At 72.4% G+C, this 109,397-nt stretch carries 99 protein-coding genes and 1 tRNA gene; 50 read left to right on the forward strand and 50 right to left on the reverse strand.

The genetic code is table 11. The features are described 5' to 3' along the window. Positions 1-355 precede the first annotated feature (355 nt). Positions 356-1,240, reverse strand: coding sequence for an alpha/beta fold hydrolase (locus MKK55_RS20920; RefSeq protein ID WP_243937466.1), 885 nt, complete (start codon positions 1,238-1,240; stop codon positions 356-358). 170 nt (positions 1,241-1,410) lie between these two features. On the opposite strand from MKK55_RS20920, the gene MKK55_RS20925 reads away from it, so the two are divergent. From MKK55_RS20925 to MKK55_RS20935, 3 genes are all read left to right on the forward strand, one after another. After that, entirely contained in the window at positions 1,411-3,309 is a 1,899-nt protein-coding gene (locus tag MKK55_RS20925) for an extracellular solute-binding protein (protein WP_243937467.1), read from the forward strand. Then, positions 3,306-5,162 carry an extracellular solute-binding protein gene (locus MKK55_RS20930; RefSeq protein WP_243937468.1) on the forward strand — a complete coding sequence of 619 codons (1,857 nt, stop codon included), beginning with the start codon at positions 3,306-3,308 and terminating at the stop codon, positions 5,160-5,162. The genes MKK55_RS20925 and MKK55_RS20930 overlap by 4 nt, the downstream gene beginning before the upstream one ends. A gap of 63 nt (positions 5,163-5,225) precedes the next feature. Next, a complete protein-coding gene (locus tag MKK55_RS20935; RefSeq protein ID WP_147843590.1) occupies positions 5,226-6,329 on the forward strand; it encodes a microcin C ABC transporter permease YejB in 1,104 nt (367 codons plus the stop codon). 10 nt (positions 6,330-6,339) lie between these two features. On the opposite strand, the gene MKK55_RS20940 is transcribed toward MKK55_RS20935, so the two are convergent. Together MKK55_RS20940 and MKK55_RS20945 are read right to left on the reverse strand one after the other, a co-directional pair. Then, entirely contained in the window at positions 6,340-6,954 is a 615-nt protein-coding gene (locus MKK55_RS20940; protein ID WP_243937469.1) for an NIPSNAP family protein, read from the reverse strand. A 20-nt stretch (positions 6,955-6,974) separates the two neighbouring features. Continuing rightward, on the reverse strand, positions 6,975-7,748 hold the full coding sequence (locus MKK55_RS20945; protein ID WP_147860107.1) for a helix-turn-helix domain-containing protein: 774 nt from the start codon (positions 7,746-7,748) through the stop codon (positions 6,975-6,977). Positions 7,749-7,886: 138 nt separating this feature from the next. Here MKK55_RS20945 and MKK55_RS20950 point away from each other — a divergent pair, with 138 nt between their 5' ends. Continuing rightward, positions 7,887-9,083: an MFS transporter gene (locus MKK55_RS20950; protein WP_243937470.1), complete on the forward strand. Its 1,197-nt coding sequence runs from the start codon at positions 7,887-7,889 to the stop codon at positions 9,081-9,083. 39 nt (positions 9,084-9,122) lie between these two features. Then, on the forward strand, positions 9,123-9,629 hold the full coding sequence (locus MKK55_RS20955) for a GNAT family N-acetyltransferase (protein WP_243937471.1): 507 nt from the start codon (positions 9,123-9,125) through the stop codon (positions 9,627-9,629). An 8-nt stretch (positions 9,630-9,637) separates the two neighbouring features. On the opposite strand, the gene MKK55_RS20960 is transcribed toward MKK55_RS20955, so the two are convergent. After that, positions 9,638-10,207, reverse strand: a complete 570-nt coding sequence (locus MKK55_RS20960; RefSeq protein WP_243937472.1) for a c-type cytochrome — start codon at positions 10,205-10,207, stop codon at positions 9,638-9,640. After that, a complete protein-coding gene (locus MKK55_RS20965) occupies positions 10,204-11,466 on the reverse strand; it encodes a PQQ-dependent sugar dehydrogenase (protein WP_409566099.1) in 1,263 nt (420 codons plus the stop codon). Before MKK55_RS20965 ends, MKK55_RS20960 begins: the two co-directional genes overlap by 4 nt. 335 nt (positions 11,467-11,801) lie before the next feature. On the opposite strand from MKK55_RS20965, the gene MKK55_RS20970 reads away from it, so the two are divergent. The 11 genes from MKK55_RS20970 (at position 11,802) to MKK55_RS21020 (ending at position 26,628) form a co-directional block, all read left to right on the forward strand. Further along, complete coding sequence (locus MKK55_RS20970; RefSeq protein WP_243937473.1) at positions 11,802-12,458, forward strand: protein-L-isoaspartate O-methyltransferase family protein; 657 nt, start codon at positions 11,802-11,804, stop codon at positions 12,456-12,458. Positions 12,459-12,652: 194 nt separating this feature from the next. Further along, positions 12,653-14,074 (forward strand): TolC family outer membrane protein, encoded by a 1,422-nt coding sequence (locus MKK55_RS20975; RefSeq protein ID WP_147844490.1) that lies wholly within the window; start codon positions 12,653-12,655, stop codon positions 14,072-14,074. Positions 14,075-14,271: 197 nt separating this feature from the next. Beyond that, positions 14,272-14,847, forward strand: a complete 576-nt coding sequence (locus MKK55_RS20980) for a PopZ family protein (RefSeq protein ID WP_187276683.1) — start codon at positions 14,272-14,274, stop codon at positions 14,845-14,847. A 93-nt stretch (positions 14,848-14,940) separates the two neighbouring features. Then, a complete protein-coding gene (locus MKK55_RS20985) occupies positions 14,941-17,682 on the forward strand; it encodes a valine--tRNA ligase (RefSeq protein WP_243937475.1) in 2,742 nt (913 codons plus the stop codon). A 3-nt stretch (positions 17,683-17,685) separates the two neighbouring features. Beyond that, on the forward strand, positions 17,686-18,381 hold the full coding sequence (locus MKK55_RS20990) for a DUF2459 domain-containing protein (RefSeq protein ID WP_243937477.1): 696 nt from the start codon (positions 17,686-17,688) through the stop codon (positions 18,379-18,381). Positions 18,382-18,543: 162 nt separating this feature from the next. Next, positions 18,544-20,094 (forward strand): Do family serine endopeptidase, encoded by a 1,551-nt coding sequence (locus MKK55_RS20995; protein WP_243937478.1) that lies wholly within the window; start codon positions 18,544-18,546, stop codon positions 20,092-20,094. A gap of 217 nt (positions 20,095-20,311) precedes the next feature. Then, entirely contained in the window at positions 20,312-21,073 is a 762-nt protein-coding gene (locus tag MKK55_RS21000) for a 5-oxoprolinase subunit PxpA (protein ID WP_243937479.1), read from the forward strand. Between the two features lie 4 nt (positions 21,074-21,077). Then, positions 21,078-21,833, forward strand: a complete 756-nt coding sequence (locus MKK55_RS21005) for a 5-oxoprolinase subunit B family protein (RefSeq protein ID WP_243937480.1) — start codon at positions 21,078-21,080, stop codon at positions 21,831-21,833. Beyond that, on the forward strand, positions 21,830-22,849 hold the full coding sequence (locus tag MKK55_RS21010) for a biotin-dependent carboxyltransferase family protein (RefSeq protein WP_243937481.1): 1,020 nt from the start codon (positions 21,830-21,832) through the stop codon (positions 22,847-22,849). The genes MKK55_RS21005 and MKK55_RS21010 overlap by 4 nt, the downstream gene beginning before the upstream one ends. 42 nt (positions 22,850-22,891) lie before the next feature. Further along, positions 22,892-23,713: an FAD binding domain-containing protein gene (locus MKK55_RS21015; RefSeq protein WP_147728322.1), complete on the forward strand. Its 822-nt coding sequence runs from the start codon at positions 22,892-22,894 to the stop codon at positions 23,711-23,713. Then, on the forward strand, positions 23,710-26,628 hold the full coding sequence (locus tag MKK55_RS21020; RefSeq protein WP_243937482.1) for a molybdopterin-dependent oxidoreductase: 2,919 nt from the start codon (positions 23,710-23,712) through the stop codon (positions 26,626-26,628). The genes MKK55_RS21015 and MKK55_RS21020 overlap by 4 nt, the downstream gene beginning before the upstream one ends. A gap of 3 nt (positions 26,629-26,631) precedes the next feature. Here the strand turns inward: MKK55_RS21020 and hydA are convergent, their stop codons facing one another. After that, entirely contained in the window at positions 26,632-28,041 is a 1,410-nt protein-coding gene (gene hydA / locus MKK55_RS21025; protein ID WP_243937484.1) for a dihydropyrimidinase, read from the reverse strand. A gap of 108 nt (positions 28,042-28,149) precedes the next feature. Between hydA and MKK55_RS21030 the strand changes: the two genes are divergently transcribed. After that, positions 28,150-30,003, forward strand: coding sequence for an adenine deaminase C-terminal domain-containing protein (locus tag MKK55_RS21030; RefSeq protein WP_243937486.1), 1,854 nt, complete (start codon positions 28,150-28,152; stop codon positions 30,001-30,003). On the opposite strand, the gene rutD is transcribed toward MKK55_RS21030, so the two are convergent. From rutD to rutA, 4 genes are read right to left on the reverse strand one after another with little or no spacing between them, the layout of a single operon-like run. Beyond that, the gene (rutD, locus tag MKK55_RS21035; protein WP_243937487.1) at positions 29,972-30,739 is read right to left on the reverse strand and encodes a pyrimidine utilization protein D; all 768 of its coding nucleotides are present in this window, start codon (positions 30,737-30,739) and stop codon (positions 29,972-29,974) included. The two genes, MKK55_RS21030 and rutD, sit on opposite strands and share 32 nt — an antisense overlap. Beyond that, a complete protein-coding gene (gene rutC / locus MKK55_RS21040) occupies positions 30,739-31,158 on the reverse strand; it encodes a pyrimidine utilization protein C (protein ID WP_147727583.1) in 420 nt (139 codons plus the stop codon). Before rutC ends, rutD begins: the two co-directional genes overlap by 1 nt. A gap of 25 nt (positions 31,159-31,183) precedes the next feature. Next, positions 31,184-31,927 carry a pyrimidine utilization protein B gene (gene rutB, locus MKK55_RS21045; protein ID WP_243937548.1) on the reverse strand — a complete coding sequence of 248 codons (744 nt, stop codon included), beginning with the start codon at positions 31,925-31,927 and terminating at the stop codon, positions 31,184-31,186. Next, positions 31,927-33,027: a pyrimidine utilization protein A gene (rutA, locus tag MKK55_RS21050; protein WP_243937551.1), complete on the reverse strand. Its 1,101-nt coding sequence runs from the start codon at positions 33,025-33,027 to the stop codon at positions 31,927-31,929. Before rutA ends, rutB begins: the two co-directional genes overlap by 1 nt. 272 nt (positions 33,028-33,299) lie before the next feature. On the opposite strand from rutA, the gene MKK55_RS21055 reads away from it, so the two are divergent. From MKK55_RS21055 to tatC, 7 genes are all read left to right on the forward strand, one after another. After that, positions 33,300-33,785 carry an acyl-CoA thioesterase gene (locus tag MKK55_RS21055; RefSeq protein WP_243937488.1) on the forward strand — a complete coding sequence of 162 codons (486 nt, stop codon included), beginning with the start codon at positions 33,300-33,302 and terminating at the stop codon, positions 33,783-33,785. Between the two features lie 83 nt (positions 33,786-33,868). Further along, positions 33,869-35,629, forward strand: a complete 1,761-nt coding sequence (gene argS / locus MKK55_RS21060) for an arginine--tRNA ligase (protein WP_243937489.1) — start codon at positions 33,869-33,871, stop codon at positions 35,627-35,629. A gap of 38 nt (positions 35,630-35,667) precedes the next feature. Continuing rightward, positions 35,668-37,083 carry an SPOR domain-containing protein gene (locus MKK55_RS21065; protein WP_243937490.1) on the forward strand — a complete coding sequence of 472 codons (1,416 nt, stop codon included), beginning with the start codon at positions 35,668-35,670 and terminating at the stop codon, positions 37,081-37,083. Between the two features lie 231 nt (positions 37,084-37,314). Further along, the gene (gene nagZ, locus MKK55_RS21070) at positions 37,315-38,322 is read left to right on the forward strand and encodes a beta-N-acetylhexosaminidase (RefSeq protein WP_243937491.1); all 1,008 of its coding nucleotides are present in this window, start codon (positions 37,315-37,317) and stop codon (positions 38,320-38,322) included. A 159-nt stretch (positions 38,323-38,481) separates the two neighbouring features. Beyond that, positions 38,482-38,757, forward strand: a complete 276-nt coding sequence (locus MKK55_RS21075; protein ID WP_147727044.1) for a twin-arginine translocase TatA/TatE family subunit — start codon at positions 38,482-38,484, stop codon at positions 38,755-38,757. Positions 38,758-38,856: 99 nt separating this feature from the next. After that, positions 38,857-39,408, forward strand: a complete 552-nt coding sequence (tatB, locus tag MKK55_RS21080) for a Sec-independent protein translocase protein TatB (RefSeq protein ID WP_243937493.1) — start codon at positions 38,857-38,859, stop codon at positions 39,406-39,408. A 3-nt stretch (positions 39,409-39,411) separates the two neighbouring features. Further along, the gene (gene tatC / locus MKK55_RS21085; RefSeq protein ID WP_147727046.1) at positions 39,412-40,212 is read left to right on the forward strand and encodes a twin-arginine translocase subunit TatC; all 801 of its coding nucleotides are present in this window, start codon (positions 39,412-39,414) and stop codon (positions 40,210-40,212) included. Between the two features lie 127 nt (positions 40,213-40,339). On the opposite strand, the gene MKK55_RS21090 is transcribed toward tatC, so the two are convergent. The 9 genes from MKK55_RS21090 to MKK55_RS21130 form a co-directional block, all read right to left on the reverse strand. Then, positions 40,340-41,107 carry a DUF1223 domain-containing protein gene (locus tag MKK55_RS21090; protein ID WP_243937494.1) on the reverse strand — a complete coding sequence of 256 codons (768 nt, stop codon included), beginning with the start codon at positions 41,105-41,107 and terminating at the stop codon, positions 40,340-40,342. 4 nt (positions 41,108-41,111) lie between these two features. Next, a complete protein-coding gene (locus tag MKK55_RS21095) occupies positions 41,112-42,113 on the reverse strand; it encodes a lipid A biosynthesis lauroyl acyltransferase (RefSeq protein ID WP_243937495.1) in 1,002 nt (333 codons plus the stop codon). A gap of 113 nt (positions 42,114-42,226) precedes the next feature. Beyond that, the gene (locus tag MKK55_RS21100; protein WP_147727049.1) at positions 42,227-43,249 is read right to left on the reverse strand and encodes a zinc-binding dehydrogenase; all 1,023 of its coding nucleotides are present in this window, start codon (positions 43,247-43,249) and stop codon (positions 42,227-42,229) included. A 395-nt stretch (positions 43,250-43,644) separates the two neighbouring features. After that, the gene (locus tag MKK55_RS21105; protein ID WP_243937496.1) at positions 43,645-43,935 is read right to left on the reverse strand and encodes an SH3 domain-containing protein; all 291 of its coding nucleotides are present in this window, start codon (positions 43,933-43,935) and stop codon (positions 43,645-43,647) included. Positions 43,936-43,937: 2 nt separating this feature from the next. Then, complete coding sequence (locus MKK55_RS21110) at positions 43,938-44,705, reverse strand: SDR family NAD(P)-dependent oxidoreductase (RefSeq protein ID WP_243937497.1); 768 nt, start codon at positions 44,703-44,705, stop codon at positions 43,938-43,940. Beyond that, positions 44,702-45,985: a beta-ketoacyl-ACP synthase gene (locus tag MKK55_RS21115; RefSeq protein WP_243937498.1), complete on the reverse strand. Its 1,284-nt coding sequence runs from the start codon at positions 45,983-45,985 to the stop codon at positions 44,702-44,704. Before MKK55_RS21115 ends, MKK55_RS21110 begins: the two co-directional genes overlap by 4 nt. Positions 45,986-46,049: 64 nt before the next feature. Continuing rightward, positions 46,050-47,312 carry an aminopeptidase gene (locus MKK55_RS21120; RefSeq protein ID WP_243937499.1) on the reverse strand — a complete coding sequence of 421 codons (1,263 nt, stop codon included), beginning with the start codon at positions 47,310-47,312 and terminating at the stop codon, positions 46,050-46,052. A 58-nt stretch (positions 47,313-47,370) separates the two neighbouring features. Continuing rightward, positions 47,371-47,664 (reverse strand): DUF2218 domain-containing protein, encoded by a 294-nt coding sequence (locus MKK55_RS21125; protein ID WP_147727054.1) that lies wholly within the window; start codon positions 47,662-47,664, stop codon positions 47,371-47,373. A 321-nt stretch (positions 47,665-47,985) separates the two neighbouring features. Beyond that, on the reverse strand, positions 47,986-49,449 hold the full coding sequence (locus tag MKK55_RS21130; protein ID WP_243937502.1) for an FAD-binding oxidoreductase: 1,464 nt from the start codon (positions 49,447-49,449) through the stop codon (positions 47,986-47,988). A gap of 156 nt (positions 49,450-49,605) precedes the next feature. Here MKK55_RS21130 and MKK55_RS21135 point away from each other — a divergent pair, with 156 nt between their 5' ends. From MKK55_RS21135 to MKK55_RS21145, 3 genes are all read left to right on the forward strand, one after another. Continuing rightward, complete coding sequence (locus MKK55_RS21135; protein WP_243937503.1) at positions 49,606-50,301, forward strand: fumarylacetoacetate hydrolase family protein; 696 nt, start codon at positions 49,606-49,608, stop codon at positions 50,299-50,301. A gap of 20 nt (positions 50,302-50,321) precedes the next feature. Beyond that, positions 50,322-50,798: an NUDIX domain-containing protein gene (locus tag MKK55_RS21140; protein WP_147858682.1), complete on the forward strand. Its 477-nt coding sequence runs from the start codon at positions 50,322-50,324 to the stop codon at positions 50,796-50,798. Between the two features lie 118 nt (positions 50,799-50,916). Next, positions 50,917-50,991 (forward strand) — tRNA-Gly (locus tag MKK55_RS21145). A gap of 166 nt (positions 50,992-51,157) precedes the next feature. Here the strand turns inward: MKK55_RS21145 and MKK55_RS21150 are convergent. Beyond that, positions 51,158-51,742 carry a TadE/TadG family type IV pilus assembly protein gene (locus MKK55_RS21150; RefSeq protein ID WP_243937505.1) on the reverse strand — a complete coding sequence of 195 codons (585 nt, stop codon included), beginning with the start codon at positions 51,740-51,742 and terminating at the stop codon, positions 51,158-51,160. Next, positions 51,739-52,296: a TadE/TadG family type IV pilus assembly protein gene (locus tag MKK55_RS21155; RefSeq protein WP_187274682.1), complete on the reverse strand. Its 558-nt coding sequence runs from the start codon at positions 52,294-52,296 to the stop codon at positions 51,739-51,741. The genes MKK55_RS21150 and MKK55_RS21155 overlap by 4 nt, the downstream gene beginning before the upstream one ends. A 580-nt stretch (positions 52,297-52,876) precedes the next feature. On the opposite strand from MKK55_RS21155, the gene MKK55_RS21160 reads away from it, so the two are divergent. The 3 genes from MKK55_RS21160 to MKK55_RS21170 are packed head-to-tail and all read left to right on the forward strand — an operon-like array spanning position 52,877 to position 58,120. Then, entirely contained in the window at positions 52,877-54,289 is a 1,413-nt protein-coding gene (locus MKK55_RS21160; protein WP_279596308.1) for a pilus assembly protein TadG-related protein, read from the forward strand. 37 nt (positions 54,290-54,326) lie between these two features. Next, entirely contained in the window at positions 54,327-55,364 is a 1,038-nt protein-coding gene (locus tag MKK55_RS21165) for an HD-GYP domain-containing protein (protein WP_243937509.1), read from the forward strand. A gap of 44 nt (positions 55,365-55,408) precedes the next feature. Beyond that, positions 55,409-58,120 carry a hybrid sensor histidine kinase/response regulator gene (locus tag MKK55_RS21170; RefSeq protein WP_243937510.1) on the forward strand — a complete coding sequence of 904 codons (2,712 nt, stop codon included), beginning with the start codon at positions 55,409-55,411 and terminating at the stop codon, positions 58,118-58,120. 10 nt (positions 58,121-58,130) lie between these two features. Here the strand turns inward: MKK55_RS21170 and MKK55_RS21175 are convergent, their stop codons facing one another. Further along, complete coding sequence (locus MKK55_RS21175; RefSeq protein ID WP_147726303.1) at positions 58,131-58,898, reverse strand: NAD kinase; 768 nt, start codon at positions 58,896-58,898, stop codon at positions 58,131-58,133. A 104-nt stretch (positions 58,899-59,002) separates the two neighbouring features. On the opposite strand from MKK55_RS21175, the gene cutA reads away from it, so the two are divergent. Next, positions 59,003-59,335 carry a divalent-cation tolerance protein CutA gene (gene cutA / locus MKK55_RS21180; protein ID WP_243937511.1) on the forward strand — a complete coding sequence of 111 codons (333 nt, stop codon included), beginning with the start codon at positions 59,003-59,005 and terminating at the stop codon, positions 59,333-59,335. Here cutA and MKK55_RS21185 read toward each other — a convergent pair. The 9 genes from MKK55_RS21185 to croR all read right to left on the reverse strand — a co-directional run bounded on the left by MKK55_RS21185 (position 59,314) and on the right by croR (position 68,668). After that, positions 59,314-60,459 (reverse strand): glycosyltransferase family 2 protein, encoded by a 1,146-nt coding sequence (locus tag MKK55_RS21185; RefSeq protein WP_243937512.1) that lies wholly within the window; start codon positions 60,457-60,459, stop codon positions 59,314-59,316. The genes cutA and MKK55_RS21185 overlap by 22 nt on opposite strands. Beyond that, positions 60,459-61,229 (reverse strand): lysophospholipid acyltransferase family protein, encoded by a 771-nt coding sequence (locus MKK55_RS21190; protein WP_147858456.1) that lies wholly within the window; start codon positions 61,227-61,229, stop codon positions 60,459-60,461. The genes MKK55_RS21185 and MKK55_RS21190 overlap by 1 nt, the downstream gene beginning before the upstream one ends. 126 nt (positions 61,230-61,355) lie before the next feature. After that, positions 61,356-62,882 carry a phytoene desaturase family protein gene (locus tag MKK55_RS21195; RefSeq protein WP_147729536.1) on the reverse strand — a complete coding sequence of 509 codons (1,527 nt, stop codon included), beginning with the start codon at positions 62,880-62,882 and terminating at the stop codon, positions 61,356-61,358. A 109-nt stretch (positions 62,883-62,991) separates the two neighbouring features. Continuing rightward, on the reverse strand, positions 62,992-64,191 hold the full coding sequence (locus MKK55_RS21200) for an ABC transporter permease (protein WP_243937513.1): 1,200 nt from the start codon (positions 64,189-64,191) through the stop codon (positions 62,992-62,994). Continuing rightward, positions 64,188-65,153 carry an ABC transporter ATP-binding protein gene (locus MKK55_RS21205; protein ID WP_147858438.1) on the reverse strand — a complete coding sequence of 322 codons (966 nt, stop codon included), beginning with the start codon at positions 65,151-65,153 and terminating at the stop codon, positions 64,188-64,190. Before MKK55_RS21205 ends, MKK55_RS21200 begins: the two co-directional genes overlap by 4 nt. Positions 65,154-65,161: 8 nt before the next feature. Beyond that, the gene (locus tag MKK55_RS21210; RefSeq protein WP_243937554.1) at positions 65,162-65,539 is read right to left on the reverse strand and encodes a DUF2141 domain-containing protein; all 378 of its coding nucleotides are present in this window, start codon (positions 65,537-65,539) and stop codon (positions 65,162-65,164) included. A 101-nt stretch (positions 65,540-65,640) separates the two neighbouring features. Next, complete coding sequence (locus MKK55_RS21215) at positions 65,641-67,218, reverse strand: NAD(P)/FAD-dependent oxidoreductase (RefSeq protein ID WP_147842318.1); 1,578 nt, start codon at positions 67,216-67,218, stop codon at positions 65,641-65,643. A gap of 85 nt (positions 67,219-67,303) precedes the next feature. Then, positions 67,304-68,083 carry a TrmH family RNA methyltransferase gene (locus MKK55_RS21220; protein WP_243937556.1) on the reverse strand — a complete coding sequence of 260 codons (780 nt, stop codon included), beginning with the start codon at positions 68,081-68,083 and terminating at the stop codon, positions 67,304-67,306. Positions 68,084-68,191: 108 nt separating this feature from the next. Continuing rightward, a complete protein-coding gene (croR, locus tag MKK55_RS21225; RefSeq protein ID WP_147727936.1) occupies positions 68,192-68,668 on the reverse strand; it encodes a 3-hydroxybutyryl-CoA dehydratase in 477 nt (158 codons plus the stop codon). Between the two features lie 163 nt (positions 68,669-68,831). Between croR and MKK55_RS21230 the strand changes: the two genes are divergently transcribed. From MKK55_RS21230 to MKK55_RS21240, 3 genes are all read left to right on the forward strand, one after another. Next, positions 68,832-69,440, forward strand: coding sequence for a cation transporter (locus tag MKK55_RS21230; RefSeq protein WP_243937514.1), 609 nt, complete (start codon positions 68,832-68,834; stop codon positions 69,438-69,440). Then, positions 69,437-70,282, forward strand: a complete 846-nt coding sequence (locus MKK55_RS21235) for a metallophosphoesterase (RefSeq protein WP_147842315.1) — start codon at positions 69,437-69,439, stop codon at positions 70,280-70,282. The genes MKK55_RS21230 and MKK55_RS21235 overlap by 4 nt, the downstream gene beginning before the upstream one ends. A 109-nt stretch (positions 70,283-70,391) precedes the next feature. Further along, positions 70,392-70,613: a hypothetical protein gene (locus MKK55_RS21240; protein ID WP_243932129.1), complete on the forward strand. Its 222-nt coding sequence runs from the start codon at positions 70,392-70,394 to the stop codon at positions 70,611-70,613. Between the two features lie 12 nt (positions 70,614-70,625). On the opposite strand, the gene MKK55_RS21245 is transcribed toward MKK55_RS21240, so the two are convergent. Beyond that, positions 70,626-70,877, reverse strand: coding sequence for an RAG2 PHD domain containing protein (locus MKK55_RS21245; RefSeq protein WP_147727940.1), 252 nt, complete (start codon positions 70,875-70,877; stop codon positions 70,626-70,628). Between the two features lie 119 nt (positions 70,878-70,996). After that, positions 70,997-71,374 (reverse strand): 4a-hydroxytetrahydrobiopterin dehydratase, encoded by a 378-nt coding sequence (locus tag MKK55_RS21250; protein WP_147842313.1) that lies wholly within the window; start codon positions 71,372-71,374, stop codon positions 70,997-70,999. Between the two features lie 196 nt (positions 71,375-71,570). On the opposite strand from MKK55_RS21250, the gene MKK55_RS21255 reads away from it, so the two are divergent. From MKK55_RS21255 to MKK55_RS21265, 3 genes are read left to right on the forward strand one after another with little or no spacing between them, the layout of a single operon-like run. After that, complete coding sequence (locus MKK55_RS21255; protein ID WP_147727942.1) at positions 71,571-72,551, forward strand: ABC transporter substrate-binding protein; 981 nt, start codon at positions 71,571-71,573, stop codon at positions 72,549-72,551. Positions 72,552-72,601: 50 nt separating this feature from the next. Further along, entirely contained in the window at positions 72,602-73,312 is a 711-nt protein-coding gene (locus MKK55_RS21260) for an ABC transporter permease (protein ID WP_147727945.1), read from the forward strand. A 1-nt stretch (position 73,313) separates the two neighbouring features. Beyond that, the gene (locus MKK55_RS21265; protein WP_243932126.1) at positions 73,314-74,078 is read left to right on the forward strand and encodes an ABC transporter ATP-binding protein; all 765 of its coding nucleotides are present in this window, start codon (positions 73,314-73,316) and stop codon (positions 74,076-74,078) included. Between the two features lie 26 nt (positions 74,079-74,104). Here MKK55_RS21265 and MKK55_RS21270 read toward each other — a convergent pair whose 3' ends face one another. Together MKK55_RS21270 and MKK55_RS21275 are read right to left on the reverse strand one after the other, a co-directional pair. Further along, entirely contained in the window at positions 74,105-75,994 is a 1,890-nt protein-coding gene (locus MKK55_RS21270; RefSeq protein ID WP_243937515.1) for a hypothetical protein, read from the reverse strand. A 201-nt stretch (positions 75,995-76,195) separates the two neighbouring features. Beyond that, a complete protein-coding gene (locus MKK55_RS21275; RefSeq protein WP_147728759.1) occupies positions 76,196-76,522 on the reverse strand; it encodes a HesB/IscA family protein in 327 nt (108 codons plus the stop codon). A gap of 163 nt (positions 76,523-76,685) precedes the next feature. Here MKK55_RS21275 and MKK55_RS21280 point away from each other — a divergent pair, with 163 nt between their 5' ends. Further along, on the forward strand, positions 76,686-77,933 hold the full coding sequence (locus MKK55_RS21280; protein ID WP_243937517.1) for a deoxyguanosinetriphosphate triphosphohydrolase: 1,248 nt from the start codon (positions 76,686-76,688) through the stop codon (positions 77,931-77,933). Positions 77,934-78,009: 76 nt separating this feature from the next. On the opposite strand, the gene MKK55_RS21285 is transcribed toward MKK55_RS21280, so the two are convergent. Beyond that, positions 78,010-78,465, reverse strand: a complete 456-nt coding sequence (locus tag MKK55_RS21285) for a hypothetical protein (RefSeq protein ID WP_243937519.1) — start codon at positions 78,463-78,465, stop codon at positions 78,010-78,012. A 293-nt stretch (positions 78,466-78,758) separates the two neighbouring features. Here MKK55_RS21285 and MKK55_RS21290 point away from each other — a divergent pair, with 293 nt between their 5' ends. Beyond that, positions 78,759-79,934: an MFS transporter gene (locus MKK55_RS21290; protein ID WP_243937520.1), complete on the forward strand. Its 1,176-nt coding sequence runs from the start codon at positions 78,759-78,761 to the stop codon at positions 79,932-79,934. A 389-nt stretch (positions 79,935-80,323) separates the two neighbouring features. Here MKK55_RS21290 and MKK55_RS21295 read toward each other — a convergent pair whose 3' ends face one another. Then, entirely contained in the window at positions 80,324-85,174 is a 4,851-nt protein-coding gene (locus tag MKK55_RS21295; protein WP_243937521.1) for an NAD-glutamate dehydrogenase, read from the reverse strand. A 337-nt stretch (positions 85,175-85,511) separates the two neighbouring features. Here MKK55_RS21295 and MKK55_RS21300 point away from each other — a divergent pair, with 337 nt between their 5' ends. Further along, on the forward strand, positions 85,512-85,718 hold the full coding sequence (locus MKK55_RS21300; RefSeq protein WP_147729034.1) for a hypothetical protein: 207 nt from the start codon (positions 85,512-85,514) through the stop codon (positions 85,716-85,718). Positions 85,719-85,805: 87 nt separating this feature from the next. Continuing rightward, entirely contained in the window at positions 85,806-86,336 is a 531-nt protein-coding gene (locus MKK55_RS21305) for a GNAT family N-acetyltransferase (protein WP_243937522.1), read from the forward strand. 25 nt (positions 86,337-86,361) lie between these two features. Here the strand turns inward: MKK55_RS21305 and MKK55_RS21310 are convergent, their stop codons facing one another. After that, positions 86,362-87,282 carry a bestrophin family protein gene (locus MKK55_RS21310; RefSeq protein WP_243932120.1) on the reverse strand — a complete coding sequence of 307 codons (921 nt, stop codon included), beginning with the start codon at positions 87,280-87,282 and terminating at the stop codon, positions 86,362-86,364. A 169-nt stretch (positions 87,283-87,451) separates the two neighbouring features. Here MKK55_RS21310 and MKK55_RS21315 point away from each other — a divergent pair, with 169 nt between their 5' ends. Beyond that, positions 87,452-88,111, forward strand: a complete 660-nt coding sequence (locus tag MKK55_RS21315; protein ID WP_147858430.1) for a DUF2147 domain-containing protein — start codon at positions 87,452-87,454, stop codon at positions 88,109-88,111. 153 nt (positions 88,112-88,264) lie between these two features. Here MKK55_RS21315 and MKK55_RS21320 read toward each other — a convergent pair whose 3' ends face one another. Both MKK55_RS21320 and MKK55_RS21325 read right to left on the reverse strand, forming a co-directional pair. Further along, on the reverse strand, positions 88,265-89,488 hold the full coding sequence (locus MKK55_RS21320) for a serine hydrolase domain-containing protein (RefSeq protein ID WP_243937523.1): 1,224 nt from the start codon (positions 89,486-89,488) through the stop codon (positions 88,265-88,267). Positions 89,489-89,552: 64 nt separating this feature from the next. Further along, a complete protein-coding gene (locus MKK55_RS21325) occupies positions 89,553-90,062 on the reverse strand; it encodes a DUF427 domain-containing protein (protein WP_147728397.1) in 510 nt (169 codons plus the stop codon). Between the two features lie 107 nt (positions 90,063-90,169). Here MKK55_RS21325 and otsB point away from each other — a divergent pair, with 107 nt between their 5' ends. Beyond that, positions 90,170-90,919: a trehalose-phosphatase gene (gene otsB, locus MKK55_RS21330; RefSeq protein WP_243937524.1), complete on the forward strand. Its 750-nt coding sequence runs from the start codon at positions 90,170-90,172 to the stop codon at positions 90,917-90,919. Between the two features lie 134 nt (positions 90,920-91,053). Beyond that, positions 91,054-92,007: a glucokinase gene (locus MKK55_RS21335; RefSeq protein ID WP_409566101.1), complete on the forward strand. Its 954-nt coding sequence runs from the start codon at positions 91,054-91,056 to the stop codon at positions 92,005-92,007. Between the two features lie 43 nt (positions 92,008-92,050). Here MKK55_RS21335 and MKK55_RS21340 read toward each other — a convergent pair whose 3' ends face one another. After that, positions 92,051-93,529: an MFS transporter gene (locus MKK55_RS21340; RefSeq protein ID WP_147843944.1), complete on the reverse strand. Its 1,479-nt coding sequence runs from the start codon at positions 93,527-93,529 to the stop codon at positions 92,051-92,053. Between the two features lie 115 nt (positions 93,530-93,644). Here MKK55_RS21340 and MKK55_RS21345 point away from each other — a divergent pair, with 115 nt between their 5' ends. Beyond that, positions 93,645-93,992: a hypothetical protein gene (locus tag MKK55_RS21345; RefSeq protein WP_243937528.1), complete on the forward strand. Its 348-nt coding sequence runs from the start codon at positions 93,645-93,647 to the stop codon at positions 93,990-93,992. 18 nt (positions 93,993-94,010) lie between these two features. Here MKK55_RS21345 and MKK55_RS21350 read toward each other — a convergent pair whose 3' ends face one another. From MKK55_RS21350 to MKK55_RS21370, 5 genes are all read right to left on the reverse strand, one after another. Continuing rightward, positions 94,011-95,114, reverse strand: a complete 1,104-nt coding sequence (locus tag MKK55_RS21350) for an ABC transporter permease (protein WP_243937530.1) — start codon at positions 95,112-95,114, stop codon at positions 94,011-94,013. Beyond that, entirely contained in the window at positions 95,111-96,034 is a 924-nt protein-coding gene (locus MKK55_RS21355) for an ABC transporter permease (protein ID WP_243937531.1), read from the reverse strand. The genes MKK55_RS21350 and MKK55_RS21355 overlap by 4 nt, the downstream gene beginning before the upstream one ends. A 43-nt stretch (positions 96,035-96,077) precedes the next feature. Next, positions 96,078-96,272 (reverse strand): hypothetical protein, encoded by a 195-nt coding sequence (locus tag MKK55_RS21360; RefSeq protein WP_147729510.1) that lies wholly within the window; start codon positions 96,270-96,272, stop codon positions 96,078-96,080. Positions 96,273-96,347: 75 nt separating this feature from the next. Further along, a complete protein-coding gene (locus tag MKK55_RS21365) occupies positions 96,348-97,943 on the reverse strand; it encodes a peptide ABC transporter substrate-binding protein (protein ID WP_243937532.1) in 1,596 nt (531 codons plus the stop codon). A 4-nt stretch (positions 97,944-97,947) separates the two neighbouring features. After that, entirely contained in the window at positions 97,948-98,385 is a 438-nt protein-coding gene (locus MKK55_RS21370) for a GlcG/HbpS family heme-binding protein (protein WP_147729912.1), read from the reverse strand. Positions 98,386-98,496: 111 nt separating this feature from the next. Between MKK55_RS21370 and MKK55_RS21375 the strand changes: the two genes are divergently transcribed. Next, positions 98,497-99,594: a hypothetical protein gene (locus tag MKK55_RS21375; protein ID WP_243937533.1), complete on the forward strand. Its 1,098-nt coding sequence runs from the start codon at positions 98,497-98,499 to the stop codon at positions 99,592-99,594. A gap of 67 nt (positions 99,595-99,661) precedes the next feature. After that, positions 99,662-100,354, forward strand: coding sequence for a dihydrofolate reductase family protein (locus tag MKK55_RS21380; protein WP_243937534.1), 693 nt, complete (start codon positions 99,662-99,664; stop codon positions 100,352-100,354). A 22-nt stretch (positions 100,355-100,376) separates the two neighbouring features. Here the strand turns inward: MKK55_RS21380 and MKK55_RS21385 are convergent, their stop codons facing one another. Then, positions 100,377-101,279, reverse strand: coding sequence for an alpha/beta fold hydrolase (locus tag MKK55_RS21385; protein ID WP_243937535.1), 903 nt, complete (start codon positions 101,277-101,279; stop codon positions 100,377-100,379). A gap of 222 nt (positions 101,280-101,501) precedes the next feature. Here MKK55_RS21385 and MKK55_RS21390 point away from each other — a divergent pair, with 222 nt between their 5' ends. Next, a complete protein-coding gene (locus tag MKK55_RS21390) occupies positions 101,502-102,821 on the forward strand; it encodes an MFS transporter (protein WP_243937536.1) in 1,320 nt (439 codons plus the stop codon). A 35-nt stretch (positions 102,822-102,856) separates the two neighbouring features. Here MKK55_RS21390 and MKK55_RS21395 read toward each other — a convergent pair whose 3' ends face one another. From MKK55_RS21395 to MKK55_RS21405, 3 genes are all read right to left on the reverse strand, one after another. Next, positions 102,857-104,017 carry a glycosyltransferase gene (locus tag MKK55_RS21395; RefSeq protein WP_409566102.1) on the reverse strand — a complete coding sequence of 387 codons (1,161 nt, stop codon included), beginning with the start codon at positions 104,015-104,017 and terminating at the stop codon, positions 102,857-102,859. 130 nt (positions 104,018-104,147) lie between these two features. Continuing rightward, positions 104,148-106,016 carry an ABC-F family ATP-binding cassette domain-containing protein gene (locus MKK55_RS21400; protein ID WP_243937540.1) on the reverse strand — a complete coding sequence of 623 codons (1,869 nt, stop codon included), beginning with the start codon at positions 106,014-106,016 and terminating at the stop codon, positions 104,148-104,150. 69 nt (positions 106,017-106,085) lie between these two features. Next, positions 106,086-106,952: a UDP-3-O-acyl-N-acetylglucosamine deacetylase gene (locus MKK55_RS21405; RefSeq protein ID WP_243937542.1), complete on the reverse strand. Its 867-nt coding sequence runs from the start codon at positions 106,950-106,952 to the stop codon at positions 106,086-106,088. Positions 106,953-107,332: 380 nt separating this feature from the next. Here MKK55_RS21405 and MKK55_RS21410 point away from each other — a divergent pair, with 380 nt between their 5' ends. Together MKK55_RS21410 and MKK55_RS21415 are read left to right on the forward strand one after the other, a co-directional pair. Continuing rightward, positions 107,333-108,019 (forward strand): Crp/Fnr family transcriptional regulator, encoded by a 687-nt coding sequence (locus MKK55_RS21410; RefSeq protein WP_147727456.1) that lies wholly within the window; start codon positions 107,333-107,335, stop codon positions 108,017-108,019. A gap of 4 nt (positions 108,020-108,023) precedes the next feature. Beyond that, positions 108,024-109,082, forward strand: coding sequence for an ABC transporter ATP-binding protein (locus MKK55_RS21415; RefSeq protein WP_243937544.1), 1,059 nt, complete (start codon positions 108,024-108,026; stop codon positions 109,080-109,082). The last annotated feature ends 315 nt before the right edge of the window (positions 109,083-109,397 follow it).

Consider the following 109,397-nt stretch of genomic DNA (forward strand, 5'->3'; position numbering starts at 1 on the left):
GAGCGGCAGCGCGGTGATCCGAGGCGCCGAGGGGGCTCCCCTGGCGGTCGGGCTGGCAGCCCGGGCGCTGCTGGCCGCGGCCGTGCGGGCGATGTGGCGGGTGGAAGGCCGGCGCGGGCGGGGGGCGGAGGGCGCGGGTTCTCGCGTCGATATCGCAGCATCAGCGCGTTTCCCGGCCCCCCCGGCGGGGGAGGGTGGGGCTCGCGTCGGGGAGGGTCGGGAGAGGGGCGCGGCCTCTCCGGACAACGCGCTCCCCTCTCCCGACACGCTACGCGGGCCACCCTCCCCCGCAGAGGGGGAGGGAAGAGGCGGTGGCTTCACTCCTGCTCGCGCCGAGGATCACCTCAGCAGCCGCTCAGCCGCGCAGATCCGAAAAGAACCGCGCGATCTCGGCCGCTGCCGCGTCGGGCTTCTCCCGATGCGGGAAGTGCGCCGCGCCGGGGAACGGCGCGAGGTCGAGGTTAGAAAAATAGTCCGGCAGGCGGTCGGTCCAGGCGTAGGGGAAGAGCGGCGAGGAATCGCCCCAGCGGATGCAGGTCGGGACCGCGATGGGCTTCGGCGCGGGCGCCTCGCCGCGGATCATCGCGAGCCGCCCTTCGTTCTGGCTGAGATACCAGTCGAACCCGCCCTGCAGGTTGCCGGGCGTGAGGAAGTTGTCGACGAAGGCGTCGAGCACGTCGTCGAAGGCGTGCGGGTTCGGGCCGGACCAGTGCCGCAGGATGCCGCCGATATAGGTCCGGCAGGCCTCCCGCGAAGAGCCGACGAGATCGGCCGCGTAGGGCATCAGGTGGAAGGACTGGTACCAGATCTCGCGCAGCTTCTCGGGCGCGCCGAGGCGCGGGCCGATGCCGCCGTAGGGGCAGTCGAAGAAGAACAGCTTCCGCAGCCGCTCCGGCGCCATGTGCCCGAGCCCCTGCGCGACGTAGGCGCCGACGTCGTGCGAAACCACGCCGACGCGGGCGACGCCGAGCGCGTCGAGGAGGGCGAGGATGTCCTGCGCGTGGACCTTGACGCCGACCCCGTCGTTCGGCGCCGCATCGGGCTTCCCGGTCGCGCCGAAGCCGCGCAGGTCCGGCGCGATGCAGGTGAAGCGGTCCGACAGCCGCGCCATCACCGGCTCCCAGGTCAGCCAGAATTCCGGCCAGCCGTGAAGCAGCAGCAGCGGCGGGCCGCTGCCGAGCCTGGCAACGTGCATGTCGAGGCCATTCAGCGGGATGGTGTCGTGGCGGATGCTCGGCATCGGTGTTCCTGTCCTGATCGCCTCCAACGCGCCGGAGGCCGTCGGGTTGTCACCGGGCCGGCAGGGCGTGCGCGGACGCGCCGGGTTGGCGTGGCGGTGCGGTCCGTCCTAAGCAGGCGGGAACGGCCCGCCGAACGGCCGATCACCGACGAACCGGAGACTGCCCCCTCGTGACAGCGCATCCCGTGATCGGACGATTGTTCGCAGGCACCTTGGCCGCCCTGGCGTTCGCCTGCCTCGCAGGACCCGCGGGCGCGCAATCCGAGCCTGCGCCGCCGGCGGCGGGTGCCGGCTGGGTGCACGCGGTGACGCTGATGGGCCAGCCGAAATACGGCCCGGACTTCAAGCATTTCGACTACGCCGACCCAGCAGCCCCCAAGGGTGGCCTCGTGCGCCTCGGGGCGCAGGGCGGGTTCGACAACTTCAACCTCGTGGTCTCGGGCCTGAAGGGCGACCTGGAGGGCGGGATCGCGCTGCTCTACGACACGCTCACCACCGAGTCGCTGGACGAGCCCTTCACCTCCTACGGGCTGCTCGCCGAGGCGCTGCGCGTCGCGCCCGACCTCGGCTCGGTGACCTACCGCCTGCGCGAGACCGCGAAGTGGCACGACGGCGTCGCGATCACCCCCGAGGACGTGGTCTGGTCGTTCGAGACCTTCAAGGCGAGCAGCCCGTTCTACGCCGCCTACTACCAGACCGTGGCCAAGGCCGAGGCCACGGGCCCGCGCGAGGTGACCTTCACCTTCTCCGAGACCGGCAACCGCGAGCTGCCGCAGGTGATCGGGCAGCTGCGCGTGCTGCCCAAGCACTGGTGGACGGGCAAGGATGCGCAGGGGCGCCCGCGCAACGTCACGGAGACGACGCTGGAGCCGCCGCTCGGCTCCGGCCCGTACAAGCTGGAAAAATTCGATCCCGGCCGCTCGGCGACCTACGTCCGCGTCGCCGACTACTGGGGCAAGGACCTGCCCGTGAATGCGGGGCGCAACAACTTCGGTACCCAGCGCTACGAGTACTTTCGCGACGGGACGGTGCTCGTGGAGGCGCTGAAGGGCGACCTCTACGATTTCCGCGTCGAGAACATCGCACGCAACTGGGCCACCGCCTACGACGACGTCCCCGCGGTGAAGGACGGGCGCCTGATCAAGGAGGCCTTCCCCGATCGCGGCAACGGCAACATGCAGGCGTTCATCTTCAACACGCGCAGGGACAAGTTCAAGGACCCGCGGGTGCGGCGCGCCTTCAACCTCGCGATGAACTTCGAGGAGATGAACCGGGCCCTGTTCTACGGCCTCTACAAGCGCATCGACTCGTACTTCTACGGCTCCGAGCTCGCCGCCTCCGGCCTTCCCGAGGGCGAGGAGAAGGCGCTGCTGGAGACGGTGAAGGACAAGGTGCCGCCCTCCGTCTTCACCGCGCCCTACAAGAACCCCGTGAGCGACACGCCCGAAGCCGTGCGCACGAACCTGCGCGAGGCGGTGCGCCTGCTGCGCGAGGCCGGCTACGAGCAGCGCGACGGCCGGATGGTGAACAAGGCCACGGGCGAGCCGCTCACCGTCGAGTTCCTCGAGTTCCAGAACACCTTCGAGCGGGTGATCCTGCCGTTCTCGGCGCAGCTGAAGCTCATCGGCATCGGCACCACCCTGCGGGTGATCGACCAGGCGCAGTACCAGAACCGGATGCGCAACTTCGAGTTCGACGTCACCACCGGCTCCTGGCCGGAATCGCTTTCCCCCGGCAACGAGCAGCGCGAGTTCTGGGGCTCGGCCTCCGCCGACAAGCCGGGCTCGCGCAACCTCATCGGCATCAAGGATCCCGCGATCGACGCGCTGATCGAGACGGTGATCTTCGCCAAGGACCGACCGGGCGTCCTGACGGCGACCCACGCCCTCGACCGGGTGCTGCTCGCCCACGAGTTCGTCGTGCCGCAATGGGCCTCGAACGTCTCGCGGACGGTGCGCTGGAACCGCTTCGCGCACCCCGCCGTGCTGCCGCTCTACGGCTCGTCCGGCTTCCCGACGACCTGGTGGTACGACGCGGCGGCGGCCGCCAAGACCGGGGCGCCGCGTTGAGCGGCGTCTCCCGCCGCACCCTGGTCCTCGGCGCGGGCGCGCTGACGGCCGGCGTGGCCCTTCCCCGCGCGGCGGCCGCGGAAAGCCAAGCTTCGCACGGCCTGTCGAGCTTCGGCGAGCTGAAATACCCCAAGGACTTCCAGCGCTTCGACTACGTGAACCCGATGGCGCCCAAGGGCGGCCGCTTCTCGTCGCAGCTGAGCCAGACCTTCGGAAACCAGGCGCCCGACACCTTCAACACCCTGAACGCCTACGTGCTGCAGGGGGAGGGGGCCGCCGGCATGAACCTCACCTTCGACAGCCTGATGGTGCGGGCGCTGGACGAGCCGGACGCGCTCTACGGCCTCGTGGCGCGCGCGGTGACGGTGTCCGAGGACGGGCTGGCCTACACCTTCGCCCTGCGCCCGCAGGCGCGGTTCCACGACGGCTCCAAGCTGACCGCGAAGGACGTCGCCTTCAGCCTCACACTGCTGCGCGAGAAGGGCCACCCGGAAATCTCGGAGGTGATCCGGGACATGACGGATGCGCGGGCGCTCGACGACGAGACCGTCGTCGTCAGCTTCGCCCCCGGCCGCGCCCGCGACCTGCCGCTCGCCGTGGCGCAGCTGCCGATCTTCTCGGCGGCCTACTACGCCAAGCGCGACTTCGCGGCCTCCAGCCTCGAGCCTCCGCTCGGCTCGGGGCCGTACCAGGTCGGCCGCGTCGATGTCGGCCGCGCGATCGAGTTCGAGCGGGTGCGCGACTACTGGGCCGCGGACCTTCCGGTGATGGTCGGGCAGAACAACTTCGATGCGATCCGGTACGAGTATTTCCGCGATCGCAACGTCGCCTTCGAGGCGTTCAAGGGCGGCGCCTTCACCTTCCGCGAGGAGTTCACCGCGCGGGTCTGGGCCACCGGCTACGACTTCCCGGCGGCGACAGAGGGCCGCGTGGTGCGCACCACCGTGCCGGATGCCCGTCCCTCCGGCACGCAGGGCTGGTGGATCAACACCCGCCGGCCCCAGTTCCGCGATCCGCGGGTGCGCGAGGCGATCGGCCTGTGTTTCGACTTCGAGTGGACGAACAAGAACATCATGTTCGGCGCCTACACGCGCACGGCCTCGTTCTTCGAGAACTCCGTCCTGAAGGCGACCGGCACGCCGTCCCCGGACGAGCTGGCGCTGCTCGAGCCCCTGCGCAAGGACCTGCCGGCGGAGGTGTTCGGCGAGCCGTGGACGCCGCCGGTCTCGGACGGGTCGGGGCAGGACCGCACGCTGCTGCGGCGGGCCGACGCGCTGCTGCGCGAGGCCGGCTGCACCCGCGACGGCGGCCTGCTCACGCTGCCCGGCGGCAAGCCGTTCGAGATCGAGTTCCTCGATTCGAGCCCGGCGCTGGAGCCGCATACCCATCCCTTCATCCGCAACCTCGGCCTGCTCGGGATCAAGGCGACGATCCGCACGGTCGACGCCTCGCAATACCAGTCGCGTCTCAAGGACTTCGACTTCGACATGACCTCGCGGCGCTACGCCAGCGGCGTCACGCCCGGGGCAGAGCTGCGCGAGACCTACGGCTCGCGCTCGGCCGCCACGGCGGGCTCCAACAACCTGTCGGGCATCGCGAACCCGGCGATCGACGCGCTGCTCACCGCCATCGCCGACGCGAAATCCCGCGACGCCTTGAACGCCGCGTGCCGGGCGCTCGACCGGGTGCTGCGCGCCGGGCGCTACTGGGTGCCGATGTGGTATGCCAGCACGCACAAGCTCGCGCTCTGGGACGTCTACGGCCATCCGGCGGAGGGCCCGAAATACGATCTCGGCGCCCCGGCCGTGTGGTGGTTCGACGCCGACAAGGCCAAGCGGATCGGCCGGAACTGACGCGCGGCGCCGGACCGCCGAGCCCCGGCCCTCGGGGCGTCGGCGACACAGGAGACACCTTCGTTGCTCGGCTACATCCTGCGCCGCATCGGCCTGATGATCCCGACCCTGTTCGGGATCATGCTGATCACCTTCACCATCGTGCAGTTCGCCCCGGGCGGGCCGGTGGAGCGGGTGCTCGCGCAGATGCAGGGGCAGGGCGACGGCACGCTCTCGCGCGTCACCGGCGGCACCGGCGACCTCGGCGGCGCGAGCCGGCCGGCCTCGGGCGGCGAGGCGAGCTCGCGCTACCGCGGGGCGCAGGGGCTGAGCCCCGACTTCATCGCAAAGCTCGAGAAGCAGTTCGGCTTCGACAAGCCGGCGCCCGAGCGCTTTGCCAAGATGCTGTGGGACTACGTCCGCTTCGATTTCGGCCGCAGCTACTTTCGCGACGTCACCGTCATCGAGCTGATCAAGGAGCGGCTGCCGGTCTCGATCTCGCTCGGCCTGTGGATGACGCTCCTGTCCTACGCGATCTCGATCCCGCTGGGCATCCGCAAGGCGGTCTCCGACGGGGCCCGCTTCGACCGCTGGACCTCGTTCGTCGTCATCGTCGGCTACTCCGTGCCGGGCTTCATGTTCGGGCTGATGCTGATCATCCTGTTTTCCGGCGGCTCGTTCTTCCAGTGGTTCCCCCTGCGCGGGCTGACCAGCGAGGGCTGGGAGACGTTCTCGACCTGGCAGAAGATCGGCGACTACGCCTGGCACATGGTGCTGCCGCTGACCGCCCTGGTGATCGGCGCCTTCGCGACCTCGACGCTGCTGACCAAGAACTCGTTCCTCGACGAGATCCGCAAGCAGTACGTGCTCACCGCGCGGATGAAGGGCCTGTCGGAGCGACGGGTGCTCTACGGCCACGTCTTCCGCAACGCGATGCTGATCGTCATCGCGGGCTTTCCCGGCGCGTTCATCTCGGCCTTCTTCACCGGCTCGCTGCTGATCGAGACGATCTTCTCGCTCGACGGCCTCGGCGAGCTATCGTTCCGGGCGATCGTCGGGCGCGATTATCCGGTGGTGTTCGCCACCCTGTACATCTTCTCGCTGCTCGGGCTGGCGGTGAACCTGCTCTCCGACCTGATCTACGTCTGGATCGACCCGCGCATCGACTTTTCCGCCCGCGCCACCTGAGCGGCAACGATCAGGTCAGCGGCGACCAGGCCTCGGGGAGGCCGATGCTGGAGACGGCCTCGGCGATGTGGTCGGGGCCGCCCTTCGGCGGCCAGTGCCCCGAGCCCTGCGCCGCGCGGCGCAGGGACGCCCGCTCCCCAAGGCTCGGGAAGCCCCAGATGTGGGTGATCCGCGGCGCGCCGTCGAGCGCGTACAGGTTAATCACGAGGTGGTCGGTGTAGGGCTTGGCCGGCGGCACGGCCGCCTCCCAGGCGTCGAGCGTCGGCGGCAGGCCGCCCGGCTTCAGGCGGTAGGTGCGGAACTCGTAGACGCCGCCGCGGGCGCCGGTGCGCACCGGCGGCAGGAACGGGAAGGCTGCGTAGCTGTCCATCTCCAGGGCGGTCGCGACGCCGCCGGCGTTGAACGGGCTCGCGCTCATGAGGGCGCGACGGCGCTCGGCGCTCATGGCCTCCGGCGCCTCGAAGCCGCGCAGGACCAGGAGCCGGCCGAGCATCCCGATCTCCGTGCGCCAGCTCCCGAGCACGCTGCCGCCGGCCTCGGGCGCGCCGACCCAGGCCGCCGCCCCCTCGGAGGCGCGATCGAGCGCGTTCAGGGGGCATGAGAGCGCGGCGAGTTCGTAGAGCATGCCCATCGGCCTCCGGCTGATCAGCCGGGGATATGGGGCCGCGCGCCGTGCGGGCCCAGCACCCGCCCGACCGTCGCGCGCAGCGCGTGGCGGCTGCGATACCCCACCGCCGCCGCGACGTGCCCGGCCGGGCGGCCGTCGGCGGCGAGGGCCAGCGCGCGGATCACCCGCGCCCGAGCGCGCCAATCGCCGAAGCTGAGACCGGTCTCCTGGCGGAACCCGCGGGTCAGCGTGCGCCGGCTCGCGCCCGCGCGCGTCGCCCAGGCATCGAGGTCGTCGGCCGAGCCCGGATCCTCGATCAGCCCGAGGCAGACCCGGCGCAGGCGCGCGTCGCGCGGCAGCGGAAGCGCCAGCGGCGTCTCCGGGGCCCGGCCGATCTCGTCGAGGACCAGGGCGGCGAGATGCCCGCCGCGGCCGGCCTCGTCGTAGAGCACCGGCTCCTCGGCGAGCGCCGCCAGCGCCGCGACGAGGAGCGGCGACACCGCGATCACCCGGCAGCGATCCGGGACGGCGAAGGCGCGCGGATCGAGATAGGCCGAGCACATCGCCACCGCCCCGTGCATCGCGACCGCATGCGGCAGCCGCGGCGGGATCAGCAGCGCGTGCCCCTCGGGCACGACCCAGGTGCCGTCGTCGGCCGAGGCCATCATCAACCCGGCGGTGGCGTAGAGCAGCTGCGCGCGCGGGTGGAAGTGCCGATCGGTCCGGCTCGCGGCGGCGAAGGCCTTGGGCATCACCGCGACCGACCGGGGCACGTCCTGGTAGTCGGCGGCATCGGTCGAGCGCGGCGGCATGGCGCATCCTCGCAACGGGTCGCTCCCCGCCCGCGCCTGCACGGGCGCGTCGAAGAATGGCCCGGCAGCGTATATTTGCGGCCCGACACCGTCCATCGGGTCAGGGTATGAGGCGGCGGTCCCGAAGGATACGCCGCGATGAGCCCGGACGATCTCTCCAGCCGCACCCTGCGCTTCGTCAACGTGGCGCACGCCCTCGACCACTTCGTGCTGCTGATCTACCCGACCGCGGTGATCGCCATCGCGAGCCAGACCGGCCTCGGCTACGGCGAGCTGATCGGGCTCGCGACCGGCGCCTTCGTCGCCTTCGGGCTGTGCTCGCTGCCGATGGGCTCGCTCGCCGACCGTTTCGGGCGGCGCAACATGCTCGCTGTGTTCTTCTTCGGCTACGGGCTGTCCTGCCTCGGGGTCGCCAGCGCCGCGACGCCGACCGCGTTCGCGGTCTGGCTGTGCGTGCTCGGCCTCGCCTCGGCGATCTACCACCCGGTCGGCTCGACCATGCTGGTCACCCACGCGCGGCGCCTCGGGCACGACCTCGGCATCAACGGGGTCTGGGGCAATTTCGGCGCCGCCAGCGCCTCGGGCGCGACGGCACTGCTCGCCACGACGCTCGGCTGGCAGGCCGCCTTCGTGGTGCCCGGCCTCGTGTGCCTCGCCTGCGGCACCGCCTTCGTCGCGATGGTGCCGGGGGACGGGGACGGCGAGGCGCGCAAGGCCGGCGGGGCGGCAATCATCCCGGTGACGCGGCCGATGGCGCTTCTGGCGATGTTCGGCGTGGCGATCTTCGCCGGCGGCATCACCTTCAACGTCACCACGATCTCGCTGCCGAAGGTGATCGACGAGGGCGTCGGGCAGGCCCTGTCGCTGACCCTGATCGGCTCGATCGCCACCGCGGTCTTCGTCTTCGGCGCGCTGACCCAGCTGCTGATGGGCCGCCTCGTCGACCGCTTCGGCCTGCCGAGCCTGTTCCTCGGCCTGTCGGTGCTGCAGCCGCTCGGCCTCGGCCTCGCGGCGGCGTCCTCCGGCCCCCTGTTGCTGCTCGGGCTGGTGCTGGCGATCGCCGCGATCTACGGGCAGGTCGTCATCAACGACGCGATGATCGCGCGCTACGTCCCGGCGCACCAGCGCGCGAAGGCCTACAGCCTGCGCTACTTCGTGGGCTTCACCGCGAGCGGCTTCGTGGTGCCCCTGATCGCCCTGCTGCACGACCGTGGCGGCTTCGGCCTCGTGCTCGGGACGGCTGCGGCCTTCGGCGGCCTGATCTGGGTCGCCGCGTTCGGGTTCTACCGGCTGGTGCGGAGCGACGCGCAGCCCGTTCTCGCCGCCGCCGCGTAGCGGCTGCGGGCGCCGTCGAAACCTGTTACGCCGAACCTCGTGCCAGCCCTCTCCCTCGTCATCCGCCCCGAGAACCCCGACGATGGCGACGCCATCGAGCGTCTGCACGCCCGCGCCTTCGGGCCCGGGCGCTACGCGCGCACCGCGTTCCGGCTGCGCGAGGGCTCGGCGCACCGGGCCGACCTCAGCGTCACGGCCTCGGTCGGCAGCTTCCTCGTCGGCTCGGTGCGGATGGCGCCGGTGACGGCCGGCGGCGCCGGCTTCCTCGCGCTGGGGCCGCTCGCCGTCGATCCGAGCTTCTCCGGGCGCGGCGTCGGCACGGCGCTGATGCGGGCGAGCCTCGCCGCGGCGACGGCGGCCGGTGAGGGCCTGGTGATCCTGGTCGGCGACGCGCCGTTCTATGCCCGGTTCGGGTTCTCGCCGGTGCCGGCCGAGCATCTGGTCCTGCCCGGCCCGGTCGACCCGGCCCGCTTCCTCGCCCTCGAGCTGAAGCCGGGCTTCCTCGCCACGGCCCGCGGGGCGGTCGCGGCGATCCGCACCGGCTGAAGCCTCGCTCAGAGCCGCGCGATGTAGGCGGCGAGGTCGGCGATCTCGTCGTCCTTCAGCGTCTGCGCGACCTCGTTCATCGCCGGGTCGTAGCCGGGCCGGGCGTTCGAGCGATACGCCGTGAGCGCCGCCTTGAGGTAGTCCTCGCGCTGGCCGCGGATGCGCGGGAGCGCGTCGCGCCCGGTCAGCTCGGCCCCGTGGCAGGACTTGCACTGGTGCTTGGACACCAGCGCCTGCGCCCGCGCGAGGAGTGCCGGATCGGGCGGGCCGCCGGCAGGGACCGGTGCGGGCAGGGCGCCCACCGCGTCGGCGAAGCCGCGCAGGTCGTCGTCGGACAAAGCCGACGCCATGTCGTTCATCGGCGGCGCCTCGCGCTGCCGCTCCCGGAACTGGAACAGCTGCGTGACGACGTAGTCGGGCATCTGCCCGCCGAGCGAGGGCACGCCCTCGGTCCCGGAGGTGCCGCGCTCGCCGTGGCAGGCGAGGCAGGGCGCCAGCCGCTCCCCCAGCGGGGCGGACGTCGCCGTCCCGAGGAGGAGCGTCGCGAGGAGGAGGGCCGGGGCGATCGCGCGGCTCATTGCGCGGCGCTGATCCGGTAGATCGCGCCGTTGTAGTCGTCCGAGACCAGGAGCGCCCCGTCGTCGGCCACCAGCACGTCGACGGGGCGGCCGACATACTTGTTGTCCTGCAGGAAGCCGGAGAGGAACGGCTCCACCGAGGCGACCTTGCCGTCGGAACCGAGGCGGGCCACCACCACGTCGCCGCCGAGCTTGCGCGTGCGGTTCCACGAGCCGTGCCGGGCGATGAACATCGCGTTCCTGTAGTCCGCCGGGAACTTGGCGCCGGTGTAGAAGCGCAGGCCGAGCGAGGCGGTGTGGGGGCCCAGCAGCGCCGCCGGCGCCGTGAACTCGGCGCAGGAATGGCCCCAGCCGTATTCCGGATCGGTGAAGGTACCCTGGTGGCAGTACGGGAAGCCGAAATGCTGCTTGCCCGGCTCGGTCAGCACGTTGAGCTCGTCGTTCGGGATGTCCTCCGACACCCAGTCGCGGCCGTTGTCGGTGAACCACAGCTGCTTCGTGATCGGGTTCCAGTCGAAGCCAACGGTGTTGCGCACCCCGCGGGCGATCACCTCGACGTTCTTGCCGTCGAGGTCCATCCGCCGGATCTGGGCGTGGGTGTCGGGGGGCATCGTGATGTTGCCGGGCGATCCGACCGGGACGTAGAGCTTGTCGTCGGGGCCGATGGCGATGAACTTCCAGCCGTGGGCCTCGTCCTTGGGCAGGTCGTCGTAGACCAGCACCGGCTTCGGCACCTCGTCGAGATGCGCCTCGATGCCGTCGTAGCGCCAGATCTTCGAGAGCTCGGCCACGAACAGAGATCCGTCGTGGAACGCGAGCCCGTTCGGCCGGTGCAGGCCGGTGGCGATGGTCTTGACCTCGCGCTTGCCGTCAGGCCCGACCTTCGCCGGGATCGCGTAGACCTTGCCGACCGCGCGGGTGCCGACGAACAGAGTCCCGTCCGGGCTCTGGCGCATCGAGCGGGCGTTGGCGAGCCCGCTGGCATAGACCTCGATCTTGAAGCCGTCGGGCACCGTCAGCTTGTCGAGCGGGAGCTTCGCCAGCGGCGTCGCGAGCGGCGGCCCGGAGATCGGTGCGAGCTTGGCGGCGTCCCCGCCCTCGGGGCGCCCGTAGAGGGCGGAGCCCTTGTCGACGGCAGGGGCCGCGGGGGCGGCGGCAGCCGGGGCGGGGCTCGCCGGCTGCTGCGCCAGGGCGCCTTGCGCGGCCAGGCAGGTCGTCAACGCCAGCGCGGCGAGGCTTCGGCTCAGGACGGGTGTCACGCGGCGTCTCCCGGGCTCGGCGGGATCTCGGCGCGTTGCGCCGGCCCCCGCTCGTCATCGGATCCGTTATTCACGCTCCAACCGGCGAAGGCGAGCGCCCCGGGAAACAGGTTCCCCGCACCGTCACCACCGATTGCATCCCGGCGCCGCTGCGGCGTGTCGAGCGGGCGCGGATGTCTCGCCGAACCGGTTCGCGGGCCGGCGGCCCGCCCGGCGCAACCTTGCCTTTTGGCACCCGATCCCCGAGAAACCGGCTGATCCGGAAGCGTGAGCGCGGCCTCGGCGGGCGTCTCGCGGAACCGGCTCGTTCGAACCGCGTCGAGGAACCCGTCTCCATGCTCGATTACGCGCAGGCCCGACGCCTGATGGTCGACTGCCAGCTCCGGACCTTCGACGTGAACGACATCGCGGTGCTGGACGCGTTCGACGCGGTGCCGCGCGAGAACTTCGTGCCGCCGGGGGCGGAGCCCTTCGCCTACATCGACCAGAACCTGAAGCTCGGGGGCAGCGACGGCGACCTGCGCTACATGCCGGCCTCGATGCTGCTCGCGCGGATGATCCAGGCGCTGCGCATCGGCGGCGGCGTCCGGGCGCTCGATGTCGGCACCGGATACGGCTACGCCGCCGCCGTGATGGCGCGCCTCGGCGGCCGGGTCACCGCCCTCGAATCGGACCCCGCCCTGGCGGAGGCGGCGCGCGAGCGCCTCGACGGGACGCAGGTCGAGGTGGTGGGGGGGCCCCTCGCCGCCGGCCTGCCGAAGGCCGGCCCGTACGACGCGATCCTGATCAACGGCCGCGTCGAGGTGCGCCCGCAGGCGCTGCTCGACCAGCTGAAGGACGAGGGCCGCCTCGTCTGCGTCCTCGGTCGCGACAAGTCCGCCAAGGCGGCCCTATTCGTCCGCGCCGGCGACGCCTTCGGCGCACGCCCGCTGTTCGACGCGGCGCTTCCGGGCCTGGCGGCGTTCCGCGAAGAGGCCGGCTTCGCGTTTTGAGCGCTTGGCGCGCTCTCGGAACCGCGCTCCGATCGCGCGGGGGAGGTGTCGCTTTTATGCGCCACGTCCCGACGATTCGAGGGATGGGCCGTCCTCGCCCTGGGCCACGTCTTCGTGAATGGGTTAAGGTCTGCCCCGGGGCGGGCGTGACCGGGCCGGCGCTCATGCGCCGTGGCCGTCGCAAGACGGGCAAGATGGTCTTCGAGAAACCGCAAGGGCTGATCGACGTGACACAACGCAAACCTGCGACGCGCCCCGCGCTTCGGCTGGCCGGCCTCGCCGTCGCCGCCGGGCTGACGGCCGGTCCGGCAGCGTCCGAGACGCTGGAATCGGCGCTCGCCAAGGCCTACGGCGGCAACCCGCAGCTCAACTCCAGCCGCGCCGGCGTCCGCGCGACCGACGAGGGCGTCGCGATCGCGAAGTCCGGCTATCGCCCGACCGCCAGCATCAGCGCCGACATCGGCTCCCAGTACCTCGAAGGCCGCGTCTCCGGAGCGCAGCTCGCGCAGACGACGACGCCGGGCGGTGCGGGCCTCACCGTAAACCAGACATTGTTCAACGGGTTCCAGACCGACAACAACACCCGCCGCGCCGAGTCGAACGTCTACAGCCAGCGCGAGAGCCTGCGCTCCACCGAGATGTCGGTGCTGTACGGCGGCGTGCAGTCCTACATGAACGTGCTCAGCAACACCGCGACGCTGGAGCTGAACCGCAACAACGTCGAGGTGCTGGAGGAGCAGCTCCGCCAGACCCGCGACCGCTTCAACGTCGGCGAGGTCACCCGCACCGACGTCGCCCAGGCCGAGGCGCGCCTCGCCGGCGCCCGCTCGCAGGTCAGCGTCGCGGAATCGGCCCTGCGCACCAGCATCGGCACCTATCGCCAGAACATCGGCGTCGAGCCGCGCCAGCTCGCCCCGGGCCGCCCGCTCGACCGCTACGTGCCGGCCAACCTCGATTCGGCGATCGCGATCGGCCTGCAGGAGCATCCGCAGATCCTCTCGGCGCTGCACGCGGTCGACGCGGCCGAGGCGCAGGTCAAGGTGCTCGAGGCCGCGCTGTATCCGACCGTCGGCCTGCAGGGCAGCGTGCAGCAGCGCTACGACCAGACCTTCCCCGGCGACAACTTCTTGTCGGCGTCGATCGTCGGGCGGGTGACGATCCCGCTGTACCAGGGCGGCCAGGAATACGCGCAGATCCGCCAGCAGAAGGAAGTCGTCGGCCAGACCCGCATCCAGGCCGACCTCGTCCGCGATCAGGTCCGCGCGCAGGTGGTCGACTTCTGGGGCCGGCTCGAGGCCGCCAAGGCGCAGGTGATCGCCGCCCAGGCCCAGGTCCAGGCCAACGAGGTCGCGCTGAACGGCGTCCGCGAGGAAGCCCGCGTCGGGCAGCGCACGACCCTCGACGTGCTCAACGCGCAGCAGGAACTGCTCAATGCCCGCGTGAACCTGATCACCGCCCAGCGCGACCGGGTGATCTTCTCCTACGGCGTGGTCCAGGCGATCGGCCGGCTGACGGTGCGCTACACCGCGGTGCCGGTGGCGGTCTACAGCGCCAAGGTCCACTACGACCAGGTCAAGGACCTCTGGTACGGCGTCCGCTCGCCGGACGGCCGCTGAGGCGGCGTGATTCGCGCCCGCGACCCGAGGGTTCGGGCGGGCGCGGGCAAGCGGAATACGGGCAGGCGAAATAACGGCGCCCGGCGGGTGATTTCCCGAGGACTGTGCTCCGGCTGCGCTTGTCGCGTGCGCGCGGCGTGGAATACTCCATTCGACAGCCGTCTTTCGTCCCTCCCACCTTCTCGAGCGCCGTCCGGATGAGTGCAGCGAGCCCCAAGATCCAGGACAAGGCGGCGGAGAAGGCGCACGAGCCCTCCATGGAGGAGATCCTGGCGTCGATCCGCCGGATCATCGCCGACGATCAGGCGGTGAAGCCGCCCGAGCCGGCCGCGGTTCGCCCCCCCTCGCACGAGAACGACGACGTGCTCGACCTTGCCGAGATGGAAGAACCCGCGCCGCCGCCGCGCCCGGCCGCCAAGCCGGTGCCGCTGGAGCTCGAAACGCTCGATTTCGACGCGATCGATTTCGACGCGATGGAGCCGGAGCCCGAGCCCGAGCCGGCCCCCGCGCCGCGGGCCGCCGCGCCGGAGCCGGCGCGCAGGCCCGACCCCGCGCCGGAGCCCGGGCTGATCTCGTCCGCGGCCGGCGCCAGCGTCAACCAGGCCTTCAACCTGCTCGCCAACACGGTGTCGAGCCAGAACGCGCGCAGCCTGGAAGACCTCGTCCAGGACATGCTGAAGCCGATGCTCAAGGCCTGGCTCGACGACAACCTGCCGGTGATGGTCGAGCGGCTGGTGCGCGTCGAGATCGAGCGGGTCGCCCGCGGCCGCTGAGGTCGCGCGTGTCGCCGCCCGTGTTGACGGGAGGCCCGTGACGGGTTGAAAGCGGGCTCGAAATTCTCGAGACGGACCCGCGATCGCCCGCCCATGATGGACAAGACCTTCGACCCGGCCGGCGCCGAGGCGCGCGCCAGCGCCGCGTGGACGAGCGCCGACGCGTTCCGCGCCGGGCGGCCCGACCGGGCCGGTGCCGAGCCGTACTGCATCGTCATCCCGCCGCCCAACGTGACGGGCTCGCTGCATATCGGCCACGCCCTCAACAACACGCTGCAGGACATCCTCGCCCGCTTCGAGCGGATGCGCGGCCGCGACGTGCTGTGGCAGCCGGGCATGGACCATGCCGGCATCGCCACGCAGATGGTGGTCGAGCGCCGCATGATGGAGGCGCAGGAGCCGGGCCGCCGCGAGATCGGCCGCGCGGCCTTCCTCGACAAGGTGTGGGCCTGGAAGGCGGAATCGGGCGGCGCGATCGTCTCGCAGCTGAAGCGGCTCGGCGCCTCCTGCGACTGGTCGCGCGAGCGCTTCACCATGGGCGAGCGCGGCGCGCCCGACGAGCAGATGGTCCGCGCGGTCACGAAGGTGTTCGTCGACCTGCACGCGCAGGGGCTGATCTACCGCGACAAGCGCCTCGTGAACTGGGACCCGAAGTTCCAGACCGCGATCTCGGACCTCGAGGTCCAGCAGGTCGAGGTGAAGGGCCACCTCTGGCACTTCGACTATCCGGTGGTGGACGCGGCCGGCATCGAGACGGGCGACATCATCACGGTCGCCACGACGCGCCCCGAGACCATGCTCGGCGACACGGCCGTCGCCGTCCACCCCGAGGACGAGCGCTACGCCGCGCTCGTCGGCAAGCACGTGCGCCTGCCGCTGGTCGGGCGCCTGATCCCGATCGTCGCCGACGACTATTCCGATCCCGAGAAGGGCACCGGCGCGGTCAAGATCACGCCGGCGCACGACTTCAACGACTTCGAGGTCGGCCGTCGCCACGGCTGCCGCCCGATCAACATCCTGGACAGCGAGGCGCGGATCGCCCTCGACGGCAACGCCGACTTCCTGGCCGACGCGAACCCGGATGCGGAGGCGCTGGCCCTCCACGGCCTCGACCGGTTCGCGGCCCGCAAGGCCGTCGTCGCGCTGATGGAGGCGGCGGGCCGCCTGCGCGAGATCGAGGCCAACACCCACGCCGTCCCGCACGGAGACCGCTCGGGCGTGGTGATCGAGCCCTACCTGACCGACCAGTGGTACGTGAACGTGAAGCCGCTGGCCGAGCGCGCGCTCCAGGCGGTGCGCGACGGGCGCACGCGCTTCGTGCCGGAGAATTCCGAGAAGACCTTCTTCCAGTGGCTCGAGAACATCGAGCCGTGGTGCATCTCGCGCCAGCTCTGGTGGGGTCACCAGATCCCGGTCTGGTACGACGCGGAGGGTGGCATCTACGTCGCCGGCAGCGAGGCGGAAGCCGAGGCGCAGGCCGCGGCCAAGCAGGGCTCGCCGGTCGCGTTGCGCCGCGACGAGGACGTCCTCGACACTTGGTTCTCCTCCGCCCTGTGGCCGTTCTCGACGCTGGGCTGGCCGGAGAAGACCGCCGAGCTCGCGCGCTACTACCCGACCAACACGCTGGTGACCGGCAAGGACATCCTGTTCTTCTGGGTCGCCCGCATGATGATGCTCGGCCTGCACGTCACCGACGAGGTCCCGTTCGACACGGTCTACCTGCATACGCTGGTGCGCGACGCCTCCGGCGCCAAGATGTCGAAGTCGAAGGGCAACGTCGTCGACCCGCTCGGGCTGATCGACCAGTACGGCGCCGACGCGCTGCGCTTCACCCTGACGGCGCTCGCCGCGCAGGGGCGCGACATCAAGCTCAGCCCGGCCCGCGTGGAAGGGTACCGCAACTTCGCGACGAAGCTCTGGAACGCCGCGCGCTTCGCCGAGATGAACGGCTGCGCCCTCGATCCCGCCTTCGATCCGAAGGCGGTACGGGAGCCGCTGAACCGCTGGGCGCTCGGGGAGGCCGCGCGTGCCGTCGCCGAGGTCACCGCCGCTCTGGAGGCCTACCGCTTCAACGACGCGGCGGCCGCCGCCTACCGCTTCGTCTGGAACATCTTCTGCGACTGGACGATCGAGCTGGCCAAGCCCGTGCTCCAGGGCGAGGGCGTCGACCCGGCGCTGAAGGGCGAGACGCAAGCGACCATCGCCTTCCTGATCGACCAGATCGCGAAGCTGCTGCATCCGTTCATGCCGTTCCTCACCGAGGAGCTGTGGGCGATTAAGGGCGCGGCGCTGCCCGATCGCGGCCTGCTCACGCTCCAGCCCTGGCCCGACCTGTCGGGGCTGGCGAATGCCGAGGCCGAGGCCGAGATCGGCTTCGTGGTCGACCTCGTCTCCGAGGTGCGCTCGGCCCGCTCCGAGACCGGGGTGCCGGCCGGCGCGCAGGTTCCGCTGGTGATCGTCGGGGCCGATGCGGCGGTGCGGGCGCGGATCGGCGCCTGGCACGACACGCTGGTGCGCCTCGCCCGCCTCTCCGAGATCGGGTTCGCCGACGCCGCGCCGAAGAACGCGGTGCAACTGCTGGTCCGCGGCAGCGTCGCGGCCCTGCCGCTGGAGGGCATCGTCGACCTCGGCGCCGAGGTGGCGCGCCTGAAGAAGGAGGCCGCCAAGGCCGAGGGCGAGATCAGGAAGCTCGACGGCAAGCTCGGGAACGCCGACTTCGTGGCGCGCGCCCCCGAGGAGGTGATCGAGGAGAGCCGCGAGCGGCGCGAGGCCGAGGCCGAGCGGCTGGCCAAGCTTCAGGAGGCGCTGGCGCGGTTGAGCGACCCGGCGTCCTGAGCCTTGCGCCGGCTGGCGAAGGCGCTGGCCGGCATCGTCGGAGCGCTCGTCCTTGCCGTGATCCTCACGGCGCGGCCGGGCGACCCGGCCCTCTATCCGCCCGCGGAGGCGGCGCCGCAGGTGATCCACGTGGTCAGCCACGGCTGGCACAGCGGGATCGCGCTTCCAGTCGCGACGCTGACGGGGCCGGGGGCGGGGCCGGCGCTCCGCGACATCGCCGTGCGGTTCCGCGCCTACCCGACGCTCGAGTTCGGCTGGGGCGAGGCCCGGTTCTACGCGGCGACGCCGACGCTGGCGGAGTTCGACTGGCGGCTGGCGCTCGGCGCCCTGTTCACGCCCGGCGGCAGCGACGGCGTGATCCAGGTGGTCGGCCTCGACGCGAACCCACGCGCGAGCTTTCCGCACGCCGACATCCTGGCGATCCCGGTCTCGGCCGCCGGGCTGGAAAAGCTCCTCGCGCGGCTGGAAGCCGGCTTCGCGCTCGCCGACGGCCATCCGGTCGACGTCGGCCCCGGCCTCTATGGGCCGAGCCTGTTCTACCGGGGCGCAGGCCGGTTCTCCTGGACCAACGTGTGCAACCACTGGACCGCCGGCCTCGTCAACGCGGCCGGCCTGCCCGTCGCGCCGGTGCTCGCGACGCTGCCGCGCGGGCTCATCCTCGATCTCGAATGGCGCTCCGGCGCGACGGCGGTCCCGTGACGCTCGCGCCACGCTGCGCGCGCCGTCGTCGGCCCGGCGGCGTCCGGCCAACCTGTCGAAACGGTAATGCGCCCGTCACGGGCGGGTGAGGCGCCGGGCCTTAGGACAGGGTCATCGCCCGCCGAGCCGGCGGCGCCGAAGATGTCCCCGGAGACTTGTCGCATGTCCGTTCCGCAGACCCGCACCACCGCCCGCACCAGCCGCCGGGCCCTGGCCTCGGTCGCCGCCGCCGCCCTCATCGCGGGCGGCGCCCTCGGCAGCGGCTATCTGCCGGCCGCTACGCCGGCCCTCGCCCAGGCGCTGCCGCAATCCCCGATCGCCGCGCCGGAGCACCCGCCGGGCTCGTTCGCCAACATCGTCGACAAGGTGAAGCCGGGCGTCGTCTCGGTGAAGGTGAAGCTCGACGACTCCGCGTCCAGCGACGACGAGGACGGCCCGAGCAGCCAGCAGGGCCAGAACCTGCAGAACGTTCCGCCGCAGCTGCGCGAGTTCTTCAAGCGCTTCGGCCAGAACGGCCCGAACGGTGGACCGCCCGGCATGCAGCCGCAGCACCAGGGCCCGCGCGGCGCCGTCGGCTCCGGCTTCATCATCTCCGCCGACGGCTACGTCGTGACCAACAACCACGTCGTCGACCACGCCAAGACCGTGCAGGTGACGCTCGATGACGGCCGGACGCTGGACGCCAAGGTGATCGGCAAGGATTCCAAGACCGACATCGCGCTCCTGAAGATCAAGGATTCCGGCAGCTACCCCTACGTCCAGTTCGGCAAGGCGGCCCCACGGGTCGGCGACTGGGTGGTGGCGATCGGCAACCCGTTCGGCCTCGGCGGCACGGTGACCGCCGGCATCGTCTCGGCCCGCGGCCGCGACATCGGCGCCGGCCCGTACGACGACTTCCTGCAGATCGACGCGCCGATCAACAAGGGCAATTCCGGCGGCCCGACCTTCAACGTCAACGGCGAGGTCGTGGGCGTGAACACCGCCATCGCCTCGCCGTCGGGCGGCAGCGTCGGCCTCGCCTTCGCCATCCCCGCCGAGACCGTGCAGGCGGTGGTCGATCAGCTCAAGACCGACGGCAAGGTCGCCCGCGGCTATCTCGGCGTGCAGGTCCAGCCGGTGACGCAGGACATCGCCGAGGGGCTCGGCATGGCCAAGCCGAAGGGCGCCCTGATCGATCACGCCGAGGACGGCACGCCGGCGGCCAAGGCCGGCCTCAAGTCCGGCGACGTGATCGAGTCGGTCAACGGCAACCCGATCAACGACGCCAAGGAGCTGTCCCGCAAGATCGCGGGGCTGAAGCCCGGCGCCAAGGTTGAGATCGCCTATCTCCGCGGCGGCAAGTCCGACAACGCGACGATCACGCTGGGCGCGCTCCCGACCGACGGGTCGAAGGTGGCCTCCTCGGACACCGGCATGGCCGGCGGCCAGCCGCGGCTCGGGCTGAGCCTGGCGCCGGCGGCGGAGGTCGGCCTGTCCGACAGCGGCGTCGCGGTGGTCCAGGTCGATCCGGACGGCCCGGCCGCCGCCAAGGGCATCGAGCAGGGCGACGTCATCCTCGACGTGGCCGGCAAGAGCGTGACCCGCCCCTCCGAGGTCGCCGAGCAGATCCGCACGGCCGAATCCAGCGGGCGCAAGGCGGTGCTGATGCGGGTGAAGAGCAGCAAGGGCGTGACCCGCTTCGTCGCGATCTCGCTGACCAAGAACGACGGCTGATCCGACACGCGCGCCGGGGCCTCGCCCCCGGCGATCCCGATCGACCCACGCACGGCATCGGCAGGACGCGGACGCGTTCGGCCGGTGCCGTCTCGTCGCGACCGCTCGCTCGCGCCGATGGAACGGATCTTGAACCGGATCGGCCGGGGCCTGCTTCGGAATCCGTTTCCGGGCGCGCTATAGTCGGCTCCGCGAACTCCACGGGATCCGCGACCGGATGGCGAGCGTCGACCTGAACTCCGATCTCGGCGAGGGCTTCGGCGCCTATGCCTGCGGCGACGACGCGGCGATGCTCGCCATCGTCACCTCGGCCAACGTCGCCTGCGGGATGCATGCGGGCGACCCGGAGATCATGGCCGAGACCTTCGAGCGGGCGAAGGCGAACGGCGTCGCCGTGGGTGCCCATCCGGGCTTTCCCGACCTCTGGGGGTTCGGGCGGCGGCGGATGCCGTTCACCGCGCCCGAGATCGAGCGCCTCGTCGCCTATCAGATCGGCGCCGCCGAGGCGCTCGCGGCCTATGCCGGCCATCGCATCGCCTACGTGAAGGCGCACGGGGCGCTCGCCAACCTCGCAGCCGCCGAGCGCGACGTCGCCGACGCGATCGCCCGGGCCGTGCGCGCGGTCGACCGCGACTTGGCGCTGCTCGCCATCGCGCTGACGGCGCAGGTGCCGGCCGGCGAGGCGGCGGGCCTCGAGGTCCACCAGGAGATCTTCGCCGACCGGGGCTACGCCGAGGACGGCCAGCTGATCGCCCGCGGCCGGCCCGGGGCGATGATCGACGGCGCGGAGGAGGCCGCCGGCCGCGTCCTCGCCATGGTGGAGGCCGGCGCGATCGTCACCGCGCAGGGCACCCACCTGCCGACGCCGATCCGCTCGGTCTGCGTCCACGGCGATTCCGCGCACGCGGTCGCCACCGCCCGGGCGGTGCGCGACCGGCTCGAGGGCGCCGGCATCCGCCTCGCCCCGTTCCGGGCCTGAAGAGGTGGGACCGCCTCCGCGCCTGCTCGATGCCGGGGAGGCAGCGCTCGTCGCCGAGTTCGGCAGCGCGGTCGATCCGGCGATCAACGACCGGGTGCTGGCGCTCGACGACGCCCTGCGCGCCGACCCGCCCGCCGGCCTCCGCGAGACCGTGCCGACCTACCGCTCGCTGATGATGCACTACGATCCGCTCGTGCTAGATCGCGCGGCGCTCGCTGCGCGGGTCGTCGCGCTCGCGGACGCTGCCGGTGCGGGCCGAGCCGCGCCGACGCTCTGGACGCTGCCCTGCTGCTATGCCGAGACCAGCGCGGGCGAGCCCTGCGGCGAGGACGTCGCCGCCATCGCCGAGCGCACCGGCCTTTCCGCGGCGCGGGTGGCAGGCCTGCATGCGGGGGCGACCTACCGGGTCTACATGTACGGGTTCGCGCCGGGCTTCGCCTATCTCGGCGGCCTGCCGAGGGAACTGGCGGTGCCGCGCCGGGCAAAGCCCCGTTCGCCGCATCCGGCCAACGCGCTCCTCGTCGGCGGAGGGCTCGCCGCAATCGGCACCGTGCCGATGCCGACCGGTTGGTACGTGATCGCGCGGACCCCGGCCCGGCTCTACGCGCCCGAGCGCGACGAGACCTTCCCGGTCGCCGCCGGCGACCGCATCCGTTTCGCGCCGGTGGACGCCGCGACCTTTTCGGCCCTGGAGCGGCGCGCCGCAGCCGGCGAGGTCGTGGCCCGGCGCGAGGCCTATGCCGGGGACCCGGCGCCGTGAGCCCGCGCCTCGCGATCCTCGCCGCCGGGCCGAGCGTGACGCTGCAGGATGCCGGGCGCCACGGATACCTGCGCTACGGCATCACCTCTGCCGGGCCGATGGACGCGCTCGCCTTCGACACCGCCAACCGCGCCGCCGGCAACCCGCCCGGCGCGACGGCGATCGAGGTCTCGGCCGGCGGCATCGCCGTCGCGGCGGAGGGCGGCCCGCTCGGCCTCGTCCTGGCGAGCACGGGCTTCCGCATCGCCCTCGACGGCCAGGCGCTGCCGGCCGCCGTCGCGCTGACGCTGGAGCCCGGCCGGACGCTCGCGGTGCGGGCGGGCTCGGCCGGGGCATGGTGCTACCTCGCGGTGTGCGGACGCATCGCCGTCGCGCCGGTGCTCGGCTCGACCGCGACCCACACCCGGTCCGGCCTCGGCGGCCTCGATGGCCGCGCGCTGGCGGCCGGCGACAGCCTCGCGATCGACGCGGCGCGCGCCGGCGCCGGCGATCCGCAGGCCCTGGTCGCGCCCTGGCTCGACCGGCCGGCCGACACGATCCGCGTCGTCCTCGGGCCGCAGGACGACGCCTTCGCGGCGGACCAGATCGCGGCGTTCCTCGACGGCCCGTGGACGGTCGCCGGGCGCGGCGACCGCATGGCCTGCTTCCTCGACGGTCCGCGCCTGACCCATGCACGCGGCCACGACATCGTCTCCGACGGCATCGCCATGGGCGCGATCCAGGTGCCGGGCGAGGGGCTGCCGATCGTGCTGATGGCCGACCGGCAATCGACCGGCGGCTACCCGAAGATCGCCACGGTGATCGGCCCCGACCTCGGGCGGCTCGCCCAGGCCCAGGCCGGCACGCGGCTGCGCTTCGCCGCGGTCTCGATCGCGGACGCCGTCGCGGCCCGCAGGGCGGAGGCCGCGTGCCTCGCGCCCGAGATCCGGGTGGAGCCGGTGGTCCGCACCGCATTCCCGTCGGAGCTGCTGCTTGGGCTCAACCTCGTGGACGGCGTCGTCGACGCACGTGGGTGATCGCTTAGGCGGTTGGACGAAGACTTGCTTGGGCGCAGCCGCATGGATCTCGATACGATCAGCTCGGTCCTCACCCCGCGGGAGCCCGGCTCGCTGCCGGGCTGGCGCGCGGGCGACGCGTGGCTCGCCGGCGGCACCTGGCTGTTCTCGGAGCCGCAGCCGCATCTCGCGCGGCTGATCGACCTCACCGCCCTGGCGCTTCCGCCGAGCGCGGCGACCGAAGCGGGCTTGAGCCTGTCGGCCACCTGCACGATCGCCGAGCTGGACCGGATCGAGCTGCCGCCCGCCTGGATCGCCGCGCCGCTCGTCGGGCAGAGCTGCCGGGCGCTGCTCGGCTCGTTCAAGATCTGGAACCGGGCGACCGTGGGCGGCAACCTCTGCCTTGCGCTGCCCGCCGGGCCGATGATCGCGCTCGCCGTGGCGCTCGACGGCGTCTGCACCATCCGCACCGGCGCGGGCGGCGAGCGCCGGATGGCGGTGGCCGAGTTCGTGCTCGGGCCGCAGGCGACCGCGCTCGCCCCGGACGAGGTCCTGCTGCGCCTCGACATGCCGGCCTCGGCCCTCAAGCGGCGCGCGGCCTTCCGCCGGATCTCGCTGAGCCCGAACGGCCGCTCCGGCGCCCTGCTGATCGGCACGCGGGACGCCGACGGCACGCGCGTCGTCACCGTCACGGCCTCGACCCGCCGCCCGGTGCGCCTCGTCTTCCCGGCGCCGCCGAGCGCCCGCGACCTCGCCGACGCGATCGCAACGCGGATCGACGACGCGCTCTGGTACGACGACGTGCACGGCGCGCCGGATTGGCGCCACCACGTCACCGGCCTGCTCGCCGAGGAGATCCGGGCCGAGCTCAGCGAGGGCGCATGAGGATCGTCGTCAACGGCCATGCCGAGGAGGTGGCGCCGCGTCCCGGCCAGTGCCTGCGCACGCTGCTGCGCGAGCAGGGCTGGTTCGGCGTCAAGAAGGGGTGCGACGCCGGCGATTGCGGCGCCTGCACGGTCCACCTCGACGGCGAGCCGATCCACAGCTGCCTGCTGCCGGCGTTCCGGGCCGAGGGGCGCAGCGTCACCACCATCGAGGGGCTGTCCGGCCCGTGCCGGCCGGGGCAGGGGGTGCCGGATCAGGCGCCGGACCCGCTGCACCCGATGCAGGCGGCCTTCGTCGCGGCCCAGGGCTTCCAGTGCGGCTTCTGCACGCCCGGGATGATCATGACGGCGGCGTCCCTCGACCAGGGCCAGAAGCGCGACCTCGGCGCGGCGCTGAAGGGCAATCTCTGCCGCTGCACCGGCTACCGCGCCATCCGCGACGCCATCGCCGGCATCGCCTCGGCCGAGGCGGCGACCGCGAGCGACCCGATCGGGCGCAGCGTGCCGGCGCCCGCGGCGCCGGACATCGTGTCGGGCCGCGCCGGCTACACCTTCGACCTCGCCATGCCGGGCCTGCTGCACATGCGGGTGCTGCGCTCAGACCACGCGCACGCGCGGATCGTCGCGATCGATCGCGCGGCGGCCCTGGCGCTCCCGGGCGTCGTCGCGGTGCTCACTTATGCGGACGTGCCGAACCTGCGCTTCTCCACCGGCCGGCACGAGAACCCGACCGACGACGCGCCCGACACCCGCGTGCTCGACGACACCGTCCGCTTCGTCGGCCAGCGCGTCGCCGCGGTGGTCGCCGAGACGGAAGCCGCGGCCGAGGCCGGCGTGCGAGCGCTCGGGATCACCTACGCGGCGTTGCCGGCTGTGTTCGATCCGGTGGCCGCGATGCAGCCCGGCGCCCCCCTCGTCCACGCGTCGATCGAGCCGGGCGCGGACGCGCCGCCCCACCCGTCGCGTCCGAACCTCGCGGCCGAGGCCCACGGCCTGGTCGGCGACGTCGAGGCGGGTTTTGCCGAGGCGCACCGCATCCACGAGGGCACCTACCTCTCGCAACGGGTGCAGCACGCCCATCTCGAGACCCACGGCGCGATCGGCTGGCGGGACGCGGACGGCCGCCTCATGATCCGCTCCTCGACGCAGGTGCCGTTCCTGACCCGCGACGCGCTCTGCACGCTGTTCGGCCTCGACCGATCGCAGGTGCGGGTGATGGCGGCCCGCGTCGGCGGCGGCTTCGGCGGCAAGCAGGAGATGCTGACCGAGGACCTCGTCGCGCTGGCGGTGCTCCGCACCGGGCGCCCGGTGAAGTGGGAGCTCACCCGCCAGGAGCAGTTCACCGCCACCACCACCCGCCATCCGATGCGGGTCCGGGTGAAGCTCGGCGCGCGGGCCGACGGCACGCTCACCGCGATCCAGCTCGACGTCGTCTCGAACACCGGGGCCTACGGCAACCATGCCGGCGGCGTGCTCCACCACGGCACCAACGAGGTGATCGGCGCCTATCGCTGCCCGAACAAGCGCGTCGACGGCTACGCCGTCTACACCCACACCCTGCCGGCCGGCGCCTTCCGCGGCTACGGCCTCAGCCAGACGATCTTCGCCGTCGAATCGGCGATGGACGAGCTCGCCCGCGACCTCGGCCTCGACCCTTACGCGATGCGCCGCCGCAACGCGGTGCGGCCCGGCGACCCGATGGTCTCGACCAGCCTGGAGCCGCACGACGTCGAATACGGCAGCTACGGCCTCGACCAGTGCCTCGACCTCGCCGAGCGCGCGATGGCGGCCCCCGGCGGCGACCCGGCTCCGGAGGGCTGGCGTGTCGGCGAGGGCATGGCGATGGCGATGATCGACACGATCCCCCCGCGCGGGCATTTTTCGGACGCGCGGATCGCGCTGCGCGCGGACGACGGACGCGATCGGGCCCACCTTTTCCCTCCCCCCGCTGCGGGGGAGGGTACCCTGCGCAGCAGGGGGGGAGAGGGGAGCGCCGCTTCCGGCACTGTCGCTCCCCTCTCCCGACCCTCGCTGACGCGAGGCCCACCCTCCCCCGCAGAGGGGGGAGGGACCCGCGCTTCGCCCGTCGCGCCCGCGCTCTACGAATTGTCCGTCGGCACCGCCGAGTTCGGAAACGGCACCACCACCGTGCATGCGCAGATCGCGGCCGCCGCCCTCGGCACCGCGCCGGACCGCATCCGCATCCGCGCCTCCGACACCGACGCGGTCGGCCACGACACCGGCGCCTACGGCAGCACCGGCATCGTCGTGGCGGGGCGCGCGACGCTGAACGCGGCGGAGGCGCTCGCGCGCGCGATCCTGACCCGGGCGGCGGCGCAGGCGGGCGCCGCGACCGCCGACTGCCGCCTCGAGGGCGACCACGTGATCGTTCCGGGGGGCCGCATCGCGTTGGCCGACCTCATCGCCGAGGGTCCGCTCGAAGCGGAAGGCCGGGCCGACGGCTCGCCGCGCTCGGTCGCCTTCAACGTCCAGGCGTTCCGGGTCGCCGTGCATCCGGGGACCGGCGAGGTCCGGATCCTGCGCAGCGTCCACGCGGCCGATGCCGGCCGCGTGATCAACCCGATGCAGTGCCGCGGGCAGGTCGAGGGCGGCGTCGCGCAGGCCCTCGGCGCGGCGCTGTACGAGGACGTGCGTCTCGACGAGGCCGGCCGCGTGATCACCCAGACGTTCCGGAACTACCACATCCCGGCCTGCGCCGACGTGCCGGCGACCGAGGTGCTGTTCGCCGACACCCACGACAGCATCGGCCCGCTCGGCGCGAAATCGATGAGCGAGAGCCCGTTCAACCCGGTCGCCCCGGCGCTCGCCAACGCGATCCGCGACGCGACCGGCGCGCGGCTCACCGCGACGCCGTTCGCACCGGACCGGATCTTTCGGGATACCGAGGCGGCCTGACCTTCAGCCCGGCACGATGCTCCGGTCGAGCACGCGGCCCTGGCCCGGCACGGACAGCACCCGGCCGTCCTCGGCGACGACCTGCCCGCGCGCGATCGTCATCACCGGCCAGCCGGTCACCGAAAACCCCTCCCAGGGGGTGTAGTCGGCGCCGTGATGGAGCGCCGCCTGCGTGATCTTCTCGCGGCGGTTCGGGTCCCACAGGGTCAGGTCGGCGTCGAAGCCGGGGCCGATCGAGCCTTTCTTCGGATACAGGCCGTAGAGCTTGGCGTGGTTCGTCGCGGTGAGCGCGGCGAACTGGTTCAGCGAGATCCGGCCCTTCGACACGCCCTCGGAGAAGAGCACCGGCAGCCGGGTCTCGATGCCGGGGATGCCGTTCGGGATCCAGCGGAAGGAGGTTCTTGCGCGCGGGTTGAGCTTGCCCTGGGGGTCGTCGTAGCGGAACGGGCAATGGTCGGAGGAGACCACGTCGAAGATCCCGCGCTGCAGGCCGGACCAGATCGCCGCCTGGCTCGCGGCATCCCGCGGCGGCGGCGAGCAGACGTACTTCGCGCCCGACATCGGGTCGTCGCCGATCCCCTTCATGTCCTCGGCCGTCAGCGTCAGGTATTGCGGGCAGGTCTCGGCATGGATCTTCAGGCCGCGCCCCTGCGCCCACGCGATCTGCTCCATCGCCTGCTCGCCCGAGACGTGGACGATGACGATCGGCAGATCGACCAGCTCGGCATGGCTGATCGCCCGATGCGCCGCCTCGCGCTCGACCGGTTGCGGCCGCGACAGCGCATGGCCGAAGGGCCGGGTCTCCCCGGCCTTCTCCAAGCGCTCGCCGAGGTAGCGGATCGCGTCGTAGCCCTCGGCATGGACCATCACGCGGGCGCCCTCGCGCCGGGCGACGTCGAACACGTCGAGGATCTGCCGGTCGTTCAGGACCAAGTCGTCGTACGTCATGAAGACCTTGAACGAGGTGTAGCCGGCGGCGATCAGCGCCGGCAGCTCCTGGCCGAGCACCGCCTCGGTCGGGTCCGAGACGATCAGGTGGATCGCCGCGTCGACGTGGCATTGCCCCTCGGCCAGACCGCGATAGGCCTCGGCCGCCGCGCGCAGGGAGCCGCCGCGCGGCTGCAACGCGAACGGCATCACGCAGGTGTTGCCGCCGGCGGCGGCCGCCCGCGTCGCCGAGGCGAAGTCGTCGGCCATGACGATGCCGGGCCCCGAGGGTTGCGCGATGTGGACGTGGCTGTCGATGCCGCCCGGCAGCACCAGCAGCCCGGACGCGTCGATGGTCCGGGCCGCGTCCGCCACCCGCTCGGCCACCGCGACGATGCGGCCGTCGCGGATGCCGATCTCGGCACGCAGCGTGTCGGCGGCGGTGACGACGGTGCCGCCGCGGATCGCGAGATCGAAGTCGGGCATGGTTTCGCCGCCTCTCGGGTGGAACCTCGGTCCTGTCGACCGGTCCGGCCGCCCTGGCACGATGCGTGCCCGGATCGCCTCCATCCGCCCGCGAGAGTGTCCGACCCGATGTCCCCAGCGCCGCTGAACCGCTTCTCCGTCGTGCCGCTCGCGCAGATGACGCGCCGCCTCGCCGACGTGGCGTCGGGCCGGGCCGAGCCGGACCTCGTGATCGCCGGCGCGCGGGTGCTCTCGACCTATTCCGACCGCATCCTGCCCGAGCGCGAGGTCTGGATCGCGGGCGGCCGGATCGCCGCGGTGAAGCCCGCCGGCAGCCATCGCGGCGGCGCGGCGCGGTTCGATGCGGGCGGCGGGCTGATCGCGCCGGGCCTCGTCGACCCGCATCTGCACATCGAAAGCAGCATGATCACCGCCTGCGCCTACGCCGAGGCGGCACTTCTGAACGGCACGACGACGATCGTCTGCGACAGCCACGAGATCGGCAACGTGCTCGATGCCGACGGCGTCGCCTGGATGCTGGAGGATGCCCGCGCGGCGGCGCTCAACATCTACCTCACCGTGCCGAGCACGGTGCCGGCGACGACGCCGGAGCTGGAGACCGCCGGTGGCGACCTCACCGCCGAGAAGATCGCCGCCCTGTTCGACGCCTGGCCCGAGGCCTTGGGCCTGGGCGAGAAGATGGATTTCGTCGCGGTCGCCGAGGGCGATCCCCGCGCCCACGCGATCATCGCGGCTTCGCTGTCGCGCGGGCGCCCGGTCTCGGGCCACATCTACGGCCGCGACTTCGTCGCCGCCTACGCCGCGTCCGGCGTCACCGACACCCACGAGGCGATCGACCGCGACATCGCCGACGACCTGCTCGACGCCGGCATCTGGATCTTCCTGCGCGGCGGGCCGCCGACGACGCCGTGGCACTCGCTGCCGAAGGCGATCGGCACGGTGGTCGATTACGGCGCCGCCTGGAAGCGAGTCTGCTGCTGCACCGACGACCGCGACGCCGAGGACCTCCTCGCCTACGGGCTCGACTGGGTGGTGCGCGAAGCGGTGCGGATGGGCATCCCGAAGCCGGCGGCCTGGTCGATGGGCTCGCTGCACCCCGCGACGCGCTACGGCCTCGACGGCGAGATCGGCGGCCTCGGCGGCGGCCGGCGGGCCGACCTCGTGCTGCTCGACGACGACCTCGTGCCGCAATCGACCTGGTACGGCGGCGAGCTGGTGGTCGAGAACCGCTCGATCACGCCGCGCCTCGACGCGGCCCTGTCGCGCCCCTACCGCTACCCGGCGCGCGCCTACGCCACCGTCCACCTGCCGGTGCCGGTGCCGTCGCTGATCCCGACGCTGCCGGAAGCCCCCTGCACCGTCAACGCGATCCGCACGACGCTGCCCGGCATCGAGCTCGTCCACGAGCGCATCACGCTCGATCCCGCCGTAGACTGGCCGACGACGCTCGCCGAGAACGATCTGTGCCACGTCGCCGTGGTGGAGCGGCATGGGCTCGGCGGCCACGCCGCGCACGGGCTGCTGCGCGCCTTCGGGCTGAAGCGCGGCGCGGTGGCGAGCAGCGTCGGCCACGATTCGCACAACCTCATCGTCGCCGGGCTGAACGAGGCCGACATGCGGGTCGCGGTCGACGCCATCGCGGCGCATCAGGGCGGGGTCTGCGTGGTCGAGGACGGCGCGGTCGTCGCGATGGTGCCGCTGCCGGTGGCGGGCCTGCTCTCGGACAAGCGCGTCGGCGCGGTCGCCGAGGAGGTCCGCGCTCTGAAGGTCGCCTGGGAGCGGGCCGGCTGCACCATCCCCTACATGGGCTTCAACCTGATCCCGCTCTCGGTGATCCCGCAGATCCGCATCACCGACAGGGGCCTGGTGCTGGTGCCGGAGATGCGCCAGGTGCCGCTGTTCGAGCCGGCCTCGGAGAGTTTCCGCCCAATCAGAGCAGGAAGTCGAACAGCGTCCGGTTGAAGGCTTCCGCCCGCGTGACGCTGTGGGCGTGGCCGCCCTCGGACACCAAGTCGAGGCGGGCCTTGGCGAGGCCGGCGGCGAGGCGTTCGGACGCGGTGTAGGGCACCAGCACGTCGTCGCGGGCGGCCATCACCAGGGTCTCGTGCGGGATCGCGCCGAGCCGCCCGGCCAGGGTGAAGCGCTCCAGCGCGCCGATCCGCGCGAGCACCGTCTCGGGCCCGGGGAAATGCGCCAGCGCATGCGCCTCGTCCGCCGCCACCCGCGCGGCATTCTCGGACAGCCACGGGGCGGGATAGAGGAAGATCGCCTGCGCGCGGACGAAGGCCTCGGGGCCGGCATGGTTCAGGAGCGACTTGCGGGCGGAAAAGCACCGCAGCGTCGCGGAATCGATCGCGTCCCAGCCGTTGATCACGACGATGCGCCCGACGCGCGTCGGGTGGTTGAGCGCCAATTGCAGCGCGATCAGCCCGCCGAGCGCGTGCCCGACGACGTCCGCCCTCGCGGTGCCGGTGGCGTCGAGGACCGACAGCGCGTCCTCCGCCATCGCCGCGATGTCGTGGCCGGGCTCGAGCGGGCCCTTCGAGCGGCCGGTGCCGCGATGGTCGTAGGTCAGGACGCGGAAGTGCGGATCCAGCGCGGGCATCTGCGGCGCGAAGTAGCCCGCCATCCCGCCGAGCCCGGGCGAGAGCAGGACGGTCCGCGCGCCGTCGCCGGCGACATCGTGATGGACCGGCATCAGACCGAGGTGTCGACGGCGAGCGCGCCGACCGGCCTGCCGACATGCGCCACAGAGGCGATCTCGACCAGCGCGTCCGGCTTCACCAGCCCGCACTGGATGCAGTAGCGCGCCGGCTTCTCGCCGGGGAAGTATTCGGCATAGACCGCGTTGATCGCCGCGTAGTCGGCCCAGTCCTTCAGGAAGACGTGGTTGAAGGTCACGTCGTCCATGGTCCCGCCGGCGGCCGCGACGACGCCCTTGATCGTCTCGAGCACGTGGCGGGTCTGGGCCGACGCGTCTCCCACATGGACGACGTTGGCGTCGGCGTCGAGCGGCAGCGTGCCCGAGACGTAGAGCACGCCGTCGGCCAGGGTTCCGGGCACGTAGGGCGCCAGGGGCTTGCCGGTGCCGGGCGGGATCACGACGGTCTTGGGCATTGTGTTCGGGACTTTCCGTTGGCGATCACTCGGCGGCTTCGGTGCGACGCGGCTCGGCACCGAGGGCCCTCTCGAAGGCCGCCACGTCCGAGACCCAGCCGAAGAACGTCTCGATGTTGAGGAGCGCGCCCTCCTGCAGGCTCGGCGGGCCGGCCTGGTGGGTGGCGTCGGCCAGCACGATGCCGAAATATTCGAGGAAGAACCCGTCGCGTAGGGTCGATTCCACGCAGACGTTGGTGGCGATTCCGGTGAAGACCAGGGTGCGGATGCCGCGCGCCCGCAGGGTGCTGTCGAGCGCCGTGTTGTAGAAGCCGCTGTAGCGCGGCTTGCCCATGACGATGTCGCCGGGCTGCGGCTTCAGCGCGTCGATGAGGTCGTAGTCCCAGGTGCCGCGGGTCAGCAGCCGGCTGTTCAGCCCCGGCTGCCGGCGCATGGTCTTCAGCGCGTTGGACTTGTGCCAGTTCGGCGAGCCCGGCCCCCCGGTCTCGACGTAGTCGGCGTCCCATCCGTTCTGGAACCACAGCACGACGATGCCGGCCGCCCGCGCGGCCGCAACGGCGGCTGCGATGCGGCCGATCACCGGCCCGGTCTGCGACACGTCGAAGCCGGCCAGATCGAGGTAGCCGCCCTTCGTCGCGTAGGCGTTCTGCATGTCGACGACGATGAGCGCGGTGGCCTCGGGCGCGAAGGCGATCGGCTCGGGCCGCGCGGGCAGCGTCACGCCGCCGAAGCGGCCGGCGGCGTCGCGGTATCCGGCGGGCGCCTCCATCACGCGACCTCGGAGAGAGTCGCCGCAGCCGCGGCGACGTGCCGGCGGGTCTGCATCAGCGGCTGGATCTTCTGCCCGAAATCGTCGAGCCCCTTCAGGAAATCGTCGAACACCAGCAGCACCCCGCCGGTGCCGGGCACGGTCATCACCGCGTCGAGCATCCGCGCCACGCTCTCGAACGAGCCGACGAGGGTGCCCATGTTGATGTTCACCGCCGAGGTCGGGTCGGCCATCTGGCGCACGTTGGTGTCGGCGCCGGATTTCGTGTCGGCCGCGCCCTGCACGCCGAGCCAGGCGATCGCCTCCTGGTCCGCGCCCGCCTTGTAGTGCTCCCACTTGGCGTGAGCGGCGGCGTCGGTCTCGTCGGAGATCACCATGAACAGCACGTAGGAGGAGACGTCGCGGCCGGTCTTCGCCTTGGCGGCCTCGAGGCGCGCGACCGTCGGCGCGAAGGCGGTAGGGGTGTTCACGCCCTTGCCGAAGCAGAAATTGTAGTCGGCGTAGGTGGCGGTGAAGGCCATGCCGGCCTCGCTCTGGCCGGCGCAGATCACCTTCATCGCACCTTGCGGCCGCGGGCTCAGGCGGCAATCGTCCATCTGGAAGTATTGGCCCTTGAGGTCGCTGCGCCCGGTCTCCCAAAGCTCGCGCAGGATCTGCGCGTATTCCGAGAGGTACCGGTACCGGTCGGCGAAGAAGGCGTCGCCGGGCCAGAGGCCCATCTGCGAATATTCCGGCTTCTGCCAGCCCGTGATCAGGTTGAGGCCGAAGCGTCCCTCGGAGATCGAGTCGATCGTCGCGGCCATCCGCGCCGTGATCGCGGGCGGGAAGCACAGGGTCGGCGCCGTGGCGTAGAGCTTGATCCGCGAGGTGACGGCGGCGAGCCCGGCCATCAGCGTGAACGATTCGAGGTTGTGGTCCCAGAACTCGGTCTTGCCGCCGAAGCCGCGCAGCTTGATCATCGACAGGGCGAAGTCGAGGCCGTAGCCCTCGGCCTTCAACGTCACCGCCTTGTTGAGGGCGAAGCTCGGCTTGTATTGCGGCGCGTTCTCGGAGAGCAACCAGCCGTTGTTGCCGATCGGGATGAAGACACCGACATTCATCGCTGCGGTGGGTTCGTCCATCGGCCACCTCTTCCGAACGCGACCCGACCCGCTCGCGGCGGGCCCGAGACGGGGAACGGTAACCGCTCGAACCAGCCCGTCAAATCGCGGACGCGGCTCTGCACAAAATCTCCGCGGGTTGCTCAGGCGATGCGCGCGATCCGCCCAGACGGGAAGCGATCCCGGGTGCGGATCGAGCCGCCCGGGTGCGCGAAACGCCGCCCGCGATCTGGTAGACCGGGCATCACGTGCCCTGCCCGATGGACGCCGCGATGCGCGAGACGCCTGCCCCGAACGCCGCCACCCCACTCCGCGCCGCCACGAATCGGGCGTCCTATCCGCGCCACGTCCCGATCGGCACGCGCTGGGCCGACAACGACGTCTACGGGCACGTCAACAACGTGGTCTACTACGCGTTCTTCGACACCGCGGTGAACGGCCTGCTGGTCGAAGCCGGTGTGCTCGACATCGCGCGATCCCCGGTGATCGGCCTCGTCGTCGAGACCGGCTGCCGCTACCACGCGCCGATCGCCTTCCCGGACGTGGTCACCGCCGGCGTGCGCGTCGCGCGGATCGGCCGGTCGAGCGTGCGCTACGAGATCGGGCTGTTCCGCGGCGACGCCGACGAGGCCGCGGCCGAGGGCTTCTTCGTGCACGTCTACGTCGACCGCGCCAGCCGCCGGCCCGTCGCGTTGCCGGAGCCGCTGCGCACGGTCCTGCAAGGGTGGACCAGCACCGCGGAGCCGTCCCTGCCGTGACACCTCCGCCCCCCCTTGCTATGGCGCGGGGATGAGACACCGTCGCATCGTCGGGCGCCGGTGCGAGCGGATTTGACACGATCATGAACATCTTCGCCCTGTTCGAGGCGCGCGTGCGCGAGGCCGTCGAGGCGCTGGTCCGCGGCGGGACGCTGCCCGAAGGCCTCGACCTCGCCCGGGTCGTGGTCGAGCCGCCGCGCGACGCGAGCCACGGCGACCTCGCCACCAACGCCGCCCTGGTGCTCGCCAAGGAGGCCAAGACCAACCCGAAGGCGTTGGGCGAGGCGCTGGCCGCCGAGCTGCGCACGGACCCGCGCGTGGTCGGAGCCGAGGTCGCCGGCCCCGGCTTCATCAACCTGCGCCTCGCGCCCGCCGTGTTCCACGACGTTCTGCGCGGCGTGCTGGCCGATCCCGCCGGCTATGGGCGCGGACGGATGGCGGGCGGCCCGGTCAACATCGAGTACGTCTCGGCCAACCCGACCGGCCCGATGCATGTCGGGCACGGCCGCGGGGCGGTGTTCGGCGACGCGCTGGCCAACCTCCTGGTCGCCGCCGGCCGGCAGGTGACGCGCGAGTACTACATCAACGACGCCGGCGCCCAGGTCGACGTGCTCGCCCGCTCCGCCTACCTGCGCTACCGCGAGGCGCTGGGCGAGGAGGTCGGGGCGATCCCCGAGGGTCTCTATCCCGGCGACTACCTCGTGCCGCTGGGGCAGGCGCTGGCCGAGACCCACGGCCGCGCGCTGCTCGGGCAACCGGAATCCGAATGGCTGCCGGTGGTGCGCGAGACCGCCATCGCCGCGATGATGGCGATGATCCGCGGGGACCTCGCCGCGATCGGCATCCACCACGACGTGTTCTTCTCCGAGCGCACCCTGCAGGGGGAGGGCGGCGGCGCGGTCGCCGCGCTGCTCGCGGAGCTGCGCGAGAAGGGCCTCGTCTACGAGGGACGCCTGCCGCCGCCCAAGGGGCAGGTGCCGGAGGATTGGGAGGACCGCGAGCAGACCCTGTTCCGCACCAAGGATTTCGGCGACGACACCGACCGGCCGCTGCTGAAGTCGGACGGCTCCTACACCTACTTCGCCTCCGACATCGCCTACCACCGGGCGAAGTACCTCGCCGGCGCCACCGAGCTGATCGACGTCCTCGGCGCCGACCACGGCGGCTACGTCAAGCGCATGCAGGCGGCGGTGAAGGCGGTCACCGACGGGCGGGCGAGCCTCGACGTGAAGCTGTGCCAGCTGGTGCGGCTGTTGCGCGCGGGCGAGCCCGTGAAGATGAGCAAGCGCTCGGGCGAGTTCGTGACGCTCCGCGAGGTCATCGACGAGGTCGGCCGCGACGCGATCCGCTTCATGATGCTCTACCGCAAGAACGACGCGACCCTCGATTTCGACCTCGCCAAGGTGGTCGAGCAGTCGAAGGACAACCCGGTCTTCTACGTCCAGTACGCCCATGCCCGCATCCGCTCGGTGCAGCGGCAGGCACGCGAGGCGTTCCCCGACTTCGATCCCGCCGATGCGGCGGCGCTGGGGGATGCGGACTTCGCGCTGCTGTCCGATGCGGGCGAGGCCGAGATGCTGCGGCTGATCGCGCAATACCCCCGCGTGCTGGAGGCGGCCGCCGCCGCCCACGAACCGCACCGGATCGCGTTCCACCTCTATGAAACGGCGAGCAGCCTGCATAGTTTCTGGAACAAGGGCAAAGACTTGCCGCAATTACGGTTTGTTAATCCAACCGACCGAAAGTCGACTCGGGCGAGGCTGGCGCTGATCGAAGCGCTGCGAGGCGTCCTGGCATCCGGTCTCGCCGTGCTTGGCGTGAGCGCTCCGGACGCGATGCGATGAGTGCGCCCCCTAAGTCGGCGTAGGATAAGGATGCTGCCATGACGAACGCTTCGCGTGCGCCTGTCGATTTCGACGCCTTCGCGCGCGATCTGCAGCAGCCTTCGCCGGCCCCGCGGGCCGTCGAACCTGCCGCGCAGAAGCCCGACCCGCTGGCGGAACTCGCCCGCATCGTCGGCCAGGACGATCCTTTCCGCGCCCTCCTCGCCGCCCGCGACGACCGGCGCGAGCCCGCCCCCCAGGCGTCCGCCCATCGCGGCCGCCAGGAGCCGAGCTTCGGCAACGAGGCCGCCCATCATCCGAACGATTACGCCGAGCCGCAGCGCAACACCCCGGCCGACGCGTTCGACCAGTATCTCGCCTCGGTCGACCACGGCTCCGACCAGCCGGTGGCCTACGGCGACGCGCAGACCTACCAGGACGGCGGTTCCGAGGCCTACGACCAGCGCAGCCTGAAGCGGGTGAAGCCGCGCCGGCGGCTGGTCACGGTCGGTGCGGGCGTCGCCGTCGTCGTCGTCGCGGTGACCGGCGCACTGACCTACAAGGGCCTGAGCCGCGGCGGCAGCGGCGGCGGCGTGCCGGTGATCCAGGCCGACACCTCGCCGGTGAAGGTCGCGCCGAAGGTCGCCGACGGCGTCGAGATCCCTGACCAGAACCGCCAGATCTACGAGCCCAAGGCCAAGGACAGCCAGATCCGCATCGTCAACCGCGAGGAGCAGCCCCTCGACGTGGCCCAGGCCGCCCGCGCGGCGCAAGGGCAGGATCGGCCGGCACAGGATCGCGGCGAGACGGCCAACCTCACGCCGGGCTCGGCCTCGTTCGACGTGTTCGGCCAGCCGCGCAAGGTCCGCACCGTCGTGGTCCGGCCGGACACCCCGCCCCCGGCGGTCCAGCGCGAGGCCCAGGCGGAATCGTCCCCGATCTCGCCGGTCCCGACCATGACGCTGCCGGGCGACGATGCATCCGCCGCACGCCCCAAGCCCGGCCGGATGGCGGCGGCTTCGACGCCGCAGATGCCGAGCCAGACCGCGACCGCGCAGCCGCCCTCGCAGCCCGCCGCAACGCAGGCGCCGCCGGCGCCCGAGCGCACGCCCGCTGCGGCGGTCCCGCCGCCGGCCAAGCCGAAGGCACCGCAGCGCGTCGCCGCCGTCGCGCCCGAGGCCGCCGTCCCGGTCGAGGCCCCGGCCACGACGGCGACCGTGAGCAACGCCGCCGTCGGCGGGTTCTCGGTCCAGCTCGGCGTCCGCACCAGCGCCAAGGAAGCCCAGACCGCCTTCCGCGAGATGCAGGGCAAGTACAGCCAGCTCGCCGGCAAGCCGGAGCTGATCCGCCAGGCCGAGGTCAACGGCAAGACGATCTTCCGGGTCCGCGTCGGGCCGCTGGCCAAGGCGGAAGCCACGAGCCTCTGCACCGAGCTTCAGGGCGCCGGCGGACAGTGCTTCGTCGCCAAGAACTGAGCCCGCCTCCACAAAACCCGCGTCGGCGGATCGCCTGAGATCGGCGATCCGCCGGGGCCGCGCCTGAGTCGGCGGCGCAACACCCGAGCGTGCGCGGACCGATGGTCCGGCAGACGTCGCGGTTTGGCCTTGCGGCGCGGGCATCTCCTGTCGGACGCTCGCCACGGATTCGTATTCTTCGTCCGGGCAGGCGATGCCCGCAACCCAACCCTCCCGGGAAGACCGTCCCCGATGACCTCCCGTGCCCTGATCCTCGGCTGCGCCGGCAAGACCCTGTCGCCGGACGAGACCGCGTTCTTCCGCGACGTGCGGCCCTGGGGCTTCATCCTGTTCAAGCGCAACATCGGCACGCCGGACGAGGTCCGGGCGCTGACCGCGTCGCTGCGCGCCACGATCGGCCGGGACGACGCGCCGATCCTGATCGACCAGGAGGGCGGCCGGGTTCAGCGCATGGGGCCGCCGCACTGGCCGGCCTACCCGGCCGGCGGGCGCTTCCGCCGGCTCGACGGGGCGGCCGCCGCGATGGCGCGGCTCGGCGCGCGCCTGATGGCGCACGACCTCGCCGACGTCGGCATCAACGTCGACTGCGCGCCCGTCCTCGACGTGCCCGAGCCCGGCGCCCACGACATCATCGGCGACCGCGCCTACGCCACGACGCCGCAGCAGGTGGCCGAGATCGGCCGGGCGGTGGCCGAGGGCCTGATGGCCGGCGGGGTGCTTCCGGTGATGAAGCACATCCCCGGGCACGGCCGCGCCGCCTGCGACAGCCACCACGGCCTGCCGGTGGTCGAGGCGAGCCTCGAATCCCTCGCGGCCCAGGATTTCCGGCCCTTCCGCGCCCTCGCCGACCTGCCGATGGCGATGAGCGCCCACGTGGTGTTCACGCAAATCGATCCCGACCGGCCGGCGACCCAGTCGGCGCCCGTGATCGCCGACGTGATCCGCGGCGCGATCGGCTTCGACGGCCTGCTGATGACCGACGACCTGTCGATGCATGCCCTGACCGGGCCGTTCCGCGCCCGGGCCGAGGCGGCCTTCGCCGCCGGCATCGACGTGGCGCTCCACTGCAACGGCGACGCGGACGAGATGCGCGCCGTGGCGGAGGGCACACCGTCGCTGGCCGGCGCCGCCCTGCGCCGCGCGGAGGCGGCGCTCGCCCGGCTCGGGGGCGCCCGCGACGGCCTCGACCTGCCGCTGGCCCGTGCGCAATTCGCCGCGGCCCTGGCGCAGGCCGCCTGACGGGGCGCGGTCCCCGCATGGGATTGCCGGGGCGATCCGGGTTTGACCGCTTGTGTTAACCCGGCGCGGTCCCTAGGTTCTGCCCGAAATTCAACCGCGGACACGTGCCGACGCGGACACGTCTCTCACGATGCGTGACCCGTGGCGCAGGAGGTTGCCATGGGCAGCATGAGTATCTGGCACTGGGTCGTCGTCGCCGTCATCGTGATGCTGCTGTTCGGCCGCGGCAAGGTCTCTGACCTGATGGGCGACGTCGCCAAGGGCATCAAGGCGTTCAAGAAGGGCATGGCCGAGGACGAGGCGCCGACGCAGGCCGCGACCCCGCCCGTCGCCCCGGCCGAGCCCGTCCGCACCATCCCGCATGCGGGCGAGACCAGCCCCGGCACCGCGATCCCGGCGAGCCACCTGCCGCAGGGCGAGCGCAAGCCCGTCTGAGGAGGCCCGGGCCCGCGCCCCCGCGTGGGGGCACGGCTCATTTCCCGAGGCCCGTCGGCGCCGTGGCGACGGGCCCGAGGCTGCAGGACCGTCGACGACATGCTGGACATGAGCTGGGGGGAGGTGATGCTGATCGGCGGCGTCGCCCTCATCGTCATCGGGCCGAAGGACCTGCCGAAGGCGCTGCGCACCGTCGGGCAGGTGACGCGGAAGGTCCGCCGCATGGCGGGCGAGTTCCAGATGCAGTTCAACGAGGCGATCCGCGAGGCGGAGCTCGACGACGTCCGCAAGGAGGTCGACGGCATCCGCGACACGGTGCGGGGCGCGAGCGGCGGCTTCAACCCGGTCCAGACCATCCGCGACGAGCTCAAGGGCGCCGTCGAGGCCCGCGCGCCGAAGCCGAGCTCGGCGACGCTGGCCGACGCCACCGCGCAGCTGAAGGCGGCCGAGAGCGCGGCTCCGACGACCGGCGGCGCCTACGACGTGCCGAAGGCCCTGGAACAGCCCGTCGCCCAGCCCGTCGCGGAAGTGCGGGCCGCCCCCGAGCCGCTTCCCGTCCCGGGCTCCGTCGACGACCCCTACGGGCCGGCCCCGGACCCGACGCCCGCGCCACACGGCCCGGCCCCCTCCGCACCGGCCGCAGGCCATTAAGCGATGATCGACCAGACGGACGAGGCCGAGATCGAGGCGTCGCGGGCGCCGCTCCTCGACCACCTGATCGAATTGCGCGCACGGCTGATCAAGTCGCTGATCGCGTTCGTGATTATGTTCTTCGGGTGCTTCTTCTTCTCGCGCGAGATCTACAACATCCTCGTCCACCCCTACGTCTCGATCGTCGGGGTCGAGAACGCCAAGCTGATCGCGACGCACTTCCTCGAGCAGGTCTTCACCAACATCAAGCTCAGCGTCTTCGGCGCGGCGTTCCTCGCCTTCCCGGTGATCGCGACGCAGATCTACGCCTTCGTCGCCCCGGGCCTGTACCGCAACGAGCGCAAGGCGTTCATGCCCTACCTCGTCGCCACGCCGGTGTTCTTCGTGCTCGGCGCGCTGGTCGTGTTCTTCCTGGCGATGCCGCTGCTCATCAAGTTCTCGGTGTCGCTGCAGCAGGTCGGCGTCGCCGGCGAGCCGACGATCGCGCTGCTGCCCAAGGTCGACGAGTACCTCTCCCTGATCATGACGCTGATCTTCGCCTTCGGCATCGCCTTCCAGCTGCCGGTGATCCTCACGCTGCTCGGGCAGATCGGCATCATCGACGCCAAGTTCCTGCGCGAGAAGCGGCGCTACGCGATCGTCCTCGTCTTCGTCGCCGCCGCCGTGCTGACGCCGCCCGACGTGATCTCGCAGCTCTCCCTCGCGCTGCCGATGCTGCTGCTCTACGAGGCCTCGGTGTTCTCGGTGTCGCGCATGGAGACGCTGCGCGCCCGCCGCCGCATCGCCGAAGGGCTCGACCCGTAGGACCGAGCCGCGACGCCGGGCGTCGATGACGACGGGGCATGACCCGGCTGCGGGTGAGGCTCGATTTTGAGGATCCCGGGCGGGGCTTGCTCCGGTTCGAGGCTCCGTGCCGCAGCGACCGGGTCCCTCAGAGACCGGGTCCTTTGGCGGCGCCGAATATCCTGGCCGGCCGACCGCCGACCGTCCCCTGAACCACCACGACCCAGGCATCCGCCTCCGCGACGCGGGCCGCCGTTCGGGGCACCTCGAACCGTACCGCCTGGCCGGTCCAGGGCCCGAGGCGCTGCAGGCCGCGCACGACGTTGACGTAGGTGGCGGTTCGGCCGCGGTTCTCGCCGCCGCCGATCGCGACCGGGCGGCTGCGCAGGACCGGAACCAGCCAGACGTCGCCCTTCAGATCCGCCTTCGGTACCGGCTCGGCCCCGATCTCGATCACGATCCGCTCGTCGCGCTCCTCGCCGCGGACCGGCACGGGGAGACCGCCGCGGGCGTTCGCCTCGCGCAGCAGCTTCTCCAGGGCGGCCCTGTCCGAGGCGACGGTCGAGGCGGAGCCGTTGATCACGGCCTGGGGGGTGAACATCTGGCGCGCGCCGTGCACGCCGGAATAGGCATGCTGCCGCTCGCCGAACGGGCGCTGAGCCAGGGTGTCCTTCCAGCCGAGATAGTCCCAGTAGGTCACGGGAAGCGTCAGCGCGAGGATGCCGGGCTGGCGGGCGAGGTCGCCGATCACCGGATCGGCCGAGCGGCAGGCGGCGCAACCCTGGCTGGTGAACAGCTCGACCACCGCGCGCAACGGCTCGGCCGCAGCCGGACCGCACGGCAGGCCGGCCGCCAACGCCGCGAGCAGGACGCGGATCCGGACGAACGCGTGGGAACGAGCGTGGGTCGCCGTCATCGCCTCAGGAGAGCGCACGCGACGCCGGCTGGGAAATCACGTTGGCTTGAGGCTCGGCGACCTCGGTCGCACGCGCCTTCGGCAGCATGTTCGGCCGCCAGCGCCGGTGCATCCACAACCACTGCCCGGGATTCTCGCGCACCCAGCCCTCGACGATCGCGGTCATCGCCTGCATCGCGCCGGCCACCGCGATCTGCCCGTCCGCGTCGCGCGGCAGATCGAGGGGCGGGGTCAGCTCGAGCCGGAACCGGCCGTTCGGAAGGCGCACCACGCGCGCGCCGTGCACCGGGCAATCGTAGTGGCGGGCGAGCTTGGCGAGCAGCGGGTTCGCCAGGCACGGACGCCCGAAGAACGACACCACGACGCCGCGGGTGAAGTGCTGGTCGATCAGCTGCCCGAGATGGCCGCCGCGCTCGACCACGCCCTGCATCGCGAAGGCGCCGCCCGGCCCGGAGGCGGCGAGCCCCCCCATGGTCTTGCGCCGGACCTCCTGCACGAGGCGCGCCGCGGCCGGGTTGTTCGGCGCGCGGAACACCGCGGTGGTCTCGAGATCGAACTTCGCCGCGCAGATCGCCGGCAGCTCCCAGTTGGCGAGATGGGCCGAGAACACGAGGCCCGGGCGGCCGTCGTTGCGCAGCGCCAGGAAATGCTCCAGGCCCTCGACCTGCATGCGCTGGGTCGCGGGGTCGGCGGGGTCGAAGTCGAACAGCGTGTCGAGATGGGCGTACTCGGCGCCGGTGCGGCCGAGATTGTCCCAGGCGGACCGCGCGATCCCTCGGATCTCGGCCTCGGACGCGTCGGGGAAGGCGGCGCGCAGATTCGTCAGCGCCGTCCGGTGCGAGGGCAGCCAGGGCCCGAGCGCGCGCAGCAGCGCGCTGCCGGCATCCCCCGCGCGCTCGGGGCCGAGGACCCGCGACAGCCAGAACACCGCGCGGATCAGCGGCAGCATCGCATAGCCGGCGAGCCGCGGCAGGTTGCGCTTCAGGGTCAGGGCGAGGCGCAGCAACGGGTCACTCTCGGGTGGGAGGCGCCCCGTCGAGGCGGGGCGCGGGCGCGGCGGGCGACGCCGCGCGGGAAGCTCCGCGGGCTTAGATCATTTCATCGCCACAGGGGAGGGCGTCAGAAGCTCACGAGGATCTTGCCGAAGACCTTGCGCGATTCCAGCCGTTCGAGCCCCTGCGCGAAGTCCGCCAGAGGATAGACGGTGTCGACGACGGGGCGGATGCCGTCGGCCATCTTGTCGAGCGATTCTGCAATGTTGGCGAGCCGGCAGCCGAACGAGCCGGTGATGCGGTATTGCTGCTGGAACAGCTGCATCAGGTTCATCGTCGTCGAGACGCCCGAGGTCGAGCCGCAGGTCACGAGGCGGCCGCCGCGCTTGAGGCAGAGCAGCGAGCCGTTCCAGGTGTCGGGGCCGACATGCTCGAACACCACGTCCACGCCCTTCCGCTTGGTCAGCCGGCGGACCTCGCCCTCGAAGCGCTCGGTGCGGTAGTTGACGACGTGGTCGGCCCCGAGCGCGGCGGCCTTGGCGCCCTTCTCGTCGTCGCCCACCGTCGTGTAGACGGTGCAGCCGATGGCCTTGGCCATGCGGATCGCCGCGGTGCCGATCCCTGAGCCTCCGGCATGGACCAGGATGCTCTCGCCGGGCTCGAGCTTGGCGTTGTCGAACAGCATGTGCTGCACCGTGCCGAAGGCGATGCCGGCGCAGGCCGCGTCGGTGAGGCTGACCGCGTCGGGCACCTTGACGACGAGCCGGGCCGGCATGGTGACGAACTCGCGGGCGAAGCCGTCGATGTGGAAGCCCATCACCCCGCCGACATCCTCGCAGAGGTTGTCGCGGCCCTCGGTGCAGGCGCGGCATCGGCCGCAGGTCATCGCGCCGTAGAGCGCGACCTTGTCGCCGGCTTCGAGCCCCTCGACGCCCTCGCCGAGCTCGGCGATCTCGCCCGCAGCCTCGGCGCCGACCGTCAGCGGCAGACGCCGCTTGGCGAAGGCCATCCCGCGAAAGCCCCAGACGTCGATGAAGTTCAGGCCGACTGCGCGGACGCGCACCCGAACCTCGCCGGGACCGGGGGGAGGGGGCGCCTCGACCTCGGTCAGGCGCAGGTCGCGGTCGCCGAAGAGTTGCAGGGCTTGCATCGGATGACTTTCAAACGCTTGGCCGACCCCGCCCGGACCTCGGCCGATCCCAATCACGCCCGCATCCCGAGGTGCTCGCGCCAGCGGGCCTCGAAGGAGCCCTCCAGCGGGCGGAGCGATCCCTGGAGTTCTCCTTCGAGGCCTCCGCTTCGCTCCGGCACCTCGGGATGAGGGCGCGGGGTGGCCGTAACATATCTCATCCGTCCGCAGCACCAGCGCATGGCGGTGCGACAACGGCGAGATCGTCACGGGCTGCCGCGTCCTGCTCGCCACGCCATTCCTCGAGGCGAGGATCGAGATCGACGAGATGCAGCGACGGGTCGTCCGATCCCGCATCGCTTGGAGCCCGAGCTGCCATCACATCGGCCTGCACGACCGAATCCGAGACGGGGATCTCATTCCGGCGCGAGGTAGCGCCGCCGCGCCCAGCCCACGGTGCGGCCGACCTTGACCCGGCACCACGTCGTGCGGCTCGGCGTGTCGTTGGTGCAGCCGACGACGAGCGCGCGGGCGCGGATCTCGCCGACCACCTCGGCCGCCGGGTCGGGCTCGGCGCGGATGCTCAGCGTCTCGCCGCGCGGCAGGCCGTCGACGCGGTACGGGACCGGATCGGCCCGCACCGCACCGGTGCCGAGGTGTAGCAGCAGGCCGGCGAGGGCCGGACGGACGAGGAGCGAGGCGCGCATGATCAGCGGTGGACGCCCATCATCGCCGTCAGGCCGCCGTCGACGGGCAGGACCGCGCCGGTGACGTAGGCGGCGGGATCCCCCATCAGGAAGGCGGCCAGCGCCGCCACCTCCGTCGGGTCGGCGAAGCGGCCGGCGGGAATCTGGCGCTCCATGCCGGCGCGGTGGGCGGCGTATCCGGCCATCATCGGGGTGTCGACGAAGCCCGGGGCGATCACGTTGACGGTGACGCCGCGCTTGGCCGACTCGATCGCCAGGGTGCGGCAATAGGCGATCAGCGCACCCTTGGTCGCCGCATAGGCCGCGTTGCCGGTGTTGGCGCGCAGCGCCGCCACCGAGCCGATCGCGACGATGCGCCCGGCCCGCGCCCGGATCATCCCGCGCACGAGGCTCTTGGCGATCCGCGTCAGCGAGAAGAAATTCACCTGCATCAGGGCCTCGGCGCGCTCCTGATCGAGCATCGCGGCGAGCGCGTCGTAGGATTGGCCGGCATTGTGGACGAAGCCGTAATAGCTCTTCGCCTCCGCCGCCTCGCAGAAGGCGTCGAGGGCGCCGCGGTCGGCGAGATCCAGCGGGATCGCCTCGAAATCCGCGTCGGGATGGCGGTCGCGGAGCTCGGCGAGCAGGGCCTCGGCCGGCGCCTGCGACGCGCGGAAGGTGAAGTCGACGCCGTGCCCGGCGGCCGCCATCGCCCGCACGATCGCCGAGCCGAGGCCCGAGGCGCCGCCGGTGACCAGGATGCGGCGAGCCGCGGTCGGTGCCACGCTCATGCCGGTTCGGACCCGAGCACGAGGCAGGTGTTCTGGCCGCCGAAGCCGAACGAGTTCGACAGGACGCGCGCCACGGGCAGGTCGCGCGCCGCGGTGACGATGTCGAGCGGGATCGCCGGATCCGGCACGGCGTAGTTGATCGTCGGCGGAATGCGCCCGTGCCGGATCGTCAGCAGCGAGATCACGGCCTCGATCGCCCCGGCGGCGGTCAGCGTGTGGCCGAGCATCGACTTGTTCGAGGTCACCGGGATGCGCGCGGCGGCGTCCTCGAACACCGCCATCAGGCCCATCGCCTCCATGCGGTCGTTCTCGGGCGTCGAGGTGCCGTGGGCGTTGACCGTGTCGACCGCCTCCGGCCCGATCCCGGCATCGTCGAGGCTGGCACGGATCGCCGCGATGATCGGCGCGCCGTCGGGGCTGGAGCGGGTGCGATGGAAGCCGTCGCCCTTCTCGCCGCAGCCCAGCACGTAGCCGAGGATCGTCGCGCCGCGCGCGATGGCCGAGGCCGCGTCCTCGAGCACGAGCGCGGCCGCGCCCTCGCCCATGACGAAGCCGTCGCGATTCTTCGAGAACGGCTTCGAGGCGGTCTCCGGCGGGTCGTTCTGGGTCGACAGCGCCGAGAGCAGCGAGAAGCGGATCAGCGATTCCGGGTTCACCGAGCCGTCGGTGCCGATGCAGAGCGCCGCCGTCATCTCGCCGCGCCGGATCGCCTCGACGCCGAGCTGGATCGCGGTGGCGCCCGACGAGCAGGCGGTGGAGAGCGAGATCGGCGAGCCCTTGGTGCCGAAGCGGTCGGCGATGCGGTCGGCCACGGTGCCGAAGATGAAGAGGTCGTGCCACGCGTCGAACTTGCGCGAGGCCGCCGCGTGCTGCAGGCCGGCATAGGTCACCGGCCCGTCGCCGCCGCAGGCCTCCGCCAGGGCCTGGCGCTGCGGCCATTCCATCTCGACCGGCGGCACCGCGATGAACAGGGCGCCCGGGAAGTCTCCGGCCGCGCCGATGCCGGCCTGCGTCACCGCCTCCTCGGCCGCCACGCGGGCGAAGCGCTCGGAGAGGGCGGGGGCGACGAGCGGATCGGTGTCGAGGAAGTCGACCGTGCCGGCGATGCGCGTGCGCAGCCCGTCCGTCGGGAAGCGCGCGATCGCGTGGATGCCGGATCGCCCCTGCGTCAGGGCGGTCCAGGTCGCGTCCTGACCGTGCCCGAGGGAGGAGACGATGCCGAGACCGGTGACGGCGACGAGCGGGCGACCGCGGGCGTCGCGATGGGAATGTCCTGCCATGGCGCCGTCTTAATCGGTTTTTTTCGGCCGTGCATCCCGCGGCGTGACGGACCGGGCTCGGCCGTCAGACCCACTCGCCCCGGCGCATCACCGGCACGGACTGCCCGTCGGCGGCGATGCCGTCCACGTCGACCTCGGCCGAGCCGATCATCCAGTCGATGTGGATCAGGCTGCGGTTGGCGCCGCGTGCCGCGAGGTCGTCCTCCGAGAAGTCCGCGCCACCGCCCACGAAGCATTTCGAGTAGGCTTGGCCGAGGGCGATGTGGCTCGCGGCGTTCTCGTCGTAGAGCGTGTTGTAGAACAGCAGCCCCGATGCCGAGATCGCCGAGGAGGCCGGCACCAGCGCGACCTCGCCCAGGCGGCGGGCGCCCTCGTCGGTGTCGAGGACGCGGGCCAGCACGTCGGCGCCCCGGGTTGCGGCCGATTCGACGATGCGGCCCTCCGCGAACCGCACCTGGATGCCCTCGATCAGGGTGCCCTGGTACGAGAGCGGCTTGGTGCTGGCGACGTGGCCCTCGACCCGCGCCCTGTGCGGCGTGGTGAAGACCTCCTCGGTCGGGATGTTGGCGTTGCAGGTGATGCCGCTGCGCGAGGTCGCCGCGCCGCCGCACCATTCGTGGTCGTCGGCGAGGCCTACGGTGAGGTCGGTGCCCGGCCCCCGGAAGCGGATCGCCGAGAAGCGGTGTCCGTTCAGCCTGTCCTTGCGCGCGTGGAGGTGGGCGTTGTGCGCGGCCCAGGCGGCGACCGGATCGGGGCCGTCGACGCGGGAGGCGGCGAACACCGCATCCCAGAGCTTGGCGACCGCCTCCGCCTCGGGGAGGTCGGGGAACACCGTGCGGGCCCAGGCCGGGGTCGCGGCCGAGACGATGGTCCAGTTCGTGGCGAAGTTGGCGATCAACTCGAGCGCCGGCACGTAGGCCTTGGAGCGCGACCGGTTGGCGCGGGCGACCTTCTCCGGATCCTGGGCCAACAGCAGCGACGGGTCGTCGCCGCTGATCGCGAGGCGGGCGGCGCCGTTGCGGTAGGCCTCCGCCATGCCCGCATAGAGCCACCCGGCGGCGGTATCGAAGGCCGCGTCCGAGGCGTGGGCGAAGCGCGCGAGCGTCGCGGCGTCGTCGCCGAGCAGGGTCGTCACCAGCGACGCCCCGGCGCGGTAGGCCTCGGCGGTGATGGCACGCGCCAGCGGCAGCGCGTCGAGGGGCGCGGTCAGGACGAGCTCCTGCCCGGGCTGGAGGTTGAGCCCGACCCGGACCGCAACCGTCGCGAGCCGGTCGAGCCGCTCCTCGTGCGCCGACCTCGCGACCGGCGGCTCAGCATGCGCGTTCATCGCGACCCCTTCGAAACGTCCGATCCTGTGGTGCAAGATCGGTGCGGGGTCCATCGAGTCAAGCGGCGCGGGACCAGGTGATCTCGCCGAGGCTCTCGCGGAAGGCGAAGCGCATCAGGTGGTCGGAGACGACGTTCTCCAGGCGGGTCAGCCCGGCGGGATCGGACGTGGCGATCCGCATCAGCAGGGCGTCGGGCTCGGCGTCGAAGGTGCAGACGCGGTCCTCGCTGAACGGCACGGTGCCGTGCTCGGGGGTCGCCGAAACCGGGAACTTGTGGCTCCAGTGGCGGCAGAGCTGCTGCAGGTAGCGGCTCGCCTCGGCGGTCTGCACGCGGGCCTGAGAGGTGGGCATCTCGATGGTCTCCTTGAAACGTCTCGTCGCGAGCCGGCCGTCGCCTTCGCGACTGCGAAGGCAGGCGGGGACCCAAGCAAGTGCCGGACCCTGGCGCCGGGCGCCGCGACCGGGGTTGACGATAAAACGCAACCTCAGCCGTTAACGCCCCGCTAACGCAGGGAAACCCGCACGCTCCCGGTCTTCTCCCGACCGGTCGCGATTCGAACCTTGGACCGGCCGGAGAGCCGATTTATGGCGCGATGCGTCATCGCATCATGGCAAGACATGGTGCGTCGCACAATCGAAATCCAGCTGGCTCGGCACTCCGCGGCGGTCCGCTCAGGGCAGGGCGGGCTGCGGATCGCCGGAGAGGGCGACGACCTTGCCCGGGTTGAGCCGGTCCTGCGGGTCGAGCCCGGCCTTGATCGCGCGCATCAGGTCGAGGGCGACCGGGTCGGCGTAGTGCTGCAGCTCGTCGCGCTTGATCAGGCCGACGCCGTGCTCGGCGGCGATCGAGCCGTCCATCGCGGTCACGATGTCGTGGACGATGCGGTTGAAGTCCGCCCAGGTGCCGAGGAACGCGGCCTTGTCCATGCCGACCGGCTGGCTCAGGTTGAAGTGCATGTTGCCGTCGCCGACATGGCCGAAGGCGCAGACCCGCAGGCCCGGCATCGCCGCCTCGCAGGCCGCGCTCGCCTGCTCGACGAAGTCGGCGAGCCGCGACAGGGGCACCGACACGTCGTGCTTGATCGAGCCGCCCTCGTAGCCCTGCGCATCCGAGAGATGCTCGCGCAAGGCCCAGAGCGCGAGGTTCTGCGCCTCGCTCGCCCCGAGCGTCGCATCCTCCACGAGCCCGTCCTCGATCGCCTCGGAGAGCGCCGCCTCGAGCTCGGCCCGGGTGTCGGCGTCGGGCCGGGCGGAGGCGAGCTCGATCAGGGCGTAGGCGCCGTGCTCGCCCGCGAGCGGGCGGACGGTGCCGGGCATGTGCCGCAGCACCATGTCGAGCCCGACCGGCGGGATGAACTCGAAGGCGGTGAGGTCCCGGTCGGCGCGCTTGCGCAGGCGCGCGAACAGGTCGAGCGCCACGCGGGCCGAGGGCAGCCCGACGAAGCCGACCGTGCGCGAGGCGGGCTTCGGGAAGAGCTTCAGCACCGCCTTGGTGATGATGCCGAGGGTGCCTTCCGAGCCGACGAACAGGTGCTTGAGGTCGTATCCGGCGTTGTTCTTGCGCAGAGCCTTGAGGCCGTTCCACACCCGGCCGTCGGCGAGCACCACCTCGAGCCCGAGGACGAGGTCGCGGGCGTTGCCGTAGGCCAGCACCGCGATCCCGCCGGAATTGCACGCCAGCGCGCCGCCGATCCGCGCCGATCCGCGCGAGGCGTAGGAGAGCGGGAACAGCAGCCCGGCGGCGTCGGCCGCGTCCTGCACCTCGGCGAGGATCGCGCCGGCCTCGACCACGATGCTGGCGTTCACCGGATCGAGCGCGAGAACGCGGTTCATCCGCGCGAGCGACAGCACCACGCCGCCATGCGGAACGCCGCCGCCGACGAGCCCGGTGTTGCCGCCCTGCGCCACCACCGCGACGCCCGCCGCCGCGCAGGCCTCGACCACGAAGGCGACCTCCTCGGTCGAGCCCGGCCGAACGGCGGCGAGCGCCGAGCCGCGGTAGAGCTTTCGGGACTCAACGAGATACGGGGCGAGGTCGGACGGGTCGGTCAGAACATGGGGGGCCCCGAGGCGCGCGCGCAGGGCTTCGAGGAGGGTGTCGGCGGACGGGGCCGGGGCGAGGGCGGGTTCGGTCATGATCGGTTCTTCGGCAGGGATTCTCTCGCGGACGCGGCCGCGATGCAAACGCTGCGGGCTGGCATGGACCGGTCGGTGGCCTAAGACTAGCCGCAGCGGGCGCCCGGTCCACCCGATGCCCGAACGACGACCCGCCCCTGTCTCACGAGGCACGCCATGCTGTCCGTCATCCCGAACCCGCCCCGCGTCGCCCTGCCGGTCGCCGGCAGCACGGACCTGTTCCCGGTGCGCCGGGTCTACTGCGTCGGCCGCAACTACGCGGCGCATGCCCGCGAGATGGGGAAGGACCCCGACCGCGAGCCGCCGTTCTTCTTCATGAAGCCGGCCGACGCGCTGCAGCCCTGCGGGCCCGAGCCGACGCGGCACCCCTATCCGCCGCGCACCGAGAACTACCATTTCGAGATCGAGCTGGTGGCGGCGCTCGCCAGCGGCGGCCGCGACATCCCGGTCGAGGCCGCGCGCGATCACGTCTACGGCTACGCCATCGGCCTCGACATGACCCGGCGCGACCTGCAGGACGAGGCCAAGGCCCTGGCCCGGCCATGGGACCTCGGCAAGGCGGCCGACCTCTCCGGCCCGATCGGCCCGATCCATCCGGTCGCCGAGATCGGCCATCCGGCGGCCGGACCGATCACCCTCTCGGTCGACGGCGCCGAGCGCCAGCGCGGCGACCTCGGCGACATGATCTGGTCGGTCGCCGAGCAGATCTCCTACCTCTCGGCCTATTTCGCGCTTGAGCCGGGCGACCTGATCTTCACCGGCACGCCGGCCGGCGTCGGCCCGGTGCGGCGGGGCGAGCGCATGGTGGGGGCGATCGCGGGGCTGGGCGAGATCGTCCTGGACGTGGCCTGAGCGGCTGCGCGGCTCCCCCGATGACGAAGCTCCTCGACCGGCCGCTGGCGCGCCGCCTGTTCCACCTCGGCGCGCTGGCGGCGCGCGGCATGACGCTCGGCGTCCGCGGCGCGGCCTTCGACGCGCAGGGCCGGGTCTGCCTCGTGCGCCACACCTACGTCAGCGGCTGGCAGCTGCCGGGCGGCGGCGTCGAGCGCGGCGAGACCGCGCCGGAGGCGATGGCGCGCGAGTTCCGCGAGGAAGCCGAGATCGCCGTCGATCCCGCGGTCGGGCTGCGCCTGCACGGCTTCTACCGCAACCGCGCGGCCTCGCCGCGCGACCACGTCGCCCTCTACGTCGCCCCCGCCTTCACGGTGCTCGGGGAGAAGCGGCCCGACCGCGAGATCGCGGCCTGCGCCTTCTTCGCCCTCGACGCCCTGCCGGACGCGACAACCCGCGCGACGGTGGAACGCCTGCGCGAGATCCGCGACGGCCGTCCGCCCGCCGATCTCTGGTGAGATCGGACGGACGCGAAAAATCCTCGCAGCCGGCGCTTGCAACGCCGGTTGGAATGGTGTTTAGAGAGCGCCGCCGGGGCCGCCGGGCACGAGAGTTTCCAGCGGGCCAGCATTGTGAGCGGGTGTAGCTCAGGGGTAGAGCACAACCTTGCCAAGGTTGGGGTCGAGGGTTCGAATCCCTTCGCCCGCTCCAATTTAGGCACTGATCGAACTGCAAGAGCTGGCTCAGGCCGGCTTTTTGCGTTTCGGGACCGTCTTCGGAATTTGCGGCCTTTCATGATCGAGCCGGCCGTCGCGCCTCGTGGGTGTGGGCTGCGCCTTCCCGCTCGATCATCGCGGCGCGCGCGATGCGTCATCGTTCAGAATGCCGCGCAGGGCTTTCCGCCGGGCAGCACGACTTCCTCGCGGCCGAGATAGGTCTTGCCGGCCCGCACCGGCCAGGTCTTGCTGACCACGAACGTCCAGCGGTTCAGGACGGGGAAGACGCCGAACACGGCGGTGTAGGGCAGGCGCAGCTCGGCCATCACCAGGCGGTCCCCGGGGCTTGCCGTTCCGGCCGGCGCGGGGCCGATCGTCGAGCCGGCCGCGCGCTGCGTGTCGTTGCGCGCGACGCTGGAGCAGACCTTCGCCACGGGGGTCGACCCGTCGAGATAGATCCCGCCGGCGGTGAGCACGATGCCTGCACGGCCGAGGTCGTACGGGCTCGAGACGGCCTGTGCGGCGGCGTAGACGTCGGCGATGTCGGTCACGTCGGCGCGCGAGATCAGGTCCGCCATCGTCGTCGCCGCGAGCGTGACCCGGCGCCCCGTGGTGATCGCGCGCGGAAGCTCGATCGAGGCCATGAACATCAGGACCAGGATCGGGGCGATGAAGGCGAACTCGACGCCGCTGACGCCGCCTTCCGCACGCGCGAACCGCCCGAGGCCGCCCCGGCCCGCCGTCATTGGCAGGGCTTCGCGTCGTAGGCTTCCGCCCGGAAGATCACGGTCGAGACGAGGAGCTGGCGGTTGTCGGCGAGGCGACGCCCGGTGAAGTCGAGGAACGCGAACAGCCGCAGGATCGGGACGGCCGCGCGGATCGCGATCACGTCGTCCCCCGTCGGGCACTGGAACTGGGTGCCGAAACTCTGCGAGACGGTCTTGGTCTGTGTGTCGTAGGGCTCGGACACCTGCGAGCCCTTGAAGGTCTCCGCCCGCGTCACGTCGAGGCGGACGTCCCGGCAGGCGAAGAACAGGCTAGAATTGCCGCACATCAGCTGCCGCAGGCGCTGTGCCGGATCCGAGCCGTCGGCCCGGTCCTGGAACTCGCCCGTCCGCAGCAGGCGCGAGGCCCGGTCGACGGACACGTCGAGGGTCTGCTGGGCCAGCACGACCACGCCGGATTCGGCGACGACGCCGAGCAGGGCGATGAAGGGCAGCGCCAGCATCGCGAACTCGACGGCGGCGACGCCGCGACGGTCGCCCAGCAGGCCCGCCCGGATCGGAGCCGCCGCGGACACGAACCGGACCCGCGCCCATGCGTGAACCGATGCGCGGCGAAGCCACGCCCGGAGATCCGCAGCGCGAACGGCGATCGAGCCGACGGGTCCGGGCCGATCGATCGGCAACGTGCAGCGTGTCCTGGGCGTCCGACGCATTCTCGGCCTGAAGGGCATCGGATCGCCGATCGTCGGCCCGGTCCTACCCCGAATGGACCGCAGTCTACGGTGGTAGAGCTTTAAAATTCCTGAGGCCGGGCAAGGCAATCGCAGCGGCGACGACGCGATCCGAGCGGCGAACAGGCCTACAACCTGGGGTAATACCGATATTCGATGCCGGCCGGGCGCTACGGTCGATGTCGTCGACAGGCCGCCGCAAAATTCTACCTGTAGATGTAGATTCAGGCTCGATCCTGCAACGGTTCTCGTCCGGAGACGAGCATCGACCCTAAAAATTCAATCCTTGATTGTTCTCATTGAGTCCTGCACGCCAGACGCGATCACTCTGCGCCCGCCTCTATCCGATCGGATCGAGAGGGCCTTTCATTAATCCGAAGCCTGTAGACCCGTCGGTTCAAGGTGGGCCGAGGAGGCGGTCGGGATGGGGAGCGGGTGGCGAACGGGGCATCGCGGCGGCGTGGCGTTCGCGTCCGCGGCGTCGCGCTTCCGGGCGTTCGGAGCCGACGGACGCGGCGCCGTGGCCGTCATCTTCTGCCTCTGCGCGACGGTGCTGCTCGGCCTCGTCGGCGGCGGCGTCGACTATGCGCGCCTCGCGGCCCGGCGGAACCAGTTGCAGGCCGCCGTCGACGCCGGGGCGCTCGCCGGCGGCAACGCCCTCAAGCTCGCCCTGTCGAGCACCGCCGCGGTGGTCGGCGTCACCGAGCAGACGGTGCGATCGGAGGCGAAATCGCCGCCGGACCGGCCGCTGACCGTGCAGGTCACGGTCGCGCCCGACAAGACCAACGTCGCGGCGATCGCCGCCGAGAGCTACAATCTGTCCTTCGGCAGCTTCGTCGGGATGCCCGCCGCCAAGCTCGCGGTGAAGGCGCAGGCGAGCGTCGTCGGTCGGATGCGCCTGTGCATGCTGGCGCTCGACCCCTTCGCCGCCGGCGCGTTCAACCTGCAGAAGAACGCGCAGGTCACCGCCACCGATTGCGCCCTCTACTCGAACTCCGTCTCGGGAACGGGAATGGTGGGCCAGGACAACGCGATCGCCAAGGCGCAGACGATCTGCTCGGCCGGCGGCTACCTCGGCGTGCGCGCGAACTTCAGCCCGACGCCGCAGACCGGGTGCCCGGTGATCGAGGATCCGCTGAAGGACCGCGCCGCGCCGCCGATCGGCGCCTGCGCGACGCTGCCGTACCCGCTCAACCTGCTCAACGTGCTCGCGATCAAGACGATCGACAGAGACATCACCCTGGAGCCGGGCACCTATTGCGCCGGCCTGCACATCACCAAGGATGCCGTCGTCACGCTGAAGCCTGGCATCTACGTGATGAAGGACGGTCCGCTCGTCGTCGACAAGAAGGCGACGCTCACCGGCACCGACGTGGCCTTCTACTTCACCGGGAACAACGGCGGCCTGGTCTTCGACAAGAAGACCACCATCAGCCTGACCGCCCCCACGACCGGGATCATGGCCGGCCTGCTGCTGTCGGAGGATCGCGGGGTCATCCTGCCGATCGATCCGACGGCGCTCGTCGAGACCCTGCTCGGGGACATCATCAGCCCGACGCCGCCGCCGCTCGCCTTCACCAAGCCGGTGCGGACCTACCGCATCATCAGCGACAACGCCCGCACCATGCTCGGCACGATCTACCTGCCGGCGGGCCGCCTGGTGATCGACGCATCCAGGCCGGTGGCCGACCAGTCGGCCTACACCGTGATCGTGGCCCAGCAGATCAACCTCTACGAAGGCCCGAACCTCGTCCTCAACGCGAATTACGGCGCGACGAGCGTGCCGGTGCCGAAGGGCGTCGGCCCGGTCTCCGGCCGGCTGCTGCTGACGCAATGACGACGGGCCCCCTTCACCGCCGACGGGATGGAGCCTCATGCTCGCGCTGATCCTCGATGATGCGGAACTCAACAACCTGCTCGTCGTCCAGGCGCTGAGGCCCGTGCCCGACTGCGAGCCGGTCGAGTTCACCTGCCCCGTCGCGGCGCTGGCGTTCCTGCGCGACAACGTCGAGCGCATCGGCATCGCCATCACCGACTACGACATGCCGGGGATGACCGGGCTCGAGTTCATTGCGGCCGCGCGCGGCGTGGAGGGCTTCGCCCACGTGCCGATCGTCATGGTGACGAGCATGGACCAGCGCACGATCCGCCGGCAGGCGCTCGATGCCGGCGCCACCGACTTCCTGGGCAAGCCGTTCGACCCCGCCGAGATCCGGGCGCGCGTCGGCAACCTGATGAAGATCAGCCACGCCCACCGCCAGGAGCAGGACCGCGCGGCGTGGCTGGCGCGCGAGGTCGCCGCCGCCGTCTCGGTGATCGAGGCGCGCGAGCGCGAGATCATCGACCTCCTGATGCGCGCGGCCGAGCACCGCGACACCGACACCGGCAACCACATCGCGCGGGTTTCGACTTATGTCGGCATCATCGCGAGGAACCTCGGCTTCGACGCCGAATATTGCCGCCTCCTGAGCCTCGCCTCGACGATGCACGACGTCGGCAAGATCGGCGTGCCCGACGCGATCCTGCTCAAGCAGGGCGCGCTCTCGGTCGACGAGCGCAGCGAGATGGAGAAGCACGCCGAGCGCGGCCGCCGCATCCTCGAAGGCAGCACCTCGAACGTGGTTCAGCTCGCCGCCGAGATCGCCGCGAGCCACCACGAGCGCTGGGACGGCACCGGGTATCCGGCGGGCCTGGCCGGCGAGGCGATCCCGCTGTCGGGCCGCATCGTCGCCGTGGCCGACGTGTTCGACGCCCTGGTCTCGGAGCGGCCGTACAAGGAGGCCTGGTCGCTCGAGAAGGCGCGGGCGCTCCTGTCCGACAACGCAGGCTCGCACTTCGACCCGGCCTGCGTCGCGGCGTTCCTGGCCGGCTGGGGCGAGGTCGAGCGGCAATGGCTGCGCGCAGCCGCGTGAGCCGACGCGATCGGATGCGACGTTCGAAGGAAGGCCGGGGCACGATGCGTTGGAAGGCACTGGACCCGCGGCGGTCCCTCGCGGGCCGGGTCGCCTGGGCGGTCGTCGGCGCCGTCGCGGTGGCGCTCCTCGTCGCGACCACGCTCTCGGTCTGGCGCGAGGTCGACCGCTACGCCGCCGACAAGCGCGAGGCCCTGCGCACGGTCGCGCGCGTGCTCGCGCAGAGCGGCGCCGGCGCCATCGCGAGCGACGACGCGGATGCGGCCGACACCACCCTTCGGGCGATCGCGCGCAACCCCTCGCTGGTCTACGCCGCGCTGATTCGCCCGGACGGCAGCATCCTCGGCGAGCAGGGCATCGGGCTCAGGCTGTCGAACGACCTCGACCTCGACGCCGCCGAGCAGCCGTCGCTCCTCGCTCTGCTCCTCACCCGGACCCTCAAGGTCGGCGAGCCGGTGCTGGAGAACCAGCGCGAGATCGGCCGGGTCGTGGTGGTGGCCGAGACCAGCGACCTCGCCGACCGCCTCGGCGGCGTCGCGCTCAACGCGCTGCTCGCCGGCCTCGTCGCGGTGGCCGTCGGCCTCGCGGTCTCGCTCAGGCTCCAGCGCGCCGTGACGCGGCCGCTGACCGCGCTCGCCGGCACCATGGACGCGGTGCGCTCGCGCCACGACTACAGCCGACGGGCCGACGTCACCACCGACGACGAGGTCGGGGCCCTGGCCCAGACCTTCAACGACCTGCTCGGCGCGGTGAACGTCCGCGACCGGCAGCTCGCCGCCTACAGCACCGGGCTGGAGGAGGAGGTCCGCGTGCGGACCCACGATCTCAGCGAGGCGCGGGAGCAGGCGGACGCCGCCAACGCCGCGAAATCCACCTTCCTCGCCACCATGAGCCACGAGATCCGCACGCCGATGAACGGCATGCTGGTGATGGCCGAGCTCCTGGCCGCCACCGACCTGCCGCCGCGCCAGCGCCGCTACGCCGAGGTGATCGCGCGCTCGGGACAATCGCTGCTGGCGATCATCAACGACATCCTCGACTTCGCGAAGGTGGAGGCCGGCAAGCTCGAATTGGAGCGCACCGCGATCAGCCCGGCCGAGATCGCCGACTCGGTCGTCACGCTGTTCGGCGAGCGCGCCCGCACGGCCGGGCTCGACCTCGCGGCCGAGATCGGCGCGGACGTGCCCGCCGGCATGGTCGGCGACCCGGTGCGCCTCGGCCAGGTTGTCAGCAACTTCGTCTCCAACGCCCTCAAGTTCACGGAAGCGGGCCACGTCCTCGTCCGCATGCGGACCTGCGACGACGGGCGGATGCTGGAGATCGCCGTCGTCGACACCGGCATCGGCATTCCGCAGGACAAGATCGCCGGGGTGTTCACTGCCTTCACCCAGGCCGACCAATCGACCACGCGCCGCTTCGGCGGCACCGGCCTCGGCCTCTCGATCGCGGAGCGCCTGATCGCGGCGATGGGCGGCGGCGTCGGCCTCGAGAGCCGCGTCGGCGAGGGCTCGACCTTCTGGGCGCGGATCCCGATCGAAGCGCCGGAGACGGCCGAGACGATCCGCCGGTCGGCCGAGGCGCCGAAGGGCGTCGTGCTCGCCGGCCTCGGCGGTGCGACACGCGTGGCGCTGGCGGCGGGCCTCGTCGAGGCGGACCTCGCCCCGCTTGCGGACACCGCGCCGGATCGCGCATCTTGGATCATGGATGCGGCCGAGCTGCTCGCGCACGGGCGCCGCCCGGACGCGGCCCTGCGGGTGGTCGCGGTGGCGCCGATGGGCGATCCGGCCGGTCAGCAGGCGCTCCGCGCCGGGCTCGCCGACGAGGTCTTGCGCTGGCCCGTGGTGCAGGCGGAGTGGCGGCCGGTGCTGGCGGCGCTCGCCGCCGACCGCCCGTTCGCCGCGAACGCGCCGCGTTCCACTACCTCCGCCGACGCCCTGCCGCGCTTCCCTCAAGCCCGCGTGCTCGTCGCCGACGACAGCGCCGTGAACCTAGAGGTCGCGATCGAGGCGCTGGCGCGCTGCGGCGTGACGGACGTGATCACCGTCGGGGACGGCGCGCAGGCGATGGCCGCGAGCGCGGCCGCCCATTTCGATCTGGTCCTGATGGACGGCAGCATGCCGGTCCTCGACGGGTTCGAAGCGACGCGCGCGATCCGCCGCCGCGAGGCCGAGACCGGCGCCGCCCGCCTGCCGATCGTCGCGATGACCGCGCACGTGATCGGCGACGGCGCGCTCGCGTGGCAGGACGCCGACATGGACGGGACGCTGGCAAAACCCTTCACCCTGGCCCAGCTCGCGCAGGTGCTCGGCCGCTTCGTCGTGGCCGACGCGCCCGGCGCGGACACGCTTGCGTCCCGGGTGGACGCCTTCGACGAAGCAGGCTCGGACCAGCCTTCCGCCCCCGGGCTCCTCGACAGCGAAACCCTCGAAGGCCTCGCCGAGATGGGCGACGGCGCCTTCCTGGCGCGCGTGCTCGGCCTCTACACCGGGCAGGCGCCGGCGGCGCTGACCGCGCTGGAAGCCGCGATCCCCGGAGGCGAAGCCGGCACCGTCGCCAGCGCCGCCCACGGCCTGAAGTCGATGAGCGCGAACATCGGCGCGACGCGGCTGGTCGGGTTGCTCGCCGCGGTCGAGGGCGGGGCTCGGAGTTCGGGCACCATCCCCGATGCGGGGCAGATGGCGGAGATCCGTGCGGCGTTCGCGGAGACTTTGTGCGCGCTCGCCGCTTACGGGGCGCGCAGGGATCTCGCTGCATAGGCGAGCGCCTTCAGCCGAACTGCTCGCGCAGGATGCGCTCGTCAAGGCTGTGGCCGGGGTCGTGCAGCAGCACGAGATCGGTCTCCCGGTCGAGCCAGGTGTCGACCATCGACACCCGGCGGAACTCGGTGTGGTCGGCCACCGCCGCGACGGGCCTGTGCTCGGCGTCGAGCACCTCGATCCGGATGTGAGCGTGGTCCGGCAGCAGCGCGCCGCGCCAGCGCCGGGGCCGGAACGCCGAGATCGGCGTCAGCGCCAGGAGCTTGGCGTTGAGCGGCAGGATCGGCCCCCCGACCGACAGGTTGTAGGCGGTGGATCCGGCCGCGGTGGCGGCGAGCACCCCGTCGGCGATCAGCTCGGGCAGCCGCACCTGCCCGTCGACCGAGATCTTGAGCTTGGCGGTCTGGTGGGTCTGGCGCAGCAGGTAGACCTCGTTGATCGAGCGCGCGCGGTGGCTGCGTCCCTCGGTGTCGTGCGCCTCCATCAGCAGCGGGTGGACGACGCTGCGATGCGCGGCCTCCAGGCGCTCCAGGAGGGTATCCTCGCGGAACTCGTTCATCAGGAAGCCAACGGTGCCGCGGTTCATGCCGTAGATCGGCTTCTTCGCGTCCATGAAGCGGTGGAGCACCTGCAGCATCAGGCCGTCGCCGCCGAGGGCGACCACCACGTCGGCCTCCTCGGGCGCGACGTGGTCGTAGCGCCGCATCAGGGCGGCGGCCGCTTCGCGGGCGTCGGGCGTCGGGCTCGCGACGAAGGCGACCTTGTGGAAGCGCGGCATGCGTGACCCGGACCCACCTGAGTTGACGCGGAGCCGGAGCGGGGCTCAATCGTGCGCGTGCACCATGCTTCGTGCGTGCGCCCAGTCGTTCAGAGAGCCATAGCATGGAGCGTCCGCTCCTCGTCTATACCACGTTCCCCGATGCCGAGACGGCGCTCGCGGTCGGCGAGACGCTGGTGCGGGACAAGCTCGCCGCCTGCGTCAACGTGCTGCCCGGGATGCGCTCGGTCTACGCCTGGAAGGGCGCGATCGAGCACGGCAGCGAGGTCGTCGCGATCGTGAAGACGCGCACGGGCCTGTCGGACATCCTCGCCGCGGCCCTGAAGGCGCGCCATCCCTACGAGACGCCGATCGTCCTGCACCTCGCGGTCGCCGAGGCGGATGCGGAGACGGCGGCGTGGACCCTCTCGGAGACTCAGGCGCCGCCGGTCGGATAGCTGCGGCCCTTCCAGACGGCGGCGCCTGCGCGCTTGCGGCGCAGCAGCACGTTCCACTGGATCGCCAGCGCGACCACGACCGCCGCGGGGTGGAGCGGGATGGTCGCGGCCGGCTCGTCGGTCACCAGGGTGATCGCCGTGCGGGTCGCCAGCGAGACGGCGAGCGCCGCGAGCGCCAGGAACCAGGTCGCAGCGTCGAGGCCGCCGAGGAGGCCGGCCAGCACCAGCACGGGCGGGAGGACGTGGCCGAGGCCGAGCAGGGCGGTCCAGACCGGCAGCGCCACCGGGGTCGCCATGCCCTCGTGGGCGTTCTTCGAGAACCCGGCCCAGCACTGCGAGAATCCCGTATACATCCGGCAATCGGCGAGCGCGTGCCCGGCGACGAGGTCGGTGCGGTGTCCGGCCGCGCGCAGCAGCCGGGGCAGCTTCACCCCGTCGTGCAGGAAGCGGCGGATGGCGCCGTGGCCGCCGATCGCCGCGTAGGCGTCGCGTCCGATCAGCAAAAGCTGCCCGCAGGCCGCGCCCAAAGCCGGGCGCATCGAGGAGCGCATCATCGCCACCGGCAGGTAGCCGATGAGCAGGAAGTTGATCATCGGCACGGTGAGCTTCTCGCCGAGCGTGCCCATCACCTGCCGCGGCACCGCGCTGACGAGGCCCGATCCGGTGCGGCGGGCATGGGCGACGAGGCCGGCCGCCGCGAACGGCTTGAGCCGCACGTCGGCGTCGACGAAGAGCAGATGCGCGCCACGTGCCTCGCCGGCGAGGTGGGCGCAGGCGTGGTTCTTGCCGGTCCAGCCCTCCGGCAGCGGCGGCACAGGCACGAGGCGCAGGCGCGGCTCGCCGGCGGCGATGCCCGCGACGATCTCGGCGGTGGCGTCGGTCGAGTGGTCGTCGCCGACCAGCACCTCGACGGCGACGCCGACGCTGGCGAGCGCCGCCCGAACGGTCGCCGCGATATGGGCGGCCTCGTTGCGCGCCGGGATGAGGATCGAGACGAGGCCCGCCTCCGGCCCGTCCGGCTCGGGCGTGCGCAGCAGCGTCAGGTTCATCGCGGCGAGGACGGCCGGCAGGAGCGCGGCCGCGAGCGCCAGGATCGCGAGGGCGGGCAGCACGAGGTCGACCATCAGCGCTGCGCTTCCTCGGCCCGGGTCTCCCGCCCGGCCGCGGCCCGGTGGCCGGCCTCGAAGCGCCGCCCGCGCAGGGCCGCCGCCATCCGCCGCCAGCCGTCGTACAGGCCGCCGACGCCCTGGCGCCCCGCGGCGAGGTCGTGGAACCGCGCCGGATCGCGGGCGATCACGTCGGCGCTCAGGCGATCGAGGACGGCGGTGAGGTCGGCCTCCAGCCGCGCGAGGCGCTCGCCGCGGGGCAAATCGCCCAGGGTCCGCCCGGACACGGGTTGGCCGAAGGCCGCGCAGGCCTCGGCGCCGCTCTCGTCCCAGAACGCGTATTCGAGCGCCAGCGGCACGAACTGCGCGTCGGGCGCGATCTCGGCGAGCCGGGCGACGCCGGCGCGCAGGGCAAGCGGCCGGCTGCGCACGTCGGCGAAGCGCCCCTGGGCGGTGATCCAGAGCACGCTCGCGGGCCGGGCCAGGATCTCGCGCGAGGCCGCCATGAACTGCGCCGCGCCGCGCGGCGTGTCGAGGTCGACGCCGAACGCGCCCATCCGGCGGAAGACACCGTAGCGTTCCAGCATCCGCGCGTCGAACGGCGCGTAGCTCGACCGCTCGGGAAACAGGCGCCCGGCGAGCAGGATGATCACCGCCGCATCCCACCAGGCCGGATGGTTGCAGTAGACCACCACCGGCCCCGGGCCGAGCTCCGGCGCCGCCCCCCAGCGCGCGAGGCGCAGGGCGTTCATCCGCCGCCGGAGGAAGCGATCGAAGTAGGCGACCATGAACCGCCACACCACCGGCGAGGCCGGCGGCGGCGCCCGGAACCGGCGGCTGCGATCGGGCGCATCGGCCATGGGTTCAATCCCGGACCGGACCGGGCGGCAGGATGCCGGGTGCCGCTTCGCCGGTCACGCGGATTCGCGCAGCTGCCCGCGGGCGTCGGCGTCGTGCGCGTCGGCGGCGATCCAGCCCGACATCATCACCATCGGCATGCCCGGCCCGGGATGGGCGGCGCCGCCGGCGAGGTAGAGGTTGCGCACCTGCCGCGAGCGGTTGCCCGGCTTGAACGCGCCCATGACCTTGCCGTGGGAGGCCAGCCCGTAGATCGCGCCGTTGAGCACGTGGTAGCGCTCGTGGATGTCCTGCGGCGTGAGGTGGCGCTCGACGACGATGCGCTCCTCGAGGTCGGGCATGCCGGCCGTGCGCTTGAGCTTGTCGAGGATCACCTGCCGGTAGGCCGGGAACATCGTCTTCCAGTCGTGGTGCGGGCGCAGGTACGGCGTGTGGACCAAGACGTAGAGCGCCTCGCCGCCCTCGGGCGCCACCGACGGATCGGTGGAGGAGGGCGCCGCGAGGTAGGCGGTCGGGTCCGGGGCCGGCTCGCCCTTGCGGTAGATCCAGTCGAACTCCTCCTCGGGGTCCTTGGAGAAGACGAAGTCGTGGTGGTTCAGGTGCTCGTAGCGCTTGTTCAGGCCGAGGTAGAGCACCACGCCGGAGCAGGCCGGCTCGGGGTTCTTCTTCGCGTAGGCCTTGCCGGCGTCGCCGCCGACCAGTTCCTTATAGGTCCGCACCGAATCCATGTTCGAGATCACCGCGTCGTAGGCGGTGGTGCCGGACTTGGTCCGCACGCCCTTCACCGCGCCGGCCGAGACGTCGAGGCCCAACACCTCCTCGCCCGGCTTCAGCGTCGCGCCGAGCTCGGTCGCGAGCTTGGCCAGCGCCTCGGCGACGGCCCGTGTGCCGCCCATCGGGTACCAGACCCCCTCCGCCGTCTGCATGTGCGCGATGGCGCAGAGCACCGCCGGCGCGCCGTAGGGCGAGGAGCCGACATACTGCACGAAGTGGTCGAGCATCTGCGCCAGGCGAGCATCCTTCACCTTGCCGCGGATCGTGCTCGCCACCGAGGCGTGCATCCGCAGCGCGAGCACGTCGCGCAGGGTCCCGGGGTTGAGGTTCGCGCGGACGTTGATCGTGTCGAACAGGTCCTCCACCGGCTTCCAGAAGAAGAATTTTTCCGAGATCTGGTGCAGGTTCTCGGAAACCTCCAAGAACTTCCTGTAGCCCTCGCCGCTCCCGGCGCCCGGCGCGAAGCGATCCATGTCGGCGGCCATGCGGGCGACGTCCTGCATCAGGTCGATGCGGGTGCCGTCGTCGAAGAAGCAGCGCCACTGCGGATCGAGCCGGCGCAGGTCGAGATAGTCGTGCAGGTTGCGGCCCGCCTCGGCGAAGATGCGCTCCAGCACGCGCGGCACGGTGAGGATCGTCGGCCCCATGTCGAACCGGAAGCCGCCCTCGTGCAGCACCGCGGCCTTTCCGCCGAGCCAGTCGTTCTTGTCGTAGACCGTGACCCGGTGTCCGCGCGCCGCGCTCACGCAGGCGGCGGCCAAGCCGCCGAGCCCGCTGCCGACGACGGCGACCGTGGAATCCTGGCTCATGGCGTTCGATACTCCCGGCACGCCCGCGACGACGGCGTCCCCTCGATTGAAGCTAGGCAGAACCGATCGGCGGTCAACGCGCCACCGGGTCGCGCCGGGTCGACCATCGTCATGCCGTCCGCCGCGAAACGAGCATCAAGGCGGCCCCGAGCCCGGCCAGCCCGATCGCCGACAGCACGCCCCAGGCAGCCAAAGCCGCGGCGGCGCCGTCGCCGAGGGCGCCCTGGTAGGCCTCGATCGCCCAGGCGTTCGGCGTGAACCAGCCCGCCTGCTGCAGCCAGGGCGGCATCAGGAAGCGCGGCACCATGCTGCCGCCGACCGCCGAGAGCAGCAGCACGCCGAAGGTCGAGGCGAGGTGCGCCTGCTGGCGGGTCGCGGCGGCGGCGCAGGCGGCGAGCGCGAGCCCGGCCGCCATCGCCGAGACCAGCGCGCAGGTGACGAGGAAGGCCGGCCAGTGCGGGCCGATCTCGACGCCGTAGAGCAGGGCCGCGGCCGCGAAGATCAGCCCGGCCTGGGCGACGCCCTGCACGGTGAGGAAGGCGAACTTGCCCAGCACGATGACGCCCAGGCCGCCGGGCCCCGCCATCAGCCGGTCGGCGAGGCCGGTGGCGCGCTCCTCGGTGAGCGACATCGCCCCCTGCATCGCGGCGAACAGCAGGAACACCGCGGTGATCGCACCGGCATAGTAGCGCACGCGCTCGTTGGCGGCGCCTTCCGCGGTGCTGCGCCGCTCGACCAGCGAGGCGAAGCTGAACGGCTCCTTCTTCGCGCGCTGCTCGGCGAAGGCCTCGTCGAGGAAGGCGCGCTCGTCGGCGCCGATCTTGCCGCTGCGCTCGACATCGGCGACGACCCGCGACAGCACCACGTCGGGCAGCGCCTCGTTCAGCACCCGCTGGAGCTGGCCGAGGGCGATCGGGGTGGCGAGCGCCTTGGCGGGGCTCTCGACCAGTACCACCGGCTGCTCGGACGCCGCACCGGCCGCCGGTGCCGCGAGGTCGCTGCGGATCACCAGCGCCACGTCGACGTCGCCGCGGCGCACCGCGGCGACGATTCCGGCCAAGTCGCGCTCGGACAGGCGGGTGACGCGGAGCGACGGGTCGGCCTCCAAAGCCTTCATCAGGCGCTCGGTGGTGGCGGTGCCGGCGAGGTCGGCGAGCCCCAGATGGATGCGGATGCGGTCGCCGATCGCGCCGGAGAAGATCGCGGCGAAGATCACGAAGATGACAGTCGGCAGCACGAAGGCCATCGTCAGGGCGGCGCGGTCGCGGATCAGGCTGATCCACATCACGCGGAAGGCGGCGCCGATCATCGCGCGGCCTCGGCCAGGCGCAGGCCCGCGGGGCCGCCGTCGAGGGCGTCGAGGTAGAGCGCCTCGAGGCCGGGCGCGCGCACGCGGACCTCGTAGGCCGGCACCGCCTGCGCCCGCAGCGCGTCGAGCAGGTCCGCGCCGTCGAGCGGGCGGGCGAGGCCGGGGGCGGCGCGCCAGACCAGGGGGGTGTGCGAGGGCGCGAACCCGGCGCGGCGCAGGGCCTCGTCGGCGGCGGGGCCGGCCGGCAGGCTGAGGGCGACCTCGCGCTCGGGAATGCCGGCACGAAGCTCGGCCAGCATGTCCGCGAGCGTACCTTCGCGGACGATGCGGCCACCGGCCATGAAGGCGGCACGGTCGGCGAGGCGCTCGGCTTCGGCGAAGTCGTGGGTGGCGATCAGGATGGCGGTGCCCTCTTCGCGCAGGCGCCCGAGCACGGCGTGGATCGCGGCGCGGGCGACGAGATCCACCCCTTGCGTCGGCTCGTCGAGCAGCACCAGGGCCGGCCGGCACATCAGGCTCGCCGCGATGTTGACCCGCCGCTGGTAGCCGCCCGAGAGCAGCCCGACCGGGCGCCCGGCCGCCTCGGCGATGTCGGTGAGCGCCATGGCCTCCGCCACGGCCATGGCGCGCTCACGCCGCCCGATGCCGGCGAGCTGCGCGAACACCCCGAGATTCTCGGCGACGGTGAGGCGCGGGTAGAGCGCGATCTCCTGCGGCACCCAGCCGATCGCCCGCCGCGCTGCGCGCACCCGGAACGGATCCTGGCCGCCGACCCGCACCGTTCCGGCCTGCGGCGCGAGGCGCCCCGCGATCAGGCGCATCAGCGAGGTCTTGCCGGCGCCGTTCGGCCCGAGCAGCGCCAGGATCTCGCCCGCGCCGAGGACGAGATCGACCGCGTCGAGCACGCGTCGATCGCGATAGGCGAGGGCGGCGCCCGCGACGCGGACGAGAGGCTCCGTCACGCGGCGCCTCAGCGTCGGGGCAGGGCGCGGGCGAGGCCGACCCGCAGCGCGGTCCCGGGTTCGCGCAGGTCGAAGGCGGCCTGCGCGAAGGTCGGGCGGGCCTTGAGACCGACGCCCCCGGAGAAGCCGTAGGGCTCGATCGGCAGGCCGAGGCCGGTCCGGTCGAGCTTGCGGTTGCCGTTGACGTCCTCGAACGCCGCGACGGCGTAGCGGCCGGTCGGAACGTCGCGGAACACGACGTTCACCGTCCCGCCGCGCGCGGTCAGCTCCTGCCCGAGGCTGCAGGCCTCCTCGGACAGGCCGCCCTGGCACAGGGCGACGGACACGGAGGTGCCGGGGTCGGCCCCATCCACCACCACCTCGACGGTGGCCGCCGCCGCAGGCAGGGCGACGACGACGGCCGCCGCGGCGAGCGCGAGGCGCCTCGGGGTGCGGCCGGAATGCGGACTGAGAGTCGGCGTACGGAGCGTGCGGGGCCCAGCGACGCTCACGAGGTCTCGCCGCCGGTGGCGAGCGCCGCGGTCTCGGGCACGCCGGAAGTCTCGGCGACGCGGGCGCCGGCCAGCTCCTCGATGAGCAGGCGGGCGGAGATGCGCGCGCCCTCGTAGATCACCGGCAGGCCCGAGCCCGGATGCGTGCCGCCGCCGACGAGGTAGAGCCCCGGCCCGAAGCGGTTGTGCGGGCGGAAGTACAGCATCTGCATCAGGTCGTGGGCGAGGTTGAAGGTGGCGCCCTCGTAGACCGCGAACTCGTCCCGCCACTCGACCGGGTCGACGATCCGCTCGAAGCGGATGCGGCTCTCGATGTCGTCGAGACCGAGGAGCTTCAGGCGCTCCAGCACCAGGGCCCGGTAGGTCGCACGGGTGGCGGGCCAGTCGATCCCCGCCTTCAGGTTCGGCACCGGCACGAGGACGTAGAGGGCGGTATGGCCGGGGGGCGCCATGCCGCCGTCTGTGTAGCCGGCATGCTGCACGTAGACCGAGGGCTGCATCGGCAGGATGCCGTCGGTGATCTCGCGGATGTTGCGCGCGTAGTCCTCGGCCAGGAGGATGGTGTGGTGACCGAGGGTCTCGGGCATCTTACCCTCGATGCCGAGGTACATCATGAAGGTCGAGCACGAGAGGCGCGCCTTCTCGATCTTCCGGTCGCGCCAGCGCGGGCGGTGCACCTCGGGAACGAGATCCTGGATCACCTGCGCGAAGTCGCCGTTGATCACCACCGCGTCCGCGGCGATCCGCTCTCCGTCCACGATCACGCCGTCGGCGCGCTTGCCGTCGAAGGTGACGCGCTCGACCGAGGTCCCGAGCCGGATGTCGACGCCCATGCGTCGGCAGAGGCCGGCCATCGCCTCCGAGATCGCGCCGCACCCGCCGACCGGGTGGTAGACCCCGTGCTCGTATTCGAGGAACGACAGGATCGTGAACAGGCTCGGGCAGCGGAACGGCGACATGCCGAGGTACTTGGTCTGGAACGCGAAGGCGAGGCGGACCCGCGGATCCTTGAAGTAGCGCTGCAGGTCGCGGTCGACGCTGCGGCCGGGATGCAGGTGGGGCAGCGCCCGCAGCATCCCCGGGCTCGCCATGCTGCGGAGGGTGTGGAACGCCTGCTCCAGCACCGGCTTGAAGAACTTCAGCTTGACCCGGTTGTCGGCGAAGAACTGCTTGACGTTCTTGGCGTCGTCGGGCGCGATGCGGGCGATCTCGGCTTCGAGGCGGTCCATGTCGCCGGTGGCGCGGATCTCGCCGCCGGCCTCGAACACGAGGTGGTACTGCGGATCGAGCCGCTCGAGCTTGACGTGATCCTCCAGCCGCTCGCCGCAACTGTCGAAGATGTCGGCCAGGATCTGTGGATAGAGGAAGAAGGTCGGGCCGATGTCGAACTTGTAGCCGCCGGCGGCCTCGACCGTCTTGGTGCGGCCGCCGACCTGCTGGTCCTTCTCGATCAGCGTGACCTGAAGGCCGGCGCGCGCCAGCAGCAGGGCCGTGGCGAGGCCGCCCGGCCCGGCACCGACGACGACGACCCGGCGCCCGGACAATGTCCGCAGGCCCTCCCGTGACTGAAGCAACGCGCCCGACTCCCAGACCAGAACCACCCGGCGGACGACCGGCTCCCGCCCGGTCCACCTGCTGTCAAGCTAGCTCGCCGCGGGGTCAAGGCAATGGGTGCGCATTGTCGCGCGCATCGCGGCCCCCGCCGGAGAGGCGATGCAGGACGATCGCGCCGGCGGTGGCGACGTTGAGCGAGTCGAAGCCCGCCGCCATCGCGATGCGCAGGCTGCGCATCCGCGCCAGCACGTCGGCCGGCAACCCGGGGCCTTCCGTGCCGAGCAGCAGCAGCGTGCGGGCCGGCGCCGTCAGGTCGGCGACGTCCTCTCGCCCGGACGGGCTGAGCGCCAGCGGCTCGAGGGCGAGGGCGCGGGCGGACGCGAGCCAGTCGGCGCCGGGATCCAAGCGCGCGAAGGGCACGGTCAGGGCGGCACCGGCCGAGACGCGGATCGCCTTGCGGTAGAGCGGATCGCAGGTGCCGGCGTCGAGCAGCACCGCGTCGGCACCGAAGGCCGCGGCGTTGCGGAACAGGCCGCCGACGTTGTCGTGGTTGGTCAAGCCGGCCAGGCCGACGACCAGCGCCGGGGCGGGCGCCGGCGGGACGATCGCGTCCGCACGCACGCCGTCGCCGCGGATGCCGACGGCGAGCACGCCGCGATGGATCGGGAACCCGGCCACCGCGCTCATCACCGCGCGGTCGGCGACGAAGACCGGCGGCGTGCCGGGGCCGGCCTCGATCGCGGCCGCGAGGCCGGCGACGCGCTCGGGCAGCAACAGGATCGATTCGGTGCGGAAGCGGGCCTGCGGCGACAGCATCAGCCGCAGCGTGACCTCGCCTTCGACGATGAAGCGACCGGCCCGCCCGACGAGGTCGCGCTCGCGCATCGCCGCATAGGGGGCGAGGCGCAGATCGGCCGGATCGGTGATCGGGATCGGCTGCACGGACCGCGCGTCGGCGCACATGCGGTCGGCGGCCCTAGGGTCCGGCTCCGCTCACGCCGGCGGACGGCCGCCCATGCGGATCGCCAGCGGGTCGGCCTCGGCCTTGGTCGGCACCTTCACCAGGGCCTCGCCGTCGAGCACGACCTCGCCGGCCACCGAGCAGGTGCACTTGAGGCGGGCGCGGCGCCGCTCGGGCACGAGCTCGGCTACCTCGACGGTCACGTCGACGGTGTCGCCGATGCGCACGGGCGCGCGGAAGTTCAGGGTCTGGCTGATGTAGACCGCGCCGGGGCCGGGGAGGCGGGTGCCGAGCACCGCCGAGATCAGCCCGGCGGTGTAGAGGCCGTGGGCGATGCGGGTGCCGAAGGGCGTGCGCGCCGCGAAGTGCTCGGACAGGTGGATCGGGTTGCGGTCGCCGGTGATCTCGGCGAAGCCGATCACGTCGGAGGAGGCGATCGTCTTCGACAGGGTCTCCGAGAGCCCGACTTCGAGGTCCTCGAAGTAGAGAACGCGCAATTCGGGCAACATCTGAGACTCCTCGTTCCGGCCGCACGGATTCGGTCCGGCCGCGGCCCCGCCTCGCACAGGTCGGGCGCCGAATCCAGCCGGGCGAAACGCCGAGACCGGGTCGACAGCCCGCGCGCGGTGGGCGAAGAGGCGGCCCGGCCCGTCAACGGACACCGTCGCCCGCGTGGACTCCACCGCCTCCCCCCCGCTCCGCCCCGTCGTCGCGCGCGTCGCGGGGCTGAACCTCGGCTACTTCGGCATCGAGATCGCGGTCGCCCTGGCGATCGGCTCGGTGGCGTTGATCGCCGACAGCCTCGACTTCCTCGAGGACGCGGCGATCAACCTGCTGATCTTCGCCGGCCTCGGCTGGAGCGCAGTCAACCGCGCCCGCCTCGGCACGCTGATGGCCGGCATCCTGATGGTGCCGGCGCTCGCGACCGCCTACGCGGCCTACGAGAAGTTTTCGGACCTGAGCGCGCCGGCGCCGCTTCCGTTGACGCTCACCGGCCTCGGCGCGCTCGCCGTCAACCTGACCTGCGCCCTGATGCTGTCGCGCCATCGCGACGGCGCCGGCAGCCTGACGCGGGCGGCCTGGCTGTCGGCCCGCAACGACGCCTACGCCAACCTGGCGATCATCGCGGCCGGGCTCGCCACCGCGCTGCAGCCCTCGCCCTGGCCCGACCTGATCGCCGCGGCCGGGATCGCCATCCTCAACGCGGACTCGGCCGGCGACATCCTTCGCGCGGCCTCCGCCGAGCGCCGCGCCGTGCACGAAGCAGGACCGCCCCCGTGAGGATCTTCCCGATCTCCGACCTCCATCTCGAGCGCCGCCGCCTCGATCTCATCGCCGCACCGAGCGGGGCGTTCGACGTGATGGTCTGCGCCGGCGATCTGTACGAGGGCCACCCCGAGCGCGGGCTCGCCGCCGTGCTGGCGCTGGCCGGCGGCCGACCGGTGGTGCTCGTGCCGGGCAATCACGAGCACTATGCGCCGACCGGCGACGCGCGAACCGCCCCCGAGCTCCTCGCCGCACTGGCAGGGGAGGTCGAGCGCCTGAATGGCGCCGGTGCCCGGATCCACCTGCTGCAGCACGGCGCCACGTGCGTCCTCGATGGGGTTCGCTTCGTCGGCGCGACCCTGTGGAGCGACTGGTCCCTGGCCGGGCGCTGGCTCGCGGCGGACGCGCCCGACCGGCCGGCCGACCCGGTGAGCTACGCGGCCGAGCGGATGACCGACCCGATCACCGGTTCGCGAGAGTACCGCGGCTCGATCCGCAAGGCCGACGGCACCGCCTGGCTTCCCGCCGACGCGATGGCGGCCCACGCCTCCGAGCGCCGCCGGCTGCTGGCGGCCCTGGCGCAGCCGTTCGACGGGCCGACGGTGGCGGTGACGCACCATCCCCCGAGCCCGCGTGCGGCCGACGCCTTCCGCGACGCCCCGGGGGTGCCGTGGTGGGTGCCGGCCTTCTACGCGACCACGGTGCTCGACGAGCTCGACGACGCCGCGCGGCCCGTCCTGTGGGTGTCCGGCCATTTCCATGCCGGGCACGACATGACGATCGGACGCTGCCGCTGGGTGGCGAACCCGGTCGAGGGCGCGACCTACGCGGCCGACCGCGTCGTCGCCGTGGCGTGAAGCTCGGCCCGGTCGACGCAAGGCGACGCCGCCGCGCCGCCCGGCGCGAAACCTCCTGCGCGGCTCGTGCGTAGGGCTGCCACGTCCTTCCCGCGGGAGAGCCCTTGCCGTGAACACCTTCCTCGCCGTCGTCCTCGTCTGCGCCAACGCGATCGCGCAGGAAGCCTGCACCGACGACAAGGCCCTGGAGGTGCGCAAGGTCCGCGTCGCGAACGAGCTCGGCTGCACCAACGGCTGGCAGGAGATCATCGCCCGCACGGACCTGCGCGAGGAGATCGGCAAGACCTCCTACCTCAAGACCGAGTGCCGCCGGGTGAAGAGCCCGCAGTGACCGCAGGGCGCCTCAGCATCCGGCCTTGAAGGCGATGGGGCCGGTGGCGAAGCGGATCTCGCCGCGCCCGTTCCGGATCTCGCCCCCGGCGTAATGGAGCGCGTCGTCGCGGTTGCGGAACAGGCCGCCGGCGATCCCGTGGCTCTCCAGCGCGACCCAGCAGCCGCCGGCATCCTGCCCGATGGTGAAGCTGAGAGCGGGCGCGTCCGGGATGGCGGGCGGGCGGCCGGCGACGGCGGCGAGGGCGGATCGAAGGTTCGGCATGGTCTCACGCGGGGCTGGCGCGGCCCCTTGCCGGAACCGCACCGCCAAGATCGAGCCGCCCACGTAAGGAATCGAGCGTCACCGCCGCGCGATGCCATGAGCGTGTCGTGAGGATCGGCCTACTTCTCGTACTTGACGTAGGCGAAGCGTGCGTCCGTCGGCGTCCCTTCCAGGCCCTGGCCCTCGAGGCCCGGCTGCCAGGAGACGACCTCCTCGATCTTGCGCGCCAGCGCGAAGTCCTTATCGGTGATGCCCTTGGCGGCATGGTTCATCAGCCGCACCTCGACCCAGGCGTAGGAGGCGGTCAGGTCGGGGTGGTGCCACGCGGCCTCGGCGAGGTGGCCGACGGTGTTGATCACCATCAGCGTGCTCTTCCAGCTCGCGGTCTTGTAGGTGCGGCGAATCCACCCGTCCTCGTAGCGCCAGGCCGGGATCTCGGCGGCGATCCGAGCGGCGATGGTCTCGTCGTCCAGGGCGCCTTCGCGTGGCTCGGCCATGATCTCTCTTCCGATGTCGGTTGTCCCCTTCGAGCCTGCCCCGGCCACCGCTCCCGCGCAAGGCGGTTGTGGACGGGCCGCGTGCTGCGCCCTATGACCTTTCGGCAACGGCACCCTCGGCGTCGGAGCCTCACCGCTCCGGCCGGGGCGGGCCCAAGGCCGAACCGGCCGGCAAGACCTCCAGGGAGAAGGCGCCATGCTGTCACGGCGCGGATTGCTCGCCGCCGCGCTCGCCGGCCTGCCGGTGCTGTCGCATCCGGCGCTGGCGGCCCCGAGCGTGCGCCTCGGCAGCCTGCCGTTCGGCACGGTCGCGTGGGAAGCCGCGGTGATCAAGGCGCGCGGGCTCGACGCCGCCAACGGCTTCACCCTCGACCTCGTCAAGCTCGCCGGCAACGACGCGGCGCGGATCGCCTTCATGGGCGGCCAGGTGGACGTGATCGTCGGGGACCTGCTCTGGGCGGCCCGCCTCGGCAACGAGGGCCGGGCGATGCGCTACGTGCCGGCCTCGACCTCCGAGGGCGCCGTGATGGTGCCCGCCGCGAGCCCGGTGAAGACCCTCAAGGATCTCGAAGGCAAGCGCCTCGGCGTCGGCGGCGGGCCACTCGACAAGAACTGGCTGCTGCTCAAGGCCCAGGCGCAGGACGCGGCCGGCTTCGACATCGAGGCCAAGACCGAGATCGCCTACGGCGCACCGCCCCTGATCGCTTTGAAGCTCGAGCAGGGGTCGCTCGATGCCGCGCTCACCTACTGGACCTACTGCGCACGCCTCGAGGCCAAGGGCTTCCGCCGGCTGATCGGCGCCGACGACATGATGCGCGCGCTCGGCGCGAAGGGCGCGTTCGCGCTGATCGGATACCTGTTCGAGGCGCAGACCGTCGCCGAGAAGCCCGAGGCGATGGCCGGGTTCGTGCGCGCGGTGCGCGCGGCCAAGGACATGCTCGCGGCCGACCCCTCCGCCTGGGAGATCGTGCGCCCGCTGATGGCCGCCGACGACGACGCCATCTTCGAGGCCCTGAAGCGGGAATACCTTGCCGGCATCCCGCGCCGCCCGCTGGCTGAGGAGCGCAGCGACGGCGAGCGGCTGTTCTCGGTGATGTCGCGGCTCGGGGGCGAACGCCTCGTCGGCACCGGCACCGGCCTGCCGCCGGGCCTGTACTACGACGGGAAGACCGGTTGATCCGCGCAAGCGCCTCGAACCGCCGCGCCATCCTCACCCGTCTCGGCTCGATGCTGGTGCTGCTCGCCGCGTGGCAGGCTGCGGCACAAGCCGCGGGCTCGCGGATGCTGCCGACGCCGCTCACCGTGGCGGCCTTCATCGGCCGGGAATCGGCGCGCGGCGACCTGTGGACCAATGTCGGGATCACGCTGGCGCGGGTCGGCGTCTCGTTCGTGCTCGCGATGGTGCTCGGCGTGCTGCTCGGCGTCGCGCTCGGCCGCTCGAAGCGCCTGAACACCCTGCTCGACACGCCGCTGCTGGCGATGCTGAACACGCCCGCCCTGGTGATCACGGTGCTGGCCTACGTCTGGGTCGGCTTGAACGAGTCGGCCGCGATCCTGGCCGTGGTGCTGAACAAGCTGCCCAACGTCGCGGTCATCCTGCGGGAGGGCGCGCGCGACCTCGACCCGGGCCTTGAGGAGATGGCGCGGACCTACCGGTTCGACCGGCGCTCCTGGGTCGCCCACGTGCTGGTGCCCCAGCTGCAGCCCTACGTGGTGGCCGCGGCGCGCTCCGGCCTGTCGCTGGCCTGGAAGATCGTGCTGGTGATCGAGCTGCTCGGCCGCCCCAACGGCGTCGGCTTCGCGATCAACTACTACTTCGTCCAGAGCACCGACGTCGCCGCGATCCTCGGCTACAGCATCGTGTTCATGAGCGTGATGATCGCCATCGACATCCTCCTCCTGCAGCGGCTCGAAGCGCATGTCCGCCGCTGGCGATAAGATGTCCGCCGCCGTCGACGAGATGTCGGGTTCCGACGCGGTCCTCAGGGTCGCGATCGCGCGAAAGGTCTACCATCCGGCCTCGGCCGAGCCGGTGGAGGCGGTGCGCGACCTCGCCTTCGCGATCCGGCCGGGCGAGATCGCCTGCCTGATCGGGCCCTCGGGGGCCGGCAAGACCACGACGCTGCGGATCCTGCTCGGGCTCGACGCCGATTACGACGGCTCCATCGTGCCGGATCCGCGCGCCTCGGAGACCGGACCGGGCATGGTCTTCCAGGAGCCGCGCCTGCTGCCGTGGCGGACGGTGGAGCAGAACGTGCGCCTCGCGATGCCGCGGCCGCAGCGCGGGCGCGACCTCGACGGGCTGTTCGCGCATCTCGGGCTCGCCCCCTGGCGCGGCCGCTATCCGGGCGCGCTGTCGCTGGGGATGCAGCGCCGCGTGGCGCTGGCCCGCGCGCTCGCCAACGACCCGCGGCTCCTGGTGCTCGACGAGCCGTTCGTGTCGCTCGACGACGCGGCCGCCGCCTCGCTGCGCGGCCTCGTGGTCGACACCGTCGACCGGCTCGGCATGAGCGTGCTGATGGTGACCCACAACGTCGCCGAGGCGATCGCCGTCGCCGACCGGCTGCTGCTGCTCTCCCCGCGCCCGGCGAGCCTCGTCGCCACCATCCCGCTCGACCGGCCGCGGCCGCAGCGGGACCGCGCCTGGGCGGATGCGACGCGACAGGACTTGGCGCAGCGCTTCCCCGGCGTCATCGCGGAATAGCGTTCCTTCGAGCGGAAGGGCCGGCCTCACTCCACCTTGGCGTCGACGTCGAGCTTGTCGAGCACCGCACCCGGCGTGCGGGCCAGGCCGAAATCGGCGAAGCCGAGGCCGGCGGCGTTCTTTGCCTTCGCGGTCATCGTCAGGCGGCCGGGCTTCGTCACGAACTGGCCCAGCGCCGCGCCGATCGCCCGGGCGGCGGGCGAGTTCCCGAGCATCGCCGGCACGCCGAACTGGGTCGCGGCCACGTATTCCTGGCGCAGCTCCTCCGGCTTCAGGCTGAGGGCCTTCGCCTGGGCCGCGAGGAAGCGCTCGAACAGGCCGGTATTCTGGATCGTCAGGTCGAGGGCCTTGGCGGTCGCCGTCAGCATCAGCAGGCTCGCCGCCGGGATGTGCGAGGCGAACAGCTCCGGCCCGAGGCCGCCGATCGTCCCGGCGAGCCGCAGCGAGCCGATGTCGCGGCCCGACAGCGTCATCTCGCGCACCGCGACCTCGCGCTTGGCCTCGTCCCAGGCGGAATCGACCACGAGGTTGAGATCGAGATCGGCATAGCCGTAATCCGGCAGGGCGCCGAGCACCGGCATGCCGGCGACCATTGCCGCGGGGAACGTCAGGCCCGAAAGATCGAGGCGGCTCGCGGTCGGCACCCCGTCGCGCAGCGGCCCGAAGGTCAGGGCGCCGCTGCGCAGGGCGAGGTGGACCGGTGCCGCACCGGGGGCGGCGGGCGTGGCGAGGGGATCGCCGGACTTGGCGGTGGCCGGAGGCCTGGATGCGGTCCGGCCGGGCTCCTTGCCGACCGGGGCCGGGGCGCCCGGCATGTCGAGGCTCAGGTCCTGCAGCGCCAGGCCGCCGACCGCGGGGGTGAGGCGGCGCAGCTCCTCGTCGGTGACGGCGGTGTCCGGGTTGGCGAGGCGGCGCAGGGTCGCGATGGTCGGGGCGAGGGAGACGCCGGTGAGCGCCACACGCGCGAGCCGGGCCTTGAGGCCGCCCTGCGCGAACGCGATCGCCTCCAGGGTCGTGCCGCTCTCGGCGCCGGTGCCGCCGTGAGCCAGGCGCCCGACCTCGACCAGCATCGGCTCGCCGGCGCCGGTCCGGCTGATGGCGAGGCCGCGCAGCTCGAGGCTGCCGAACGCGACGGCGTCGGCCAGGTCAGCGGCGGTTCCCGCGAGCTTGCCGCGCTCGGCCGCCGTCATCTCCGGGTCGACGGCCTCGAGCCCGCGGGCGAGCCCGGCCATCGCGCCGTTCCAGCCGCCGGGGACCTGGCGTCCGCCGAAATCGCGGCCCTCGAGCCCGGCGATCCGAATCGTGACGCCCGAGGCTTCCGTGTAGGTCACGTCCGAGGCCTGGATCGCGGCGTAGATCCGCTGGACCGGCCCCTTGCCGTCGCCGGATTCCGACGAGAGCCGGACGAGCGCGGCGAGGTCGAGATCGCTGGCGACGATGCGGCCGTAGGTGCCCGACCCCGGGTGCGCGCCGGTGACGGAGACCCCGGCGCCGGCCATGGTCAGCTCGGCGATGCGGCCGGCGCGCACGTCGCGCGCCGCGACCTCGCGATAGGTCACGGTCTGCAGCGATCCGCCCGGGCCGGGATGTTCGGAGACGAGGACCGGGATCGAGATGCTCGCCGCCTCCAGGCGTGCGAGGCGGGGCGCCCAGGGCTCGGGCGAATCCGCCTTGAGGATCGCCGTCAGGTCGTCGCGCGAGAGACGCGTGCCGCTGACCGTGATCCGCGCCGCCTTGAACACCGTGTCGCCGAGCGGCAACGCGACGTCGACCAGCACGACGTCCTGGACCGCCGAGGCCGCCTCCTGCGCCGCCGCAGGCCGGCCCGTCGTCCCGACGCCGAGGACGAGACCGGCACAGAGGCAGAGGCGGGCCGCCCGGATCAGGCTGGCGCGGACCGTTCGGTGACTGATCATCGTGTGCGGACCGCTGACGAATGTTCTATCCGAGGAGACGGCGCTGTCGTCCCGCATTTCGCCGCGCGAGGCAATCGGTGCGCCACGTCGCGACTCACGCTTGTCGGCGCCTGTCGTTCCGGCACCACGATGCCGGCGACCGCAACCAGCCCCGACACCACCCTCGGGGCCGCACGGGACAGCGCCGCGCCCCTCGAAAGATCAGAGCGAGAACGAGGTGCCGCAGCCGCAGGACGAGGTCGCCTGCGGGTTCTCGATCTTGAAGGACTGCCCGATCAGGTCGTTCACGAAATCGATCGTGGATCCGGCCATGTACTCGAGCGACACCGGGTCGACGACCACGGTGGCGCCGTCGCGCTCGATCGTGACGTCCTGCGCCTCCTGGTCGCGGGTGATGTCGAAGGCGTAGGAGAAGCCGGAGCAGCCGCCGCCGTTCACGCTGACGCGAAGCAGCGCGCCCGGGGGCTCGGCACCCATGATCTCGTTGATGCGCTTGGCGGCGCGGGGGGTCAGGGTGATCTCGGCCATCGGGAGAGCCATCGGCGCTGTTGTCGGGTCCGGGCGCGGCGGGCGATTGCCCGGCGCGTGATCAATCCAAGATATGGGGTACGACGGCGCGCCGCAACGCGTGCCGCGTCGAACTGCGAGGGAACCATGCCGGCAGCACATCACGAACCGGGCGGGAGGCCGCGTGCGCGCCAACGGTGAGCGCTGGCGCGCGGCCTACGCCACCGACCCGGGCGCGACCCGCGGACGGCTGATCCCCGAGCCGGCCTCGCCGACGCGGAGCGATTTCCAGCGCGACCGCGACCGGGTGGTGCACTCGACCGCCTTCCGACGGCTGAAGCACAAGACCCAGGTCTTCGTGCATCACGAGGGCGACCATTACCGCACCCGGCTGACCCATACCCTCGAGGTCAGCCAGATCGCCCGGGCGCTCGCCCGCGCACTGGGCCTCGACGAGGACCTGGCCGAGGCGCTCGCGCTCAGTCACGACCTCGGCCACACCTGCTTCGGCCATACCGGCGAGGACGCGCTCGATGCCTGCATGGCCGAGCATGGCGGCTTCGACCACAACGCGCAGGCGCTGCGCATCGTGACCCGGCTGGAGCGGCGCTACGCCGGCTTCGACGGGCTGAACCTCGCCTGGGAGACGCTGGAGGGCCTGGTCAAGCACAACGGCCCGCTGCTCGAGCCGGACGGTCGCCCGACCCCGCGCTACGCGCGCACGGGCATCGCGGCGGCGATCCTCGAATACGACGCGCTGCACCCCCTGGAACTGGCGCACCATGCCGGGCCGGAGGCGCAGGCGGCGGCGCTCGCCGACGACATCGCCTACGACAGCCACGACCTCGACGACGGCCTGCGCGCCGGATTGTTCGATCTCGCCGACCTTGAAGCGGTGCCGTTCCTGCGCGGATTGCTCGACGAGATCGCCGCCCTGCATCCCGGGCTGGAGGTGTCGCGCACCATCCACGAGCTCGCCCGGCGGGTGATCACGCGCTTCGTCGAGGACGTGATCGCGGAAAGCCGGCGCCGCCTGGACGTGCTCGCACCGCGCGACGTCGCCGCGATCCGTAGGGCGCAGGCTCCGGTGATCGCGTTCTCGGAGGAGATCGCGGCCGCCGACGCCGACATCAAGCGCTTCCTCTACGCGCGGATGTACCGCCATCCGGAGGTGATGGCGGTGCGGGCGAAGGCGAACGCCATCGTCGCGGACCTGTTCTCGGCGTTCTCGGCCGATCCGACGCGGATGCCGGTGGAATGGAGCGAGGGCTTGTCCGGCGCACCGGCCGGCCGCATCGCCCGGCGCATCGCCGACTACATCGCCGGCATGACCGACACCTACGCGGTGCTCGCCCACCGGCGGCTCTACGCGTCGACGCCCGACCTCCACTGGAGCCCGCCGAGCCGCGGATTGCCCCTGACCGAGCCGTAGGGCAGGGCGCCGCGCCGGGGCGGACGCGACGGAGGAGCCGCCAAGCGCCCGCCGTCGCGTTCGTCACCCGGCCCGATCAGTAGCCCGCGCAGGTGCAGCCGCTGCCGTAGCCGTAGGATGCGGGCGCATAGCCGCCATACCCGCCGCCGTAGGCGGGCGCGTAGCCGCCGTAGCCGTAACCACCGCCGTAGCCATATCCGCCGCCGTAGCCGTAGCTGCTGCCGTAATCGTACCCGCCGTAGCCGCCGGCCAGCGCGCCGGCGGCGAGCCCGACACCCAATCCGATCCCGGCGCCGGCGAGGCCGTAGCCGATCCCCCGGCCATAGCCGCCGCGGTAGCCGCCGTAACCGCCCCGGTATCCGGCAAGACCGCCGCGGTATCCGCCGTAGCCGCCGCGCGCTCCGACGAAGCCGGCGCTGCGGAAACCGCCATGCGCGCCGTAGCCGCCGCCGTACGGGCGCGCTTCCGCGCCGGCGGGAAGCAGGATCAGGGCGGCACCGAGGGCCGTTCCCGCCAGGATGAGGGCCTTCATCACGTCGTCTCCACCGAAACCGAGGGGCGCTTCGGCAGGATCGCCAGGCGCAACGGCCTCGATGGTAGGCGCTCCGGCACCGCCCGGCGGGCGTCAGTGTACGCACCCCGCCGGTTATCCCAGGTCGATCGCGCGATGACGCACCCGACGGTTGAGACCCGTTCGTGGAACAAGGCTGCATCCCATTGCCCGCCGGTCCGCAACCGAGGGCGATCCGCCATGTTGGGGCATACCGCACCGCACAAAAGGGATCGGCGCCCGCGCCTTCGCCCCCGTGCCAACGGAGCCCATGCATGGTCTCGCTGCCGATTCTCGCCCTCGCCGTCGCCTCCTTCGGGATCGGCACCACGGAATTCGTGATCATGGGCCTGCTGCCGGAGGTGGCGCAGAGCTTCGGCGTCACCATCCCGCAGGCCGGCTACCTGGTCTCGGGCTACGCGATGGGCGTGGTGATCGGCGCGCCGCTGGTCGCCATCGCCACCGCCGGCCTGCCGCGCAAGACCGCGCTGCTCGCGCTGATGGCGGTGTTCCTGGCCGGCAACGTCGCCTGCGCCGTCGCGCCCACCTACGCGACGCTGATGCTCGCCCGCATTGCCACCGCCTTCGCCCACGGCGCCTTCTTCGGCATCGGCGCGATCGTGGCGCGCGATCTCGTCCCGCGGGAGAAGCGGACCCAGGCGGTGTCGCTGATGTTCGCCGGGCTGACGCTGGCCAACGTGCTCGGCGTGCCGCTCGGCACCGCGCTGGGGCAGGCGGCGGGCTGGCGCGCCACCTTCTGGGCGGTGGTGGCGATCGGCGTCGCGGCGGGCCTGGCGATCCATCTGTTCGTGCCGGCCGGGCTCCCCGGCTCGCGCGGCGGGCTGGCCCGGGAGTTCCGGGCGCTCGGGCGCTGGCCGGTGCTGCGGCCGATGCTGGTCTCGACCCTGTCCTCGGTGAGCTTCTTCACGGTGTTCACCTACATCACGCCGCTCCTGATGGGGGTGACCGGGCTCAGCGCCCGCGGCGTCACCGGCGCGCTGTTCGTCGCCGGCATCGGCCTCACCGCCGGCAACCTGATCGGCGGCCGCCTCGCCGACGGGAATCTCACCGCCACGGTGATCGGCAGCTTCCTCGGCCTCATCGCCGTCCTCGCCCTGCTGGCGGGCGTCGCCCGCTTCGAGATTGCGATGCTGACGGCGCTGGTGGTCTGGAGCGGGCTCGCCTTCGCCCTGGTCTCGCCGTTGCAGATCTGGGTCGTGGAGGCGGCCAGCGACGCCCCGAACCTCGCCTCCACCCTGAACCAGGGCGCGTTCAACCTCGGCAACGCCACCGGCGCCTGGCTCGGCGGCGTCGCGCTGACCGCGGGCGTCGGCTACGGCCAGCTGCCGCTGATCGCGGCCGCGGTGTCGGCCCTCGGGCTCGGCCTCGCGCTGTCGGCGATGTCGGGGCCGACGCGCTCGGTCCTGCCGGCGCCGGTCCACCCCGGCTGATCGCGCCGCGGGGACGCTATCGCTCTGGTTGCAGGATACTGCCGCTCACGCATGCGACGACGCCGAACCGTTAATATTTGGCTACACACATGCGCCCGATGCATGCGCGAAGTGCAACCTTGTCCATTGTTGCAGCGCACCATGATCGGCATCTTCGGAGCGAACGGACGGCCCTGCGGCCGTCGCGCCCACGGAGAGCGATCCATGACCCAGCCTGCCCCGAAGCCCGGCCTGTTCTCGCAGATGCTTCGCCTCTGGCTCGAGCACAACCAGCGCATGCTCGACATGCGGATGGGCCCGTTCTGAGCCTGCGATACGAACCGCCCGGTCCCTGAAAAGCCGGTCCCGCGCATGCGCCGGGCCGGCTTTTTCATGTCCTCGATCCGGCGTCAGCTTCGTGCCAGGTCGCCGAGCAGGCTCGCGGCGACGGTGGCCTTCGAGACCGTCAGCCCCGAGGCCGCGATGGCGTCGACCGCGCTGCGGATGCGGGCCAGCGACGGGCCGCGGGCCTTGCCCCAGGCGGCGACCGCCTCCGGGCCGGCGCCGATGTCGCCGACGACCTCGGCGGTGAGCTGCCGGTGCGCGGTCGAGATGCCGGCCACCGCCCGCTCGAGCGCGACGCGGTCGAAGGTGTCGGAGACCGGCGCCGCGCGGGCGGCTTCGGCGAGCGCGTCGAGGGAGAATTCCCGCTCCAGCGCGAAGTGCGTCGCCGCGATCTCCGCGACCGGCCGCCCGCTGGTGCCGGCGACGCGGACGATGTCGGGCGCCGAGGTCAGCGCCCGCAGCGAGGCGAGGCGGAGTGCCGGCTCCGCATCCATGCCCTGCCCGACGAGGTCGGCGCGCCGCCGCTCGATCGCCGCGTTCGCCTCCGTGCCGAGGACGCCGGGGAGGGACGCGAGCACCGCGGCGATCCCGTCGCGATAGCGCGCCACCAGGGGCGCGATGCCGCCGGCGAGGTCGAGATTGCGGATGAACCAGACGATGCGGTTGACCAGCAGGTCCTGCACCTCGGCGTAGAGGCCGATCTGGGCCTGCCCGCCGATCCGCCCGGCCAGCCCGTCGATGGCCGCGTTCAGCTCCATCAGGCCGAAGGCGTCGCGGGTCACGGCGTAGGCCTTGGCGATGGTGGCGGCGTCCGCCCCGGTCTCGTCGGTGAGCCGCGTGACGAGCGAGATGCCGCCGCGGTTGACGATGATGTTCGACAACGCCGTCGCGATGATCTCGCGGCGCAGACGGTGCCCCCTCACCGCATCGGGGAAGCGCTCGCGCAGGGCCTTGGGGAAGTAGCGCTGCAGCTCGCGGTCGAAGTACGGGTCGTCCGGCACCGGGCTCGCCAGCACCGCGTCGTAGAGCGAGAGCTTGGCGTAGGCGAGCAGCACCGCGTATTCCGGCCGCGTCAGGCCCTCGCCGCGGCGCATGCGCTCGGTCAGCGTCGCGTCGTCGGGCAGGTACTCGACCGCGCGGTCGAGGCGGCCTTCCGCCTCCAGCGCCTGCATCGTCCGCATCGCGAAGCCGGCCTCGCCGAGGCCGCGGTGCTGGGCGAGCGAGAGCGCCAGCGTCTGCAGCTCGTTGTTGCGCAGCACGAGGTGGGCGACCTCGTCGGTCATCGCGACGAGGAGCGCGTTGCGGGCATCCGCATCGAGGCGGCCGTCGCGCTCCGGGATCATCAGCGCGATCTTGATGTTCACCTCGACGTCCGAGGTGTTGACGCCGGCCGAGTTATCGATCGCATCGGTGTTGAGCCGGACGCCGGCCCGCGCCGCCTCGATGCGCCCGCGCTGGGTCAGCCCGAGGTTGGCGCCTTCGCCCACCGCCTTGGCGCGGATCTCCGGGCCGGTGATGCGCACGGCGTCGTTGGCCCGGTCGCCGGCCTCCTCGTCGGTCTCGGTGGTGGCGCGGACGTAGGTGCCGATGCCGCCGAACCAGAGCAGGTCGACGGGCGCCTTGAGGATCGCCTGCATCAGCTCGGCGGGCGAGGCGGAGGCGCGCTCGAACCCGAGCACGGCCCGGATCTCGGCCGAGAGCGGGATCGCCTTGAGCGCGCGCGAGAAGACGCCGCCGCCGGCCGAGATCAGGCTTTTGTCGTAGTCGGCCCAGCTCGACCGGCCGAGGTCGAACAGGCGTTTGCGCTCGGCAAAGCTCGCCGCCATGTCGGGCGTCGGATCGAGGAAGATGTCGCGGTGGTCGAAGGCCGCCACCAGCTTCAGGGTGCGCGAGAGCAGCATGCCGTTGCCGAACACGTCGCCCGACATGTCGCCGACGCCGACCACCGTCACCGGATAAGCCTGCGTGTCGACGTCGATCTCGCGGAAGTGGCGCTTCACCGCCTCCCAGGCGCCGCGGGCGGTGATGCCCATGCCCTTGTGGTCGTAGCCCTGGCTGCCGCCGGAGGCGAAGGCGTCGCCGAGCCAGTGCCCGCGCTCCAGCGAGAGCGCGTTGGCGATGTCGGAGAAGGTCGCGGTGCCCTTGTCGGCGGCGACCACGAGGTAGGCGTCGTCGGGGTCGTGCCGCACGGTGTCGGCCGGCGGCGCGATGCCCTCGGCGACGAAGTTGTCGGTGAGCTCCAGGAGGGTGCGGATGAAGATGCGGTAGCTCTCGGTGCCCTCCGCCAGCCATGCGGCGCGATCCGAGGCCGGCGGCAGGCGCTTGGGAAAGAACCCGCCCTTGGCGCCCACCGGCACGATCACCGCGTTCTTGACCTGCTGCGCCTTCACCAACCCCAGAATTTCGGTGCGGAAATCCTCCGGCCGGTCGGACCAGCGCAGGCCACCGCGCGCGACGTAGCCGTAGCGCAGGTGCAGCCCTTCCACGCGGGGCGAATAGACGAAGATCTCGAAGAACGGCCGCGGCAGCGGCATGCCCGACACCTTGGCGCAGGCGAACTTGAAGGCGATCGTCTCGCGCAGGGTGCCGTCGGCGGCCTTCTGGAAGAAGTTGGTGCGGACCGCGGCCTCCACGAGGTTGACGAAGCGGCGCAGGATCCGGTCCTCGTCCAGGCTGGTCACGTCGGCGAGCGCCGCCTCGATGCCCTCGCGAACCGCCGCCTCGGCGGCCCCGCGGTCGCCCCCGGCGGCCGGGTCGAACCGGGCGTGGAACAGCGCGACGAGCTGGCGGGCGATGCCGGGATGCTGGCTCAAGGTCGCGGCGAGGTAGTCCTGGCCGTAGCGCACGCGGAGCTGGCGCAGGTAGCGGCCGAGGCCGCGCAGCAGCGCCACGTCGCGCCAGGCGAGGCCGGCCTCCAGCACGAGGCGGTTGTAGCCGTCGGATTCGGCCTGGTTCGCGGCGATGGCGAGCATCGCCGCCTCCAGCGGCGCCTCGAGCGGGCCGATCTCGATGGCCGCACCGGTGGCGCGCTCCAGCAGCATGTCGTGCAGCCAGACCTTGGTGTCGCTCCCCGCCGGCAGCACGCTGTAGGTCCGCTCGTTGATCACCCGGAAGCCGAGGTTCTCCAGGCCGGGCACCCGGTCGGACAGCGGCAGCGACGCCCCGCGCGAGAACACCTTCAGGCGCACCTGCGCCGCCGGGTCGGTGTCGCGGCGGTCGATCGCGACGGCGCGCGAGCGGTCCTCGGACAGGGATTCGAGGATGGCGATGTCGGCGATGGCGACCTCGGCGGAGAAGTTCTCGCGGTAGGCCGCGGAGAAGCCCTCGCCGTAGCGGACGGCCAGCGCCCGCGCCTCGGATCCGCCCATGGCCTCCGTGAGCGCGGCGCGCAGCGCGTCGCCCCAGGTCCGCACCAGGGCGGCGATGCCGGCCTCCAGCACCGAGGGGTCGCGCTCCGGCGCGCCGGCTTCGGAGAACCCGACGATGTAGTGGATCCGGGCCAGCGGCCCGTCGGGCAGGTCGGGATAGGTCGCCGAGAGCCGGCCGCCGTATTCCTGGGCGAGATAGGCGCCGATGCGGGCGCGCACGATCGAGTCGTAGCGGTCCTTCGGCACGTAGACGAGGAGCGAGACGAAGCGCCCGAACCGGTCGGTCCGCGACAGCACGCGGATGCGCGGCCGGTCGGCGAGGTTGGCGATGGCGAGGGTGAAGCGGAACAGCCGGTCCACGTCGATCTGGAACAGGTCGTCGCGCGGGTAGGTCTCCAGCACGGCGAGCAGCGCCCGCCCGGCGTGGCTCGTCGGGTCGAGGCCGGCCTTCTCGACCACGGCCGCGACCTTGCCGCGGAGATAGGGCACCTCGCGGGCGAGCGCGGTGTAGGCCGCGGCGGTGAACAGCCCGACGATGCGGACCTCGCCGGTGAGCTTGCCCGTCGCGGAGAACAGCTTGACGGCGACGTAGTCGAGATGCGCCGCGCGGTGGACGCGGGCCTTGAGGCTCGCCTTGGTGATGATCAGCGCGTGCGGCTCCTCGAGGAACGCGACGATCTCCGGCGTCATGTCCACGAGCGCCCGCCCGCGGCGCAGCACGGCGAGGCCCGGATCGCGCAGGATGCCGAGGCTTTCGGCCTCGGCCGCCCGCTCGCCGGGCAGCGCGTGCTCGCGCATGCCGAGCAGCGTGAAGTGGCCGTCGCGCAGCCATTCGAGGAAGGCGCGCGCCTCGGCGACCTCGCCCTCGGGCAGCGGCGGGGGATTGCGGCCGTAGCCCTCGGCGAGCGCGCCGAGCCGGGCCAGCATCGCGTCGTGGTCGTCGGTGACCAGGGCCACATCGCGAAAGACCTGCGCGAGGCCGGCTTCGAGGCGTTCGCGCGCCTCGCCGGCATCGAGCCGGTCGAGGTGGATGTGGATGAAGCTCTCGCGCAGCAGGGCGCCGTGGGCGTCCGCCGTGGTCTCCCCGACGACGCGGACGAGCGCCCCGTCGGCGTCCCGCTCGACGCCGAGGATCGGGTGGGCGACGAGGTGGGGCGTTAGGCCCTGCTCGGTCAGCTCCGCCAGGGTCGAGTCGAGCAGGTAGGGGCGGTTGTCGTTGACGACCTCGACGACGGTCAGCTCGCGGGTGCGCCCGGGGCCGGGCACGGCGACGTCGACGAGCCGGAGGTTCGCCGCCGAACCCGTGGCGCGCGGTACCGCGAGATGCGCACGCGCGGCGATCGCGAGGTCGGCCAGCGCCTCGGCCGGGTAGGGCGCCAGGTCCTCCGGCGGCACCCGGCCGAACAGGTCGCGGACGAAGCCGCCCGGTCCGCCGCGGCCGCCCACGATCGATGCCGCCGCCTCGATCAGATCGGTGCGGGCGGATTTCGCCTCGCTCGTCGCCAGGGCGGTGGCCGATTCCAGCGCCGATTCGGTTTCCAGCACCATGGGCGGGGACCCTCCGGACCGGCACCGACGCCGGTCCCGCCCCGGACGTTAGGGGAGGGCCCATGGCGAGTCGATGACGCTCGCCGCTCGCAGGCCCGCGCCGGGTGACAGGCGGGCCGTGACGACCGGCGTTTCCGGAAGGGGCCCCGCTGCCGTCCGGCGTTGCTCCTGCGCGCACCGTACCGGTTTCCACCGGTCGCGCTCGAAAACGGGAACCGCGCCGGGACTCGCCGGTTGACGCCATATTGGAGCTGTTCTAATTAAGAACTGCAGACGGACGACGGGGCCGGCGACGGTTCCGACAGCCCGCGACAGACGCCCGAACCGGAGAAACCCGATGACCTCGACCAACGCCTCCTGCAACAGCTGCCGCTTCTTCGACGACCACAAGACCAACGGCGCCTCCGCCGTCGGCGATCAGGGCCTGTGCCGTTTCAACCCGCCGGTGAGCCAGCCGGCTCCCGAGTCCAAGGGCCTGTGGCCGGTGGTGGCCTCGCAGGATTGGTGCGGCCACTTCACCGCCGAGATGACCGCGGCCGAGTGATCCCCGCGCGATCCCGAAGGGATCGCCGAACGATCGACCGCAGGGCCGGCGCCGTCGCGCCGGCCCCTTTTTTGCGCGAGCGGATCGATGACGCCTGACCTGCGCCCGGCCGTCGACGCCGACATCGCCGCGATCGCCCGGATCTACGCCGACGCGGTGACGAACGGCACCGCGAGCTTCGAGACCGAGCCGCCGACTTTGGCCGAGATGGCGCGGCGGCGGATGGCGCTCGTCGCGGACGGCTATCCCTACCTCGTCGCCGAGCGCGACGGCGCGGTCTGCGGATACGCCTATGCCGGTCCCTATCGCGCGCGGGCGGCCTATCGCTCGACGGTGGAGGATTCGGTCTACGTCGCCGAGGCCGCGCGCGGTCTCGGGATCGGCCGCGCCCTACTGGCGGCGCTCATCGCGGCCTGCGAGGCGATCGACGCGCGGGTGATGGTGGCGGTGATCACCGATCCAGGCTCGGAGGCGTCGGTGGCGCTGCATGCGGGCCTGGGCTTCGCGCATGCCGGCGTGCTCGAGAACGTCGGCCACAAGCACGGGCGCTGGCTCGGCACGGTGCTGATGCAGCGCCGGCTCGGGCCCGGGCCGGACGCGGCCCCGTCGCGGACGTGAGCGAGACGGTCGCCGGCCCGCACGCTCAATCCAATCGGTAGCGCACCGGCTCCATCGCGGGCGGAAGCGGCTCGCCGAGGGCATCGAGCACCGTGCGCTCGGCCGTGCGCAGCATCGCATCGAGGGGCAGGTCGTTCGCCTCCAGGCCGAAGGGCTCTTCCAGCTCGTCGCCCAGCGCATCGAGGCCGAAGAAGGTGTAGGCCACCAGCATGGTCGCGACCGGCGTCGCCCAGCCGAGCGAGGCCGACAGCCCGAACGGCAGCAACAGGCAGTAGAGCCACGCCGTGCGGTAGAGCAGCAGGGTGTAGGCGAAGGGCAGGGGCGTGCCGTGGATCCGCTCGCAGGCGGTGTGGATCGCCGACAGGTCCGAGACCTTGCGCTCGAGGACGCCGAACAGCACGTCGGTGAGATGCCCGTCGCGATAGGCCCCTGCGAGGTCGCGGGTCAGGCCGGCGAGCACCGCATCGGTCGGGCTCGGGCAGGAGCGCAGGCGTGCGACCTCGCCCGGCGGCAGCCAGGGCGCGACGGCGGCCGCCTCGTCGAGGCCGCGCAGCCGCGCGTGCAGGCCGTGGCCGAAGCCCGCGAGCCGGCGCAGGCCGGTGCGGCGGACCGCATCGTGCTCGGGACCGGGCAGGAGGGCGACCAGAGTCCGGCTCAAGCCGCGCATCTCGACGATCAGCGCGCCCCACGCCTTCCGGGCCTCCCACCAGCGCTCGTAGCAGGCGTTGTTGCGGAAGCTGAGAAAGATCGAGAGCGCCAGCCCGATCAGGGTGAACGGGCCGATCCCGGCCGTCACCGGAAACCGTTCCGGAACGCGCTGCTCGACCGCGACCACCAGCGCGGCGAAGGCCGTCAGCCCGAGGACCTTCAGCGCCACCCGCGGCAGGATCGAGCCGCGCAGGGTGAACAGGATGGCGAAGAGGTTGGGACGGGGGCGAACGATCATGGATGGCAGGCTTAGCCGAAGCGGGTCGCTCCCGTCATCGGCCGTGCGGCACGGCGCGCCGAGGCACGGCCATGATCCCGTCATGTTCCGAGCGGATGGCGGGGCCCAGAGATTGGGCACGCGGGCGGGGCGAAGGCCACGGCGCGGGCGCGCGGAAGGAGTAGTGGGTATGACGGTTCGACGGATCGGCGCGGGAATCGGCGCCTGGGCCGGGCGTGCGATGGCGCTGGCCATGCTCTCGGGCATCGCGCACGCGGCGACGCCCGCGGACCCGAGCGGCACGTGGCTTACCGAGGACGGGCGTGCCCGCATCCGGGTGGAGAAGTGCGGCCCGAGCAACAAGAGCCTGTGCGGCTACGTCGTGTGGCTGAAGGTGCCGCTCAACGACAAGGGCCAGCCGCGGGTCGACTTCAAGAACCCCGACGCGAGCAAGCAGACGCGCGCATCGCTGGGCCACCAGCTCATCATGGGGCTGAAGCCGAACGCCGACGCCCATTACGAGGGCAAGATCTACAATTCCGAGGACGGCAAGTCCTACGACGTGACGATCTGGTCCGACACCCCGGAGGAGCTGACCGTCCGCGGCTGTCTGATCGCCTTCCTGTGCAAGTCGCAGACCTGGAACCGCGTGACCGACGTGGTCGCCGGCCAGATGACCGGGCCGACGAACGGTCCGGGAGGCCCGCGCACCGATCCGGAATACATGGCCGCCAAGCCGGCCGCGACCGGCTCGACCGCCGCCAAGCCCGCGGCGGCGAAGCCCGGCGCGAAGCCGGCCCCGGCTCCGGCCGCCGGCACGCCGCCCGCGGCCGCGCCCGCCGACGAATAGGCGCCGCAGAACGAAGGCGCTGTCGACCACGAGAGCGTCTCCCGTGATCCCTGGATCACGGGAGACGCTCTGTTTCGTCGTGTGGTCGCGTTATCCTCACGCGCGTGGGCATCCGCCTCGCCCGAGAATGCTCCCCCGCGCCTCGATCCCGTGTCAATCGGTCAGCGCGGCGTAGGTCAGCACCCGCAGCTCCTTTCGGATCGGCAGGGCCGAGGACGGGACGAGCTGCGTCAGCAGCACCACCGCGAGCTCCTCGGCCGGATCGACCCAGAACGCGGTCGAGGCCATGCCGCCCCAGGCGACCTCGCCCGGCGTGCCGACGATCTGGGCCTTGGCCGGATCGAGCATCACCGAGAAGCCGAGCCCGAAGCCGATGCCGTGATAGGACGATTCCGCGAAGCGCGGCGTGCCGATCGCGGCGAGGTCGCCGGGCAGGTGGTTCATCGTCATCAGCTCGACCGTCTTGCGCCCGAGCAGGCGCGCGCCGTCGAGCTCGCCCTTGTTCAGGATGAACCGGCAGAAGCGCAGGTAGTCGGAGGCCGTCGAGACGAGGCCGCCCCCGCCGCCGGCGATCGCCGGAGGCTTGGCGAAATGGGTCTCGACCGCGTCGTCGTAGAGCCTCAGCGTGCGGGTGCGATCGTAGACGTAGTTCGCGGCGAACCGCCCCATGTTCTCGGGTCTCACGAAGAAATCGGTATCGATCATGCCGAGCGGCGCGAGCACGGCGTCCCGCAGGTAATCCGCGAAGTCGCGCCCCGAGACGACGGCCACGAGGTGGCCGAGCACGTCCGTCGAGACGCTGTAGTTCCACGCCTCGCCGGGCTGCGACAGGAGCGGGAGCCGGGCCACGGTCGCCACCACCTCGGCGAGGCTCGCATCCGGGCGCAGGAAGTCGGCGCCCTGCTGGCGGTAGAGCGCATCGACCAGGGTCGATTCCATGAAGCCGTAGGTCAGGCCGCCGGTATGGGTGAGCAGGTCGCGGATGGTGATCGGGCGGCGGGCCGGCTCGGTCTCGAGCTTGGCGCGGTTGCCGCCGGTCGCGACCCGCATCTCGGAAAACTCCGGCAGGAAGCGCGCGACCGGGTCGTCGAGCTGGAACCGGCCCTCCTCGTAGAGCTGCATCACCGCGACCGAGGTCAGCGGCTTGGTCATCGAGTAGATCCGCGTCACTGTGTCGGTGGTGAACGGCGTCCTGCGGGCGAGGTCGGCGAGGCCGTGGGCGCGCTGGAACACCGTGTGCCCGCGCCGCGCCACGCTCACCGACAACCCGGCGAGCTTGCGCTCCGCGACGAGGCTGCGCATCCAGCCGTCGATCCGTTCCAGGCGTCCCGGGTCGATGCCGACGTCCTGCGGCCTTCCGTCGATCGCATCGCTCATGCCGTGCTCCTTGTTCCCGGCGCCCGATGTAGCGGTCCTGGGGCGGCGGGACAGCTCCCGAGGCTCACCAGCCCATTGTTCCAGGGCCGCCCTTGAACGGGCCGACGATGCCGGGGGTGATCCAGCCGCCGTAGAAGCCGCCCGGCTGCGGCTCCGCGCGGACGCCGCCGACGGTGCAGGCCTCCATCGGGCCGGCATAGAAGGCGACGTAGCCGGCGATGGCGCGGAAATCCGGCGTCGGATCGGGATAGGCCCAAGCGGCACCGGGAACAGCCGCGCCGGGAATCGCTGCGCCGCCCGCCGTCACGTCGAACAGCACCGCGCGGCCCTTCCATTCGCAGATCCCGGCCCGGTGCGCCGGCCCGAGCACGCCCTCGGCGACGTCGGCGGGCGGGAAGTAGTAGGTCGGCGGATGGCTGGTCTCGAGCACGCGAAACCCGGCCCGCGTCTCGGCGATGGTGCGGCCGCCGAGGACGACCTTCAGCGTCGCGGCGACCGGCTCCAGCCGGGGCGGGCGCGGATAGGCCCACACGCTCTCCTCGCCGGGCTTCGTCGGGGATGGGGTCGGATGCATCGCGTCGTCCTCGGTTCGTCTCGTCCGAAACATAGGGCGCCGCGAAGATGCGTTTGCCGAAAACGCGCGGCGTGCTAGCCCCGACCCGACAGCCCGGAGCGCCGCCGTTGGACACGCCCATCGCCCTCTTCCTCGATTTCGACGGCACCCTGGTCGAGATCGCGCCGCGGCCGGACCTCGTCCGGGTCGAGCCCGGGCTGGTGCCGATGCTCCAGGCGCTGCACGCCCGGCTCGACGGGGCGCTGGCGATCGTGACCGGGCGCCCGGTCTCGGTGATCGACGACTTCCTCGCACCCGCCGCCTTCGACGTCGCCGGGCTGCACGGGGTCGAGCGCCGGGTCGACGGCGTCCTCACCGGCGGCAGCCCGGACGACCATCCGGAGCTGCGTGCGCGGATGCCTCGGCTCCGGGCCCTGGTCGCCGACCTCGACGCGGTGCTGATCGAGGACAAGGGCGCCTCGGTCGCCGTGCACTGGCGCCTGGCGAACCCGGCCGATGCCGAGCGGGCGGAGGCCGCGGTCACGGCGATCGCCACCGAGCTGTCGGGCCAGTACCGGCTCCAGCTCGGGAAGGCGGTCGGCGAGATCGTGCCGGCCTCGGCCACCAAGGCGCACGCGATCCGCGCCTTCCTCGAGCACGCCCCCTATGCCGGCCGCCGCGCGGTGTTCCTCGGCGACGACCGCACCGACGAGATCGCGTTCGCCAGCGTCGCGGCGTATGGCGGCCTCGGCATCCGCATCGGGCCCGGCGAGACCGCGGCCGCGCGGCGCCTGGCCGACCCGAACGCGGTGCACGCCTTGCTTGGCAGCTGGGCGGCGGGCGGGATCATCGACCCGGACACGCTGCCGGCGGCCTGAGCCGCGCCGGCGGCTCCATCGGACAGACAGCGACGCGTCGGCCGGGACGGCCCGCGTCGATCGGGAAAGGGTACCGCATGTTCGCGTTTCCGGTCCTCGTCGGCGATATCGGCGGCACCAACGCCCGGTTCGCGGTGGTCGATTCCAAGGGCGCCGCGCCGCGCCCGCTCTCGCACGAGGAGACGGCGCGCCACCCCGACCCGTCGAGCGCCATCCGCGCGGCGCTGGCCAAGCAGGGCGATGAAGGCGGAAAGCCGCCGCGCTCGGCGATCCTGGCCATCGCCGGCCGGGTCGACGGCCCGAAGGTGCAGCTCACCAATGCCCACTGGGTGATCGAGGGCGCGAAGATCGGCGCCGATTTCGACCTCGACTCGTCCGTCGTCGTGAACGATTACGTCCCGGTCGCCGCCGGCGCCGCCGGCATCGCGCCGCACGACCTGACCCCGATCGGGCCGACCGGGCACGCGCCCGGGGGCGCCCGCGTCGTGCTCGGGCCCGGCACCGGCTTCGGCGCCGCGGCCCTGGTGCCGTATTCGGATCGCCTCGCGATCGTCTCGACCGAGGCGGGCCACACCGATATCGGCCCCGCCGACGCGTTCGAGGAGAAGGTCTGGCACGCGCTGGAGCGCGTCGAGGACCGGATCACCGTCGAGACCGTGCTCTCCGGCCCCGGCCTCGCCCGCCTGCACGCCGCGGTGCGCCACGTCAGGACCGGCGAGCCGCCGGAGAAGATCGAGCCGGCGGCGGTGACCCAGGCCGGGCTCGACGCCTCCGACCCGCATGCCGCCGAGGCGCTGGAGCTGTTCGGTCGCGTGCTCGGCCGCGTCTGCGGCGACCTCGCCCTGACGTTCCTGGCCACCGGCGGCGTCTATATCGGCGGCGGCATCGCCCCGCGGATCGTCAAGCTGCTGCAGCAGGGCGGCTTCCGCGATTCCTTCGAGCGGAAGGCGCCGTTCGCCGCGATGATGCGGGCGATCCCGACCAGCGTCATCACGGTCCACGACCCCGCCTTCACCGGGCTCGCGGCCCTGGCGAGCGAGGGCGAGACCTTCGTCTATCACGGGCAGGTTTGGCGCCGGGGGGCGTGATCTTAACGCCGCCCGGCCAGATCATAGCGCGCGGGACGAGCCGTCACGCCGCCGCGAGCGGCTTCGAAACGTCCTCCAGGGACCGCCCCTCGGCCGCCGTGCCGAAGAGGCCGCCGACGATCGAGGCCACCGCCATCAGCGCGGCGCCGACGAGGTAGCCGCCGAAGACCGCGTCGCGGGAGCCGGTCTCGACGAGCGAGCCGAACAGCAGCGGCCCAGACACGCCGCCGATGCCGGTGCCGATCGCGTAGAAGCCGGCGATGGCCAGCGCCCGGATCTCCAGCGGGAAGGTCTCAGCCACCGTGAGGTAGGCGGCGCTCGCGGCGGCGGAGGCGAAGAAGAACACCACCATCCAGACGCCGGTCTGCGCCCAGGCGCCGAACACCTCGATCTTGAACAGGTACCCCGCGCCCGCGAGCAGCAGCGCGGAGATGCCGTAGGTGAAGGCGATCATCGGGCGGCGGCCGACCGTGTCGAACAGGCGCCCCAGCAGCACCGGCCCGAGGAAGGAGCCGAGCGCGAACGGCAGCAGGTACCAGCCGACGCTGCCGCCGGGCACGCCGTAGAAGCGCTCCAGCACCAGGGCGTAGGTGAAGAACAGCGCGTTGTAGAAGAACGCCTGCGCGATCATCAGCGACAGCCCGACGAACGTCTGCCGGCGCGAGGTGCCGAACATCGTCCCGAACACCTCCGAGAGCGGCGTGTGGCTGCGGGTGCGCAGCTTCATGCGCTTGCCCGCGTCGACCGGCGGCAGGGTGTGGCCCTCGTCGGTGAAGCGCTTCTCGATGCCGGTGACGACCCGGTCGGCTTCCGCCGTGTAGCCGTGCGTCGCGAGCCAGCGCGGGCTCTCGGGGATCCAGGTGCGCAGCAGCAGGATCACGAGGCCGATGGCGCCGCCGGTGAAGAACGCGACGCGCCAGCCCCAGGCCGGGTCGATCACCTCGGGCTTCAGCAGGACGATCGACAGGAAGGAGCCGAGCGCCGCGCCGATCCAGAACGAGCCGTTGATGACGAGATCGGTCCAGCCGCGCACGCGGGCGGGGACGAGCTCCTGGATCGTCGAGTTGATCGCGGTGTACTCGCCGCCGATGCCGGCGCCGGTGAGGAAGCGGAAGATGCAGAAGGAATAGACGTTCCACGACAGGCCCGTCGCCGCGGTCGCCGCGAGGTAGAGGGCAAGCGTGATGAAGAACAGCTTCTTGCGGCCGATGCGGTCGGTGAGCCAGCCGAAGCCGAGCGCCCCCGTGACCGCGCCGACGAGGTAGGACGAGGCGGCCAGGCCGACGTCAAACTCGGTGAAGCTCATCGGCGCCTTGCGCAGCGCCCCGACCAGCGCCCCGGCGAGCGTCACCTCGAGCCCGTCGAGCACCCAGGTGATGCCGAGCGCCACGATGACGAGGACGTGGAACCGGCCCCAGGGCAGCCGGTCCAGTCGCGCCGAGATGTCGGTGTCGACGACCGTGCCCATGGGGGCGCGCTCGGGCGTTTTCTCGCCCGAGGCCGTCTCGACTTTGGTCGCCATGACTGTGTTTACCTTGACTCGAGACTGCTGTTCAGAACGGCGGAGACCAACAAAAGGTTCGGCCGAGCTTTCATCGTTGCGGGCGTTGATGGCGGCATCACCGTGGATGCTCCCCATGAAGCCTCGCCCCGACGTCCGCAAGACCGGTCGCCTCCCGCCCCGCCATTCCTTGGCCGCCCGTTCCGGAGCCCGCCGCCTCGGCCCCTGCCTGCGCGTGGCGATCCTGGGCACGGCCGCGCTCGCCGGCCTCGCCATCGTGCCGACGCACGGCGCCGACGCGACGCTCGCCCGGGACCGGCAGCCGGTCGCGATGTCCGGCGCCGACCGCTGGCGCCTGCGCCCGGCCCAGACCAACATCGTCCTGCCCGCGGCCGCGCAGGCGCGGGTGCGCCCGGCGATGCCGATCCCCGAAGAGCGCCGCCGCGTCCGGCAGGTCTACCCGGCCTACACCGAGATGCGGTGACATCGCCGGGCGCGGGCGTCAGGCGTCGGCGCGCGGATCGAGCGCGTCGGCCAGCCCGTCGCCGAGCCGGTTGAGCGCGACCAGCGTCGCGACCAGGAACGCCGCCGGCCCGGCGAGCATGTGGGGGGCGGATTCGAGGCTGCGCGCGCCCTCCGCGATCAGCACGCCCCAGCTCGTCGCCGGCTCCTGCACCCCGAGGCCGAGGAACGACAGGAAGCTTTCGAGCAGGATCACCCGCGGCACCAGCAGCGTGGCGGCCACCGTCACCGGCCCGAGGGTGTTGGGCACGATGTGCCGGCGCAGGATGGTCGCGGCCGAGAGCCCCAACGCCTCGGCGGCGCGGACGAAGTCGCGGCGGCGCAGCGCCAGCGTCTGGGCGCGGACGATGCGGGCCATGTCGAGCCATTCCACGGCGCCGATCGCGATCAGGATCAGCACGAGGCTCGCGCGGAAGAACACCACCAGCACGATCACGAAGAACACGAACGGCAGGGCATAGAGGATGTCGACGACGCGCATCATCGCGGCGTCGACGGCCCCGCCGGCGAAGCCCGCCACGGCGCCGTAGACGATGCCGACGCCGAGGGCGACCAGCGTCGCGGTGAGCCCGATCAGCAGCGAGACGCGGCCGGCCACGAGGCTGCGGCTGAGCAGGTCGCGCCCGTGCACGTCGGTGCCGAGGAGGAAGTGCAGCCTGCGGACCGGCACCGCGACGGTGAGGCGCCGCCCCTCGTCGTCGCGGGCGACGATGCGCGGCTCGCCGAACAGGTCGGAGCGCGGCAGGTAGACGAGGCCGCGCGCGTCGATGGGCGCCTCCGAGGCCAGCACGAGGCGGAGCACGCCGTCCGCCGTCTCGGCCTGCGCGACCGCGGCGCGGATGCGGAAGGCGAGGCGATCGAGCGCCGGCCTCAGATGATCCGCGTCGGGCTGCGCCGCGAAGCCGGGGGGAAGCTGGCGCAGGTCGGGGTAGGTCCGCTCCGGCGCATGGCCGGTGAGGAAAGGGCCGACGAGGCAGGCAAGCGTCAGCAGGACAAGCACGGCGAAGGCCGCCGTCGCGCCGCGATGGTGCGAGAGCCGCAGCAGCGCGCGGCGCGACGGCGACAGGCGCGGGGGTAGGCTCACGCGTGCAGCCGCAGGCGCGGGTCGAGCCACGCGGAGACGAGGTCGGCGACGAGGTTGAGGGCGACGACGAGGACCGCCACCAGCACTACCGTCCCCATCACCAGCGTGTAGTCGCGGTTCAGCGCGCCCTCGACGAAGTAGCGGCCGATCCCGGGCAGGCCGAAGATGGTCTCGATCACCACCGAGCCGGTGAGCAGGGCGGCCGAGAGCGGCCCGAGGATCGCGACGACCGGCAGCAGCGCGCCGCGCAGCGCGTGGCGGGCGACGCGCCAGGGCGGCAGGCCGAGGCTGCGCATCGTCCGCACGTGCTGCGCGCGCAGCGCCTCCGCCATCGCCGCGCGGGTGAGCCGGGCGATGCCCGCGGCCTGCGGCAGCGCCAGGGTGATCACCGGCAGCACGAGATGCGTCGGCGCGCCGCCCTCCCAGCCGCTCACCGGCAGCCAGCGCAGCGACAGGCCGAAGGCGATCTGCAGCAGCGGCGCGACGACGAAGCTCGGCACCGAGAGGCCGAGGGAGGCGCCCGCCCCGACGAGGCGGTCGAGCCATCCGCCGCGGCGGTAGGCCGCCAGCGCGCCGAGGCCGACCCCTAGGATCAGCGAGACGGCGAGCGCCAAGCCGCCCAGGATCATCGAGACCGGCAGGCCGCGGGCGAACAGGTCCGCGACGGTGAGGTCGCGAAACGAGAAGGACGGCCCAAGATCGCCCCGCGCCAGGGCGGCGAGGTAGCGCCCGAACTGCACCGCCAGCGGCTGGTCGAGCCCATAGACCCGCCGCAGGTTGTCCATGGCCGCCGGTGCCAGCGGCCGCTCCAGGTCGAACGGGCCGCCGGGCGCGAGCCGCATCACGAAGAAGCTCGCCGCGATCACCACGAACAGGGTCGGGACCGCCTGCAGCAGCCGGCGCAGGAGGTAGCCGGTCATGGGCGATCGGGGCGTCGGAGGCGACGATGCCGCGTCGGAGCGTTCACGCCCGTCGCGCTTCGCGATACCCGGCCCAGATCCCGATCCCGAGCGAGGCCGGCAGCGTGACGGCGAGGTTCGTGCCGTGATTGAGGTAGAGATCGCCGAAGAACAGCATCGCGAACACGAAGACCCCGAGCAGGATCGGGTGACGCCTGGAGCGGGCCGGGTCGGGCGCCGGCGGTGCGACGTCGTCCATGGAATGCTCCGCTGCCGATGGTCCCGTCCTGTATCGGTCTCCCGCCCCGGCGAGACAAGCGCCGGGGACACGTGCTCAGCCCACCAGCCGCAGAAACCGCGTCGGCGCGGCGTTGCGCAGGTTCGGCACGTAGCCGTGCAGGCGCGGCGAGATCAGGGCCTTCGAGCGCGTGTGCATCACCGGGATCCAGGGCAGGTCGCGCATCGCGAGGCTCTCGGCGCGGGACAGCAGGTCGGCGCGGGCGGCGAGGTCGCGCTCGGCGGCGGCCTCGGCCAGGAGGGCGTCGTATGCGGGGTTCGACCAGTGGCCGGGATTCATGCCGTCGTTGCCGGTGGTGAGCAGGAACAGGAAGTTCTGCGGGTCCGAGTAGTCGGCGATCCAGGACATGCGGGCGACGTCGAAGTCGCCGCCGTCGCGCAGGTAGGCGAAGTGGGTCTTGGCGTCGGTGTAGACGAACCGGGTCTCGATCCCGAGGCCGCGCCACATCTCGGCGACGGCGACGGCGGTGTTGCGGTTGTTGTCGCTGGTGTTGAAGCGGTACTCGACGCGCAGCGGCCGATCCGGCCCGAAGCCCGCTTCCGTGAGCAGGCGCCTCGCCGTGTCCTCGTTGTCGATGGGGAGGCGGGTGCGCCCCTCGGTCTCCGGCGGCGTCCGGTAGTTGTCGAGGCCGGGCGGGCACAGCGAGTAGGCCGGGCTCATGGTGCCGCCCCACAACGCCGCGGCGAGGTATTCGCGGTCGAGCGCCAGCGAGAGGGCGCGGCGGACGCGGACGTCGTCGAAGGGCGGCTTGCGCGTGTTCACCGCCAGGGCGTAGAGCCCGAGCGAGGGTCCCAGCACCACCTGATCGCCGAAGCGGCGGCGGAGCGACGCCATCTGGTCGCCCGGCAGGTCGGCCAGCGAATCGAGCTCGCCCGCATCGTAGCGGCGCACCGCGCTCGAGAGGTCCGGCGTCGGCACGAAGGCGACCTGCGCGATCGCGACCTCGGCCGCCGCGTGGAAATGCGGGTTGCGCCTGAGCACGATGCGGTCGTTCGGCACCGAATCCGCCAGGGCATAGGGGCCGTTCGAGACCAGGTTGCCCGGCCGGGTGAAGCCGTCGCCGAAGCGCTCGACCGAGGGGCGGTGCACCGGCAGCGCGGTCTGGTGCGTCAGCAATTCGAGGAGGTAGGGGGTTGGCGCCTCCAGCGCGATCGTCAGCGTGCGCGGGTCCGGCGCCGCGACCCCGAGCGCCGTCGCCGGCATCGTGCCGCGGTTGATCGCGGCCGCGTTGCGGATCGGAAACAGCACCTCGGCGTACTTCGCCGCCGTCTCCGGCGCGAGGATGCGGCGCAGGGAATAGACGAAGGCCTCGGCCTCGACCGGATCGCCGTTCGACCAGCGCCCGCCTTCGCGCAGGGTGAAGGTGTAGGTCAGCGCATCGTCCGAGATGCGCCAGGATTCCGCCGCGCCGGGGACGATGGCGCCGCGATTGTCGTAGGTGAGAAGGCCGTCGTAGAGGTCGCGCAGGATGTGCGCCTCGGCCACCGTCGAGGAGCGATGCGGATCGAGGGTCTCGGGATCGGCGTCGTTGCCGCGCCGATACGTGGCCTCCGGGGCCGCTCCGGCCCCGGCCGAGCCCCCGAGCAGCAGGGCGCCGGCGCCGGTCAGCCAGCCACGGCGCGGCAGGCGCATCGGCTCAGGCGCCGGTCTCGGGCACGAGCCCGGCGGCCTCGATGCCGGCGACCGCGCAGATCTCGTCGTTGTCCGAGGTGTCGCCGGAGATGCCGACGGCGCCGAGAAGGCGCCCGTCGGCCGCACGGACCAGCACGCCGCCCGGGACCGGCACCAGGGCCGCCGGCCCGACCACGTGGCTCACCGCGGCGACGAAGTAGGGCTGCGCCTCGGCGCGGGCGTGGATCGCCCGCGAGCCGAGGCCGAGCGCGAGCGCGCCGTTGGCCTTGCCCATCGCGATCTCGGCGCGGCGGAGCGAGGTGCCGTCCTCCGCCTGGACACATTTTAGAGAACCGCGATCGTCATATACAACCACCGCAAGCGGCTTCAGGCCGCGCGTTCGCGCCGTCTCCAGGGCGGTGGCGACGATGGTGCGGGCGGCCTCGAGCGTCAGGTCGATCATCGGAACCGAGGGGGATCTTGGGGGACGGACGGCCGCGCGGACGGTCCGCGACGGCCAGGGATCAGGACAGGGAGGCGATCGACGGTGCGTCGCGCGATCATCCATATCGGAATGCCCCGGACGGGGTCCACATCGCTGCAGCAGGTGCTGGCCAACCTGCGGCCGCGGCTGGCGGAAGCCGGCCTGCTCTACCCGGACCTCGCACCCGAAGGCGCCCAGCCCGGGTCCGACGTCAACCACCAGGGATTGGGCGAGGCGCTCGACGGGCGGCGGCCGAAGGCGGAGCGCCGCGCGATGCTCGCGCGCCTCGATCGCGTCCTGTCCGAGACGGACGCCGACACGGTGATCCTGTCCTACGAGGACTTCTCGGTGCAGCGGCCGAGCTTCGGCGTGCCCCGGACGCTGTCCGAGGCGTTCGTCCGCCGGGGCTTCGCGATGGAGGTCGTGATGGCGGTCAAGCCGCCGTTCGAGTTCCTGAACTCCGCCTACGCCCACCGCGCGCAGCTGGTGAAGGAGCCGCGCAGCTTCCGCGAATACGCCCGTGCGAACCGCCGCTCCGGGCGGCTCGATTATCGCGCGCTGATCGCGCCCTGGGCGCGGGCGACGGACGGCGCCGTGATCGCCGTGCCGCTGCGCGACGCGCGCTCCGACGCGACGCTGGTCGAGCGGTTCGTCGCCGCGCTCGGGCTGACCGCGCGGCTCGCGCCGATGATGGACGCCGACGCCCTGCGGACCGTGACCAACCGCAGTTCCGGGCCGCTCGCCGTCGAGGCCTCGCGCCGCCTGCGGCACCTCCGGGTCCACCGCCAGGTGGAGGGCCACCCGCGCCGGATCGGCCACGTCCTCGACCAGGCGGCGTGGTCGCGCGGTCTCGATCCGGAGCCGTTCCGCGGCGACGCTCCGGACCTCGCCGAGGAGATCGCCGACCGCTTCGCCGCCACCTGCGCGCGCTTCGCCGACCTCGCCTGGGGCCTGCCGTGGGATCGCGTCGTCGCCGCGGCGCCGGCACGGGCGCGGAACGAGTGGGCCGGGCGGCCGATCCCGCCGGAGACCGAGGCGCAGATCGCGCTCCTGATGCGCGAGACGATGCGCCGCTTCGATTTCCGCAGGCCTCCGGCGTGGCGCCGGATCCCGGCCGAGTGCGCCGAGAGCGCCGCGTTGGGCGCGGCGCGCCTGATCGGCTTCGAATCACGCTGGCGCGTCAGCTGAGCGGCCCCTGTGCGAAGGGCCGTCGCGGGCTAGTTCCAGCGGCGACCCGTCCGCAGGAGACCCGACGATGGCCGAGACCGCCAGACCGCACGTGATCTGCCACATGACCAGCTCCGTCGACGGGCGGATCAAGACCCGCCGCTGGGGGATCGACGCCGACGGCCATTACGAGACGGTGCACGCGCGCCTCGACGGCGATGCCTGGATGTGCGGCCGCGTCACCATGCAGGGCTACGCCGACAGCGCCACGCCGCTCGCCGCCCCGCCCGCCGATGACGGCCCGGTGCCGCGCGAGGACCACGTCGCCCGGCGCGACGCGTCCGGCTACGCGGTGGCCCTCGACGCGAAGGGTCGCCTCGACTGGGGCGCGCGGAACGAGATCACCGGCGATCACGTGGTGGTGGTCCTGACCGAGGCCGTCCCCGACGCGCATCTGAGACGCCTGCGGGCGGGCGGGCAATCCTACCTGTTCGCCGGCACCGAGACGATCGACTTCGCGCTGGCGGTGGAGAAGCTCGGCCGCCTGTTCGGCATCGCCCGCCTCCTGGTCGAGGGCGGCGGCGGCATCAACGGCTCGATGCTGCGGGCCGGCGTGATCGACGAGCTCAGCCTGCTGCTCGCCCCGGCCGTCGACGGCCTTCGCGGCACTCCCGCGGTGTTCGACGTCGACGGCACCGAGGCCGACTCGCTCGGGGCCAAGCGCCGGCTCGAGCTGAGATCCTGCGAGACCCTGTCCGGCGGGGTGGTCTGGCTCCGCTAGCGCGTCGCCGCGGCCTGAGCGGTCAGGCGAGGCCGGCGAAGAACCCGTCGAAGAGCCCCGTCACCGTCGCCGGGTCCTCGAAATGCGGGAAGGCCCCGGTCGGCAGGGCGCGGATCGTCCAGTTCGGCCGGGCGGCGAAGCGCGGCGCGTCGCGGAAGTCGACGAAGTCGCCGCGGCTGCCGTGGAGCATCAGCACCGGGAGCGTCAGCGCCTCGTAGAGCGTGGTGGCGTCGGTCGGGAACAGGTGGCCGGCCACGAAGCAGTAGGGCGCGTGCCGCGCCCCGGGCTGGTGGGCCGAGCGGTAGTCGTAGGCGAACAGCCCCTCGTCGATCCGCTTCGAGCCGAAGGTCTTCTGCAGGAAGAAGCGCATGCTCGGGCGGCTGACGAGGAGGGCGAACAGCGCCGGCCCGAGGAGGCGCGAATCGACGATCGCACCGACGCGCGGGCTGCCGCGGTCGCCGCCCGCCGGCCCGCGCCCGGAGAGGCGCCGGTCGAACCCGGTCGGGCTGATCAGGCCGATCGCACGATAGGCCTCCGGCCGCTCGACCACGGCGCGGGCGAGGTAGGAGGCCGAGAGCGAGAGCGCGATCGCGTCGATGCGGACGACGCCGTGCCGGCGCGCGATCGCGTCGGCGACGGCGTGGATCGCGTCCGCCATCACCCGTGGAGTGTAGAGCCGGCGCGAACGTTCGGAGAAGCCGAAGCCCGGCAGGTCGAGGGCGTAGACCGGGCGCCGCCCCTGCGCATGCAGGTAGAGCGGGCGGACCTCGTAGGCGTTGGCGGCGGCGTTGATCGAGTGGATCAGCAGCAGCGGCACCCCTTCGGCCTCGGCCGAGCCGTAGACGCTCACCCGGCCAGCCGCCGTGTCGATCACCTCCCGCCGCCCGGGAAGGGCAGGGGGTAAGCCGTCGGGGCTCGTCGCCATCGCCTTGCGCCTCGTCTCAGGACGGATCGGTCGTCGCGACAACGGGATGAGCGGGCGGAACGTTGCCTGGCGCCGCCTGGTGCCTCGCCGTCGCATCGCGCCCGCGGCGCCGCACCCGGCAGCCGTTGACAGGGGGGCGGCGGTGTCGCGATCGTCCCCGGCCGAGGGGTGCCGGGTTCGTGGAACGCCGGATGCGCCGGCGACGCGAGGGAGTGACGGACCATGGCTCAGGCGGAGATCGGCGCGATCGAGCGCGCCACCCTGCGCACGGTGACGTGGCGCATCCTGCCGTTCCTGATGCTGGCCTACTTCGTCGCCTTCGTCGACCGGGTGAACGCGGGCTTCGCCGCCCTGCAGATGAACCAGGACATCGGCCTGTCGCCGGCGCAGTTCGGCCTCGGCGGCGGCCTGTTCTACGTGTCCTACGTGCTGTGCGAGGTGCCGAGCAACGTCGCGATGGAGCGCTTCGGCGCCCGCATCTGGCTCGCGCGGATCATGATCACCTGGGGGCTCGTCTCGGCCGGGATGGCCTTCGTCGTGGGCCCGGTCTCGTTCTACGCGGTGCGCCTGCTGCTCGGGGCGGCCGAGGCCGGGTACTTCCCCGGCGTGATCCTCTACCTGACCTACTGGTACCCGCGCGCCTATCGCGGGCGGATCGTGGCGATCTTCATGGTCGCGATCCCGATCTCGAGCTTCTTCGGGTCGCCGCTCTCGGCCTGGCTGCTCGGCACCGACGGGATGCTCGGCTTCCGCGGCTGGCAGTGGCTGTTCCTGATCGAGGCGGTACCGGCGGTGCTGCTCGGCATCCTCGCCTTCGTCCTGCTGCCGGACGGCCCCGCCCGCGCGAGCTGGCTGACGCCGCAGCAGCGCGCCTGGCTCACCGAGCGCCTGGCGGACGACCGGGCCTCGGTGGTGGAGGGCGCGGGGAGGCCCGCCGGCCACCTCTCGCTGCGGCAGGTGATGACCAACCGCTATGTGCTTGCCGCCTCGCTGATCTACGCCGGCGCCTCCGGGGCGAGCCAGTGCCTGTCGCTGTGGCAACCGCAGATCATCAAGTCCTTCGGCCTGACCAACTCCGAGACCGGGCTGCTGAACGCAATCCCCTTCGGCATCGCCTCGGTGCTGATGATCGTCTGGGGGCGGTCCTCGGACAGGCGGCGCGAGCGCGTCTGGCACACCGCGCTGCCGCTCGGGCTGCTGGCCGCCAGCCTCGCCGCGTCCGTGCTGACGAGCCAGCTCTGGCCGACGATCCTGATCCTGTGCCTCGCCATCACCGCGACCTACACCGTGAAGGGCCCGTTCTGGGCGCTCTCGACCGAATGGCTCTCGGCGGGCGCGGCCGCGGCCGGCATCGCCCAGATCAACGCCATCGGCAACATCGGCGGGTTCCTCGGCACCTACCTCCTCGGCGTCATCAAGGACGCGACGGGAAGCTACCCGCTGGGGCTGATGCCGCTGGTGATCCTCTCCGCCATCGGCTGCGCCCTGGTGCTGGGGCTCGGAAAGGCGAAGTCGCCGGCGCCCGCGCCGGCGCGGGCCTGAGGCCACCGGGGGAGGGGACCGGCGCCTTACCTAATTCAGGGCATGGCCCGCGTGACCGCCCCTGCCGATGTCGACGCCGCGACAGCCACTGGCCCCTCCCATCGGTCCCGAACCGATGCGAACGCCCGCACGACCGGCAGCACCGCCTTCGCGAGCCGGATCTGGCCGGGCAGTTGCGGGACGCTCAGCGGGGCGTGCTTCAGCTTCGGGCTGGCGCGCTCGGCCTCCGCGACGACCTGGCCGACAAGGGGAAGGGCGGCGATCCGCTCCGCCTCGTCCGCCGGGATGCCGAGGCGGCGCGCCCAGGCCGTGCTCGTCCCGAGCCTGCCGGAGGCATGGAGCCGGCGCAGGCGGCGGCGCCAGAGGTAGCGATGGAGCGCGCGCGGCACCGGTTCGAGTCGCGCGTCGCAGAGCGCGCCGGGATCCTCGCAGCGGGAGCGGATGGTGTCGGCGACCCCGCCCGGCGCCCGGCCGGTGAGGCGGGCGGAGATGAACACCATCACCGCCGGGTCGTGGCGGACCCGGAACCCGTGCGCGAGGAGGCGGGCGACGAAGGCGCCGTCCTCGCCGAGGGCGATCTCCGGCATGCCGCCAACCCGGGCGTAGGCGTCGCGGCTGACGGCGAGCGTCGCGCCGATGGTGGTGCGGTGGCACGGCCACGGGTCGTTCGGATCGGGGTCGATCCGCGCCTCCGCCTCGGTCAGGAGCGCGCTGTAGGCGTCTTCCAGGCGTCCGCGGGCCGGGAGCGAGGGCGGCAGCAGGGCCGCCTCCTCGGGGATCAGCTCGACCCGGCCCGCGACCGCGTCGGCGCCGGCCGCGAGCGCGCGCAGGTTGGCGAAGACCCAGTCCGGCGGCACGCGGCTGTCGGCGTCGGTGGACAGGATGGTGCCGGCGCCGCCGAGCCAGCCGGCGGCCGCGTCCATCGCCTTGCGCCGGGCCCAGCCGGCATGGGCGCCGGCATATTCCATCTCGATCACCCGCACCGGCACGGAAAGCCGCGGCACCAGCTCGGCGACGATGCGGGCGGTGTCGTCCGTGCAGTTGTTGAGGAAGAGCACGATGCCGAGGCGGCCCGGGGCCAGGCCCTGCTGCGCATCGAGGGCGTCGAGGCAGAAGCCGATGCGCTCGGCCTCGTTGCGCACGGGGATGGCGACGACCGTGTCCGGCCCACCGGCCGCCGGCGTCGTCGGCGCGATGGCATCGAGCACGACCGTATCAGGCATCATCCATCCTCGATCGCCGACGCTCTCCCGCACGGCGACGGTTCGTATCGTGGAACGTCGACATCCTGTCGCGGGCCGCGCCTGTACAGGGGCTGAAGGCCGATCAGGCCGCCGCCTCGATCTCCCCGCTCACCGAGAGCCATTCCTCCTCGGCGGCCCCGAGCGCCGCGACCGCGTCGGCGCGCATCTTCGCGATCTCGCCGGCCTTGGCCGCGTTCTGGAGGAAGGCGGTGCCGTCGCCGAGCGCCGCGTCGATCTTGGCGATGGCGGCGGTGAGCTTGTCCATGCGCGCCTCCAAGCCTTCGAGCCGCTTGCGCAAGGGGGCAAGCGCGGCGCGGCGCTCCACCGCTGAGCGCCGCGCCTCGGCCTGCTTGCCGCCCGAGGCGTCCTCGTCGCGGGCGGCGTCGCGCTCGGGACCGGCCAGCACGAGGCGCCGGTAATCGTCCATGTCGCCGTCGAAGGTTTTCACGGAGCCGTCGGCGACCAGCCAGAGCCGGTCGGCGCAGGCCTCGACCAGGAAGCGGTCGTGGCTGACCAGGATGACCGCGCCCTCGTAGTCGTTGATCGCCTCGACCAGCGCCTGCCGGCTCTCGATGTCGAGGTGGTTGGTCGGCTCGTCGAGGATCAGCAGGTGCGGCCCCTCGAAGGCGGCGAGCCCCATCAGCAGGCGGGCCTTCTCGCCGCCCGAGAGCTGCGAGACCGGCGTGTCCGCCTTGTTGGCGGGAAACCCGAGCCGGGCGGTGGCGGCGCGCACCCGCGCCTCGGGGGCGTCCGGCATCAGCGTGCGCAGGTGCGCCACCGCGTTCTCGGCCGGGCGCAGCTCGTCGAGCTGATGCTGGGCGAAGTAGGCGACCTTCATCTTCGAGGAGCGGCGCAGCTCGCCCGACAGCGCGTCGAGCCGGCCGCCGATGAGCTTGCAGAAGGTCGATTTGCCGTTGCCGTTGGCGCCGAGCAGCGCGACGCGGTCGTCGGGGGCGAGGCTGAGGTTGAGGCCCGAGAGCACGATGCGGTCGGGGTAGCCGGCCGCCACCCGCTCCATCGCCACGATCGGCGGCGAGAGCGGCTTCTCCGGGCTCGGCAGGTGGATCACCGGCACGTCGTCCTCGATCAGCCCGGCGATCGGCACCATCTTGGCGAGCTTCTTGACGCGCGACTGCGCTTGGCGCGCCTTCGTCGCCTTGGCCTTGAACCGGTCGATGAAGCTCTGGAGATGCGCCCGCTCGGCATCCTGCTTCACCTTGGCCTTGGCCTGGAGCATCCGCTTCTCGGAGAGCTGCTTGGCGAAGGAGGTGTAGCCGCCGCGGTAGATCGTCAGCTTGCCGCGGTCGAGGTGCAGGATGTGGTCGACCGACTCGTCGAGCAGGTCGCGGTCGTGAGAGATGATGATCGCGGTGCGGGGATAGCGCTCGAGGTAGTCGTAGAGCCAGATCGTGCCCTCGATGTCGAGGTAGTTGGTCGGCTCGTCCAGCAGCAGCAGGTCGGGCTCGGAGAACAGCACCGCGGCGAGCGCCACGCGCATGCGCCAGCCGCCGGAGAAGTCCGAGCACGGCCGGTTCTGCGCCGCCGCGTCGAAGCCGAGGCCGTGCAGGATCGCCGCCGCGCGGGCCGGCGCCGAATGCGCGCCGATGTCGACGAGCCGCGTCTCGATCTCGGCACGGCGCAGCCCGTCGGCGCCCTCCGCCTCGGCCATGAGCTTCGCGCGCTCGGTGTCGGCGGCAAGCACGACCGCATGGAGCGTCTCGGGCCCGGCCGGCGCCTCCTGCGCCACCGCGCCGATGCGCATGCCCTTGGGCATCGAGACCGCGCTCGCATCCACCGGCCACTCGCCGAGGATCGCCTTGAACAAGGTGGTCTTGCCGGCGCCGTTGCGGCCGACGAGGCCGACGCGGGCGCGGTCGGGGATCGAGAAGCTCGCGCCGTCGAGGATCAGGCGCTCGCCGATGCGGAGGGTGAGGTCGTTGACGCGGAGCATGGGGCGTTCTGGCGAGACCGGCGCCCGGTGGCAAGCGTGCGGTGCCATGCGCTTGAGTCGTGGGACGCCTCAGACCAGGTCCCAAGCCGTCGGGTCGGACATCAGCTTGGCGACCAGCGCGTGGTTGAGCTCGTGCCCGGTATGGGCCGCCGTCAGCCGCCCGAGGATCGGATGGCCGGCGAGCGCGAGGTCGCCGACGAGGTCGAGGACGCGGTGGCGCACCGGCTCGTCGGGCACCCGCATCCCGCCGACGATCCCCCCGCGCACAATCATCGCCGCCGAGCGCACGCCGCAGCCCTGCAGGAACGGCTTGCGCGTCGCGAAGCCGTAGGCGCGCCCGAGCATCGCGCGCCAGTAGCGCCCGAAGCTTCGCGCCGGCGCGATCTCCGCGAGGAACACGTCCGGCGTGACCGGGCCGGACCAGTCGAGCGGGCCGAAATGCGCCAGCGCGAGATGGGCGGAGACGTGAAGCCCGTCATGCGGCGCGATGCGCAGCGTGCGCCGGCCGTCCACCACCTCGACGGTTCGCAGCACCCGGATCATGCGGCGCGGCTCGCCATTCTCGATCCGGCCCGCCGCGCGGATCGCGCGGCACCAGGGCACCGCGCTGCCGTCGAAGATCGGAAGCTCCTCGGCATCGATCTCGACGAGCGCCTCGTCGATGCGCTCGGCCGAGAGCGCGGCGAGCAGGTGCTCGACGGTGCGGACCAGCGGCCCCTCCGGCGAGCGCAACGCCGTGCACAAAGGCTGGCGCTCGCGCAGGGTCCACAGCGCCGGGACGTCGACCGTTCGCCCGCCGTGAAGCCGCCGGCGGAAGACGATGCCGTGCCCGGGCGGGGCCGGGCCGACGCGCACGGTCGCGCGGCGCCCGGTGTGAAGCCCGCGTCCCGCCAGCGTGAACGCGGCCCCGAGGGTCGCCCGACGACCGCCGAACACGGGACCGGCCGGAGCGTGGCGCGCGTCGAGGGGGATCGAAATCGCCGCGCGTCCCGGCGCGAAAAGGTCGGGCGGTGAGGCCGGAGGCCTTCGATCGGGGGGCAACAGGCGCGGCATTCCGGATCCCGGGCGCCCTCGCAGGCCGAATGCGGTCCTTCACCTAAGCGACGTCGGCGCGAACGGGAAATCACAGTCTCGCGTAGTCCGGCGCGGCCCCATCCACCTCCATCGCCGACGGTCGGCTTGACCGGTGACGACCCGGTCGTCACGATCCGGCAACAAGCTCGACGACGCGATGCTCCGGGTCGGGCCGGTCGCGCGGACTTTCAGACGGTCCGCGGCGCGGCGGTCCCGGCGCATCGCGAAGGGACCGGTTTTCGATGGCACGGCTCTCCACCATTCCGTTCTTCAAGGAGCCGGGCATCGAGCTCGGCCCCTTCGAGACGCGCTGCCACTGGCGCCGCTTCGACGAGAACGAGGTGCTGGTCGACTTCGACGACGTCTCCACCGACGTCTACTTCCTCGCCACCGGCGAGGTGCGCATCCTCAACCGCACGCAGTCCGGCAAGGAGGTGATCCTGGGCGAGATGCGCGGCGGCGCGTTCTTCGGGGAGCTGTCGGCGCTGGACGGCGTCGGCCGCTCGGCCAACGTCACGGCGCTGACCCGCGGCGAGCTCTGCGTCGTCCCGGCCTCGGTGTTCCGGCAGATGGTGTTCGCCTCGGAAGCCATCGCCGACCGGCTGTTCCGCCTGCTAACCAAGCGCGTGCGCGAGCTCAACACCCGCCTGATGGAGCACGCGCTGCTCGACCTGCGCCACCGCCTCTATGCCGAGCTGCTGCGGCTCTCGGTGCCGCGGGCGGGCGGGGGCGACGAGCGGGTGGTGACGCCGCCGCCCTACCACCACGTGCTCGCCGCCCGCATCGGCTGCCGCCGCGAGCAGGTGACCCGCGAGTTCACGGTGATGGCGGCCGAGGGCCTCGTCGACCGCACCCGCGGCGCCCTGGTGATCCGCCGGCCGGACCTGCTGGAGGCCCGGGTCGCCGAGGCCCTGCGCGAGGACGGCTGAGCCCTTGTCCGCGCCGCTGCTGCGACTCGAGAACCTGACCAAGCGGTTCGGGGCCGGAACGGCCGTCGACGCCGTCTCCCTCGACCTGGCGGCGTCCGAGTTCTTCTGCCTGCTCGGGCCTTCGGGGTGCGGGAAGAGCACGCTGCTGCGCCTGATCGCCGGGTTCGAGGCGCCGAGCTCGGGCGCGATCCGCCTCGGCGACCAGGATCTCGCCGCGCTGCCGGCCCATCGCCGGCCGGTGAACATGATGTTCCAGTCCTACGCGCTGTTCCCGCACATGAGCGTCGGCCGGAACGTCGCCTACGGGCTCGATGGCCTCGTCGCCGGCCGCGCGGCGACGGCCGAGCGGGTCGCCGCGCTGCTGCGCCTCGTGCGCCTCGAGGGCTTCGCGGACCGCGCGCCGGCGACGCTCTCGGGAGGCCAGCGCCAGCGCGTGGCGTTGGCCCGGGCGCTCGCCCGCGAGCCGCGGGTGCTGCTCCTCGACGAGCCGATGGCGGCCCTCGACCGCACGCTGCGCGAGGAGACGCAGGCGGAGCTGCGCGCGCTGCAGCGCCGCCTCGCCACCACCTTCGTCGTCGTCACCCACGATCCCGCGGAGGCGATGACCCTGGCCGACCGCATCGGCGTGATGGATCGCGGCCGGCTCGTGCAGGTGGGCCGCCCGGCCGACCTCTACCGCCGGCCGGCCACGCGATTCGTCGCGGGCCTGCTCGGCGACGTGAACCTCATCCCCGGCCGCCTCGGGGCGGAGGAACCCGGCCCGCATCGCGGCGTCGAGAGCGTGGTAGGACCGCTGCTTGCGCGCGCGCCGGACGCGCCTCTTTCAGCCGGCGCCGACATCGTCCTCGCCGTGCGTCCCGAAGACCTGAGCCTGAGCGGGGAGGGCGTGCCCGGGACGCTGATCGAGGAGACCTTCCTCGGCGACCGCACCCGCCGCGTCGTCCGCCTCGCCGACGGCACCTGCCTGCGCGCGACAACCGCGCCGGGCGAGGGCGCGCCGGCCGTGGGCGAAGCGGTCGCGGTCCGCTTCGCCCCCGACGCCGCGACGATCCTGCCGGCATGAGAGGACGAGCGATCCCCACGATCATCGTCATGCCTCGCGCGTCGACGTCGCCACCCGTTCCCTCCCCCCTCTGCGGGGGAGGGGAGGCCGGACGGCTCCGCGCGCGTGATGTGCGACTATCGGCGCCCCGGCGCCGCGCTGGGGCGAGCGCCCCCTGCGATGACCACACCGTCCCTTCGGCACGCTCTCGCAGCCCCTCCGCGGCTCCCGGTCGGGCCGTGGCGCCGCGCCGTCCTCCGGGGGCCGTTGCGGATCCCCACTAGCACAACGCATCCGGCGCCGGCGTCCGTGCTCTCGCCGTCGCTGCCTGGGCTC

Origin of the sequence: Methylobacterium sp. J-059, assembly GCF_022829485.1 — a bacterium.
Classification (GTDB): Bacteria; Pseudomonadota; Alphaproteobacteria; order Rhizobiales; family Beijerinckiaceae; genus Methylobacterium.

Bases quoted from the DNA above. Each gene is read 5' to 3' on its own strand.
- MKK55_RS21380 (WP_243937534.1), top strand. From the start codon at position 99,662: ATGGCCGAGACCGCCAGACCGCACGTGATCTGCCACATGACCAGCTCC.
- MKK55_RS20975 (WP_147844490.1), top strand. From the start codon at position 12,653: ATGGTCTTCGAGAAACCGCAAGGGCTGATCGACGTGACACAACGCAAA.
- MKK55_RS21185 (WP_243937512.1), bottom strand. From the start codon at position 60,459: ATGGTCGACCTCGTGCTGCCCGCCCTCGCGATCCTGGCGCTCGCGGCC.
- MKK55_RS21000 (WP_243937479.1), top strand. From the start codon at position 20,312: ATGGCGAGCGTCGACCTGAACTCCGATCTCGGCGAGGGCTTCGGCGCC.
- MKK55_RS20980 (WP_187276683.1), top strand. From the start codon at position 14,272: ATGAGTGCAGCGAGCCCCAAGATCCAGGACAAGGCGGCGGAGAAGGCG.
- MKK55_RS21295 (WP_243937521.1), bottom strand. From the start codon at position 85,174: ATGGTGCTGGAAACCGAATCGGCGCTGGAATCGGCCACCGCCCTGGCG.
- MKK55_RS21345 (WP_243937528.1), top strand. From the start codon at position 93,645: ATGAAGCCTCGCCCCGACGTCCGCAAGACCGGTCGCCTCCCGCCCCGC.
- MKK55_RS20945 (WP_147860107.1), bottom strand. From the start codon at position 7,748: ATGCCGCCGCGCTCGACCGATGCCGCCGACTACCAGGACGTGCCCCGG.
- MKK55_RS21390 (WP_243937536.1), top strand. From the start codon at position 101,502: ATGGCTCAGGCGGAGATCGGCGCGATCGAGCGCGCCACCCTGCGCACG.
- MKK55_RS21255 (WP_147727942.1), top strand. From the start codon at position 71,571: ATGCTGTCACGGCGCGGATTGCTCGCCGCCGCGCTCGCCGGCCTGCCG.
- MKK55_RS21135 (WP_243937503.1), top strand. From the start codon at position 49,606: ATGCTGTCCGTCATCCCGAACCCGCCCCGCGTCGCCCTGCCGGTCGCC.
- argS (WP_243937489.1), top strand. From the start codon at position 33,869: ATGAACATCTTCGCCCTGTTCGAGGCGCGCGTGCGCGAGGCCGTCGAG.
- MKK55_RS21360 (WP_147729510.1), bottom strand. From the start codon at position 96,272: ATGGACGACGTCGCACCGCCGGCGCCCGACCCGGCCCGCTCCAGGCGT.
- MKK55_RS21030 (WP_243937486.1), top strand. From the start codon at position 28,150: ATGTCCCCAGCGCCGCTGAACCGCTTCTCCGTCGTGCCGCTCGCGCAG.
- MKK55_RS21195 (WP_147729536.1), bottom strand. From the start codon at position 62,882: ATGAGCCAGGATTCCACGGTCGCCGTCGTCGGCAGCGGGCTCGGCGGC.
- tatB (WP_243937493.1), top strand. From the start codon at position 38,857: ATGCTGGACATGAGCTGGGGGGAGGTGATGCTGATCGGCGGCGTCGCC.
- rutA (WP_243937551.1), bottom strand. From the start codon at position 33,027: ATGAATGTCGGTGTCTTCATCCCGATCGGCAACAACGGCTGGTTGCTC.
- MKK55_RS20995 (WP_243937478.1), top strand. From the start codon at position 18,544: ATGTCCGTTCCGCAGACCCGCACCACCGCCCGCACCAGCCGCCGGGCC.
- MKK55_RS21270 (WP_243937515.1), bottom strand. From the start codon at position 75,994: ATGATCAGTCACCGAACGGTCCGCGCCAGCCTGATCCGGGCGGCCCGC.
- MKK55_RS21305 (WP_243937522.1), top strand. From the start codon at position 85,806: ATGACGCCTGACCTGCGCCCGGCCGTCGACGCCGACATCGCCGCGATC.
- MKK55_RS21370 (WP_147729912.1), bottom strand. From the start codon at position 98,385: ATGATCGACCTGACGCTCGAGGCCGCCCGCACCATCGTCGCCACCGCC.
- MKK55_RS21120 (WP_243937499.1), bottom strand. From the start codon at position 47,312: ATGAACGCGCATGCTGAGCCGCCGGTCGCGAGGTCGGCGCACGAGGAG.
- MKK55_RS20970 (WP_243937473.1), top strand. From the start codon at position 11,802: ATGCTCGATTACGCGCAGGCCCGACGCCTGATGGTCGACTGCCAGCTC.
- tatC (WP_147727046.1), top strand. From the start codon at position 39,412: ATGATCGACCAGACGGACGAGGCCGAGATCGAGGCGTCGCGGGCGCCG.
- MKK55_RS20920 (WP_243937466.1), bottom strand. From the start codon at position 1,240: ATGCCGAGCATCCGCCACGACACCATCCCGCTGAATGGCCTCGACATG.
- MKK55_RS21355 (WP_243937531.1), bottom strand. From the start codon at position 96,034: ATGACCGGCTACCTCCTGCGCCGGCTGCTGCAGGCGGTCCCGACCCTG.
- MKK55_RS21140 (WP_147858682.1), top strand. From the start codon at position 50,322: ATGACGAAGCTCCTCGACCGGCCGCTGGCGCGCCGCCTGTTCCACCTC.
- MKK55_RS21075 (WP_147727044.1), top strand. From the start codon at position 38,482: ATGGGCAGCATGAGTATCTGGCACTGGGTCGTCGTCGCCGTCATCGTG.
- MKK55_RS20940 (WP_243937469.1), bottom strand. From the start codon at position 6,954: ATGCTCTACGAACTCGCCGCGCTCTCATGCCCCCTGAACGCGCTCGAT.
- MKK55_RS21290 (WP_243937520.1), top strand. From the start codon at position 78,759: ATGGTCTCGCTGCCGATTCTCGCCCTCGCCGTCGCCTCCTTCGGGATC.
- MKK55_RS21150 (WP_243937505.1), bottom strand. From the start codon at position 51,742: ATGACGGCGGGCCGGGGCGGCCTCGGGCGGTTCGCGCGTGCGGAAGGC.
- MKK55_RS21385 (WP_243937535.1), bottom strand. From the start codon at position 101,279: ATGGCGACGAGCCCCGACGGCTTACCCCCTGCCCTTCCCGGGCGGCGG.
- MKK55_RS21110 (WP_243937497.1), bottom strand. From the start codon at position 44,705: ATGAGCGTGGCACCGACCGCGGCTCGCCGCATCCTGGTCACCGGCGGC.
- rutC (WP_147727583.1), bottom strand. From the start codon at position 31,158: ATGCCCAAGACCGTCGTGATCCCGCCCGGCACCGGCAAGCCCCTGGCG.
- MKK55_RS20960 (WP_243937472.1), bottom strand. From the start codon at position 10,207: ATGAGCCGCGCGATCGCCCCGGCCCTCCTCCTCGCGACGCTCCTCCTC.
- MKK55_RS21245 (WP_147727940.1), bottom strand. From the start codon at position 70,877: ATGCCGAACCTTCGATCCGCCCTCGCCGCCGTCGCCGGCCGCCCGCCC.
- MKK55_RS21090 (WP_243937494.1), bottom strand. From the start codon at position 41,107: ATGACGGCGACCCACGCTCGTTCCCACGCGTTCGTCCGGATCCGCGTC.
- MKK55_RS20950 (WP_243937470.1), top strand. From the start codon at position 7,887: ATGAGCCCGGACGATCTCTCCAGCCGCACCCTGCGCTTCGTCAACGTG.
- MKK55_RS21285 (WP_243937519.1), bottom strand. From the start codon at position 78,465: ATGAAGGCCCTCATCCTGGCGGGAACGGCCCTCGGTGCCGCCCTGATC.
- MKK55_RS21320 (WP_243937523.1), bottom strand. From the start codon at position 89,488: ATGAGCGATGCGATCGACGGAAGGCCGCAGGACGTCGGCATCGACCCG.
- MKK55_RS21260 (WP_147727945.1), top strand. From the start codon at position 72,602: ATGCTGGTGCTGCTCGCCGCGTGGCAGGCTGCGGCACAAGCCGCGGGC.
- MKK55_RS21160 (WP_279596308.1), top strand. From the start codon at position 52,877: ATGGGGAGCGGGTGGCGAACGGGGCATCGCGGCGGCGTGGCGTTCGCG.
- MKK55_RS20985 (WP_243937475.1), top strand. From the start codon at position 14,941: ATGATGGACAAGACCTTCGACCCGGCCGGCGCCGAGGCGCGCGCCAGC.
- MKK55_RS21015 (WP_147728322.1), top strand. From the start codon at position 22,892: ATGGATCTCGATACGATCAGCTCGGTCCTCACCCCGCGGGAGCCCGGC.
- MKK55_RS21125 (WP_147727054.1), bottom strand. From the start codon at position 47,664: ATGCCCACCTCTCAGGCCCGCGTGCAGACCGCCGAGGCGAGCCGCTAC.
- MKK55_RS21055 (WP_243937488.1), top strand. From the start codon at position 33,300: ATGCGCGAGACGCCTGCCCCGAACGCCGCCACCCCACTCCGCGCCGCC.
- MKK55_RS21020 (WP_243937482.1), top strand. From the start codon at position 23,710: ATGAGGATCGTCGTCAACGGCCATGCCGAGGAGGTGGCGCCGCGTCCC.
- MKK55_RS21105 (WP_243937496.1), bottom strand. From the start codon at position 43,935: ATGCGCGCCTCGCTCCTCGTCCGTCCGGCCCTCGCCGGCCTGCTGCTA.
- MKK55_RS21315 (WP_147858430.1), top strand. From the start codon at position 87,452: ATGACGGTTCGACGGATCGGCGCGGGAATCGGCGCCTGGGCCGGGCGT.
- cutA (WP_243937511.1), top strand. From the start codon at position 59,003: ATGGAGCGTCCGCTCCTCGTCTATACCACGTTCCCCGATGCCGAGACG.
- MKK55_RS21300 (WP_147729034.1), top strand. From the start codon at position 85,512: ATGACCTCGACCAACGCCTCCTGCAACAGCTGCCGCTTCTTCGACGAC.
- MKK55_RS21130 (WP_243937502.1), bottom strand. From the start codon at position 49,449: ATGACCGAACCCGCCCTCGCCCCGGCCCCGTCCGCCGACACCCTCCTC.
- MKK55_RS21165 (WP_243937509.1), top strand. From the start codon at position 54,327: ATGCTCGCGCTGATCCTCGATGATGCGGAACTCAACAACCTGCTCGTC.
- MKK55_RS21065 (WP_243937490.1), top strand. From the start codon at position 35,668: ATGACGAACGCTTCGCGTGCGCCTGTCGATTTCGACGCCTTCGCGCGC.
- MKK55_RS21190 (WP_147858456.1), bottom strand. From the start codon at position 61,229: ATGGTCGCCTACTTCGATCGCTTCCTCCGGCGGCGGATGAACGCCCTG.
- MKK55_RS21325 (WP_147728397.1), bottom strand. From the start codon at position 90,062: ATGCATCCGACCCCATCCCCGACGAAGCCCGGCGAGGAGAGCGTGTGG.
- MKK55_RS21365 (WP_243937532.1), bottom strand. From the start codon at position 97,943: ATGCGCCTGCCGCGCCGTGGCTGGCTGACCGGCGCCGGCGCCCTGCTG.
- MKK55_RS21250 (WP_147842313.1), bottom strand. From the start codon at position 71,374: ATGGCCGAGCCACGCGAAGGCGCCCTGGACGACGAGACCATCGCCGCT.
- hydA (WP_243937484.1), bottom strand. From the start codon at position 28,041: ATGCCCGACTTCGATCTCGCGATCCGCGGCGGCACCGTCGTCACCGCC.
- MKK55_RS21340 (WP_147843944.1), bottom strand. From the start codon at position 93,529: ATGGCGACCAAAGTCGAGACGGCCTCGGGCGAGAAAACGCCCGAGCGC.
- MKK55_RS21310 (WP_243932120.1), bottom strand. From the start codon at position 87,282: ATGATCGTTCGCCCCCGTCCCAACCTCTTCGCCATCCTGTTCACCCTG.
- MKK55_RS21170 (WP_243937510.1), top strand. From the start codon at position 55,409: ATGCGTTGGAAGGCACTGGACCCGCGGCGGTCCCTCGCGGGCCGGGTC.
- MKK55_RS21375 (WP_243937533.1), top strand. From the start codon at position 98,497: ATGCCCCGGACGGGGTCCACATCGCTGCAGCAGGTGCTGGCCAACCTG.
- rutD (WP_243937487.1), bottom strand. From the start codon at position 30,739: ATGCCGGTCCATCACGATGTCGCCGGCGACGGCGCGCGGACCGTCCTG.
- MKK55_RS21175 (WP_147726303.1), bottom strand. From the start codon at position 58,898: ATGCCGCGCTTCCACAAGGTCGCCTTCGTCGCGAGCCCGACGCCCGAC.
- MKK55_RS21200 (WP_243937513.1), bottom strand. From the start codon at position 64,191: ATGATCGGCGCCGCCTTCCGCGTGATGTGGATCAGCCTGATCCGCGAC.
- nagZ (WP_243937491.1), top strand. From the start codon at position 37,315: ATGACCTCCCGTGCCCTGATCCTCGGCTGCGCCGGCAAGACCCTGTCG.
- MKK55_RS21220 (WP_243937556.1), bottom strand. From the start codon at position 68,083: ATGCGCGAGCGCGACCTCGTCGGGCGGGCCGGTCGCTTCATCGTCGAA.
- MKK55_RS21275 (WP_147728759.1), bottom strand. From the start codon at position 76,522: ATGGCCGAGATCACCCTGACCCCCCGCGCCGCCAAGCGCATCAACGAG.
- MKK55_RS21100 (WP_147727049.1), bottom strand. From the start codon at position 43,249: ATGCAAGCCCTGCAACTCTTCGGCGACCGCGACCTGCGCCTGACCGAG.
- croR (WP_147727936.1), bottom strand. From the start codon at position 68,668: ATGTTGCCCGAATTGCGCGTTCTCTACTTCGAGGACCTCGAAGTCGGG.
- MKK55_RS21410 (WP_147727456.1), top strand. From the start codon at position 107,333: ATGGCACGGCTCTCCACCATTCCGTTCTTCAAGGAGCCGGGCATCGAG.
- MKK55_RS21265 (WP_243932126.1), top strand. From the start codon at position 73,314: ATGTCCGCCGCCGTCGACGAGATGTCGGGTTCCGACGCGGTCCTCAGG.
- MKK55_RS21400 (WP_243937540.1), bottom strand. From the start codon at position 106,016: ATGCTCCGCGTCAACGACCTCACCCTCCGCATCGGCGAGCGCCTGATC.
- MKK55_RS21115 (WP_243937498.1), bottom strand. From the start codon at position 45,985: ATGGCAGGACATTCCCATCGCGACGCCCGCGGTCGCCCGCTCGTCGCC.
- rutB (WP_243937548.1), bottom strand. From the start codon at position 31,927: ATGGAGGCGCCCGCCGGATACCGCGACGCCGCCGGCCGCTTCGGCGGC.